The organism is Arthrobacter sp. J156, assembly GCF_056172865.1.
Genome location: NZ_CM149650.1, coordinates 734,275 through 848,384 on the forward strand (window position 1 = coordinate 734,275; position 114,110 = coordinate 848,384).

Annotated in this window: 104 protein-coding genes, 1 tRNA gene, 2 pseudogenes and 1 riboswitch (1 of these 108 running past the window's edge); of the genes and pseudogenes, 26 read left to right on the forward strand and 81 right to left on the reverse strand. The window is 69.8% G+C overall.

All coding sequences use genetic code 11. From position 1 onward, the window contains the following. Positions 1-5: 5 nt before the first annotated feature. The 14 genes from nusB to AC0QR5_RS03495 form a co-directional block, all read right to left on the reverse strand. Complete coding sequence (gene nusB / locus AC0QR5_RS03430; RefSeq protein WP_329861371.1) at positions 6-416, reverse strand: transcription antitermination factor NusB; 411 nt, start codon at positions 414-416, stop codon at positions 6-8. Further along, on the reverse strand, positions 413-976 hold the full coding sequence (gene efp / locus AC0QR5_RS03435) for an elongation factor P (protein ID WP_329861370.1): 564 nt from the start codon (positions 974-976) through the stop codon (positions 413-415). The genes nusB and efp overlap by 4 nt, the downstream gene beginning before the upstream one ends. Positions 977-1,078: 102 nt before the next feature. Then, positions 1,079-1,570, reverse strand: a complete 492-nt coding sequence (locus AC0QR5_RS03440) for a tetratricopeptide repeat protein (RefSeq protein ID WP_329861369.1) — start codon at positions 1,568-1,570, stop codon at positions 1,079-1,081. A gap of 3 nt (positions 1,571-1,573) precedes the next feature. Continuing rightward, positions 1,574-2,662 (reverse strand): 3-dehydroquinate synthase, encoded by a 1,089-nt coding sequence (gene aroB / locus AC0QR5_RS03445; RefSeq protein ID WP_329861368.1) that lies wholly within the window; start codon positions 2,660-2,662, stop codon positions 1,574-1,576. After that, positions 2,659-3,168: a shikimate kinase gene (locus AC0QR5_RS03450; protein ID WP_329861367.1), complete on the reverse strand. Its 510-nt coding sequence runs from the start codon at positions 3,166-3,168 to the stop codon at positions 2,659-2,661. Before AC0QR5_RS03450 ends, aroB begins: the two co-directional genes overlap by 4 nt. A gap of 29 nt (positions 3,169-3,197) precedes the next feature. Then, a complete protein-coding gene (aroC, locus tag AC0QR5_RS03455) occupies positions 3,198-4,397 on the reverse strand; it encodes a chorismate synthase (RefSeq protein WP_329861366.1) in 1,200 nt (399 codons plus the stop codon). 26 nt (positions 4,398-4,423) lie between these two features. Next, on the reverse strand, positions 4,424-5,284 hold the full coding sequence (locus tag AC0QR5_RS03460; protein ID WP_475372492.1) for a shikimate dehydrogenase family protein: 861 nt from the start codon (positions 5,282-5,284) through the stop codon (positions 4,424-4,426). Then, positions 5,281-6,759 carry an endolytic transglycosylase MltG gene (gene mltG, locus AC0QR5_RS03465; RefSeq protein WP_430970679.1) on the reverse strand — a complete coding sequence of 493 codons (1,479 nt, stop codon included), beginning with the start codon at positions 6,757-6,759 and terminating at the stop codon, positions 5,281-5,283. The genes AC0QR5_RS03460 and mltG overlap by 4 nt, the downstream gene beginning before the upstream one ends. Positions 6,760-6,772: 13 nt before the next feature. Continuing rightward, entirely contained in the window at positions 6,773-7,234 is a 462-nt protein-coding gene (ruvX, locus tag AC0QR5_RS03470) for a Holliday junction resolvase RuvX (RefSeq protein ID WP_475372493.1), read from the reverse strand. A 44-nt stretch (positions 7,235-7,278) separates the two neighbouring features. Next, positions 7,279-9,972 carry an alanine--tRNA ligase gene (alaS, locus tag AC0QR5_RS03475; RefSeq protein WP_329861361.1) on the reverse strand — a complete coding sequence of 898 codons (2,694 nt, stop codon included), beginning with the start codon at positions 9,970-9,972 and terminating at the stop codon, positions 7,279-7,281. Between the two features lie 90 nt (positions 9,973-10,062). Continuing rightward, entirely contained in the window at positions 10,063-10,311 is a 249-nt protein-coding gene (locus AC0QR5_RS03480; protein ID WP_329861360.1) for a hypothetical protein, read from the reverse strand. 17 nt (positions 10,312-10,328) lie between these two features. Continuing rightward, entirely contained in the window at positions 10,329-10,700 is a 372-nt protein-coding gene (locus tag AC0QR5_RS03485; protein ID WP_329861358.1) for a DUF948 domain-containing protein, read from the reverse strand. Positions 10,701-10,835: 135 nt separating this feature from the next. Continuing rightward, complete coding sequence (gene rpsD / locus AC0QR5_RS03490; protein WP_329861356.1) at positions 10,836-11,462, reverse strand: 30S ribosomal protein S4; 627 nt, start codon at positions 11,460-11,462, stop codon at positions 10,836-10,838. Positions 11,463-11,742: 280 nt separating this feature from the next. Beyond that, positions 11,743-13,071 carry a replication-associated recombination protein A gene (locus AC0QR5_RS03495; protein ID WP_430970681.1) on the reverse strand — a complete coding sequence of 443 codons (1,329 nt, stop codon included), beginning with the start codon at positions 13,069-13,071 and terminating at the stop codon, positions 11,743-11,745. Positions 13,072-13,351: 280 nt separating this feature from the next. Here AC0QR5_RS03495 and dtd point away from each other — a divergent pair, with 280 nt between their 5' ends. Next, positions 13,352-13,789 (forward strand): D-aminoacyl-tRNA deacylase, encoded by a 438-nt coding sequence (dtd, locus tag AC0QR5_RS03500; protein WP_329861355.1) that lies wholly within the window; start codon positions 13,352-13,354, stop codon positions 13,787-13,789. Positions 13,790-14,156: 367 nt separating this feature from the next. On the opposite strand, the gene aspS is transcribed toward dtd, so the two are convergent. Next, positions 14,157-15,959, reverse strand: coding sequence for an aspartate--tRNA ligase (aspS, locus tag AC0QR5_RS03505; RefSeq protein WP_329861354.1), 1,803 nt, complete (start codon positions 15,957-15,959; stop codon positions 14,157-14,159). A 214-nt stretch (positions 15,960-16,173) separates the two neighbouring features. Here aspS and AC0QR5_RS03510 point away from each other — a divergent pair, with 214 nt between their 5' ends. Then, positions 16,174-17,439, forward strand: coding sequence for an APC family permease (locus AC0QR5_RS03510; RefSeq protein WP_329861353.1), 1,266 nt, complete (start codon positions 16,174-16,176; stop codon positions 17,437-17,439). On the opposite strand, the gene hisS is transcribed toward AC0QR5_RS03510, so the two are convergent. After that, positions 17,436-18,776, reverse strand: a complete 1,341-nt coding sequence (gene hisS / locus AC0QR5_RS03515) for a histidine--tRNA ligase (protein ID WP_329861352.1) — start codon at positions 18,774-18,776, stop codon at positions 17,436-17,438. The two genes, AC0QR5_RS03510 and hisS, sit on opposite strands and share 4 nt — an antisense overlap. A 233-nt stretch (positions 18,777-19,009) precedes the next feature. Here hisS and AC0QR5_RS03520 point away from each other — a divergent pair, with 233 nt between their 5' ends. Both AC0QR5_RS03520 and AC0QR5_RS03525 read left to right on the forward strand, forming a co-directional pair. Continuing rightward, positions 19,010-20,665, forward strand: a complete 1,656-nt coding sequence (locus tag AC0QR5_RS03520; protein WP_329861351.1) for a DUF349 domain-containing protein — start codon at positions 19,010-19,012, stop codon at positions 20,663-20,665. 110 nt (positions 20,666-20,775) lie between these two features. Next, positions 20,776-21,360 (forward strand): type IV toxin-antitoxin system AbiEi family antitoxin, encoded by a 585-nt coding sequence (locus tag AC0QR5_RS03525; RefSeq protein ID WP_329861350.1) that lies wholly within the window; start codon positions 20,776-20,778, stop codon positions 21,358-21,360. An 85-nt stretch (positions 21,361-21,445) separates the two neighbouring features. Here the strand turns inward: AC0QR5_RS03525 and AC0QR5_RS03530 are convergent, their stop codons facing one another. The 10 genes from AC0QR5_RS03530 to AC0QR5_RS03575 all read right to left on the reverse strand — a co-directional run bounded on the left by AC0QR5_RS03530 (position 21,446) and on the right by AC0QR5_RS03575 (position 32,559). Continuing rightward, positions 21,446-23,758 carry a RelA/SpoT family protein gene (locus AC0QR5_RS03530; RefSeq protein ID WP_329861349.1) on the reverse strand — a complete coding sequence of 771 codons (2,313 nt, stop codon included), beginning with the start codon at positions 23,756-23,758 and terminating at the stop codon, positions 21,446-21,448. Positions 23,759-23,932: 174 nt separating this feature from the next. Then, positions 23,933-24,916 carry a protein translocase subunit SecF gene (secF, locus tag AC0QR5_RS03535; protein WP_329861348.1) on the reverse strand — a complete coding sequence of 328 codons (984 nt, stop codon included), beginning with the start codon at positions 24,914-24,916 and terminating at the stop codon, positions 23,933-23,935. Continuing rightward, positions 24,909-26,630: a protein translocase subunit SecD gene (gene secD / locus AC0QR5_RS03540; protein ID WP_329861346.1), complete on the reverse strand. Its 1,722-nt coding sequence runs from the start codon at positions 26,628-26,630 to the stop codon at positions 24,909-24,911. The genes secF and secD overlap by 8 nt, the downstream gene beginning before the upstream one ends. Positions 26,631-26,718: 88 nt before the next feature. Continuing rightward, entirely contained in the window at positions 26,719-27,135 is a 417-nt protein-coding gene (gene yajC, locus AC0QR5_RS03545) for a preprotein translocase subunit YajC (RefSeq protein WP_329861342.1), read from the reverse strand. A gap of 144 nt (positions 27,136-27,279) precedes the next feature. Continuing rightward, positions 27,280-28,335 (reverse strand): Holliday junction branch migration DNA helicase RuvB, encoded by a 1,056-nt coding sequence (ruvB, locus tag AC0QR5_RS03550; RefSeq protein WP_329861341.1) that lies wholly within the window; start codon positions 28,333-28,335, stop codon positions 27,280-27,282. A gap of 9 nt (positions 28,336-28,344) precedes the next feature. Next, a complete protein-coding gene (gene ruvA, locus AC0QR5_RS03555) occupies positions 28,345-28,971 on the reverse strand; it encodes a Holliday junction branch migration protein RuvA (protein ID WP_329861340.1) in 627 nt (208 codons plus the stop codon). 124 nt (positions 28,972-29,095) lie between these two features. Continuing rightward, positions 29,096-29,692: a crossover junction endodeoxyribonuclease RuvC gene (gene ruvC, locus AC0QR5_RS03560; protein WP_329861339.1), complete on the reverse strand. Its 597-nt coding sequence runs from the start codon at positions 29,690-29,692 to the stop codon at positions 29,096-29,098. A 5-nt stretch (positions 29,693-29,697) separates the two neighbouring features. Continuing rightward, the gene (locus tag AC0QR5_RS03565) at positions 29,698-30,453 is read right to left on the reverse strand and encodes a YebC/PmpR family DNA-binding transcriptional regulator (RefSeq protein WP_329861338.1); all 756 of its coding nucleotides are present in this window, start codon (positions 30,451-30,453) and stop codon (positions 29,698-29,700) included. Between the two features lie 2 nt (positions 30,454-30,455). Then, positions 30,456-31,124, reverse strand: coding sequence for a pyridoxal 5'-phosphate synthase glutaminase subunit PdxT (pdxT, locus tag AC0QR5_RS03570; RefSeq protein WP_329861337.1), 669 nt, complete (start codon positions 31,122-31,124; stop codon positions 30,456-30,458). A 73-nt stretch (positions 31,125-31,197) separates the two neighbouring features. Beyond that, positions 31,198-32,559, reverse strand: coding sequence for a CapA family protein (locus tag AC0QR5_RS03575; RefSeq protein WP_329861336.1), 1,362 nt, complete (start codon positions 32,557-32,559; stop codon positions 31,198-31,200). A gap of 78 nt (positions 32,560-32,637) precedes the next feature. On the opposite strand from AC0QR5_RS03575, the gene AC0QR5_RS03580 reads away from it, so the two are divergent. Together AC0QR5_RS03580 and AC0QR5_RS03585 are read left to right on the forward strand one after the other, a co-directional pair. Continuing rightward, positions 32,638-34,659 (forward strand): M3 family metallopeptidase, encoded by a 2,022-nt coding sequence (locus tag AC0QR5_RS03580; protein WP_329861335.1) that lies wholly within the window; start codon positions 32,638-32,640, stop codon positions 34,657-34,659. A gap of 4 nt (positions 34,660-34,663) precedes the next feature. Further along, positions 34,664-35,395 (forward strand): GNAT family N-acetyltransferase, encoded by a 732-nt coding sequence (locus AC0QR5_RS03585; RefSeq protein WP_329861334.1) that lies wholly within the window; start codon positions 34,664-34,666, stop codon positions 35,393-35,395. Positions 35,396-35,512: 117 nt separating this feature from the next. Here AC0QR5_RS03585 and pdxS read toward each other — a convergent pair whose 3' ends face one another. The 5 genes from pdxS to AC0QR5_RS03610 all read right to left on the reverse strand — a co-directional run bounded on the left by pdxS (position 35,513) and on the right by AC0QR5_RS03610 (position 43,225). Further along, on the reverse strand, positions 35,513-36,361 hold the full coding sequence (gene pdxS / locus AC0QR5_RS03590) for a pyridoxal 5'-phosphate synthase lyase subunit PdxS (RefSeq protein WP_475372508.1): 849 nt from the start codon (positions 36,359-36,361) through the stop codon (positions 35,513-35,515). Positions 36,362-36,556: 195 nt separating this feature from the next. Further along, complete coding sequence (locus AC0QR5_RS03595; protein ID WP_329861332.1) at positions 36,557-37,105, reverse strand: HIT family protein; 549 nt, start codon at positions 37,103-37,105, stop codon at positions 36,557-36,559. Position 37,106: 1 nt separating this feature from the next. Continuing rightward, positions 37,107-39,113, reverse strand: coding sequence for a threonine--tRNA ligase (gene thrS, locus AC0QR5_RS03600; RefSeq protein WP_329861330.1), 2,007 nt, complete (start codon positions 39,111-39,113; stop codon positions 37,107-37,109). Positions 39,114-39,317: 204 nt separating this feature from the next. After that, positions 39,318-42,917, reverse strand: coding sequence for a DNA polymerase III subunit alpha (locus AC0QR5_RS03605; protein WP_329861329.1), 3,600 nt, complete (start codon positions 42,915-42,917; stop codon positions 39,318-39,320). Further along, a complete protein-coding gene (locus AC0QR5_RS03610) occupies positions 42,914-43,225 on the reverse strand; it encodes a DUF6504 family protein (protein ID WP_329861328.1) in 312 nt (103 codons plus the stop codon). The genes AC0QR5_RS03605 and AC0QR5_RS03610 overlap by 4 nt, the downstream gene beginning before the upstream one ends. A 173-nt stretch (positions 43,226-43,398) precedes the next feature. Between AC0QR5_RS03610 and AC0QR5_RS03615 the strand changes: the two genes are divergently transcribed. Further along, positions 43,399-43,863, forward strand: coding sequence for a VOC family protein (locus AC0QR5_RS03615; RefSeq protein ID WP_329861327.1), 465 nt, complete (start codon positions 43,399-43,401; stop codon positions 43,861-43,863). A 12-nt stretch (positions 43,864-43,875) separates the two neighbouring features. Here the strand turns inward: AC0QR5_RS03615 and AC0QR5_RS03620 are convergent, their stop codons facing one another. Beyond that, entirely contained in the window at positions 43,876-44,631 is a 756-nt protein-coding gene (locus AC0QR5_RS03620) for an SOS response-associated peptidase (RefSeq protein WP_329861326.1), read from the reverse strand. Between the two features lie 35 nt (positions 44,632-44,666). On the opposite strand from AC0QR5_RS03620, the gene AC0QR5_RS03625 reads away from it, so the two are divergent. The 3 genes from AC0QR5_RS03625 to AC0QR5_RS03635 all read left to right on the forward strand — a co-directional run bounded on the left by AC0QR5_RS03625 (position 44,667) and on the right by AC0QR5_RS03635 (position 46,741). Beyond that, entirely contained in the window at positions 44,667-44,936 is a 270-nt protein-coding gene (locus AC0QR5_RS03625; protein WP_329861324.1) for a glutaredoxin domain-containing protein, read from the forward strand. An 88-nt stretch (positions 44,937-45,024) separates the two neighbouring features. Further along, positions 45,025-46,110 carry an S-(hydroxymethyl)mycothiol dehydrogenase gene (locus AC0QR5_RS03630; protein WP_329861323.1) on the forward strand — a complete coding sequence of 362 codons (1,086 nt, stop codon included), beginning with the start codon at positions 45,025-45,027 and terminating at the stop codon, positions 46,108-46,110. Position 46,111: 1 nt separating this feature from the next. Further along, positions 46,112-46,741 (forward strand): MBL fold metallo-hydrolase, encoded by a 630-nt coding sequence (locus AC0QR5_RS03635; protein ID WP_329861322.1) that lies wholly within the window; start codon positions 46,112-46,114, stop codon positions 46,739-46,741. A gap of 12 nt (positions 46,742-46,753) precedes the next feature. Here the strand turns inward: AC0QR5_RS03635 and AC0QR5_RS03640 are convergent, their stop codons facing one another. Further along, the gene (locus AC0QR5_RS03640; RefSeq protein WP_430970682.1) at positions 46,754-47,491 is read right to left on the reverse strand and encodes a lipoate--protein ligase family protein; all 738 of its coding nucleotides are present in this window, start codon (positions 47,489-47,491) and stop codon (positions 46,754-46,756) included. 45 nt (positions 47,492-47,536) lie between these two features. Between AC0QR5_RS03640 and AC0QR5_RS03645 the strand changes: the two genes are divergently transcribed. Beyond that, entirely contained in the window at positions 47,537-48,133 is a 597-nt protein-coding gene (locus AC0QR5_RS03645) for a uridine kinase family protein (RefSeq protein WP_329861320.1), read from the forward strand. 6 nt (positions 48,134-48,139) lie between these two features. Here AC0QR5_RS03645 and AC0QR5_RS03650 read toward each other — a convergent pair whose 3' ends face one another. The 5 genes from AC0QR5_RS03650 to AC0QR5_RS03670 all read right to left on the reverse strand — a co-directional run bounded on the left by AC0QR5_RS03650 (position 48,140) and on the right by AC0QR5_RS03670 (position 52,339). Continuing rightward, positions 48,140-48,970, reverse strand: a complete 831-nt coding sequence (locus AC0QR5_RS03650; protein ID WP_329861318.1) for a thioesterase family protein — start codon at positions 48,968-48,970, stop codon at positions 48,140-48,142. Between the two features lie 91 nt (positions 48,971-49,061). Continuing rightward, complete coding sequence (locus AC0QR5_RS03655; protein ID WP_329861317.1) at positions 49,062-50,798, reverse strand: DUF5671 domain-containing protein; 1,737 nt, start codon at positions 50,796-50,798, stop codon at positions 49,062-49,064. Beyond that, on the reverse strand, positions 50,795-51,262 hold the full coding sequence (locus AC0QR5_RS03660) for an LpqB family beta-propeller domain-containing protein (protein WP_329861316.1): 468 nt from the start codon (positions 51,260-51,262) through the stop codon (positions 50,795-50,797). Before AC0QR5_RS03660 ends, AC0QR5_RS03655 begins: the two co-directional genes overlap by 4 nt. Positions 51,263-51,436: 174 nt before the next feature. Next, positions 51,437-51,724, reverse strand: a complete 288-nt coding sequence (locus tag AC0QR5_RS03665; RefSeq protein WP_329861315.1) for a DUF2316 family protein — start codon at positions 51,722-51,724, stop codon at positions 51,437-51,439. A 339-nt stretch (positions 51,725-52,063) separates the two neighbouring features. Beyond that, positions 52,064-52,339, reverse strand: a complete 276-nt coding sequence (locus AC0QR5_RS03670; RefSeq protein WP_475372494.1) for a DUF488 family protein — start codon at positions 52,337-52,339, stop codon at positions 52,064-52,066. 233 nt (positions 52,340-52,572) lie between these two features. On the opposite strand from AC0QR5_RS03670, the gene AC0QR5_RS03675 reads away from it, so the two are divergent. Both AC0QR5_RS03675 and AC0QR5_RS03680 read left to right on the forward strand, forming a co-directional pair. Beyond that, positions 52,573-55,239 carry an excinuclease ABC subunit UvrA gene (locus tag AC0QR5_RS03675; protein WP_329861314.1) on the forward strand — a complete coding sequence of 889 codons (2,667 nt, stop codon included), beginning with the start codon at positions 52,573-52,575 and terminating at the stop codon, positions 55,237-55,239. Between the two features lie 120 nt (positions 55,240-55,359). Next, positions 55,360-56,607, forward strand: a complete 1,248-nt coding sequence (locus tag AC0QR5_RS03680) for an IS256 family transposase (RefSeq protein WP_329864185.1) — start codon at positions 55,360-55,362, stop codon at positions 56,605-56,607. Positions 56,608-56,658: 51 nt separating this feature from the next. On the opposite strand, the pseudogene AC0QR5_RS03685 reads toward AC0QR5_RS03680, so the two are convergent. Next, positions 56,659-56,900: pseudogene (locus AC0QR5_RS03685) on the reverse strand (transposase); the annotation flags it as partial. Positions 56,901-57,070: 170 nt separating this feature from the next. On the opposite strand from AC0QR5_RS03685, the pseudogene AC0QR5_RS03690 reads away from it, so the two are divergent. Next, positions 57,071-57,367, forward strand: a pseudogene (locus AC0QR5_RS03690) (four-helix bundle copper-binding protein); the annotation flags it as partial. Between the two features lie 21 nt (positions 57,368-57,388). Here AC0QR5_RS03690 and AC0QR5_RS03695 read toward each other — a convergent pair. From AC0QR5_RS03695 to AC0QR5_RS03715, 5 genes are all read right to left on the reverse strand, one after another. Then, complete coding sequence (locus AC0QR5_RS03695) at positions 57,389-58,510, reverse strand: DUF418 domain-containing protein (protein WP_329864187.1); 1,122 nt, start codon at positions 58,508-58,510, stop codon at positions 57,389-57,391. Between the two features lie 55 nt (positions 58,511-58,565). Further along, positions 58,566-59,429, reverse strand: a complete 864-nt coding sequence (locus AC0QR5_RS03700) for a F510_1955 family glycosylhydrolase (RefSeq protein ID WP_329864188.1) — start codon at positions 59,427-59,429, stop codon at positions 58,566-58,568. Between the two features lie 93 nt (positions 59,430-59,522). Continuing rightward, positions 59,523-60,164, reverse strand: coding sequence for a DUF305 domain-containing protein (locus AC0QR5_RS03705; protein WP_329864190.1), 642 nt, complete (start codon positions 60,162-60,164; stop codon positions 59,523-59,525). A 128-nt stretch (positions 60,165-60,292) separates the two neighbouring features. Next, positions 60,293-60,739 (reverse strand): DUF6153 family protein, encoded by a 447-nt coding sequence (locus AC0QR5_RS03710; protein WP_329864192.1) that lies wholly within the window; start codon positions 60,737-60,739, stop codon positions 60,293-60,295. Positions 60,740-60,931: 192 nt separating this feature from the next. Next, positions 60,932-62,626: a gamma-glutamyltransferase gene (locus AC0QR5_RS03715; RefSeq protein ID WP_475372495.1), complete on the reverse strand. Its 1,695-nt coding sequence runs from the start codon at positions 62,624-62,626 to the stop codon at positions 60,932-60,934. A gap of 338 nt (positions 62,627-62,964) precedes the next feature. Beyond that, a riboswitch (cyclic di-AMP (ydaO/yuaA leader) is annotated at positions 62,965-63,118 on the forward strand. Positions 63,119-63,124: 6 nt separating this feature from the next. On the opposite strand from AC0QR5_RS03715, the gene AC0QR5_RS03720 reads away from it, so the two are divergent. Next, positions 63,125-63,970 carry a C40 family peptidase gene (locus tag AC0QR5_RS03720; protein ID WP_329864196.1) on the forward strand — a complete coding sequence of 282 codons (846 nt, stop codon included), beginning with the start codon at positions 63,125-63,127 and terminating at the stop codon, positions 63,968-63,970. A 142-nt stretch (positions 63,971-64,112) separates the two neighbouring features. Continuing rightward, positions 64,113-65,305 (forward strand): IS3 family transposase gene (locus AC0QR5_RS03725; protein WP_475372496.1). Its coding sequence is split into 2 segments (ribosomal slippage): positions 64,113-64,397 and positions 64,400-65,305, totalling 1,191 coding nucleotides; the frame shifts between segments, so codons are not numbered across the junction. A gap of 10 nt (positions 65,306-65,315) precedes the next feature. Here AC0QR5_RS03725 and AC0QR5_RS03730 read toward each other — a convergent pair. Further along, positions 65,316-66,215: a TIGR02391 family protein gene (locus AC0QR5_RS03730; protein ID WP_329864311.1), complete on the reverse strand. Its 900-nt coding sequence runs from the start codon at positions 66,213-66,215 to the stop codon at positions 65,316-65,318. Positions 66,216-67,117: 902 nt separating this feature from the next. Here AC0QR5_RS03730 and AC0QR5_RS03735 point away from each other — a divergent pair. Together AC0QR5_RS03735 and AC0QR5_RS03740 are read left to right on the forward strand one after the other, a co-directional pair. Continuing rightward, entirely contained in the window at positions 67,118-68,365 is a 1,248-nt protein-coding gene (locus AC0QR5_RS03735; protein WP_329864253.1) for an IS256 family transposase, read from the forward strand. A gap of 172 nt (positions 68,366-68,537) precedes the next feature. Continuing rightward, positions 68,538-69,776: an IS256 family transposase gene (locus tag AC0QR5_RS03740; protein ID WP_329862411.1), complete on the forward strand. Its 1,239-nt coding sequence runs from the start codon at positions 68,538-68,540 to the stop codon at positions 69,774-69,776. Here AC0QR5_RS03740 and AC0QR5_RS03745 read toward each other — a convergent pair. The 7 genes from AC0QR5_RS03745 to AC0QR5_RS03775 form a co-directional block, all read right to left on the reverse strand. Continuing rightward, positions 69,773-71,572, reverse strand: coding sequence for a zinc-ribbon domain-containing protein (locus AC0QR5_RS03745; protein ID WP_329864245.1), 1,800 nt, complete (start codon positions 71,570-71,572; stop codon positions 69,773-69,775). The genes AC0QR5_RS03740 and AC0QR5_RS03745 overlap by 4 nt on opposite strands. A gap of 90 nt (positions 71,573-71,662) precedes the next feature. Continuing rightward, positions 71,663-72,718 carry an ATP-binding protein gene (locus AC0QR5_RS03750; RefSeq protein ID WP_329864243.1) on the reverse strand — a complete coding sequence of 352 codons (1,056 nt, stop codon included), beginning with the start codon at positions 72,716-72,718 and terminating at the stop codon, positions 71,663-71,665. Then, the gene (locus tag AC0QR5_RS03755) at positions 72,715-74,256 is read right to left on the reverse strand and encodes a Mu transposase C-terminal domain-containing protein (RefSeq protein ID WP_329864241.1); all 1,542 of its coding nucleotides are present in this window, start codon (positions 74,254-74,256) and stop codon (positions 72,715-72,717) included. Before AC0QR5_RS03755 ends, AC0QR5_RS03750 begins: the two co-directional genes overlap by 4 nt. Positions 74,257-74,543: 287 nt before the next feature. Then, positions 74,544-75,332 (reverse strand): IS21-like element helper ATPase IstB, encoded by a 789-nt coding sequence (istB, locus tag AC0QR5_RS03760; protein ID WP_237428195.1) that lies wholly within the window; start codon positions 75,330-75,332, stop codon positions 74,544-74,546. Next, positions 75,329-76,858 carry an IS21 family transposase gene (gene istA, locus AC0QR5_RS03765; protein ID WP_237428196.1) on the reverse strand — a complete coding sequence of 510 codons (1,530 nt, stop codon included), beginning with the start codon at positions 76,856-76,858 and terminating at the stop codon, positions 75,329-75,331. Before istA (AC0QR5_RS03765) ends, istB (AC0QR5_RS03760) begins: the two co-directional genes overlap by 4 nt. A gap of 74 nt (positions 76,859-76,932) precedes the next feature. Continuing rightward, a complete protein-coding gene (locus AC0QR5_RS03770) occupies positions 76,933-77,412 on the reverse strand; it encodes a hypothetical protein (RefSeq protein WP_329863975.1) in 480 nt (159 codons plus the stop codon). After that, positions 77,405-78,175: a TnsA-like heteromeric transposase endonuclease subunit gene (locus tag AC0QR5_RS03775; RefSeq protein ID WP_329863977.1), complete on the reverse strand. Its 771-nt coding sequence runs from the start codon at positions 78,173-78,175 to the stop codon at positions 77,405-77,407. The genes AC0QR5_RS03770 and AC0QR5_RS03775 overlap by 8 nt, the downstream gene beginning before the upstream one ends. A gap of 128 nt (positions 78,176-78,303) precedes the next feature. Between AC0QR5_RS03775 and AC0QR5_RS03780 the strand changes: the two genes are divergently transcribed. Together AC0QR5_RS03780 and AC0QR5_RS03785 are read left to right on the forward strand one after the other, a co-directional pair. Further along, positions 78,304-78,648, forward strand: coding sequence for a hypothetical protein (locus AC0QR5_RS03780; protein ID WP_329863979.1), 345 nt, complete (start codon positions 78,304-78,306; stop codon positions 78,646-78,648). Between the two features lie 389 nt (positions 78,649-79,037). Then, positions 79,038-80,267, forward strand: coding sequence for an Nramp family divalent metal transporter (locus AC0QR5_RS03785; RefSeq protein ID WP_475372509.1), 1,230 nt, complete (start codon positions 79,038-79,040; stop codon positions 80,265-80,267). 39 nt (positions 80,268-80,306) lie between these two features. Here AC0QR5_RS03785 and AC0QR5_RS03790 read toward each other — a convergent pair whose 3' ends face one another. From AC0QR5_RS03790 to arsB, 11 genes are all read right to left on the reverse strand, one after another. Beyond that, the gene (locus AC0QR5_RS03790; RefSeq protein WP_329863981.1) at positions 80,307-81,215 is read right to left on the reverse strand and encodes a cation diffusion facilitator family transporter; all 909 of its coding nucleotides are present in this window, start codon (positions 81,213-81,215) and stop codon (positions 80,307-80,309) included. A gap of 57 nt (positions 81,216-81,272) precedes the next feature. Then, positions 81,273-81,914, reverse strand: a complete 642-nt coding sequence (locus AC0QR5_RS03795; protein WP_430633887.1) for a vitamin K epoxide reductase family protein — start codon at positions 81,912-81,914, stop codon at positions 81,273-81,275. Between the two features lie 29 nt (positions 81,915-81,943). Then, positions 81,944-82,627 (reverse strand): DsbA family protein, encoded by a 684-nt coding sequence (locus AC0QR5_RS03800; protein WP_329863982.1) that lies wholly within the window; start codon positions 82,625-82,627, stop codon positions 81,944-81,946. A 125-nt stretch (positions 82,628-82,752) separates the two neighbouring features. Then, a complete protein-coding gene (locus AC0QR5_RS03805; protein ID WP_329863984.1) occupies positions 82,753-84,705 on the reverse strand; it encodes a heavy metal translocating P-type ATPase in 1,953 nt (650 codons plus the stop codon). Further along, positions 84,702-85,085 carry an ArsR/SmtB family transcription factor gene (locus AC0QR5_RS03810; protein WP_329863986.1) on the reverse strand — a complete coding sequence of 128 codons (384 nt, stop codon included), beginning with the start codon at positions 85,083-85,085 and terminating at the stop codon, positions 84,702-84,704. Before AC0QR5_RS03810 ends, AC0QR5_RS03805 begins: the two co-directional genes overlap by 4 nt. Before the next feature lie 56 nt (positions 85,086-85,141). Then, on the reverse strand, positions 85,142-85,585 hold the full coding sequence (locus AC0QR5_RS03815) for an arsenate-mycothiol transferase ArsC (RefSeq protein WP_329863987.1): 444 nt from the start codon (positions 85,583-85,585) through the stop codon (positions 85,142-85,144). Continuing rightward, positions 85,582-86,244: an arsenate reductase ArsC gene (locus AC0QR5_RS03820; RefSeq protein WP_329863989.1), complete on the reverse strand. Its 663-nt coding sequence runs from the start codon at positions 86,242-86,244 to the stop codon at positions 85,582-85,584. Before AC0QR5_RS03820 ends, AC0QR5_RS03815 begins: the two co-directional genes overlap by 4 nt. Before the next feature lie 33 nt (positions 86,245-86,277). Continuing rightward, positions 86,278-87,663: an FAD-dependent oxidoreductase gene (locus AC0QR5_RS03825; protein WP_329863990.1), complete on the reverse strand. Its 1,386-nt coding sequence runs from the start codon at positions 87,661-87,663 to the stop codon at positions 86,278-86,280. 169 nt (positions 87,664-87,832) lie between these two features. After that, positions 87,833-88,810: a thioredoxin-disulfide reductase gene (gene trxB, locus AC0QR5_RS03830; RefSeq protein ID WP_329863995.1), complete on the reverse strand. Its 978-nt coding sequence runs from the start codon at positions 88,808-88,810 to the stop codon at positions 87,833-87,835. A gap of 30 nt (positions 88,811-88,840) precedes the next feature. Continuing rightward, positions 88,841-89,260, reverse strand: coding sequence for an arsenate reductase ArsC (locus AC0QR5_RS03835; protein WP_329863997.1), 420 nt, complete (start codon positions 89,258-89,260; stop codon positions 88,841-88,843). Between the two features lie 26 nt (positions 89,261-89,286). After that, positions 89,287-90,279 carry an ACR3 family arsenite efflux transporter gene (gene arsB / locus AC0QR5_RS03840; RefSeq protein ID WP_430633890.1) on the reverse strand — a complete coding sequence of 331 codons (993 nt, stop codon included), beginning with the start codon at positions 90,277-90,279 and terminating at the stop codon, positions 89,287-89,289. Positions 90,280-90,484: 205 nt separating this feature from the next. On the opposite strand from arsB, the gene AC0QR5_RS03845 reads away from it, so the two are divergent. From AC0QR5_RS03845 to istB (AC0QR5_RS03860), 4 genes are all read left to right on the forward strand, one after another. Further along, a complete protein-coding gene (locus AC0QR5_RS03845) occupies positions 90,485-90,835 on the forward strand; it encodes an ArsR/SmtB family transcription factor (protein ID WP_329864001.1) in 351 nt (116 codons plus the stop codon). After that, complete coding sequence (locus AC0QR5_RS03850) at positions 90,832-91,350, forward strand: GNAT family N-acetyltransferase (protein WP_329864003.1); 519 nt, start codon at positions 90,832-90,834, stop codon at positions 91,348-91,350. The genes AC0QR5_RS03845 and AC0QR5_RS03850 overlap by 4 nt, the downstream gene beginning before the upstream one ends. A gap of 384 nt (positions 91,351-91,734) precedes the next feature. Further along, a complete protein-coding gene (istA, locus tag AC0QR5_RS03855) occupies positions 91,735-92,970 on the forward strand; it encodes an IS21 family transposase (protein WP_329862122.1) in 1,236 nt (411 codons plus the stop codon). Next, positions 92,967-93,725, forward strand: coding sequence for an IS21-like element helper ATPase IstB (gene istB / locus AC0QR5_RS03860; protein WP_475372497.1), 759 nt, complete (start codon positions 92,967-92,969; stop codon positions 93,723-93,725). Before istA (AC0QR5_RS03855) ends, istB (AC0QR5_RS03860) begins: the two co-directional genes overlap by 4 nt. Before the next feature lie 410 nt (positions 93,726-94,135). Here istB (AC0QR5_RS03860) and AC0QR5_RS03865 read toward each other — a convergent pair whose 3' ends face one another. Beyond that, positions 94,136-94,303: a helix-turn-helix domain-containing protein gene (locus AC0QR5_RS03865; protein ID WP_475372498.1), complete on the reverse strand. Its 168-nt coding sequence runs from the start codon at positions 94,301-94,303 to the stop codon at positions 94,136-94,138. A gap of 988 nt (positions 94,304-95,291) precedes the next feature. Here AC0QR5_RS03865 and istA (AC0QR5_RS03870) point away from each other — a divergent pair. After that, positions 95,292-96,854 carry an IS21 family transposase gene (gene istA / locus AC0QR5_RS03870; protein ID WP_475372487.1) on the forward strand — a complete coding sequence of 521 codons (1,563 nt, stop codon included), beginning with the start codon at positions 95,292-95,294 and terminating at the stop codon, positions 96,852-96,854. Then, entirely contained in the window at positions 96,851-97,597 is a 747-nt protein-coding gene (locus tag AC0QR5_RS03875) for an ATP-binding protein (protein ID WP_329863576.1), read from the forward strand. The genes istA (AC0QR5_RS03870) and AC0QR5_RS03875 overlap by 4 nt, the downstream gene beginning before the upstream one ends. A 62-nt stretch (positions 97,598-97,659) precedes the next feature. Here AC0QR5_RS03875 and AC0QR5_RS03880 read toward each other — a convergent pair whose 3' ends face one another. The 17 genes from AC0QR5_RS03880 to proB all read right to left on the reverse strand — a co-directional run. After that, positions 97,660-98,334 (reverse strand): hypothetical protein, encoded by a 675-nt coding sequence (locus AC0QR5_RS03880; RefSeq protein WP_329863575.1) that lies wholly within the window; start codon positions 98,332-98,334, stop codon positions 97,660-97,662. A 21-nt stretch (positions 98,335-98,355) separates the two neighbouring features. Continuing rightward, positions 98,356-98,991, reverse strand: a complete 636-nt coding sequence (locus AC0QR5_RS03885) for a hypothetical protein (RefSeq protein ID WP_329863573.1) — start codon at positions 98,989-98,991, stop codon at positions 98,356-98,358. A 131-nt stretch (positions 98,992-99,122) separates the two neighbouring features. Then, positions 99,123-99,953 carry an SMODS domain-containing nucleotidyltransferase gene (locus AC0QR5_RS03890; protein ID WP_329863571.1) on the reverse strand — a complete coding sequence of 277 codons (831 nt, stop codon included), beginning with the start codon at positions 99,951-99,953 and terminating at the stop codon, positions 99,123-99,125. Beyond that, positions 99,950-100,513 (reverse strand): SLATT domain-containing protein, encoded by a 564-nt coding sequence (locus tag AC0QR5_RS03895; RefSeq protein WP_329863569.1) that lies wholly within the window; start codon positions 100,511-100,513, stop codon positions 99,950-99,952. The genes AC0QR5_RS03890 and AC0QR5_RS03895 overlap by 4 nt, the downstream gene beginning before the upstream one ends. Before the next feature lie 351 nt (positions 100,514-100,864). Continuing rightward, positions 100,865-101,839: a class 1b ribonucleoside-diphosphate reductase subunit beta gene (gene nrdF, locus AC0QR5_RS03900; protein ID WP_329863567.1), complete on the reverse strand. Its 975-nt coding sequence runs from the start codon at positions 101,837-101,839 to the stop codon at positions 100,865-100,867. Positions 101,840-101,928: 89 nt separating this feature from the next. Further along, positions 101,929-104,004 carry a class 1b ribonucleoside-diphosphate reductase subunit alpha gene (nrdE, locus tag AC0QR5_RS03905; protein ID WP_475372510.1) on the reverse strand — a complete coding sequence of 692 codons (2,076 nt, stop codon included), beginning with the start codon at positions 104,002-104,004 and terminating at the stop codon, positions 101,929-101,931. A 62-nt stretch (positions 104,005-104,066) separates the two neighbouring features. Continuing rightward, positions 104,067-104,546, reverse strand: a complete 480-nt coding sequence (gene nrdI, locus AC0QR5_RS03910) for a class Ib ribonucleoside-diphosphate reductase assembly flavoprotein NrdI (protein ID WP_329863565.1) — start codon at positions 104,544-104,546, stop codon at positions 104,067-104,069. 41 nt (positions 104,547-104,587) lie between these two features. Continuing rightward, positions 104,588-104,833 (reverse strand): glutaredoxin-like protein NrdH, encoded by a 246-nt coding sequence (gene nrdH / locus AC0QR5_RS03915; protein WP_329863563.1) that lies wholly within the window; start codon positions 104,831-104,833, stop codon positions 104,588-104,590. Positions 104,834-105,241: 408 nt separating this feature from the next. Continuing rightward, positions 105,242-109,042 carry a S8 family serine peptidase gene (locus tag AC0QR5_RS03920; protein WP_329863561.1) on the reverse strand — a complete coding sequence of 1,267 codons (3,801 nt, stop codon included), beginning with the start codon at positions 109,040-109,042 and terminating at the stop codon, positions 105,242-105,244. A 217-nt stretch (positions 109,043-109,259) separates the two neighbouring features. Continuing rightward, entirely contained in the window at positions 109,260-109,607 is a 348-nt protein-coding gene (locus AC0QR5_RS03925) for a zinc ribbon domain-containing protein YjdM (RefSeq protein ID WP_329863559.1), read from the reverse strand. 166 nt (positions 109,608-109,773) lie between these two features. After that, positions 109,774-109,846 (reverse strand) — tRNA-Ala (locus AC0QR5_RS03930). 87 nt (positions 109,847-109,933) lie between these two features. After that, entirely contained in the window at positions 109,934-110,329 is a 396-nt protein-coding gene (rsfS, locus tag AC0QR5_RS03935) for a ribosome silencing factor (protein ID WP_329863557.1), read from the reverse strand. A 41-nt stretch (positions 110,330-110,370) separates the two neighbouring features. Continuing rightward, positions 110,371-111,573 (reverse strand): hypothetical protein, encoded by a 1,203-nt coding sequence (locus AC0QR5_RS03940; RefSeq protein ID WP_329863555.1) that lies wholly within the window; start codon positions 111,571-111,573, stop codon positions 110,371-110,373. A 17-nt stretch (positions 111,574-111,590) separates the two neighbouring features. After that, entirely contained in the window at positions 111,591-112,169 is a 579-nt protein-coding gene (nadD, locus tag AC0QR5_RS03945; RefSeq protein WP_475372499.1) for a nicotinate-nucleotide adenylyltransferase, read from the reverse strand. 46 nt (positions 112,170-112,215) lie between these two features. After that, positions 112,216-112,434: a hypothetical protein gene (locus tag AC0QR5_RS03950; RefSeq protein WP_329863553.1), complete on the reverse strand. Its 219-nt coding sequence runs from the start codon at positions 112,432-112,434 to the stop codon at positions 112,216-112,218. A gap of 101 nt (positions 112,435-112,535) precedes the next feature. Beyond that, entirely contained in the window at positions 112,536-113,897 is a 1,362-nt protein-coding gene (locus AC0QR5_RS03955) for a glutamate-5-semialdehyde dehydrogenase (RefSeq protein WP_329863551.1), read from the reverse strand. A gap of 85 nt (positions 113,898-113,982) precedes the next feature. Continuing rightward, positions 113,983-114,110, reverse strand: the end of a protein-coding gene (gene proB, locus AC0QR5_RS03960) for a glutamate 5-kinase (protein WP_329863549.1). It continues 1,012 nt past the right edge of the window; only the last 128 of its 1,140 coding nucleotides appear in the window; its start codon lies off the right edge, out of view; the stop codon is at positions 113,983-113,985.

Sequence of the window (114,110 nt, forward strand, 5' to 3'; positions counted from 1 at the left end):
CCGGCTCAGGCCAGCAGCGTGGGCTTCAGCTGCTGGATGCGGCCCAGCAGGCCGTTGATGAACTCGGGCGACTCGTCCGTGGAGAGCATCTTCGCCAGCGCGACGGCCTCCGAGACGGCGACGGCGTCCGGGACGTCGTCGTTGAAGAGCAGCTCCCAGGCCCCGACGCGCAGGATCGTCCGGTCGACGGACGGCATGCGGTCCAGGGTCCAGCCGCGCGCGTACGTCCCGAGGATCTCGTCGATCCGGTCGAGCTGGCCCATGACGCCCTCGATGAGCGTGACCGTGTACTCGTTGATGACGATGTCCGTGGACTCCCGGCGCAGGCGCATCGCCGCGAGCGGGGAGACGTCGCGCTGCTCCGCCTCGAAGAGGATGTCCAGAGCCCGGCGGCGGGCCTTGGCGCGGGCGCTCACTCCGAGACTCGGCCCAGGTAGTCGCCGGTGCGGGTGTCGACCTTGACCTTGATGTTCTGCTCGACGAAGAGCGGAACCTGGATCTCGTACCCGGTCTCCAGCGTGGCCGGCTTCGTGCCCGCGGAGGAGCGGTCGCCCTGCAGGCCCGGCTCCGTGTAGGTGATCTCGAGGACCACGGACGGCGGGAGCTCGATGTAGAGCGGGGAGCCCTCGTGCATCGCGATGGTCGCGGTCTGGGTCTCCAGCATGAAGTTCGCGGCGTCGCCGACGACGGAGGCGGGGACCGTGATCTGGTCGTAGTCCGTGTTGTCCATGAACACGTAGTCCTCGCCGTCCTGGTACAGGTACTGGTAGTCGCGGCGGTCGACGGTGGCGGTCTCGATCTTGAGTCCGGCGTTGAAGGTCTTGTCCACGAGCTTGCCGGAGAGGATGTTACGCAGCTTGGTGCGCACGAACGCGCCGCCCTTGCCCGGCTTGACGTGCTGGAACTCGACGACGTTCCACAGCTGGCCCTCCAGCTTCAGGACCGTTCCGTTCTTGATGTCGTTCGTGGTGGCCACGGCTACTCTTCCCTGTTGGCGCCCGCCCCGTGCCGGACCTGCCGGAACCGGGGCCGTCCGCTGCCCGCGGAGGGCTCGATTGTCAAAAAACCATGGATCAGTCTACCGCACGGCGGCCAGGCGTCCCTCGGCCGCCTCGAGGGAACGGCAGGCGAGCTCGACGCGGCGCGGCAGGGCCCCTGCGGCCGTGTGCAGCTCGAGCGCGGCGCGGAAGCGCGCGACGGCGGCCTTGAAGTCGCCCGTCGTGTAGTAGAGGATCCCCAGGTACTGGTTCAGCATGGCCTCGTGGGACGTCCCGGCGAACTCCTCGAGCAGGCTGCGCAGACGGCGGATGGAGCGCTCGTGGTGCCCCGTGGCCCGGACGAGATCGGCATCCAGCATCCGCATCCGGATGTTCTGCGGCTCCTTGAGGCGCGTCTCGGCGACGAGCTCGGCGGCCGCATGGTGCTCGCCGCGGACGATCAGGACGACGACGGCGTCGCAGGGGTCGTCGCCCGCGAGAAGGCCGTCGGCGAGCTCCTCGTCCACGATGACGGGCAGGAGGGTCCCGGGGTCCCGCTTGATGCCGGGCATCCCGGTCTCGATCCAGTCCACGGCCTACTCCGCGATGTCCTGGTAGGCGGCGAAGAGGAGCGAGGTGTCCGGGACGTCGAGGATCCCCGGGCGGGCCAGATCGTCGAGGACCACGAAGCGCAGGAGGTCCCCGCGTGCCTTCTTGTCCCGCCGCATGCCGTCCAGCAGGGCCGACCATCGGTCCCGGCGGTAGCTCGTGGGCAGCCCCAGCGCGTTCAGGACCGAGGTGTGCCGGTCGGCGACGGCCTCGGAGAGCCGGCCGACGGAGCGCGAGAGCTCGGCGGCGAAGACCATGCCGATCGACACGGCGGCTCCGTGGCGCATCGAATAGCGCTCGGCGAGCTCGATCGCGTGTCCGAGCGTGTGGCCGTAGTTGAGGATCTCCCGGCGGCCCTTTTCCGTGAGGTCCTCGGAGACGACGTCGGCCTTGACGCGGATGGACCGCTCGATGATCTCCCGCAACACGGGGCCCTCGGGATCCACGGCGGCCTCGGGCGAGGCCTCGATGAGGTCCAGGATGGCGGGATCGGCGATGAAGCCGCACTTCACGGACTCGGCCAGGCCCGTGACGAGCTCGTTGCGCGGGAGCGTGCGCAGGGCGTCGAGGTCGGCCAGGACCGCGGCGGGCGGGTGGAAGGAGCCGACGAGGTTCTTGCCCTCCGCCGTGTTGATGCCCGTCTTGCCGCCGACGGACGCGTCGACCATGCCGAGCAGGCTCGTCGGCAGGTGGATGACCTTGACGCCGCGCAGCCACGTGGCCGCGACGAATCCCGCCAGGTCCGTGACGGCCCCTCCGCCGACGGCGATGACGGCGTCGGAGCGCGTGAAGTCGTTCTGGCCGAGGACCTGCCAGCAGAAGGCCGCGACCTGGATGTGCTTGCCCTCCTCGGCGTCGGGGATCTCGGCGGTGATCCCCTGGTAGCCGGCCGCGTCGAGGTCCGCCTTGACCGCGTCGCCCGTGCTGCGCAGCGCACGCGGGTGGATCACGAGGACCTTGCGGACGCGTTCGCCGAGCAGGCCCGGGAGCCGGCCCAGCAGGCCTCGGCCCACGACGACGTCGTAGCAGGCGGACGGCGTGCTGCCGGTCACGGGGATGATGGTCTCGGTGCTCATGCGGTGGTGCCTCCAGGAGTGGACGTGCGGCGCCGGTAGGCGTCGGCGATCTGCGCGGCGATCTGCGCGGGGGTGCCCTCGCGGGCGTCGACGACGAGGGTGGCGCATTCGGCGTAGAACGGCCGGCGGACCTCGTAGATCTCGAGCCAGCGCTGCACGGGGTCCCCGGCGAGCAGCGGGCGGGTGGACGGATTGCTGATGCGCGGCAGGACCGTCTCGGCGTCGGAGGACAGGTAGACCGTGAACCGCCCCTTGAGCAGCTCCCGGTTCCCGGGCGAGAGGACGGCGCCGCCGCCCGTGGCCACGACGCCCCCGCCCCTGTCCGTGCGCTCCGCCGCCTCGAGGAGCGCCTCCGACTCGTAGTCGCGGAAGCCCGGTTCCCCGTGCGCCGCGAAGATCTCCGGGATGGGGCCGTGGGCGTCGACGACGAGCGCGTCGGTGTCCAGGAACCGCGTGCGCAGGCGCCGCGCCAGTTCGCGCCCGACGGCCGTCTTGCCGCTGGCCATGGCGCCGATCAGAAAGATCCCGCCCGGCATCAGGAGCGAACCGTCCCCAATGCCTCGGGAATGGCGTCGGTGAAGGACCGGATGTTGCGGGCGGTCTCGGCCACCGAGTCTCCGCCGAACTTCTCGAGCACGGCCTGGGCCAGGACGAGCGCGACCATGGCCTCCGCGACGACGCCGGCGGCCGGGACGGCGCAGACGTCCGAGCGCTGGTGGTGCGCCGTCGCGTCCTCGCCGCTGGAGACGTCGATGGTCTTCAGGGCGCGCGGGACCGTGGCGATGGGCTTCATGGCCGCGCGCACGCGCAGCACCTCGCCGATGCTCATGCCGCCCTCGATGCCTCCGGCGCGGTTGCTCGAGCGCTGGATCACGCCGTCCTCGTCGCGGACGATCTCGTCGTGCGCGGCGGAACCCCGGCGTGCCGCGGTGAGGAAGCCGTCGCCGACCTCCACGCCCTTGATGGCCTGGATGCCCATGAGGGCGGCGGCCAGGCGCGCATCGAGGCGGCGGTCCCAGTGGACGTAGGAGCCGAGGCCCGGTGGCAGGCCGTAGGCGAGGACCTCGACGACGCCGCCGAGGGTCTCGCCGTCCTTGTGGGCGCCGTCGACCTCGACGACCATGGCGTCGGAGGTCTCGCGGTCCAGGCAGCGCAGGGGGTCGTTGTCGAGCGCGACGACGTCGCTCGGGACGGGCACGGGGGTGCCCTCGGGCACCGCGACGCTGCCGACGGCCACGGTGTGGCTCACGAGCTCGATGCCGAGCTCGCCGAGGAAGCGGGCCGCGGCGGTGCCCAGGGCGACGCGCGCGGCGGTCTCGCGGGCGCTGGCCCGCTCGAGGACGGGGCGGGCCTCGTCGAAGCCGTACTTCTGCATGCCGGTGAAGTCGGCGTGGCCGGGCCGCGGCCGCGTGAGGGGCGCGTTGCGGGCGAGGTTCTCGAGGATCTCCGGATCGACGGGATCGGCCGCCATGACCTGCTCCCACTTGGGCCACTCGGTGTTGCCGACCTCGATGGCCACGGGACCGCCCTGGGTCAGCCCGTGGCGGACGCCGCCGACGAACCGGACCTGGTCCTGCTCGAACTTCATGCGGGCGCCGCGGCCGTAGCCGAGCCGCCGGCGGGCCAGGGCCGCCTGCACGTCCGAGGTGGTGAGCGGGATGCCAGCCGGCAGCCCCTCGAGGATTCCTACCAGGGCGGGGCCATGGGACTCGCCCGCCGTCAACCAACGCAACATGCCCTCCATACTGCCACGTGCCGCGCTCAACGGACGGGGCGGGGCAGGCCCACCGCGTCATACATCACGTTTGTGACCTCGGTGCGCCGCCCGGGGTCCGTGCCCGTGAACAGGAGGACCTGCTCCACGGCCTGGTGCAGGAGCATTTCCAAGCCGTCGACGACGCGGCCGCCGGCCGCCGCCCAGGCCGTGGCGAGGCGGCTGGGCCATGGATCGTACGCGACGTCGAGGAGGACGGACCCGGGCCGCATGGCCTGCAGCGGCAGGGCCCCGGACCAGGGATCCGCCGCGCCGGGCGGGAGGGTGGAGATGACGACGCCGTAGCCCGGCAGGCGCTCGGAGGCCTCCGGGGTGCCGATCGCCTCGGAGGACAGCCCGAGGCCCCGGGCGAGCCCGACGGCATCGGCCGCCCGGCCCGTGTCGCGCACGACGAAGTCGATGGCAGCCGCCCCGAGGGCCGCCGCCGCCTCGGCGGCCGCGGCCGCCGTGCCGCCGGCACCCAGGACGGCGATGCGCAGGCCGGGATCCGGCTCCACGCCGAGCGCGCGGACGATCCCGTCGACGTCCGTGTTCTCGCCGTGGAGCGAGGGGCCGCCGGTTCCGGGGCGGACGACGACCGTGTTGAGGGCGCCGAGCCTCCGGACCCGGTCCGAGACGGAGTCCATGTGCGGCACGAGGGCGTGCTTGAGGGGCATCGTCACCGAGAGCCCCCGCCATCCGGCCTCTCCGCGCAGCCGTGCCGCGAGCTCGGCCGCGTCGGGGACGCCTGCGTCGATGGCGTCGTAGCCGATCGGCAGGCCCAGATGGGCGTAGGCCGCCCGGTGCAGGACCGGTGACCTCGAGTGCCCGATCGGCTGTCCGACGACGGCCGCGCGGGCCCCGCTCACTTGCAGATGTCCGGATTGGCCGCGCACCACTGGCGGAATTCCTCCTGGTAGACGCGGTGTTCGGCGTAGGTCGAGGCGAACTTCGTCTCGCCCGTCGTCGTGTCCACCGTGACCCAGTAGTAGAAGTCGTTCTCCTCCGGGTTGATCGCCGCCTCGATGGCCGAGTTGGCGGGCGAGCCGATGGGGGTCGGCGGCAGCCCAGGGTGCACGTAGGTGTTGTACGCGTTGTCCGCGTCGTTCTTCTCGGCCTCCGTGAACTGGAGCGAATAGCGGCCCAGGCCGTAGATGACGGAGGAGTCGACCTGGAGCAGGCCGTTGGTCTCCGTGTTCCCGGGACGGAGCCGGTTCTCGATGGCGCCGGCGACGACGGGGTAGTCCTTGGGCCGGGCCTCCGCCTGCAGGATGCTGGCGATCTTCAGGACCCGGTACTGCTCCTCCGGGTCGGAGACGCCCTGCGAGGTGAGCTCCTCGAGCGTGGCGTCCACGAGGAGCTGCAGGACGCCTTGGGCATCGGTCTCGAGCGGGAAGCGGTACTCCCCCGGGTGGAGGTAGCCCTCGAGCGTCGTCGCGGGCCCCGTGATGCCGAAGGCCTCCGGCTGCTCGTTCAGCGCCTCGAGCTCGGCGACGTCGAGGCCCGTGGCCTTGTTGATCTCCTCGAAGACGGCGCCGGTGCGCATGTTCTGCCGCAAGGCCACGTAGTGCACCTTCTCGCCGCCCGTGCCGATCATCGACTGGGCGACCTCGAGGGCCGGCATCCGGCGCTGGAGCTGGTACTCCCCCGGGTGGATCTCGCGGTTCTCCGCCTCGACCTCCTGGATCGCGGCCAGGAAGAGGGTACGGCTCGCGACGATCTCCTCTTCCACGAGCTTGTCGCCGATTTGGATGGGACCCCATCCGGGCTCGACAGTGAAGGTGACCTCGCCTTCCCCCGGACCGGCGAAGTCCTCGGGCTCGCCGGGGCCGAGCAGGGTCTGCAGGAACAGGACGATCGCGGCCACGGCGACGGCGAAGATCCCCAGCACCACGAGCATGACGATGTTGCGCCGCCGGCGGCGCTGCTTGCGGATGGTGCCCGCGGCCGCGGTCTCCTCCGCGTACAGTTCGGCCTCGTCGGGCTCGACGTCGGTGTACTCGTCGTAGTGCTCGCCCGTGGATTCCCCGACGTGCTCCTCCGCGGGCGCGTCGACGTCAGCCGCCGCGGACCCGTCGTGTGACTCCGGATGACCGGGGTCGTGGGACTCGGCCGTAGCGCCGCGGTGCTCCTGCCGGGGTGCGGGAGCCGCAGGCTGCCGTGGTGCGGGATCGGTGCCGGCCGACACGCCTTCGGCATCGAACGGGGCCGTGGGCTCGCTGCGGCGCCGCCCGCTGCGCAGGCGGCGGAAGGGAGGCCCGTCGCCGACGGCTTCTGTCGGGGCTGGATCCTCGGCCCGGCGGCGGGGTTCCCGCGCGGGGGGTTCGGGATGCGTGTCGTTCACCGGCAGCCGTCCTTTAGTCGGTGTCCGTTGCCGGACGTTCGTCATGATCCACGGCGACCCCCACGTCCCGTTGGAGCGATTTTTCCATATTCAGGGCATGTTGAAGAATAGCGGCTGCGGCGACCTGGTCAACGACCCCGCGGTGTTTGCGTCCGTCGAGCCCCGCATCGCGCAGCGAGCGGTGGGCCGTCACCGTGGTCAGCCGCTCGTCGACGAGGCGGACCCCGGCCGCCGCGCCGGAGCGGGCGAGCAGGCCGGCGAGCTTCGCCGCGTAGTCCCTGGCCATGCGGGTCGAGGCCGTCTCGCCGCCGCCGAGCGACTGCGGCAGCCCCACGTAGACGGTGAGGGCCTCGCGTTCACGGACGATCCCGGCGAGGATCCGGAGGTCGGAATCCTTCTTGGCATCGCGCGTGAGCGTCCTCAATGGCGTTGCCACGAGGCCGTCGGGGTCGCAGACGGCGACCCCGACGCGCACCTGGCCGACGTCGACACCGAGCCGGACGCCGCGTTCGACGCCGTTCAGGACCGCTCCGCGATCTGGCGGACGATCGCCTGGAGGGCGTCGTCCACGCGGGTCGCGTCCTGGCCGCCGCCCTGGGCGACGTCGTCCTTCCCGCCACCGCCTCCGCCGAGGATGCCGGCGGCCGTGCGGACCAGCGCGCCCGCCTTGAGCCCGGCGTCACGGGCCTCTTCCGTCGTCGCGACGAGCACGAGCGGGCGGCCGCCGGAGACTCCGGCGAGGGCCACCACGTTGGCCCCCGCGCCGAGGCGCGAGCGCAGGTCCAGCGCGAGCGAGCGCAGGTCGTCCGCGGAGCCGACCTCGCCGGCGTCGTGCGCCAGGACGCGGATGCCCGAGACGTCCACGGCCGAGGCGAGGAGCTGCCCCGCCCGTGCCGCGAGCTGTTCGCGGCGCAGGCGCTCGATCTCCTTCTCGGCGGCGCGCAGCTTGGCGACGGTTGACTGGATGCGCTCGGACAGCTGGTTCGACGGAACGCGGAACATCTCCGACAGCTCGCCCACGAGGGCGCGCTCGGCGGCCCCGTGGCGGAAGGCCTCCATGCCGACGAGCGCCTCGACGCGGCGGTTGCCGGAGCCGACGGACTGCTCGCCCAGCAGGGTGAGGGTGCCGATCTTCGAGGTCGAGTCGACGTGGGTGCCGCCGCAGAGCTCGCGCGACCAGGCGCCGTCGATCTCCACGACGCGGACCGTCTCGCCGTACTTCTCGCCGAAGAGGCTCATCGCCCCGAGCTGACGGGCCTCGGCGAGCGGCATGACGGTGGTGCGGACCGGGTGGTTGTTCCGGATCGCGAGGTTGGAGACCTCCTCGATCTCGCTGCGCGCGGCCGCGGAGATGCCCTCGGCCCACGTGAAGTCGAAGCGCAGGTAGCCGGCCTTGTTGAACGATCCGCTCTGGAGCGCCTCGGGGCCGAGGATCTCGTGGAGCGCGGCATGGATGATGTGCGTTCCGGAGTGCGCCTGCTCCCCCGAGTGCCGGCGCTGGCGGTCGACCTGGGCCAGCACGGTGGCGGACGACGGCAGCTCGCCCTCGCGCACGACGGCGCGGTGCACGCTCAGCCCCTTGACGGGAGCCTGGACGTCGAGGACCTCGACGACGAAGCCGTCGCCCGTGATGAGGCCGACGTCGGCCGCCTGCCCGCCAGCCTCCGCGTAGAACGGGGTCTCGCGCAGGACCAGGTCGATCTCCTCGCCCTGGGTGGCGAAGTCGACGAGCTCCCCGGCGCGCACGATGCCGCGCACGGTGCTCTCGGTGCTCAGCTCGTCGTAGCCCGTGAAGACGCTGCCGCCGTCGGCCTGGAGGCGGTTGAACACCGTCAGGTCCGCATGGCCGGCCTTCTTGGCCTTGGCGTCCTGGCGGGCGCGCTGGCGCTGTTCTCCCATGAGGTCGCGGAAGCGCGTCTCGTCGACGGCGAGGCCCGCCTCGGCGGCGATCTCGAGCGTCAGGTCGATCGGGAAGCCGTAGGTGTCGTGGAGCGCGAACGCGTCTTCGCCGGAGAGCGCGGTCCCGGCGGTGCGCGACTGGCGCACGGCCTCCTCGAGACGGGCCGTTCCGGAGGCGATCGTGCGCAGGAAGGCCTTCTCCTCGGCGTACGCGATCCGGCTGATCCGGGCGAAGTCCTCCTCCACCACCGGATAGACGCCCTTCATGGCGTCGCGCGAGGCGGGGAGCAGCTCGGGCAGCACCGCGTCGTCGACGCCGAGCAGGCGCATGGCACGCACCGCGCGGCGGATGAGGCGGCGCAGGACGTAGCCGCGGCCCTCGTTGGAGGGGACGACGCCGTCGGAGATGAGCATGAGCGCCGAGCGGACGTGGTCGGCGACGACGCGCAGGCGGACGTCGTCGGTGTGGTGCGGATCGGCCGGGTCCTCGGTGCTCGTGTACTCCCTGCCGGAGAGCTCGGCGGCCTTGTCCAGCACGGGGCGGACCTGGTCCGTCTCGTACATGTTCTCGACGCCCTGGAGGATCATGGCAAGGCGCTCCAGGCCCAGGCCGGTGTCGATGTTCTTCTGCGGCAGTTCGCCCGCGACGTCGAAGTCGGTCTTGGAGCGCACGGCGGAGAGCTGGTACTGCATGAACACGAGGTTCCAGATCTCGATGTACCGGGTCTCGTCGACGGCGGGGCCGCCCTCGATCCCGTACTCGGGGCCGCGGTCGTAGTAGATCTCGGAGCAGGGGCCGCCGGGCCCGGGCTGCCCCGTGCTCCAGTAGTTGTCCGCCTTGCCCGTGCCGATGATGCGCTCCTCGGGGACGCCGACCTTGTCCCGCCAGATCGCGCGCGCCTCGTCGTCGCGCTCGTCGCCGTCCTCGTACACCGTGACCCAGAGCCGCTCGGCGTCGAGCCCGAATCCGCCATCGGCCTGGGGTGCCGTGAGCAGCTCCCAGGCGTAGGTGATGGCCTCTTCCTTGAAGTAGTCGCCGAAGGAGAAGTTGCCGGCCATCTGGAAGAAGGTGCCGTGGCGGACGGTCTTGCCGACCTCGTCGATGTCGCCCGTGCGGATGCACTTCTGGATGCTCACGGCGCGCGGGTAGGGGGCCGCCTCGCGGGCGGTGAGGTAGGGAATGAAGGGGACCATGCCGGCCACGGTGAAGAGCAGGGACGGGTCGCTCGAGACCAGCGAGGCGCTCGGGACGTGGGTGTGGCCCTTGGCGGTGAAGAACTCGACCCAGCGGCGGGCGATGTCCTGCGATTTCATGATGTGGGTGATCCCTTCGAGGAACGGTGTCACGGGGGTGGGGCCGCCGGCGTTGCCGGCGCGGAGGGCCGCGGTTCGCGGCCGGGGGGGCTAGGGGCGGGGGCGCTGCCGGGACGCCTCGCCCGCGTCGGCGAGGCCGAGGGCCTCGTACAGCTCGGCCTCGCGGCCGGCCATGCCGTCGCGGAACGCCGCGAGCGTCTCGGCGACGGCGTCGGAGGCGCGTCCGACGGCACGGTTCAGGCCGTCCTGGCTCGCCGCGTCGCGGACCTCTCCGAGCTTCTTGAACGCGAGCGCGCCGATCCCGACGCCGACGCCGACCCAGAAGAGCTTCTTCAACATGCGTGTGGCCTTCCTGGTTAGCGGCTGCGCCGGCCCTTGCCGGACGGCTTGTGGTTCATGGCGGAGCGGACGCCGTGGCTGAAGGCGGCGACCTTGATGAGCGGCCGGCCCAGGACGGAGGCGAAGAGCGAGGACAAGGCGGTGATGTTCGCGGACGCGTCCGAGACGTTGCTCGTGATCCCGTCGACCTTGCGCAACTGGTGGTTGGTGGTGGCCACGGTCGTGGTGACCTCCTCGAGCAGCGGGCTCGTGCCGTCGGAGAGCTCCCGGACGGCGGTCCGCAGCTCGTCGAACACCTTGCCCAGCTTCCAGACGGGAATGGCCAGCAGGGCCACCAGCACGGCGAAGACGCCGGCGGCGATGAGGCCGGCGATGTCGGACCCGGTCATGACTATGCTCCTCGTTTCGGTGGCTGCAACGCTACCCAACACTACCTAAGGTTCCCGGATGCCACAGAGCCCGCGGCACGAAGGCCGCGGGCTCTGTGGTGGTCGGCGGGTGGCCGCGCCTCTGATCCGGTGGGATCAGCGGGCGTAGTACTCGACGACGAGGTTCTCTTCGCAGGTCACGGGGACCTCGGAGCGCTTCGGGCGGCGCACGAGGCGGGCCTGCAGGGCCTCCAGCTTGACGTCCAGGTAGCCCGGGACGGCCGGGAGGACGTCACGGTGGGCGCCGGCGGCTGCGACCTGGAAGGGGACCATGGTCTCGGAGCGCTCGTGCACGTGGATGAGCTGGCCCTCGGCGACGCGGAACGACGGGCGGTCGACGCGCTTGCCGTCGACGCAGATGTGGCGGTGCACGACGAGCTGGCGGGCCTGCGAGATGGTGCGGGCGAAGCCGGCGCGCAGCACGAGCGCGTCGAGGCGCATCTCGAGCAGCTCGATGAGGTTCTCACCGGTCAGGCCGGCGGTGCGGCGGGCCTCTTCGAAGACGCGGGTCATCTGGGCCTCGCGGATGCCGTACTGGGCGCGCAGACGCTGCTTCTCGCGCAGGCGCACCGCGTAGTCGCTGTCCTGCTTCTTGCGGGCGCGGCCGTGCTGTCCGGGGCCGTACGGGCGGCGCTCCATGTACTTCTCGGCCTTGGGGGTCAGTGCGATGCCGAGGGCGCGCGAGATGCGAACCTTGCGGCGGGCACGGGTATTGGTGCTCACGTAGTGTCCTTCGTGTGTATCGGCGGCTGTCGTTGTGGCCCGGCCTCCGGGATGGAGAGTGTCGGGAAGCCGCTTCCCGTCGTGCTGCAGCGCGCTCCGCTCCGCGGCCGCGGAAGGATCCGGGCGTGAAAGGAGGGGCGGCTTGCCGGCCAAGGATCAATCCTAGCACCGTACCGCGCTCCACCGCATGTCGCGCCGGCAGCGGGTGGTCTGACCCGGGGCGGCGCGCCGCCCAGGAGGCGGGAGCCCGGCACGAAGCCCCGGCTGCCGGCCCGGTCCGTCAGGGGGCGCGGCGTTCCCCGTCCTTCGCCCGCTGCGGTTGCGGGCCCCGGATGATGCCCCGCAGCCGCTCCAGTCGCTCGGCGACCGCGCGTTCGGAGCCGTTGCCCGTCGGCACGTAGTAGTCCCGGCCGACGAGGTCGTCCGGGGGGTACTGCTGCTCGGCCACGCCGTGGGGGGCGTCGTGCGAGTACACGTAGCCCTTGCCGTGGCCCAGTTGCCGGGCCCCGGGATAGTGCGCGTCGCGCAGGTGGGAGGGGATGCCGCGCCCCTTGCCGGCGCGGACGTCGGCGATGGCGGAGTTCAGGCCGTTGTAGGCGGCGTTCGACTTGGGGGCCGTGGCCAGGTGCACGGTCGCGTGCCCCAGGATGATCCGGCCCTCCGGCATGCCGATGAGCTGGACGGCCTGCGCGGCGGCGACGGCCGTCTGGAGCGCCGTCGGATCCGCCAGGCCGATGTCCTCCGACGCGCTGATCACGAGCCGCCGGGCGATGAACCGGGGGTCCTCCCCCGCCTCGATCATCTTGGCCAGGTAGTGCAGCGCGGCGTCGACGTCGGAGCCGCGGATGGACTTGATGAACGCGCTGACGACGTCGTAGTGCTGGTCGCCGGCGCGGTCGTAGCGCTGGACGGCGACGTCCATGGCCCGCTCGGCATGCGCGGTGGTGAGCCGGACGCGGGCGTCGGCACCGCCGTCGGACTCCCCCCATGCCACGCCGGCGGCGGCCTCGAGCGCCGTGAGGGAGCGGCGGGCGTCTCCCCCGGCCATGCGGATGAGGTGCTCGAGGGCCTCCGGCTCCACGTCGACGGTCCCGGCGAGCCCGCGTTCGTCCTCGACGGCGCGCTCGAGCAGGGCCTGGATGTCCCCTTCCTCGAGGGGCTGCAGGGTCAGAAGCAGCGAACGGGACAGGAGCGGCGCGACGACGGAGAAGGACGGGTTCTCGGTCGTGGCGGCGACGAGCACGACCCAGCGGTTCTCCACGCCGGGCAGCAGCGCATCCTGCTGGGCCTTGTTGAAGCGGTGGATCTCGTCGAGGAAGAGCACCGTGGTGATGCCGCGCAGATCGCGGTCGGACAGGGCCTGGTCCATGACCCGGCGGACGTCCTTGACGCCGGCCGTGATCGCGGACAGCTCCACGAACGTGCGGCCAGGGCCCCGGGCGATCACGTGGGCCAGCGTCGTCTTGCCCGTTCCGGGGGGACCCCACAGGATGATGCTGGACGGGCCGGCGGGGCCCGTCTGCGCGTTTCCGGCGAGCTGGCGCAGGGGCGATCCCGGCTGGAGCAGGTGCTGCTGGCCCACGAGCTCCTCGAGGGTCCGGGGCCGCATGCGCACCGCGAGCGGGGGCCGAGGCCGGGCGCGGCCCTCGTCCTCCTCCGGCTCGGGCGCGTCGAGTCCGCTCAGCAAGTCATCCACCGCACCAGCCTATCGGCCGTTGGACCGCCGGCCGATCCCGGGGCCCCGCCAGCACGGTCCCCCGGTGGACCATCGTCGGCGCCGTACCGCGCCGGCCCGGGGTCCGGACGGTAGAGTTCCCCACGGCGCGCACCTCCCCGGCCGCCGGACCCAGCACACGCCGCCTGGTCGCGGCCCGATCCAGGAGGCTCCCATGAAGGCCATCGCACAGCGCGTCAGTTCGGCCTCGGTGGTGGTCGACGGCGCGTCGGTCGGCTCGATCGGCGCCGGACTGCTCGTGCTGCTGGGCGTCGCCACGACGGATACCCGGCGGGAGGCCGAACTGCTGGCGGCCAAGTTGTGGAACCTGCGGATGCTGGAGGACGAGGCGTCGTGCGCGCAGACCGGATCCCCGCTCCTCGTCGTCAGCCAGTTCACGCTTTACGGCGACGTCCGCAAGGGGCGACGCCCCTCGTGGACCCGGGCCGCGGGACGCGAGCTCTCGGAACCGCTCTACGAGGAGTTCGTGGCCGCCCTGCGGCGCCTGGGAGCCCACGTGGAGACCGGGGTCTTCGGCGCCATGATGGAGGTCTCCTCGACCAACAGCGGTCCGTTCACCCTGATCGTGGACACGGACGAGCTGCCCGGCTAGCGGTCCGGCCCCACCCGACCGGCCAGACCGGTCCCCCACCCAACGCACGAACCCATCCGCCCGGCCGGTCCCACACTCATCGCGCGAAACCATCCGTCTGGCCACGTCGTGCCCAGTTCACGTCAACTGGGCGAGGGCGCCACTCCCCGGCCACTTCATGGGGTCTACCTCGTGAAGTCGTGGCCGGCCGACTGTTTCGCCGAGAAGACGTGAAGTGGGCGGCGGGCTGTTTCGCCGAGACGACGTGAAGTGGGCGGCGGGCTGTTTCGCCGAGACGACGTGAAGTGGGCGGCGCACGGGACGGGAGGGCGGACGACGGCGGGGCCCACACCCCAGGTGCGGGCCCCGCCGTCGTGCGGTGTGCGGGCTACGGGGCGGCCGGGGCCGCCTCCTTCGCCGTGTCGGCCTTCTTCGGCTCCGGCTTGGCGTCCACGCCGGCCTCCTTGCGCTGCTGCGCGGTGATCGGGGCGGGCGCGGCCGTCAGCGGGTCGAAGCCGCCGCCGGTCTTCGGGAAGGCGATGACGTCGCGGATCGAGTCCGATCCGGTGAGCAGCTGAACGACGCGGTCCCAGCCGAACGCGATGCCGCCGTGCGGCGGGGCGCCGTACTTGAAGCCCTCGAGCAGGAAGCCGAACTTCGTCTGAGCGGCTTCCTGGTCCAGGCCCATGAGCTTGAACACGCGCTCCTGGACATCGCGCTGGTGGATGCGGATCGAGCCGCCGCCGATCTCGTTGCCGTTGCAGACGATGTCGTAGGCGTAGGACAGCGCGCTCTCCGGGTCCTGGTCGAACGTGTCCAGGAACTCCGGGCGCGGCGAGGTGAAGGCGTGGTGCACGGCGGTCCACTGGCCGGAGCCGACGGCCACGTCGCCGGAGGCCACGGCGGCCGCGGCGGGCTCGAACATCGGAGCGTCGACGACCCACACGAACGCCCAGTCGCCGTCCTGGACGAGTCCGGTGCGGTGCCCGATCTCGACCCGGGCCGCGCCGAGCAGGGCCCGCGCCTCGCGCGCCTCGCCCGCGGCGAAGAAGATGCAGTCGCCCGGGGCCGCGCCCACGGTCGAGGCCAGATTCTCGCGCTCGAAGTCGGTGAGGTTCTTGGCCACGGGGCCCGTGAGCTCTCCGGACTCCTGGACCAGGACGTAGGCGAGGCCCTTGGCGCCGCGCTGCTTGGCCCACTCCTGCCAGGCGTCGAGCGTACGACGCGGCTGCGAGGCCCCTCCGGGCATGACGACGGCGCCGACGTACGGGGCCTGGAAGACGCGGAACGTGGTGTCCTTGAAGAACCCGGTCAGCTCCGTCAGCTCGAGGCCGAAGCGCAGGTCCGGCTTGTCCGAGCCGTACTTCTCCATGGCCTCGGCGTAGGTCATGCGGCGGATCGGGGTGGGGATCTCGACGTCGATCAGGCGCCACAGCGCGGCGACGATCTTCTCGCCCAGCTCGATGACGTCGTCCTGCTCCACGAAGCTGGCCTCGATGTCCAGCTGCGTGAACTCCGGCTGGCGGTCCGCGCGGAAGTCCTCGTCGCGGTAGCAGCGGGCGATCTGGTAGTACTTCTCGAAGCCGCCGACCTGGAGGAGCTGCTTGAACAGCTGCGGGGACTGCGGCAGCGCGTACCAGGATCCGGGCGCCAGGCGGGCCGGGACCAGGAAGTCGCGGGCGCCCTCGGGCGTGGACCGCGTCAGGGTCGGCGTCTCGATCTCGACGTAGCCCTCGGTGTGCAGCAGCTCGCGCGCCACCCGGTTGGCCTCCGAGCGCAGGCGGATGTTGGCGTTCGGCTGGGGCCGGCGCAGGTCGAGGTAGCGGTGGCGCAGGCGCGCCTCCTCGCCGACCTCGACGTGCTCGTCGACCTGGAACGGCAGCGGGGCCGCCGTGTTCAGCACGGTGACCGTCTCGGCGATGACCTCGACCTCTCCGGTGCCGAGCGCGGGGTTCTCGTTGCCCTCGGGGCGGCGCTCCACCGTGCCGGTGACCTGGAGGACGAACTCGTTGCGCAGCGCGTGGAAGTCGGCCTCGTCGCGGACGACGATCTGTGCCACGCCCGAGGCGTCACGCAGGTCGAGGAAGGCGACTCCGCCGTGGTCGCGGCGGCGGGCCACCCACCCTGCCAGGGTGACGGTCTGTCCAATGTGCTCGGCCCTGAGGGTTCCCAGGTCGTGGGTGCGCAGCACTGTGGTCCTTTCCGAAAGGGGAATGCGGACGGCGCCGTGGCGTTCACTTCCGCATGGTTTGATCAATCCCGAACGAGTTTACCGGTCTGCCGTGCCGCGTGCGGACGCGCCGCCCCTCCGCCCGGCGGGGGACGGCCCGTCGGCCGCTCCGCGGCGGCTCCCCGCAGCGCCCCCACGTGCCGGTGAGGCACCCGAACCAGGCTGGAGTCGAGACGTGCCCCCATCCCCCGCCGAGCGGCGCCCGCTCGGGCTCCCGTCCGCCGTCGTCCTCGGCGTCGCCTCGATGGTCGGCGCGGGCGTCTTCGTCGTCCCCGGACCCGCGGCGGCGGCCGCCGGACCGCTCCTCTGGGCGGCGCTGCTCCTCGCGGCCGCCGTCGCCTCGGCGAACGCCCTGGCCGTCGCGGCCCTCGCGAGCCGGCACCCCGAGGCCGGAGGCGCCTACCTCTACGGGCGTCGGCAGCTCGGCCCGTGGCCCGGCTTCCTCGCCGGCTGGGGGTTCCTCACGGGCAAGAGCGCGTCCTGCGCCGCGATGGCGTACACGTTCGGCCTGTACGCTGCCCCGGGCTTCGCCGTGCCGCTGGCCGTCGGGGCCGTGGCCGTCCTGGCCGGGGTGAACGTGCTCGGCGTCAACCGCACGGCCGGGGCGGCCCGCCTGCTCCTGCTTCCGGTCCTGGGCGTCCTCGCGTTCGCTTGCGCCGCCGCGTTCGCGCGTCCCGCGGCGGAGCCCGTGGCCGCGGGGCCGGCGGGAACCGCGGCGGGGACGGCGCAGGCCGCCGCGCTGTTCTTCTTCGCGTTCGCTGGCTACGCGCGGATCGCCACGCTCGGCGAGGAGGTCCGGGATCCCCGTCGCACCATCCCGCGTGCGGTCCTCTTGGCGCTCGCGGCGACGCTCCTCCTCTACGGCGCGCTCTGCCTGGCGCTCGTCCACGGGCTCGGCCTCGGGGCCCTGGCGGCCAGTACGACGCCGGTGCTCGCCCTCGGCGCGCACGTGGGGCTCGCGGGATGGGTCGTCGGGGCCGCGGCGGCCCTCGCGTGCCTCGGATCGCTCCTGGCGCTGCTCGCGGGGATGTCGCGGACGACCCTGGCCATGGCGCGCGACGGCGAGCTTCCGCGCGTCCTCGCTCGCGTCGGCGACCGGCACGGGGCGCCGTGGGCGGCCGAGCTCGCCTGCGCGGTCCTCGTCGTCGCCGTCCTGCTCACCGGCGAGCTGACGATCCTCGTCGGCTTCTCGAGCTTCGGCGTGCTCGTCTACTACGCGGTCGCGAACGCGGCGGCGTTCACGCTGGCCGGACGCCCGTGGTACAGCCCGCGGTGGCTCAACGCCGCGGGCTTCGCGGCCTGCCTGGTCCTCGCCGCGAGCGTTCCCGGTCCGAGCGCTGCCGTGATGATCGCGGTCTTCGCCGTCGGCGCCGCCGGGCGGGCCGTCGCGCAGGCGGCCGTCCGGCGGCGTACGGGGCAGGAGCGGAGCGGCCGCGGCTAGCCGGCGTCGACCGCCTCCACGCGCGGGTTCAGGTCGGCGGCCGGCGGCATCCAGGTGGCCGGGTCGGCCGGGACCTGGTCGCCGGAGCGGATGTCCTTGACCTCGTGCGAACCCCCGGCCCCGGTGAACCAGACGTAGGGGATGCCGCGGCGGTCCGCGTACTTGATCTGCTTGCCGAACTTCTCGGCGCTCGCCGCGACCTCCACGGGAATCCCGCGGGAGCGGAGCGCGGCGGCGACGTCCTGCGCGTCGGACCAGGAGTCGTCGTTCGCGAGGGCGACGAGGACCGCCGTCGGGACTTCCCGGGAGGCCGCCACGGATCCGTCGGCGAGGAGCCGCGAGACGAGCCGGCTGACGCCGATCGAGAGGCCGACCCCGGGGAAGGTCCGGCTGCCCTTGGACGCGAGGGACTCGTAGCGGCCGCCCGAGCAGATCGATCCGAGCTGCTCGTGGCCCGTCAGGACCGTCTCGTAGACGGTGCCCGTGTAGTAGTCGAGTCCGCGCGCGATGCTCAGGTCGGCGACGACGCGCCCCGGGGCGCGGCGGGACGCGGCTTGCAGGACCTCGGCCAGCTCGGCGAGGCCCTCGTCGAGGAGCGGGTGCTCGACGCCGAGGGCGCGTACCCGTTCCACGAACGAGGCGTCCTCGGTGCGGATCGCGGCGAGCGCCAGCGCGGCGTCCGCCTGCTCCGACGTGGCGCCGAGCTCGCTCGCGAGGAGCTCCTTGACCTTCGCGGCCCCGATCTTCTCGAGCTTGTCGATGCTGCGCAGGACGCCCGCGGTGTCCTCCAGGCCGAGGCCCAGGTAGAAGCCCTCGGCGAGCTTGCGGTTGTTCACGCGGACCGTGAACGGCCCGATCGGCAGGGCCTCGAGGGCCTCGGCGATGACGAGGGCCAGCTCGACGTCGTAGCGGAAGGGCAGCCTGCCGTCGCCGACCACGTCGATGTCTGCCTGGGTGAACTCGCGGAAGCGGCCGTCCTGCGGGCGCTCGCCCCGCCAGACCTTCTGGATCTGGTAGCGGCGGAACGGGAAGGCCAGGTGGCCGGCGTTCTCCACGACGTAGCGGGCGAACGGGACGGTGAGGTCGAAGTGCAGGGCGAGGGCGGACGGGTCCTGCGCCGAGGCCGCGGCGTCCTGGAGGCGGCTGAGCCCGTAGACCTCCTTGTCGATCTCGCCCTTGCGCAGGAGCTGGCCCACGGTCTCGACGGCCCGGGTCTCCAGATTGGAGAAGCCGTGCAGCTCGAAGGTCCTCCGCAGCGTGTCCAGGACGTGCAGCTCCACGAGTCGCTCCGCGGGAAGCCATTCGGGGAAGCCGGACAGGGAGGCCTTGCGTGCCATGGGTGTTCCACTCCTTGTGGTCGGTGCGGGGCGGCCCGCGGTGCGGCGGCGCGCCCGGCGGCCCCGGGACGTGATGGGGCCGCGACTGCCCCATTCTAGGGGCGGTGGCGGCCGTGCCGCGAAGCCCCCCGCCACGCAACTACCTGTGAGGGTGGCAACTCGGTAAAGTGGCCGGAGTACCACAGGGGTCCCGGAAGCCGTCCGGGACCGAGTCGAGTGAAAGAGTTCCAGCGGTGACCACCAGTCAGCAATCCGACGACCAGATCCAGTCCGCACCGGCCGAGGCCACCGAGCACGACGACGTGCAGGCGCAGGACGACACCGTGGAAGCCCGGCCCGCCGAGGCCGCAGCTCCGGGAGGGACGGCCGCCCCCGAAGAGCCTGCATCGCAGGAGCCGCAGGGCGAGGAGCCTGCCGGGCAGGAGCCGCAGGGCGAGGAACCGACCACGCCGGAGGCGCAGGCCGAGGAGCCTGCCGCGCAGGAGCCGCAGGCCGAGGAGCCGGCGCCCGCGCCGTCCCCCGCCCCGGTCCCCGGCCCGAAGCCGGGAGGACGCGTCCCGTCGCCGGCCGCAGTCGCCCACCGCCCCGCCCAGCCCGCGGCACCCGTGGTTCCTGCGCCGCCGTCGTACAGCACCCCCTTGGACGAGGCCGCGAAGTTCGCCCGCGTCGCCGAGGACGGCCATGTGTTCGTCCTCATTGGCGGCGAAGAGCACCCCGTGGGCCAGTACCCCGACGCGAGCCCCGAGGAGGCGCTCGCCTACTTCGTGCGCAAGCACGACGACGTCGTGAGTCAGCTCCTGCTGCTCGAGCAGCGCGTCGCCGCCAAGGCGCCCGCCGGCGATATGACCAAGACCCTGGACCACCTGGCCGAGCAGGTCGCCGAGCGCGGGATGGTCGGCGATCTCGCCGCCCTCGAGGCCCGGATCGAGACCGTCCGGGGCGAGGTCGCCCAGCTGCAGCGCGCCGAGCGCAAGGCGCACGAGGAGCAGCGGACGCAGGAGCTCGCCGCCCGCGAGGCGATCGTCGCCGAGGCCGAGGAACTGGCCGCCAAGGATCCGGCGAACGTCCAGTGGAAGCAGGGCAGCAACCGGATGAACGAGCTGTTCGAGCAGTGGAAGGGCGCGCAGAAGCACGGCGTCCGCCTCGGCCGCTCGACCGAGGACGCGCTCTGGAAGCGCTTCCGTTCGGCGCGGACGACGTTCGACCGCCACCGCCGCGCCTTCTTCTCCCAGCTCGATGCCGACAACTCGGAGGCCAAGGCCGCCAAGGAGGCCCTCATCGCACGGGCCGAGGCGCTCTCGAGCTCGACCGACTGGGGCCACACTGCCGGCGAATACCGCCGCCTCATGGACGAGTGGAAGGCCTCCAAGCGGGCGTCCCGCAAGGACGACGACGCCCTCTGGGCGCGCTTCCGTGCCGCCCAGGACGTCTTCTTCAACGCGCGGCAGGCCGCGAACGACGCCCTGGACCAGGAGTTCGCCGGGAACCTCGCCGTCAAGGAGCAGATCCTGGCCGAGGCGAAGTCGCTCCTGCCGATCAAGGACCTCGCCGCCGCGAAGAAGGCCCTCGACTCGATCCGCGACCGCTGGGACGCGGCCGGCAAGGTGCCGCGCGCCGACATGCAGCGGATGGAGAGCGGGCTGCGCCAGGTCGAGGAGGCCGTGCGCTCCGCCGAGGACGAGCAGTGGCGTCGTTCCAATCCCGAGACCAAGGCGCGCACGAACAGCATGCTGACCCAGCTCGAGGACACCATCGCGCAGCTCGAGTCGGAGCTCGAGGCCGCCCGTGCCGGTGGCAACGAGCGGTCCATCCGCACGGCCGAGGAGGCGCTTGAGGCCCGGCGCTCGTGGCTCGAGACGCTGCAGAGGTCCGCGCAGGACTTCCAGTAGCGGGGTCCCGGCCGACGGGCCGGGCACTGCCGCCTCACAGGGGCGCCGGCTTTCCACAAGGGAAGCGGCGCCCCTGTCGCGTTCCCGGGCCCGATGGAACAGTGGGTGCCATGGACAGCCCCTGGAACGATTCCGCGCTCCCCTCCGTCATCGGCCTCGACGGGCGCCACTCGCGCGCGGAGCTCGGGGCCATGGTGCTCGACGGCGTGCTGCGGCCCGTGCTGCCCGGCGCCCTCGTGCCTGCGGGGCTTCCGGACACGCCCGAGGTGCGGGCCGCGGCGGCGGCACACGTGGCCGGGCGCGTGCCGGCCGGGACGCTGGGCCGCTTCACCGCCGCGTGGATCCACGGCTGCGCTCCCCCGCCCGGGGAGCTCGAGGTGCTCGTGCGGCGCTTCCACCGCCTCCCCCGCTCGGCGGACACGATGCCGCTGCGGCTCCACGAGGCCGAGACTGATGCCCGGGACACGGAGCTGCTGGGCGGCGTGCCCGTGACGACGCCCGTGCGGACGGCCGTCGACATCGCGCTCTTCGGGGAGGAATCGGCCGCACGGGCCGTTCTGAGCCGGATCACCCACCGGGCCGGGCTCGGCTGCCCCCCGGGCCACCTGTTGGGCCGGCTCGAATCGCTCGTGCGGCGTCCGGGCAAGTCGAGGGCGATCGAACTGGTGCGTTCGATGCTTCGGGAGGTGGCGTAGGAGGCCGGGCGGACCCTATGGGAAGGAGGGCGCACCGACCGGGGCCGGCAACCGGGCGTAGTGACCGGGGGCGCGGACCGCGGGCTCAGGTGCGGCGCTGGCCAGTATTGGAACTCGTGCGGTACACGTCGTAGACGCCGTCGATACGGCGTACGGCGTTCAGCACGTGGTGCAGGTACTTGGGGTCGCCCATCTCGAAGGAGAAGCGGGAGAGCGCCGTGCGGCTGCGGGTCGTGTTCACGCTGGCCGAGAGGATGTTCACGTGGTTCTCGGAGAGGACGCGGGTGACGTCGGAGAGGAGGGACTTGCGGTCGAGGGCCTCCACCTGGATCTCGACGAGGAAGACGCTCGTCTTGGTCGGTGCCCACTCGACGTCGACAAGGCGCTCCTTCTGGTTGGCCAGGGCCAGCAGATTGGTACAGTCCGCCCGGTGCACGGAGACCCCGGATCCCCGGGTCACGAAGCCCTCGATGGCGTCCGGCGGCACGGGGTTGCAACAGCGGGCCAGCTTGGCCAGGACCTCCCCCGCGCCCTTGACCACAACGCCCGAATCCGACGTCGAGAGCCGCTGCGACGTCGAGGTCACGGGCGTCTCGTCGAACTCCGTCTCCTCGACCTGCGCGGGGCCGACCAGGGCCGTCAGGTGCTCGATCACGTTCTGCGCCGAGGTGTGGCCATCTCCGACCGCGGCGTAGAGCGCGGTGATGTCCTGGTGGCGCAGCTCGTGGGCGACGGCCGTCAGGGTGTCGTGTGTCATGAGCTTCTGCAGGGGCAGGTTGTTCTTGCGCAGCGCCCGGGTCAGGAGGTCCTTGCCCTTGTCGATGGCCTCTTCGCGGCGTTCCTTCGTGAACCACTGGCGGATCTTGTTCCGCGCGCGGGCGCTCTTGACGAAGCCCTGCCAGTCCTGGCTGGGACCCGCGCCCTCGGCCTTGGAGGTGAAGATCTCCACCCAGTCGCCGTGGTGGAGCTCGCTGTTGAGCGGGACGAGCTTGCCGTTGACCCGCGCGCCGATCGTGCGGTGGCCGACCTCCGTGTGCACCGAGTAGGCGAAGTCGACGGGCGTGGATCCCGCGGGCAGGGCCATGACCTCGCCCTTGGGCGTGAAGACGAAGACCTCGGCCGCGTTGATCTCGAACCGCAGGGAGTCGAGGAACTCGCCCGGATCCCGGGTCTCTTGCTGCCAGTCCAGGAGGCTCCGCAGCCAACCCATGTCGGAGCCCTCGGGGCCGCTGCCTTCGGCCTTGGCTCCCGGATTCTTGTACTTCCAGTGGGCGGCCACGCCGTACTCCGCGCGCCGGTGCATGTCGTGCGTGCGGATCTGGATCTCGACCGGCTTGCCGCCCGGTCCGATCACGGTGGTATGCAGCGACTGGTACATGTTGAACTTCGGCATCGCGATGTAGTCCTTGAACCGGCCGGGCAGCGGGTTCCAGCGCGCGTGCAGGGTGCCGAGGGTCGCGTAGCAGTCGCGCACGCTGTCGATGAGGACCCGGACCCCCATGAGGTCGTGGATGTCGTCGAACTCCTTGCCGCGCACGATCATCTTCTGGTAGATCGAGTAGTAGTGCTTCGGGCGGCCCGTGATCGTCGCCTTGATCCGGGCCAGATGCAGGTCGTCGCCGATCTGGGCCCGCACGGTGGCCAGGTACTTCTCGCGCTCCGGCGTGCGGTCGCCCACCATCCGCACGATCTCCTCGTACACCTTGGGGTGCAGGGCGGCGAAGGAGAGGTCCTCGAGCTCCCACTTGACCGTGTTCATGCCGAGGCGGTGGGCCAGCGGCGCGAAGATCTCGAGCGTCTCGCGGGCCTTCTTGGCGCTGGACTCGGGCGTGACGTAGCGCCACGTCCGCGCGTTGTGCAGCCGGTCGGCCAGCTTGATCAGCAGCACGCGGATGTCCTTGGACATCGCCACGACCATCTTGCGCACCGTCTCCGCCTGCGCGGCCTCGCCGAACTGGACCTTGTCCAGCTTGGTGACGCCGTCGACCAGCATGGCCACCTCGGTGCCGAACTCGCGACCGAGCTGCTCGAGGGAGTAGTCGGTGTCCTCGACGGTGTCATGCAGCAGGGCGGCGGCGAGGGTCGTGCCCGTCATGCCCATCTCGGCGAGGATCGTCGCGACGGCGACGGGGTGGGTGATGTAGGGATCGCCGCTCTTGCGCTTCTGGCCCTCGTGGCAGCGTTCGGCGACGGCGTAGGCCCGCGTGATCAGGTCCAGCGCCTCGCGGGGGCTGTTGGCGCGCACCGTGCGCAGCAGCGGTTCCAGGATCGGCGGCTGGCCGGACGGCGTGCGGCCGGCCAGCCGGGCGAGGCGGGAGATGGTCCGCTCGCGCCGTCCCGGTCCATTGCGGTTCCCGGCGCCGGGAACCGGCACGGGGGCGGCGGGCTGTTCGGCCATGGGCGGTCCCTCTCCGGTCGGCGTGCGGGGTACATCAAGATTACTGCACGCCCGGCGTGCTCCGGACCGGGCCCGGACAGCGCTCCGGCCCCGTCCGCGCGACACGCGGCCGGGGCCGGAGGCGGCACCGTGGCGGGTGGGGCGGATCCGCGAAGGGGCCGTCCCGGTGACGGGTCAGGCGAAGGCCGGACGCCGCTCGTGTACGCGCTTGGTGTGGCGCACGATCTCGGGCTCGCCCGCGCGGAAGAGCGCGTAGAGCGGGGCCTGGACGAAGACCGTGGCCAGCGTTCCGACGATGATGCCGATGAACAGCGCCAGGGCGAGGTCGCGCAGCGTGCCCGCGCCGAGCAGGAACGCGCCGATGAAGAGGATCGAGGCGACCGGCAGGATCGCGACCACGGAGGTGTTGATCGAGCGCACGAGCGTCTGGTTCACGGCCAGGTTGACCTTCTCCTCGAACGTCCGCTCGAACTGCTCGAAGACGTTGGAGGTGTTCTCGCGGATCTTGTCGAAGACCACGACCGTGTCGTAGAGGGAATAGCTCAGGATGGTCAGGAAGCCGATGATCGCCGAGGGCGTGACCTCGAAGTCGGAGAGCGCGTAGATCCCCGCGGTCACCGTCACGACCGTGAAGAGCCCGATGATGGCCGCGAGCGACATCTTCCAGGTCCTGAAGTAGAACGCCATGAGCAGGGCCACGAGGACGATGAACACGACCAGGCCGATGAGCGCCTGCTTGGACACGTCCTGGCCCCACGTGGGGCCGACGAACGTGGACGTGACGCGGTCCGCGGAGACCCCGTAGGCCTCGGCCAGGGCCCTGGCGACCTCGAGCGTCTCGTCGTCGCTCATGCGCTCCGTCTGGACGCGCATGGTGCCGGGGGCGATGTTCGTCACGCGCGGCGTGTGGTCGGGGACCACGGAGGACACGGCCTGCTCCCCGAGGGCGACCTCCGTCGTGGCGACCTGCGAGACGGTGAACTCGGAACCGCCGCGGAACTCGATGCCGAGGTTGAAGCCGCCCTTGACGAACGGAACGATCACGGAGAGCACCAGCAGGACGCCGGCGATCGCGAACCAGAGCCGGCGCTGGCCGACGAAGGGGTAGGAGCGCTTGCCCGTGTAGAGCTCGTTGCCCCAGGTGGCGAGGTTAGGCATGGTCGGAATCCTTCGTGGAGGGGGTCGTCACCGAGTCGCGCCCGGCGGCCTTGCGGCGTTCGGCGATGGTCTGGCGTCGGGCCGCCTCCTGGGCGGAGGCCGCATTGCGCTTCGAACGGGCCGCGTCGGCCTCCTCGTTGAACCGCCGCACCTGCCCGGCGCCCCGGTAGAGGGGCACGACGCCGAGCAGCGACGGGTCAAGGCCGGAGAGCCGGTGTCCCTCGCCGAAGAAGCGGGTGCGGGCCAGAAGCTGCAGCACCGGGTGCGTGAACAGGAAGACGACGATGAGGTCGGCGATGGCCGTCAGGCCCAGGGTGAACGCGAAGCCGCGGACGTTGCCAACGGCGACGAGGTAGAGCACGACGGCGGCGAGCAGGTTCACGGCCTTGGAGGCCACGATGGTCCGCTTGGCGCGCTTCCAGCCGGTCTCGACCGCCGAGGCCAGGTTGCGCCCATCGCGCAGTTCGTCGCGGATGCGCTCGAAGTACACGATGAACGAGTCGGCGGTCAGGCCGATGGCGACGATGATGCCCGCGATGCCGGCCAGGGAGAGCCGGTAGTTCTGCGCCCAGCCCAGCAGGACGAGCGCGAGGTAGGTCAGCAGGCCCGCGACCACGAGGGATGCGATCGTGACCAGGCCGAGCAGGCGGTACTGGAAGAAGGAGTACAGGGCCACGAGGACGAGCCCGATGATGCCCGCGATCATGCCCATGCGGAGCTGGTCGGCACCGAGGGTGGCGGAGATCTGCTGTTCGCTCTGGATCTCGAAGCTGATCGGCAGGGCGCCGTACTTGAGCTGTTCGGCCAGTTCGCGGGCGGATTCCTCGGTGAAGCTGCCGGAGATCTCCGCGCGGCCGTCCGCGATGACCGCGTTCGTCGTCGGGGCGGAGACGATCACTCCGTCGAGGAGGATCGCGAACTGGTTCTGGGCCCCGGTCATGCCGACGAGGCGCTGGGTGACCTCGCGGAACTGCCCCGTGCCCTCGCCGTTGAACTCGAGGTTGACGGCCCAGCCGCCCGTCACGAAGCCCTGGGCGTTGCGCTGCTGGCCGTGGCTCGCGTCGACGATGTTCTGGCCGGGGATCTCGACGGGGCCGACGATGTACTTCGACAGCGTCGACGGATCGCAGGCGACCATGGGCTGCCCGGGGTCGTTGACGGAGTCGCTGCGCTCGGCGAGCTCGGCGGCGCAGTCGTAGGCCTCGAACTCCTGCATGAGCGCCGGGGAGATCCAGTTGGTGTCGGAGGCGTTCTCCGGCTCGGCCGACGGCTCGGGGAGCTGGTCTTCCGGCGTGCGGTTCTCCTCGGGCGTGGCGCCGAACGAACCGGCCAGGATCACGGGCCGGAACTCCATGTTCGCGGAGGCCTGGATGAGCTGGCGCTCCCGGGCGGACGGGGTGCCCGGCATGGAGACCACGACGTTGCGGCCCGACTGGGTCGTGATCTCGGCTTCGGCGACGCCGGAGCCGTCGACGCGCTGGCGGATGATCTCGACGGCCTGGTCGAGCTGCTCCTGCGTCGCGGCGGCACCGCCGGCGACCTCGGGGGCGAGGATCATCTGCGTTCCGCCCTCCAGGTCCAGCGCGAGCTTCGGCGCCCACGTCGTGTTGCCCGAGGCGACGCCGCCGACGAGCACGGCACTGAGGGCGATGAGGAGCACGCCGAGCCACAGCAGGGCACGCCGTGCGTGCCTGATCGGGCCTGTTGTTGACATCGTGGAACTTTCTTCTTGGTCCGCGGCGGGAATTCAGCGGCGGGCAGCCGGGATGCGTCGTGCATCCCGGCTGCCCGCCGTGAGTGGCCTATTCCTTGTTCTTGCCGTCTTCCTCAAGGCGGCGCAGCGTCTCCTCCGGGGTCTCGTCCAGGCTGGAGGTCCCGGCGGGCGCCTGCTCTTCGGCGGCGGGCTCGGCGTCCATCACGCGGGCGATCGCCTGTGAATGCACGGTGGCCGTGCTGCCCGGGGAGAGTTCGAGGACCACCTTGTTCTCCTCGGCGTCGATCGAGACGACCGTGCCGAAGAGCCCGAACTGCGTCATCACCTGCGATCCCGGGGCGAGCTGCGACTTCATCTGCTCCTGCTGCGCGCGCGCCTTGCGACGCGTGCGGAACATCATGAAGATCAGCAGGCCGATCGCCGCGAAGAGGATGAGCGACATCGGATCGAAGCCGCCCTGCGGGGCCTGCTCTGAGGAATTCTGGGCCAGTACCGTAATCGTCAAGGGGAAACCTGTCTGTGTTCTTGCGAAGTCTGCCGGGCGCGCGGCGGCCTGGGCCGGGCGGCGCAAGACACCATTGTATAGGCCGAATCTGGACAAAGTGTGAGCGCCGCAACCCCGGCCCCTTCCCCGTGCCCGGCCGCGGGGCTACTCCCCCGCCGCCTCCCCGTCGAGCTCGAAGGCCTCCTGGGCCCCGAAGGCGCCCGAGGGCATGGCCAGCCCGAGGTGCTCCCACGCGGCCGGCATCGCGATCCTGCCCCGCGGCGTGCGGCCGAGCAGCCCCTCGCGGACCAGATACGGCTCGGCCACGGTCTCGACCGTCTCGGTCTCCTCTCCGACGGCGATCGCGAGCGTCGAGAGCCCGACCGGTCCCCCGCCGAACTTGGTGCAGAGCGCCTGGAGGACGGCGCGGTCCAGGCGGTCGAGCCCGCGCGCGTCGACCTCGTACATATCCAGCGCCGCGCCCGCGGAGCGTGCGTCGATCTCCTCGGTGCCGTGGACGAGGGCCCAGTCGCGCACCCGCCGCAAGAGGCGGTTGGCGATGCGCGGCGTGCCCCGAGAGCGGGAGGCGATCTCGGTGAACGAGGCCGAGGTGACCTTGAGGTCCATGAGCATCGCCGAGCGGCGCAGGACCAGCTCGAGCTCGTCCACGGAGTAGAACTCGAGGTGGCCCGTGAAACCGAAGCGGTCCCGGAGCGGGCCGGGCAGCAGGCCCGCCCGCGTCGTCGCGCCGACGAGGGTGAAGGGCGGCAGCTCGAGCGGGATCGCGGTGGCCCCGGCGCCCTTGCCGACGACGATGTCGACGCGGAAGTCCTCCATGGCCATGTAGAGCATCTCCTCGGCGGGCCGGCTCATCCGGTGGATCTCGTCGAGGAAGAGCACCTCCCCCTCCGTGAGGGAGGACAGGATCGCCGCCAGGTCGCCGGCGTGCTGGATCGCGGGACCGGAGCTGATGCGCAGGGGGGCGTTCATCTCGGCCGCGACGATCATGGCCAGGGTCGTCTTGCCGAGGCCGGGCGGTCCCGAGAGCAGGACGTGGTCGGACGTCCGTTCGCGGATGCGGGCCGCCTCGAGGACGAGCGAGAGCTGGCGCCGGACGCGCTGCTGCCCCACGAAGTCGTGGAGGTTCTTCGGCCGCAGGGCCGCCTCGAGGGCGCGCTCCTCGGGTTCGCTGCCGGCCGTGACGGGCGAGGGATCGGCCATCCGGGACCCCTACCGGCCGCTCCGGGCGCTGCCGCGCCCGAGGTCGCGTAGCACCGTCCGCAGGATCTCCCCGACGTTTCCGCCGGCCACGATCTCCGGTTGGTCCCCGGCCGTCGCGTCGAGGGCCCTGCCGGCGTCCTTCTCCGACCAGCCCAGGCCCGTGAGCGCCTCGAGAACGGGCGCCCGCCAGGCCTCGCCGGCCGGAACCGCCGGGGTGGTGGATCCGGGGGCCCCGGTCGGCGCGAGCTTGCCCGCGAGCTCGAGGACCATGCGCTGGGCGACCTTCGGGCCGATCCCGGGAACTCGGGTCAGCGTCTTCGTGTCGGACCCGGCCACGGCGATCCGCACGTCTTCCGGTGAGAGGACCGCGAGCACGGCGAGGGCGAGCCGCGGACCGATCCCGGCCACGGACTGCAGCACCTCGAAGACCTCCCGGCCGTCCGTGTCGCCGAAGCCGTAGAGCGTCATGGAGTCCTCGCGCACGACCATGGCGGTATGCAGCACGGCCTGCCGCCCCACGTGCAGCCCCGACAGCGTCTGCGGCGTCGCCTGGACGAGCATGCCGAAGCCGGACACGTCCACGACCGCGCTGCCGAGTCCAACATGCTGGACCGTCCCGCTCAGGGAACTGATCATCGAAAGGCCACCCTCCGGCGTCGTCATCGGTCCGGGGCCGGAACGGCCATCCGAACACATCTACGAATACCTTACCGCCTGCCACGGCCCCCGCGGGCGGTACGCCCGCCCGGCGTGGCGGCGTTCAGCGCCGGCACGCGCCGCCCTTGCGGGCCGCAGCCTCGGCCTGGGCCCAGGCCCGCTGCGCGGGAGTCAGTCCGCTCGAGCCGCCGTGGGCGGAGGCGCTCGCATGCGAGCCCGGGGCGGCGCCGCGCCAACCATGCGTGATGGCGAGCGCCGCGGCGTCCGCGGCGTCCGCCGGGCGTGGCGGTGCATCGAGCCTGAGGATCCTGGCCACCATCCGGCCGACGGCGTCCTTGTCCGCCTGCCCGCTCCCGGTCACGGCGGCCTTGACCTCCGTCGGGGTGTGCAGGGCGACCGGGATCCCGCGGCGCGCGGCCGCGGCGATGACGATCCCCGAGGCCTGGGCCGTGCCCATGACGGTGCTGACGTTGAGCTGGCTGAAGACCCGCTCCACCGCGAGCACGTCGGGGCGGTGCCGGTCCAGCCACGCGTCGATGGCCTCGGCGATAACGAGCAGCCGGGCGTCGAGCGCCTGGTCCGGGCCGCTGCCGACGACCGCGACGTCCACGAGCGTCGCGCGCCGGTTGGGCTCGACGTCGACGACGGCCAGGCCGCAGCGCGTCAGGCCCGGGTCGACGCCGGCCACGCGCAGCGCCACGGAGGCTAGTCCTCCTCGAGCTCGGCCATGACCTCGGCCGTGATGTCCGCGTTGGAGTAGACGTTCTGCACGTCGTCGAGCTCCTCGAGCGCGTCGGCGAGCTTGAGGAACTTGCGCGCGGCGTCGGCGTCGAGCTCGACGTGCATCGACGGGACGAACTCGACCTCGTCGGACTCGTACTCGATCCCGGCCTCGTCGAGGCCGGCCACGACGGCGCGCAGGTCCGTGGGCTCGGAGAGAACCTCGAACGCGTCGCCGGACTCCTTGACCTCCTCGGCACCGGCGTCGAGCACCGCCATGAGGACGTCGTCCTCGGTGAGCTCCTTCTTCGGCAGGCCGACGACGCCCTTGCGTGTGAACAGGTACGCGACGGACCCGGGGTCGGCGACGGTGCCGCCGTTGCGGGTGATGGCCACGCGGACGTCGGACGCCGCACGGTTCTTGTTGTCCGTGAGGCATTCGATCAGCAGGGCGGAGCCCTGGGGGCCGCGCGCCTCGTAGATGATCTCGCTGTAGTCCACGACCTCGCCCGTGAGGCCGGCGCCGCGCTTGATGGCGCGGTCGATGTTGTCGTTGGGCACCGAGGTCTTCTTGGCCTTGGCGACGGCGAGCTCAAGGGCCGGGTTGCCGGCCAGGTCGGCGCCGCCGGCCCGCGCCGCGACCTCGATGTTCTTGATCAGCTTGGCAAAGGCCTTGGCGCGCTTGGCGTCGATCACGGCCTTCTTGTGCTTGGTGGTTGCCCATTTGGAGTGGCCCGACATGCTTACGCTTCTCCTCTGATCATCTGGATGAAAAGCCGGTGGATGCGGCGCTCCCCCGTCACTTCCGGGTGGAAGGAGGTGGCGAGCAGCATCCCCGAACGAACTGCGACAATTCTAGCGACCCGGGGCGCATCCTCCGGCTCGTCCCGTCCGCGTACCTCGACCGAGGCCAGGGCCTCGACCCCGGGACCGGTCGATTCGACCCAGGGCGCCCGGATGAACACGGCGTGCACGGGTTCCGACTCGGCGCCCTCGGCGACGCCCGGCAGCGCGTCCAGGGCGCCGATCCGCAACCGCGTCTCGAACGAGTCGACCTGGCGGCCGAACGCGTTGCGGCGCACCACCATGTCCAGGCCACCGAAGGTCTGCTGCGGCTCGCCGCGCAGGTCGGTGGCCGGGTCGGCGATCGTGTCGGCGAGCAGGATCATCCCGGCGCAGGAACCGTAGACGGGAAAGCCGTCCGCGATGCGCTCGCGCAGCGGACCGGTGATCCCGAAGGCGCGGGCGAGCTTGTCGATCGCGGTGGATTCGCCGCCGGGGATCACGAGGCCGTCGAGGCCGTCGAGTTCGGAGGGCCGGCGCACGGTCGTGACCGCGGCCCCGCCCTCCTCGAGCGCGGCGGCGTGCTCGCGCACGTCTCCCTGCAGGGCCAGGACGCCGATTCTGGGCACGCGTGCTCGCTTTCTCCCGGTGCTCCGGGCGTGGACCGCCGGGGCGGGACGTGGTAGGTGGGGCTGCTCAAGCCTACGGTACGACGCCGGTGCCGGGCTCCCAGCGCCGCGCACCGTGGCGCTCGGCGTCCATCGCGTTGACGGTCGCGGTGGTGCGCGCGAGCGACGCGGCGTCCTCGGCGGGGCTCGTGCATGCGGTGGCGGAGGGCAGCGCGCACCAGCGGTAGGGTGCGCGGGCCATGATGTGAGCCGCCCAGCGGGGCGCGGCGGTCCTCCAGGTGCCGTCCTCGCGCTCGAAGCGGACCGCGACGGTGAGCCCTTCGCGGTTCACGGCGAGGTCCGTGGCGTGCCGGGCCACCGAGTTGCCGAGGCCGTAGGCGATCCAGGTCCCGGCGTGGAGTTCCAGGGGCAGCACGGAGTGCGTGTGGTGGCCGTAGATGAAGTCGAACTCGCCGCTCTCGGCCAGGGCCCGGGACACCTGGAGCTGCTGGGCATTGGGCGTGGAGCTGTATTCCTCTCCCGCGTGCAGGCCCGCGACGACGAGCTCGGCCCCCTCCGCCCGGGCCGTGCGCGCCTTGGCCTTGAGGGCCTCGACGTCGATCAGGTCGACCATCCACGGTTGTTCCGCCCGGAGTCCGTTGAGCGAGTACGTGGCCGTGACGAGGCCGATCCGGGTGCCGCCCGCGTCGAGGACGAGCGGCCGTGAGGCGTCGGCGGCGGAGGCGTAGGAGCCCGTGGAGGCGAGCCCGGCGCGGCGCAGTTCGTCGAGCGTGCGGCGCAGGCCCGCCGTCCCGGCGTCGACCGTGTGGTTCGTCGCGGTCGTGCAGGCGTCGTAGCCGGTGGTGGCCAGGGCCGGGACGATCTCGGGAGGGACGTTGAACGCCGGATAGCCGGAATAGGGACCTCCCGGGGCCGCGACGGGGGTTTCGAGCGAGCAGACGGCGAGGTCGGCCGCGGCGAGGAACGGTGCGAGGCCGGCGAGCAGCGGGGCGAAGTCAAGGGCGCCCGGATCCCGCGCATCGGCGGCGGCCTGTTCCCACAGCGCGGGATGCAGCAGCACGTCCCCCGTGACCACGAGGTCCACGCAGCGCTCGGCCGCGCACGGCTCCCGGAGGGCCTCCGCACCGGTGCCCCCGCCGGTCGCCGCGCCCGGCGCGCTCCCGCCCGGAGTACCGCCGGCGGAGGCGGTCTGCCCCGGCCCCGCGCCCTGCCCGGCGCTTCCGCCCGGGCCGGGCCCCGGCGTCGTACTCTGCCGTGGATGTGGTGCGTCGGCCGAGGTTGCGGGAGCCCTGGACTGCGACCCGCCGGGCGGGGATTCCGGCCCGCCGGAGGGACCCGACCGGGACGCCGGCTGGCACGCGGCCACCGCCAGCACGAGGGCCGCCGCGGCGCAGGCGAGGGCGCGGCGGAGGAACACGGCACGGTGGTCGGGCATGCCTCGAGCATAGGCCGCGCCCGGTTCGCCCCGGAGCGCCACGCCCGTCACCGCGGGCCGATGTGAAAAGGTTGATCCATGGCCAATCCGCTGCTGACCCCCAGCCCCCTGCCGTTCCAGATGCCCGACTTCTCCTCGCTCCAGCCCGCGCACTACGTCGAGGCCGTGGAACGCGGCGCCGCGGAGCAGCTGGCCGAGCTGCGGGACGTCGCCGCCGCGCCCGCGGACGCCGGATTCGAGGGCACCTTCGAGGCGTTCGAGCGCAGCGGTCAGCTCTTGCGCCGCGCGGTCATGGCCTTCTCCAACGTCAAGGCCTCCCACGGGACGCCCGGGATCCTCGAGGCGCACGCCCGGATCCAGGCCGTCCTGACGGCCCACCGCGACGCCGTCCACCTCGACGGGGAGCTCTACGGTCGTCTGGCCGCCGAGGACCTGTCCGGCGTCGACGGGGAACGGGACCGGCTCGCGGCCGAGACGCTGCGCGCCTTCCGCGAGGCGGGCGCGGCCCTCGGCGAGGCGGACAAGGACCGCCTCCGCGCGCTCAACGCCGAGCTCTCGGCCCTGTCGACGCGGTACTCGGAGCTGCTCCTGGACGGCATGAACTCGGCCGCCGTGCACTTCGAGGACGCCGGCGAGCTCGAGGGCCTCGACGACGCCCAGCTGGAGTCCGCGGCGGCCGCCGCCCGCCGGGCGGGGCACGACGGCGGCTATCTCATCACGCTCGTCCTGCCGACCTCGCAGCCTCTGCTGGCCCGCCTTGAGCGGCCGGAGTCCCGGCGGCGCCTCTTCGAGGCCTCGCTCGGCCGCGGGACCGGGGCGCCGGCGGCAGGCGGTGAACGCGCGGTCGACCTCGGCGCGCGGATGGCGGCGCTGCGTGCCGAACGCGCGGGCCTGCTCGGCTTCGCCCACCACGCCGACTACGTCCTCGCCGGCCAGACCGCGCCGTCCGTCGACGCCGTCCTCGAGCGGATGGCCTCCCTCGCCGCACCGGCGATGGCCAACGCCCGCGCCGAGGCCCGGGTGCTCGCCGCGGCGGCGGGGCGCGACGTCGAGCCCTGGGACTGGGCGTATTGGTCCGCCCGCGTGAAGCGGGACGAGTACGCGCTCGACGAGGCGGCGCTGCGACCGTGGTTCGAGCTCGACCGGCTGATCCACGACGGCGTCTTCGAGGCCGCGCGGCGGCTCTACGGGATCGGGTTCACCGAGCGCACCGATCTTCCCGTGTACCACTCGGACGTGCGCGTCTGGGAAGTGGCCGACGCCGACGGGAGCGTGCTCGGGCTCTTCCTCGGCGACTACTTCGCCCGGCCGACGAAGGCCGGCGGCGCGTGGATGAACTCCATCCGCTCCGGGGCCTCCTTCCTCGACGAGCTGCCCGTGGTCACCAACAACCTCAACATCCCGGCGCCCGCGGACGGCGGCCCCGCGCTGCTGGGCCTCGACGAGGCGCGCACGCTCTTCCACGAGTTCGGCCACGCCCTGCACGGGCTCTTCTCGGCGGCCCGGTACCCGTCGCTCGCGGGGACGGCGGTGCCGCGCGACTTCGTGGAATACCCCTCGCAGGTCAACGAGATGTGGCTCTTCCACCCCGGGATCGCCGGTCACTACGCCCGGCACCACGCCACGGGCGAGCCGCTGCCCGAGGGCGTCCTGGAACGGATCGAGGCCGCAGCGCTGTGGGGCGAGGGCTTCGCGACCGCCGAGTACCTGGCCGCGGCCGTCCTGGACCTGGCCTGGCACACGCTCTCCCCCGGCGAGGTCGTGGATGATCCGCTCGCCTTCGAGGACCGGGTCCTGCGCGAGGCCGGCTTCGACCCGGACCTGGTCCCGCCGCGCTACCGGACCGGCTACTTCAAGCACGTCTTCGACGGGGGCTACGCGGCCGGCTACTACTCCTACATCTGGAGCGAGGTGCTCGACGCCGACACCGTGGACTGGTTCACCGAGAACGGCGGGCTGCTGCGCGCCAACGGCGACACCTTCCGGCGCGAGCTCCTCTCCCGCGGCAACACGCGCGATCCGCTCGAGTCCTACCGCGCCTTCCGCGGCCGCGACGCCGACACGGCGCCGCTGCTGGCCCGCCGCGGACTCGACGGCTGATCGGGTGGCCACCCTGGCCGAGGCCCAGTCCGCCTGGGCCGAGTGGCAACGCACGCTCGCCCTCGCCACCGGCGGCCGGGTCTTCACGACGCACGGCTGCAGCTGGGCGTGGCTGCCGGCGCGGCGCCGCGTGGTACTGCTCTATCCGCAGCGCGCCGACGACGCGGGCCTCCGGCCGGGGCTCGCCGAGGCGGGCCGCCTTGGCGCCGAATCGGTCCAGGTCGCCCTCAACGCGGCGGCCGACGATTCCGCCCTGCGCGCCTTCGGCTTCCGCGAGGGACCGCCGATGCTGTGGCACACCGGCTCCTGGCGGGCCGGGCACGGGGCCTGGGGCGGCCGGGCCAGGATCGGCGCGCCGGTGCCGGAGGCGAGCGGTCCGGACGCGCTCGAGGTCCAGGCGGCCACCGCCTGGCAGGACGCCGCGCGCTTCCGGGTCCCGCTGCGCCGCGTCGAACACTCCGTCGCGCGGACCGGGGAGGGCGCCCTCGTGGGGCGCGCCTTCGGGCAGCTGACCGCCGCTGGCGACGTGTCCGTCCAGGGGCTCGCCGTGGCGGCCTCGTACCGGCGGCGCGGGGTCGGCTCCTCGCTCGTGCGGAGCCTCGTCGACTCCCTCGACGGCCACGACGTCGTCGCCGGCTCGGGTCCGGGGGCCGGTGCGTTCCTCACGGCCGGCGGGCTGCAGCTCATCGGCCGCGGGCGCCGCCTGCACCTGCCGCTGCCCCGCCGGGGCGGCTGAACCCGGTCCCTTCCCCCGGGCGCCGCGGGCCGGAAGCCGGCGGCCCATCGCCAGCGAGACGAAGACGCCCCGCGGACCAGGGTCCACGGGGCGTCCTGCCTGTCTGCGGGGTGCCCGCTACCAGCCGCGCTCGGCCAGGCGGTGCGGGGCCGGAAGGTCCGCGACGTTGATGCCGACCATCGCCTCGCCGAGTCCGCGGGAGACCTCGGCGACGACCTTCGGGTCGTCGTGGAAGGTCGTGGCCTTGACGATGGCGGCTGCGCGCTCGGCCGGGTTGCCGGACTTGAAGATGCCGGAGCCGACGAACACGCCGTCCGCGCCCAGTTGCATCATCATGGCCGCGTCGGCCGGGGTGGCGACGCCGCCGGCGACGAAGAGCACGACGGGCAGCTTGCCGGTCTCGGCGATCTCGGCGACGAGCTCGTAGGGTGCCTGCAGCTCCTTGGCCGCGACGTAGAGCTCGTCCTTGGTCATCGAGCGCAGCACGTTGATCTCGCTCGTGATCTTGCGGATGTGCTTGGTGGCCTCCGAGACGTCGCCCGTGCCGGCCTCTCCCTTGGACCGGATCATCGCGGCGCCCTCGTTGATGCGGCGCAGCGCCTCGCCGAGGTTGGTGGCACCGCACACGAACGGAACGGTGTAGCCCCACTTGTCGATGTGGTTGACGTAGTCGGCCGGCGAGAGGACCTCGGACTCGTCGATGTAGTCGACGCCGAGTTCCTGGAGCACCTGCGCCTCGACGAAGTGCCCGATGCGGGCCTTGGCCATGACCGGGATCGAGACGGCCTCGATGATGGAGTCGATCATGTCGGGATCCGACATGCGGGAGACGCCGCCCTGGGCGCGGATGTCGGCGGGCACGCGCTCGAGGGCCATGACGGCGACGGCACCGGCGTCCTCGGCGATGCGCGCCTGCTCGGCGGTGACGACGTCCATGATGACGCCGCCCTTGAGCATCTCGGCCATGCCGCGCTTCACCCGCGAGCTGCCGGTCACGGAAGGCTGCGCCGGGGTGCTTTCATTGCTGGACACAAAGAGTCCTTTCAATGGTTGGAGAGGGTACGTTCCATCCTAAGCCACCGTGGCCGGCGTCACCGGCCTCCTGCCGGGCGGCGTGACGCATGGTGAAGCGCGTTGCGACGACCCCGGACGGGACGCGGCTCAGCCGGCCGGCCAGGCCGCGGCCAGCTGCTCCCACACGTCGGCGAGCGTCGCAGGGATCGCCTTGGTCTGGGCGATGATCGGGAAGAAGTTCCCGTCGCCGCTCCAGCGCGGCACGACGTGCTGGTGCAGGTGGGCCGCAATGCCGGCGCCCCCGGAGACGCCCTGGTTCATGCCGAGGTTGAAGCCGGACGGCCCGGCGGTCGCCCGCAGGACGCGCATGGCCTCCTGCGTCAACGCGCCGAGCTCCGCCGTCTCCTCGACGGTGAGGTCCGTGTAGTCGGGCACGTGCCGGTAGGGGCAGACCAGCAGGTGACCCGAGTTGTAGGGGAAGAGGTTGAGGATGACGTAGGCCGTCCGCCCCCGGTGCACGATCAGGGACTCCTCGTCGCCGCGCTCCGGACCGCGGCAGAACGGGCAGTCGTCCTCGCCGGTGACCTGGTCCTGCCCACGCTTGATGTAGGCCATGCGGTAGGGGGTCCAGAGGCGCTGGAAGGCGTCCGGCACCCCGGCGAGCTCGTAGTCGTCGACCTCCGGACCCCCGCCCACCTCAGCTCCTCCGCTCGCGGACCGCCGTGACGATCCGCTCGATGGCCTCGTCGACGGGGATGCCGTTGTCCTGGCTGCCGTCGCGGTAGCGGAAGGAGACGGCCCCCGCCTCGGCGTCCTCGCCGCCGGCGATGAGGACGAACGGGACCTTCTCCTTGGACGCGTTGCGGATCTTCTTCGGGAAGCGGTCGCTCGAGTGGTCGACCTCGGCCCGGATGCCCTGGGCCTTGAGCCGGTCGACGACGTCGAACAGGTAGTCGTTGAAGGCCTCGGCGACGGGGATCGCGAGGACCTGGACCGGCGCGAGCCACGCCGGGAAGGCGCCGGCGTAGTGCTCGGTGAGCACGCCCATGAAGCGCTCCACCGAGCCGAAGAGGGCGCGGTGGATCATGACGGGGCGCTGGCGTGTGCCGTCGGCGGCCTGGTACTCGAGCTCGAAGCGCTCGGGCAGGTTGAAGTCCAGTTGGATCGTGGACATCTGCCACGTGCGCCCGATCGCGTCGCGGGCCTGCACGGAGATCTTCGGACCGTAGAACGCGGCGCCGCCCGGGTCCGGGACCAGTTCGAGCCCGGAGTCGGTCGCGACCTCCTCGAGGGTGCGGGTCGCCTCCTCCCAGGCGGCGTCCTCGCCGACGTATTTCTCCGGGTCCTTGGTGGAGAGCTCCAGGTAGAAGTCGTCGAGTCCGTAGTCCTTGAGCAGGTCCAGGACGAACTTCAGCGTCCCGGTCAGCTCGTCCTTCATCTGCTCGCGGGTGCAGTAGATGTGGGCGTCGTCCTGGGTCATGCCGCGCACGCGCGTCAGCCCGTGCACGACGCCGGACTTCTCGTAGCGGTACACGGAGCCGAACTCGAACATCCGCAGGGGCAGCTCGCGGTAGGAGCGCCCGCGCTGGCGGAAGATCAGGTTGTGCATGGGGCAGTTCATCGGCTTGAGGTAGTAGTCCTGGCCGGGCTTGAGCACCTCGCCGCTCTCGGGATCGCGGGTCTCGTCGATGTGGATCGCCGGGAACATGCCGTCCTTGTACCAGTCAAGGTGGCCGGAGACCTCGTAGAGGTGCCCCTTGGTGATGTGCGGCGTGTAGACGAACTCGTAGCCGGCCTCCGTGTGCCGCTGGCGGGAGTAGTCCTCCATGGCCTTGCGGATGATCCCGCCCTTCGGGTGGAAGACGGGCAGGCCGGAGCCGAGCTCGTCCGGGAAGGAGAAGAGGTCCAGCTCGGAGCCGAGCTTGCGGTGGTCGCGGCGCTCGGCCTCGGCGAGGCGCTCCTGATGGGCCTTGAGCTCTTCCTTGGTGGGCCAGGCCGTGCCGTAGATGCGCTGGAGCTGCTTGTTCTTCTCGCTGCCGAGCCAGTAGGCGGCGGCGGAGCGGGTCAGGGCGAACGCGTTGGAGATCAGCTTGGTGTTGGGCAGGTGGGGCCCGCGGCAGAGGTCGCACCAGACGGCGTCGCCGCTCTTGCGGTCGACGTTGTCGTAGATCGTGATCTCGCCGGCGCCGACCTCGACGTTCACGCCCTCGCCGGCCTCGTCCGCCTCGGAGGCCTTGTCCAGCAGGACCAGCTTGTACGGCTCGTCGGCCATGGCCGCGCGGGCCTCGTCCTCGGTGACGACGCGGCGGACGAACTTCTGGTTCTGGTTGACGATCTTGAGCATCATCTTCTCGAGGGTCTTCAGGTCCTCGGGCGTGAAGGGCTCGGCGACGTCGAAGTCGAAGTAGAAGCCGTCGGTGATGTAGGGGCCGATGCCGAGCTTCGCGTCGGGGCGCAGCTGCTGGACGGCCTGGGCCATGACGTGGGCGGTGGAGTGGCGCAGGACGTCGAGGCCGTCCGGGGAGCCGATCTCGACGGCCTCGACCACCGTGCCGTTCTCGAGGGGGCGGTCCAGGTCACGCAGCACGCCGTCGACGCGCATGACGACGACGGAGCGGTTCTCGAAGTACAGTTCGGCACCCGTGGTCCCGGCAGTCACCTCGCGCTGTTCGCCGTCGACGGTGAGGGTGATCTGCTCTGACACTTCGGTCTCCTTGTGTTGGTGTTCGGCTTCATGACTTGTGGCGTACGGGGACCACAGCCAGCCAGGGTCCAGCTTAACGGACGGCGTGGTCGGGCCGGGAATCCGGTTCCCCCGTGCGGGGTACGACGCCGGATCCCGGCTTCCGGCCCTCCCTGACGGTGGGGTTCGGCTCCTCCGGGCGGCAGCGGGTAGGCCGTCCCGGGCTCACCGGCCGGCGGGGAGCCGGTTGTCCAGGCCCTCGGCCTCCATCCGGACGGCGAGCGCGGCCCCGCGGAGCGCGCCGGGCGTCCCGTCGGCCGTCCGGGCCCGGGGGTGTCCGGTGCCCACCGGTGCCGGCACGCCGGCGGCCGCTGCCCGGCCGGGGGGTGGCTGCGGTCGGGCGCGTCCGGGGTCCGCCAGGTGTCCCGGGCCGGGCAGGGCGTCCCGCACGGAGAGGTCCCAGGCCTGCAGGGCCTGCAGGCTGATCCCCCGCGGCCCGGTGCGGCGGGTGATGCCGTGGACCAGCAGGAGCCGCGTGGCGAACAGGAGCGGCCCCGAGTTCTCCTGCGCGTCGTGGAAGAAGGTGCAGTCGACGCAGCCCGTGCCGTCGTCGAGGCTGATGAACACCACGCGGCGGCCGCCGCGCATCGGCGGGGTCTGCGTGGCGACCCTGACCCCGGCGACCAGGACCTCGGTGCCGTTGCGCAGACCGAGCAGCTCCGCGGCGGGCGTGGTCCCGAGCTCGGCCAGCAGGGGCGCGTGGCTGTCCATGAGGTGGCCGCTGACGTCGAGGGCCATGAGGTCCAGCTCGGTGCGGACGGTTTCCTCGGCGGTGGGCGCGGGCTCGAGGGCGCGCAGCGCCGAGAGCTCGAGGTCGGGCAGCGGCAGGGCGAGCTGGCCCGGGAGCTGGCGGCGCCGGACGCCCGGCCGGCGCGCCGCGGCCTCCCGGAGGTGCCGGACCAGGTCGGAACGGTTGCCCGGGCCGCTTCGGCGCTGGAGCTCGTCGAAGGCGCCGAGGGCCGCGAGCCGCTCGAGGGAGGAACGGGTGAGCCCCGCCCGGTCCCGGACGTCGGCGAGCGAGGCGTAGGGCTGCCCGGCCACCGTGCGCCGGACCTCGGTCGCGGACATGCCGTAGATCCCGGACAGGCTCAGCCGGATGCCCAGGCGTCCACCGGGCGGGCCGTCCTTCCCGGCGTCCACGCGCTCCACCCGGTATTCCGCGCAGCTGCGGTTGATGTCCAGCGGCAGGATGGGAATGCCCATCCTGCGGGCCTCGGCCACGAGCAGCCTCTTGGGGTACATCCCGGGGTCGTGCTCCCACAGCCCGGCGAGGAAGGCCTCCGGGTGGTGCGTCTTGAGCCAGGCCGATTGGTAGGTGGGCACCGCGAACGCCGCCCCGTGGGCCTTGCAGAAGCCGAAGCTGCCGAAGGCCTTGAGCGTCTCCCAGACCTCGTCGACGACGGCGAGCGGGTACCCCCGGGCCGTCGCGTGGCTGCGGAAGAACGCCTCGACGGCTGGCTCCTGCGTCTCGCTGCCCAGCAGGCGGCGCAGGACGTCGGCCTTCGCGAGGCTGCAGCCGGTCATCGTGGCGAAGGTGCGCAGCACCTGTTCATGGAACACGGTCACCCCGTGCGTCTCGGCGAGCGCGGGCACGAGGTCGGGGTGCGGGTAGCGCTCCCGGGCGAAGCCGTGCCGGTTCTCCAGGTAGGGCTTGACCATGTTGGACTTCATCGGCCCCGGCCGGAACAGGGAGATGTCGATGATGAGGTCGTTGAACTCGCGCGGGGCGAGCTTGCCGATGAGCTCGCGCTGGCCGGGCGACTCGATCTGGAAGCAGCCCAGGGTGTGGGTGCTGCGGATGAGCTCGAACGTGGGCTCATCGTCGAGGGGGACCCTCTCGAGATCGATCCGCCCGTCCCCGTGGAGGAAGGGCGGCAGGGAACCGTCCGTCCCGAGCGGGTGCCGCCCGGCGGCCGCCACCGCGTCGCCGCTTCCGTGGATGCGCACGACCTCCCGCAGCGCGAACGACATCGCGCTCTGCATCCGCACGCCGAGGACGTCGAGCTTGAGCATCCCCATGGGGTCCATGTCGTGCTTGTCGAACTGGCTCATCGGCAGGCCGAGCCCGCTCGGCTGGACCGGGGTGCGGTCCAGCAGCCCGGAGTCGCCGAGGATCACGCCGCACGGGTGCATCGAGATGTGCCGGGGCAGCCGGTCCAGGCGCTCGGTGAGATCCACGAGCAGGTCCAGCTGGCGCTCGGAACCGACCCGCTCGGCGAAGCCGCGCAGTTCCGGCTTCTCGGCGAGCGCGGCGCGGAACCCGGAGGCGGAGAACCGCCACAGCTGCTTGGCGATGTCGTCGATCTCGGCGTTCTCGAACCCCAGCACGAGCCCGGCGTCGCGCACCGCGCCGCGGGCCCGGTAGCCGTTCTGCATGCTCATCAGGGTCACGCGTTCGCGCCCGAAGCGCTCGAAGATCCGCCGGTAGACCGCGTGCCGTTCCGCGCTCTCGACGTCGATGTCGATGTCGGGAAGGGTCGAGCGGTCCAGGGAGAGGAAGCGCTCGAAGAGCAGATCGTGGGCCAGGGGGTTCACGTGGCTGACGCCGAGCAGGTAGTTGACCAGGCTCGAGGCCCCGGACCCGCGGGCGGCGGCGCGGACGCCCATCGCGGCGATCATCGAGGAGACCTCGGCCACCGTGAGGAAGTAGGAGCAGAAGCCGAGCGAGGCGATGGTGTCCAGCTCCGTCGCGAGGCGCCCGCGCAGCCGGGTGTCCCCGCCGTCGGGGAACAGCCGCGTGATGCCGGCCTCGCAGCGCGCGGCGAGCTCGCGCGCGGGGTCCCCCGTGATGCCGATGACGCGGGCCTCGGGGACCACGGGGATCCCCCAGCCGGCGTCGCCCACGGGGTCCATGCGGCAGTGGTCGGCCAGCCGGGCGGTCTCCGCGAGCAGCTCGGCCGCGAGCCCGGCGCCGCCTCCGGCCTCGCGGGCCACCTCGCCGGCCAGCCGGTGCATCTGGGCCGGTTCCTTGAGCCAGCCCTGGCCGTTGGGCTGGAGGTCGTCGAGGGCCTCGAGCGTGCTCAGCGCCCGGGCGGCGTCGAGCACGTCGGCGGTGGCCGCCCCGTCGGGCTCCGCGTAGCGCACCGCGTTGCCCAGCACGGCCGGGACGCCGCAGTCCCGGGCGGCGCGGACCATGCGGACGGCGTGCGCCGTGCTGAGCCTGGCGCCGGGGCGGTTCACGTGGGTGACGGCCTCCACGGCGAGCGCGCCGGGGGGCAGGACCGCCCGCCAGCGCTCCAGCAGCTGCCGCGCCTGCCCGTAGCCGCGGCGCAGGCAGGCCTGGCCGACGTCGGACTGCGGACCCAGGAGGACCGTCAGCGCCGCCCCGGCCCGCGGGTCCTGAGCCCCTCCCGCCCGATCCGCTCCGGCGTCGCCGACCGGTCCGGCGGCCCAGCGGGCCAGCTCCCCGGGCGTGACCCCGACGGGCCGGGAGGCGCCGCGCCCGCCCGAGGTGGTCCCGGCGTGGGCCGCCGAGACGAGCCGGCACAACGCGGTGTAGCCCGCGCCGCCGTCGTTCCCACGGGCCAGGACGACGACGCGCCCCGCGCCGGGTCCGAGCACGGCGAGGTCGACGCCGACGACCGGGTCGATCCCGTGGCGGAGGCAGGCCTTGAAGTGCTTGGGGATCCCGTACAGGCCGTCGCGGTCGGTGCAGGCCAGGGCGTCCGCCCCGGCCGCGGCGGCCGCGCGGACGAGCTCGTCCGGCCAGGAGACCCCGTAGCGGGCGCTGAAGGCGGAGGAGACGTGCAGGTGGGTGAAGCTCACGCGCTCTCTTTCAACGCATCGTGGATCATGACCAGGCGCCAGCGCCCGGTCTCGGCGTGGCGGGAGAGGTCGAAGGTGCGCAGCGGCCCCCGCCCCGCCAGCCGCGCCTGGATCCGCCACATCTCGTGGTCCACCAGCCCCGGCCCGCGGCCGCGTTCGGCGCGCAGCTCCTCGGCCCACCACTTGCGGCGCTCGAACCAGCGCAGCGGCTCGGCGGCCACGAGGTACTCGCGCCCTTCCCAGCGCAGCCGCAGCGGCAGGCCGGACGTGGTGCAGTCGACGTCGATGGATCGGGTGAACAGGCCCATCCGGGAAACCTCCTGGGACCAGGCGCCGGTTGTGAGCCCCGGCACGAGGGGGTGAGGGAAGTTTGCGCTTCGGGAAGCGGAAGCGGTCACTCCATTGTATTCGAATCTATGTTCGATGCAATCGAGCGTAGGGGACGCTTCCGACACTTCGGCATCACCGGTACCGTCGGGGCATGGATACTCCGCCAGAGGCACCCGCCGCTCCCCCGTTGGTCACCGCGATCACGCTCGGCGTCCGCGACGTCGAGGCCTCCCGCGCGTTCTACGTCGAGGGGCTCGGTTTCGAGGAGGCGGGCCACGTGCCCGGTGAGATCGCGTTCGTCCGCTCGGGGCACGGGCAGGTGCTCGCCCTGTGGAACGTGGCGAGCATGCCCTCGGAGTACGGGGACGTCGGACACGGAGCCCAGGCCCCGCCGGTCTCCCTGGGCCACAACGCCGCCAGCGCCGATGCGGTCCGGGCCCACTACGAGCGCGCCCTGGCCGCGGGAGCCCGGCCCGTGACGCCGCCGGAGACGCGGTCCTGGGGAGGAACGAGCGCCTGCGTGGCCGACCCGGACGGCTTCCGCTGGGACTTCGTGCACAATCCCGCGTTCACCGTCGACGAGACCGGACGGGTGCGCCTCGAAGCCGACGGCTGAACCGAGGGGCGGCTAGGTGGTCGGCTCGAGCGGCTCGAGCAGTTCGGGCCCGTCGTTGCGGACGTTGCCTACGGCCGGGCCGACCTCGTCGAGCCGCCAGCCGGACGCCACGCCGTAGGCCCCGCCGCGCACCGCGTCCACGAGGGCCGGGGCGTCCCGGTTCCCGGGGTCCAGCCAGTCGCCCAGGACGTCCCGGCGCAGCGGGATCGGCAACCGGTCGTGCAGCTCCGCGAGCCCGCGCAGCACCGGCTCCTCCGCGTCCGCGGGCGGCGCCGCCGTCGTCAGGATGGAGGTCGACAGCAGCCAGCGGCCGGGATCGTCCTCCGCCTTGGCGGGGTCCTTCCACCACTCGTAGAGGCCGGCGAAGTAGATGAGCGAGCCGTCCCGGGGCCTCACGTAGTGGGGGCGCTTGGCACGGCTCCCACCGGCAGGGGCCTTCCACTCGTAGTAGCCCTCGGCGGGGACGGCGCAGCGGCGGGACTTCACCGCGGAGCGGAACGTGGGCTTCTCCGCCACCGTCTCGCTGCGGGCGTTGAAGGCCCGGACGCCGACCTTCGGGTCCTTGGCCCATCCCGGCACGAGCCCCCACGAGGCCACGTGGATCTGCCGCACGGGCGAGGATTTGACGAGGCGCTCCAGCACGATCGGCACGTCGGTGGTCGGGGCGATGTTCCAGGAGCGGCGCAGCTCGAGCGCCGCGTCCGCCTCCGCCTCGGCGTCGGCGACCAGGTCTCCGATGGCCCGCGCCATCACGTAGCGTCCACACATGGAATAAGCGTCTCACGGCCCGGGTTGTGCTGGACATGACTGCAGCGAACCTCCAGGACTACGTCCCCGCCGAAGGCACCGTCACCCTGTTCACGACCTCCTGGTGCGGCTACTGCCGCAACCTGAAGAAGGCCATGGACGCCGACGGGATCGCCTACCGGGAAGTCAACATCGAGGAGGTGCCGGGGACCGCGGAGCTCGTCGAGGCCTTCAACGACGGGAACCAGACGGTGCCGACCCTCGTCTTCGCTGACGGGACCGCCGCAACAAACCCCCGCATCGCCGAGGTACGCGAGCGCCTCTGAGTCGGCTGTGATTGGATGAAGGGGACCTGCCGCCCGGCGGCGGGTCCCCTGTTCGTCCACCGTTCCCAACCGATGTGAGGTTGTTCCCATGCCACAGCAGGTCAAGGCCGTCGTCGCCCGCGAGAAGGACGCGCCGGTCGTCATCGAGACCATCACGGTCCCCGATCCGGGCCCGGGAGAGGCCGTCGTCGACATCCTCACGTGCGGGGTCTGCCACACCGACCTGCACTACAAGCAGGGCGGCATCGGCGACGAGTACCCCTACCTGCTGGGCCACGAGGCGACCGGCGTCGTCTCCGAGATCGGCGAGGGCGTCACGGAGATCGCGGTCGGGGACCGCGTGATCCTGAACTGGCGGGCCGTGTGCGGCCAGTGCCGCGCGTGCGCCAAGGGGCAGCCGCAGTACTGCTTCGACACCGCCAACGCCACGCAGAAGATGACGCTCGCCGACGGAACCGAGCTCTCCCCCGCGCTGGGCATCGGTGCCTTCGCCGAGAAGACCCTCGTCGCCGCCGGGCAGTGCACCAAGGTCGACGAGGACGTCGACCCCGCCGCCGTGGGGCTCCTCGGCTGCGGCGTGATGGCGGGCATCGGCGCCGCGATCAACACCGGCGAGGTCAAGCGCGGCGAGTCCGTGGCCGTGATCGGCTGCGGCGGCGTCGGCATCGCGGCGATCGCCGGGGCCAAGCTCGCCGGGGCGACCACGATCATCGCCGTGGACATCGACCCGGCCAAGATCGAGCTCGCCCGGTCCCTCGGCGCCACGCACGGCGTGAACTCCCGCGAAGAGGACCCCGTCGAGGCCATCCGCGCGCTCACCGGCGGCTTCGGCGCCGACGTCGTGATCGAGGCCGTCGGCCGCCCGGAGACCTACGAGCAGGCGTTCTACGCCCGCGACCTCGCCGGCCGCGTGGTCCTCGTCGGCGTCCCCACCCCGCAGATGCGGCTCGAGCTGCCCCTCCTGGACGTCTTCGGCCGTGGCGGCTCCCTGAAGTCCTCCTGGTACGGCGACTGCCTGCCCTCCCGCGACTTCCCCATGCTCGTCGAGCAGTACAAGCTCGGCCGGCTCGACCTCGACGCGTTCGTCTCCGAGCGGATCGGACTGGACCAGATCGAGGAGGCCTTCGAGAAGATGCACGGCGGCAAGGTCCTGCGCTCCGTGGTGGAGCTCTGAGATGGGCGCCAGCATCGAACAGCTGACCACCTCCGGCACCTTTTCCCTCGACGGGGGCACGTGGGAGGTGGAGAACAACGTCTGGATCGTCGGCGACGACACCGAGGTGTTCGTCATCGACCCCGCCCACGACCCCGCGGCCATCGCCCGGGCCGTCGGGGACCGCGGGGTCAAGGCCGTGCTGCTGACCCACGGCCACGACGACCACATCCGCCACGCCCGCGACTTCGCCGCCCTCGTTCACGCCCCGGTCTACCTGAACCCGGACGACCAGATGCTGTGGGAGGCGCTCTTCCCCGGGTCCACGCCCGACGGGGAGATCGTCGACGGGCAGTCCTTCGAGGTCGCCGGCACGGTCCTGACCGCCCTGCACACCCCGGGCCACTCCCCCGGATCGACGTGCTTCCACGCGCCCGGGCTCGGCGTCCTCTTCAGCGGGGACACCCTGTTCAACGGGGGCCCCGGCGCCACGGGACGCTCCTACAGCGACTTCCCGACCATCATCGAATCCATCCGGCAGCGGCTCCTGGTCCTGCCCGGGGAGACCGTGGTCAACACCGGCCACGGGGACTCGACGACGATCGGCGCCGAGGCCCCGCACCTCGAGGAGTGGATCGCCCGGGGCCACTGACCCCCGGGGCGCCTACGGCCGCACGAGCACGGCTTCGCGGGCGTAGGCGCCCAGCAGCGCCGCCTCGACGTCCGCCACCGTCACGCCGGGCACGAGGTCCTCGACCGCGCCGGCCGTGGCCGGATCGAGCGGGAGGCCCATGGCGGCGTAGACGTCGGCGGTCACGGCGCGCAGCGGCGCGGAGTCCTGGACGACGAACACGGAGGCGAAGAGCCACGCGCCGGAGACGACCCGCTGGGCCGTGCCGACGAGCTTGACCGGTACATCAGACGTGGAGCCGGGACCGGGCCGCCCGTGGACGCTGAACTCCCCGGGGCAGTACTCCCCCGGCAGCTCCCCGACGCCGGCATCGACCCCCAGCCCCCGCAGGGCGTCCGCGTACAGCTCCCCGAGGGCGCGGAAGCGGTGCTGGTGCCCCTCCATGGCCCGCGGCGACGGTTCCACGTGGTCCACGATCAGCGTCCCCGGGTGGTAGGCCGCGGCGCGGCCCCCGGCCTTCCGCACGAGCGGCGCGAATCCGTGCGCGGAGGCGGCGGCAGCGGCGGCGTCGTACCCCGGCAGGCGCACGTCGCGCTGGCCGAACGCCAGGGTCGCCGAGGGCCGGTACAGGCGCAGGGTCGCGGGCCGCTCCCCGTCCCGCACCCGGTGCAGCAGCTCGATGCCGGCCATCAGGTCGGCGGCCGGGTCCGGGCCGGCCCCGGCACGCTCGACGTGCAGCGGCACGTCGATGCCGGGACTCCAGAGGCTCATGCCCTCGATTCTAGGACGGCGGCCGGCGCGGTGGATAATGGTGCGGTGCCCCACGACCTCCCCGCCCTGATCCTCCTCGGCGGCTCGTCCGGCGCCGGCAAGTCCTACCTCGCCGAGCGGCACGGGCGGCCGCACGTCGTCCTCGACAACTTCTACCGCGAGCTGGCCGAGCACACGCCCGACGCGCCCCTGCCCGTGACCCCCTACGGCGAGGTCGACTGGGACGATCCGGGCACGTGGAACCGCGACGCCGCCGTGGACTCGATGATGGAGCTGCTCGAGTCCGGCCAGACGCAGGTGCCCGACTACTCGATCTCCACCTCGAGCTATAACGGCTACACGACCGTGTCCCTCGACGGCGGGCCGGTCGTGGCGGAGGGGATCTTCGTGGACCAGGTCCTCGCGCCGCTGCGCGCCCTGGGCGTGGAGCCGCTCGCCGTGTACATCGACGTCGCCCCCGTGGTGACCGCCGTGCGCCGCTTCGTGCGGGACGTGCGCGAGCGGCGCAAGCCCGTGCCGTTCCTGCTCAAGCGCGGCTGGGCGCTGTTCCGCGCCGAGGGGGCGCTGCGCCGCCGCTACGTCGACGCCGGCTTCACGCCGCTGCGCAAGCGCCGCGTCAAGGCGCTGCTCGCGGGCCGCTAGCGCGGCTCAGCGGCCGGGCATAGGGCGCACGGTGAGGATCTGCTCGCTGCGCCCGAACGGCCCCTCGACGTCGTGCAGCACGGACGAGGTCAGCCCGATCCCGTCGCTGCCGTAGCTCTGCTGCGCCTGCAGCCCCAGCCACTCGCCGACGGGCGCGCGGTGCATGTGGACCTGCAGGTCCACGTTGGGGAACATCCACGAGGCCGGGCCGGGCTCGACGCGCGGCGCGACCCCGTTCGCGGTGTCCACGAGCCCCAGGAGGCGCACGAGCGGCGTCGTCTCGACGCCGGCGACCATCGGGTGCGGCGTCCGCAGCCACACGACCCCCTTGCCGGGCCGGTGGCCGGGCTCGACCCGGAAGTCGAGCTGGGAGATGTATCCCCCGGGCCACGGGGACATGCCGTCCCACGCGGGCAGCCGCTCGGGATGGGCGACGGAGGAGTCCTCGACGGCCGCGACCGGGGCGCTGTCGAGCGTCTTCAGGCGCCACGCGCGGGCGACGATGCTCGTGCGGCCCTGGCAGAGCATCTCGGCCTCGATCAGCTCGATCGTCCGGCCCGGACGGATCATGCGGGTGCGGACCTCGAACTCGCCTCCGTGGATGATGCCGTGGATGTCGAGGGAGACGCGGGCCATGCGCATGTCCGGGCGCGGCTCGAACAGCTCGAGCTCGTGGGCCAGGACGCCCGTCGCCGGGGCCATGTGCTGTTCGTGGGGGTTCCAGGCGCCCTGGGCGTGCACGGTGGAGCGGTAGCGGCCGCTGCCGAGGGGCTCGTAGAAGAAGCCGCCCGTGGCGAGCTCCTGTCCGGTCCCGAGTCCGGGCGCCTGCTGGGTCATGGCCGGTTCCTTTCGCCGCGGCCGCCCGCGGCGGCCTCCTCCGGCCAGCCTAGGCACAGGGGACGTCCGGAGCGAAACCGGGCGGGCGCGCTCAGCCCGGGTCCCGCTCCAGGGGTACGACGCCGATGCCTCCGTCGGCGCGCAGGCTCACCAGAGCGGCGGGGGCGTCGAGGCCGGACAGGGCGGCGAGGACCTCCCCCGGGCCGTGAAGTCGGGACAGCGGGGCGGCCGTGGCCGGCTCCCCCGCCCCGGCGCCGGGCACGTCGCCGGTCGAATCCTCCCGCGCGGGCGACGGATCCGGCGCAGCCCGCCACAGCGAGACCTTTCGCTCGCCCCCGGCGCGCAGCGCCTCGGCGAGCGGTCCGGCGTCGTACCCTGCCAGCAACAGGACGTGGCCGACGCGCGGCCCCGCACCCGGCGGTTCGGGCGGGAGCGGCGCCCGCGCGGCGAGGACGGCGCGGTCGCGGCGCCAGACGGCGAAGTGGTAGCCGGCGACGAGGGCGGTGGCCGCGAGCAGGCCCAGCGGGGCCCGAACGCGCTCCACGAGGCCCGTGCCGGCCACACCGCCGAGCAGGAACTCGAAGAGCCGGTAGCCGACGACGAGCAGCGTCACGAGGGCCGTGACCGCGCTCAGGCCGAACACGGCGACGAGGTAGACGCGGCGCCCGTCGGGGTCCTCGGCCCGCACGGTGCGCCAGACGAGCCACCAGACGGGGCCGCCGACGGCGAGGGCGCTGACGCCGGCCAGGAGCAGGGTCAGGGATCCGCCGGGTCCCGCGAGCGGCGCGCCCGCCGTGGACAGCAGCGCGTTGACGACGATCCCGAGCCCCGTGGCGGCCCCCGCGAGGGCTGCCCCGCAGACCACGAGCAGGCCCGCCCGGCGGGTCGGGGCCGCCCGCAGGGCCAGGATCGGGCGGTGGTACGCCCACACGAGTCCGCCCGTCAGCGCGGCGGCGGCCGCGAGCGGCACGGGCGCGAGCACCACGGACCCGGTCGTGGTGCGGTCCGCGAGCAGGCGCAGGAGCACGAACAGGATGGTCCCCGCGCCGCCGAGGGCCGCGAGGACGGCGGCCAGGACGCCCACGAGGACGAGGGCGACGTCGGCGAACCCGCCGGAGAGCGAACGGGCGCCGCGGCGGAACCAGTGCCACCACCAGATGACGGCGCCGCCGGCGAGCCAGACGAGGGCCTCGACGGCGGTGGACCACCACGGGCGGCCGAGGACGAACTGCCCGGCGCCCCGCAGCGCGGTCTCGAAGAGCGCCTCGAGCAGGCGGGCCGCGTTCACGGCGCCCACGACGAGGCCGAACAGCGCCCCGAGCACCATCGGCAACGTGGCCAGCAGCAGCGGCCCCTTGGCCGGGTGGCCCCACATCCGCAGGTGCCACCACCAGACGCCGCCCCAGACGAGGGCCGCGGCCACCTCGGAGGCCCAGCCGCCCGTGCTGCCCGTGACGGCGGAGGCGGCGGTGCCGAGGAGCGAGGACGCGGCGACGGCGAGGGACAGGGTCATGACGGCCGCGAGGTAGAGCCCCCAGCCGAGCGAGGCCCGTTCGACGGGATCCGCGGCCCGGCGCCAGACGGCGGCGCACAGGATCGCGGCGAGCGGGCCGCCGATGAGGCTGAAGGCCATCCAGAGCGCGAGGCCGGCCGCGCCGTCGCCGGCCAGGGTGTTCCCCGCGTCGAGGATCCTCCCGAACAGGCCCGTCAAGCCGGAGGCCGCCACGATGACGAGGACCAGCAGGAGGAGGAACACCACGAGCCGGCGGACCGTCCCCTGGATGGAGCCGGCCGGACCGCCCGCCGGCGCCGGCGCCCGCGTGCTCATTCCGACTCCGCCGGTTCGGGGCAGACCGAGAGCTCCCAGGGGCCCGAGGTGATGAGCCACGCGTCGCCCTCGCGGACCAGCGTGAACACGGCCTCGTAGCTGTACTCGGAGGCGCCGAAGAGCCCCCCGCCGGAGGTCGTGCTCAGGTCCACGGTGACGTCGGCCGAGGTGGCGCGCTCGCGGGTGGAGACGAGGGCGACGCGTGTCCCGTCCGGGACGATCCCGGCCCCGTCGACGCCACAGCCCTCCGTGGCCGTCGGGGCGAGCAGGGCTGCCGCGGTGGGGGTGTCGCCGTCGAGGACGGCCTCGGCGTAGAGCTGGACGGTGCCGGCCGGGGTGGCCGGGTCCATCCGGGGTGCGCCGCCCCTCGTGAGGACGGCGGCGAGGGCGACCGCGACGAGGGCCGCGGTCACGGCGAGGACGACCCAGAGGGTCCGGTCCGAAGTGCGTGCGCGTGGAACCATGAGGTCAGTATGGACCCGCGGCGCGCGCGGGACTAGAACTCCCGGTCCTTCCCCGAGGGGCTGGCTGGCGGTCTCGCCGCTCGGGATCCCGCGCTCGCCTGGTCCATCCTGCGATGAGGCCTGCGAAGCACGGCAGTGGCGCGGCAGGGGCCGCGCCACGTTGCAGCGCGACGCTCAGGAGTCCGTGCCGAACCACCGATTGGCGGCAGAACGCATGCCTTCGGTGAGGCTGGAGTACGGCCGGGGGGTTCCACCCGATTCGAGGACCTTCGACTCGAGGTAGTCCCTGAGCTTCCAGACGGTCACCGGCTCCACGCCGGGGTGCATGTCGAGCACACGTTCCAGCTCCCCCGGTGCCAGACCGAGCTCCCCGTGGACCATGGCCGGCGTGAGCCCCGCACGGCCGTAGTTGTCGTGAAGTTCATCGCTCGTGCGGCGGCATTGAGCAGGGTTGAGGGACACCAGATCCTCCCGGATGTCGTCGTCTGGCGGGCATCGACCAGGGATTCGAGTGTAGCCCGCGCGTTCGGTCCCAGTCCGAGCACGGTCGGCATCGCACGCACAGGAGGCCCGGAACCGCAGGAATGCTGCGACTCCGGGCCTCCTCGTCAGCCCCTCAGAGGCCGGTGTGAGATTCCAGCCGACCTGGCAATTTCCAATCTAGTTGTCCCCCGATTTCACGCGGATCTGGGTCGGCAGCCATCCGACTGAATTTCCAAACTAGTTGGCAACGTTTCCGGAGCCTCACACGAGGCTAACCGCTTGTAGCGCCGCGTTCCCGTGGGACGAGCATAGCCAGAGTCAAGCGCCGTTCGCCCGATGCACGATCCCTGTGTCATGCCAGGCGGACGCGAGATACTCCGCGGCGAGAGGCCGATGACAACGATCAGGAGAGGCCTCTGAGCAGAGGAGCACTGTCTCGTTGAAGTCAGCAGCGCTGAGCACAGCTTCGACCTGGCGACCTTCCAAGAGGCGCGCGTGCTCAGCGGCGTATTGCTCCCACGACACAGCCCCGTGCTGGTAGTCACATAGCGCTGGCTCTGTCGGGGTGAGGAGCAACTCCTGCCGATAATGCATGTCGCAAATCTCACTGAGGAAGAACTCGAGGTCGTCTCGCTTCGCGAATCCTGCGAGCTACGAACGGTTCCGCAGTCGTATGTCAACAAGAGCCGTCGCGCTGCTGCCGGAGAGCAGACCGAAGAACTCGCGCGTCTTCTTCTTCGTGAACCCGATGGTAAACCGCCGCATCATCTTGCCTCCCACGGTCGATGAACCTGCTTACCGCGAGACCCGCTTGGTACAGTTCTGAAATGGAACACCTTTCCTCAGTGTCCACCCACGTCCAGCCCGATGTCCGGGTGCGTGGTGCCCGCGAACACAACCTCAAGGACGTCGATCTCACGGTTCCGCGTGACGCGATGGTTGTGTTCACGGGAGTGTCCGGATCCGGGAAGTCCTCCTTGGCTTTCGGCACGTTGTACGCGGAGTCGCAGCGGCGCTACTTGGAGTCAGTTGCCCCGTACGCGCGCCGACTGATCGACCAGGCGGGTGTCCCCGACGTCGACTCCATCACCGGGATGCCGCCCGCAGTCGCCTTGCAGCAGCAGCGCGGAGGGCGCAGCGCGCGCTCCTCTGTAGGCAGCATCACCACGCTGTCGAGTGTGGTTCGGATGCTCTATTCGCGAGCCGGTGAATACCCAGATGGTCAGCCGATGCTCTACGCCGAGGACTTCTCCGCGAACACCGTGCAGGGCGCGTGCCCCGAGTGCCACGGCATCGGCAGAGTGTACGCGGTGACCGAGGAGCGGATGGTGCCCGATCCCTCACTCACCATCCGGGAGCGCGCCATCGCATCGTGGCCGACCGCCTGGCACGGCCACCAGTTGCGGGACGTGCTCGTCGCGCTCGGCTACGACGTCGACGTACCGTGGAAGGATCTGCCGAAGAAGGATCGGGACTGGATCCTCTATACCGACGAGACCCCCTTCGTTCCCGTCCACTCTCGACTCACACTCGCCGAGGCGCGCCGGGCAATCCGAGCAGGAATCGAACCGAGCTACTCGGGCACCTTCGTCGGCGCGCGGCGGTACGTGCTCGACACTTTCGCGAACACGAAGAGCGCGTCGATGAAGCGCCGCGTAGCCCAGTTCATGAGCGCGGCGGTCTGCCCGGTGTGCCATGGGAAGCGGCTCAAACCCGAAGCACTGACGGTGACGTTCGAAGGACTCGATATCGCGGACTTCTCAGCCTTGCCACTGCGTGAATTGGCTGAGCTCCTCGAGTCCGTCGTCGCCGAGTCTGACCGCGAGGGCGAGACCTCCGGCGCCGTGGTAGACGTCGCGACTAGACGTGAAGCCGTCGAGCAGCGCGTTGCTCCTGGCGGCTCCGCGCACTCCGCTGCGCCGGATGTCCGTCGCAGACCGAATCAGTCTGTCGAGAAGCGCGCCGCGGCAGCCCGCCTGGGCGCAGAATTGCTGGACCGCCTGCGCCCCATCGTCGATCTCGGACTCGGTTACCTCTCGCTAGGTCGCACTACGCCGACACTGTCCGGAGGGGAGCTACAACGACTTCGACTCGCCACGCAGCTCACGTCGGAACTGTTCGGTGTTGTCTACGTCCTCGACGAACCGTCAGCCGGTCTCCATCCGCACGACGTCACCGCGCTGCTGGGTATCCTCGACGGACTGAAGGAGCGCGGCAACAGCCTCTTCGTCGTGGAGCATTCCGTCGACGTCATGCGGCACGCGGACTGGCTGGTCGACATCGGCCCCGGAGCCGGGGAACGCGGCGGGCGCGTGATCTACAGCGGACCCACGGACGGGCTCGCGGAGGTCGACGAGTCGGTGACGCGCGGATACATCTTCGGGGGCAGCGGCCTTCCACCGCACCAGCGCCGTGCCGCCCACGACTGGTTGCAGCTGGAGCACGTCACCCGCAACAACCTGCGGGACGTATCTGTCGCGCTACCGCTCGGAACGCTCACGGCTGTCACTGGCGTGTCAGGGTCGGGGAAGTCCAGCCTTGTCAGTCAAGTCCTGCCTGCCCTCATCGGCGCCAGGCAAGGAGACGCCCCTCGCGCCGAGGAGGAAAGCGCTGAGGCAGACGCCCTGCTCCTCACTGACGAGTCCGATGAACTCGGAGGGTCGGTCGAGGGCGATCTCACGACCGTCCGGCGTGTGGTGAGCATCGACCAGAAACCCATCGGCCGCACGCCCCGCTCCAACGTCGCGACCTACACAGGACTCTTCGATCATGTGCGGCGCCGGTTCGCCGAGACGCCGGAAGCTCGGACACGCGGATACAAGCCCGGTCGGTTCTCCTTCAATGTCGCAGGCGGCCGTTGCCCGACCTGTGAGGGTGAAGGCTCCGTGATGGTCGAGCTGCTCTTCCTGCCCTCGGTCTACACCGTGTGTCCCGACTGCCATGGCACCCGCTATCAATCGAGCACCCTGGAGATCACCTGGCGAGGGCGCAACATCGCGGAAATTCTCGCGATGAGCGTCGAAGAGGCTCACGAGTTCTTCGCCGGCGAGTACGACGTGATGCGCTCCCTCACCTCGCTGGTCGATGTCGGGCTCGGTTATCTGCGCTTGGGACAGCCGGCCACAGAGCTCTCCGGTGGGGAGGCGCAGCGTGTGAAGCTGGCCACCGAACTGCAACGAGCGCAGCGCGGCGACACTCTGTACGTGCTCGATGAGCCGACCTCCGGATTGCACTGTGCCGACGCAGACCGTCTAGTTACCCACCTTCAGACTCTCGTGGATGCAGGCAACACGGTCGTGATGGTGGAACTCGACATGCGAGTGGTCAGCGCAGCCGACTACGTCATCGATCTCGGGCCGGGAGCCGGTGACAACGGCGGCACAGTGGTCGCGTCCGGAACGCCAGCAGAGGTCGCCGCGTCGAGAAACAGCGCTTCAGCACCGTATCTCGCCGCCGCCCTCGCCGAGGCCGCGACGCTGACGTCAGGGGCATAAGTAGTGCCCATTAGCGTGGTGTACGACCGGCCCGCTGGGCGTGGCGTCCTAACGTAAGGCGGCCATCGCGTGATTCTTGAAACGACCTACCAAAGTACGTTTCGAAAGAGAGCCCACGCGATGACCGCACCCCATGTTATCGACCCTGCCCGCTTCCTGTCCGAGCAGCTCGCCCAGGCCTCCCCGGACCTGATGCGTCAGATGCTGACCACGTTCATCAACGCGCTGATGAGCGCCGAGGCCGACGCGGTCTGCGGCGCCGAGTACGGGGCCCGGTCCGAGGAGCGGACCAACTCCCGCAACGGCTACCGTGCCCGCCCGTTCGACACACGCGCCGGCACGCTGGAGGCCGCGGTCCCGAAGCTGCGCTCCGGCTCGTACTTCCCGGACTGGCTCCTCGAGCGCCGGCGCCGCGCCGAGGCCGCGCTGACCACGGTCGTGGCCACCAGCTACCTGCTCGGGGTCTCCACCCGCCGGATGGAGAAGCTCGTCGAAACCCTCGGGATCACCCGGCTCTCGAAGTCCCAGGTCTCCCTCATGGCCCAGGACCTGGACGCGCAGGTCGAGGCGTTCCGCACCCGCCCGCTGGACGCCGGCCCCTACGCGTTCGTCGCCGCCGACGCCCTGGTGCTCAAGGTCCGCGAGGGCGGCCGGGTCGTGAACGTCCACGCGCTGGTCGCCACCGGCGTCAACGCCGACGGGTACCGCGAGGCCCTGGGGATCCAGGCCTCCTCCGCGGAGGACGGAGCCGGCTGGCTCGGGTTCTTCCGCGACCTGGCCGCGCGCGGGCTCACCGGGGTGAGGCTGGTGACCTCCGACGCCCACGCAGGGCTCGTGGCCGCGATCGGCGCGACCCTGCCCGGCGCCGCCTGGCAGCGCTGCCGGACGCACTACGCGGCGAATCTGATGTCGGCCACGCCCAAGGCGTCCTGGCCGTGGGTCAAGACGCTGCTTCACTCGGTCTACGACCAGCCCGACGCGGCCGGCGTGCACGCCCAGTTCGACCGGGTCCTGGACGCCCTGGCCGAGAAGCTCCCGAAGACCGCCGACCACCTCGAGGCCGCGCGCGAGGACATCCTCGCGTTCGCCGCCTTCCCCAAGGGCCTCTGGCGCCAGGTCTGGTCCAACAACCCGCAGGAACGCCTGAACCGGGAAGTCCGCCGACGCACCGACGTCGTCGGGATCTTCCCCGACCGGGCCGCCCTGATCCGCCTCGTCGGCGCCGTGCTGGCCGAGCAGCACGACGAGTGGACCGAATCCCGCCGCTACCTCGGCCTCGACCTCATCCAGCAATCACTCGCCGTCGGGGCCACGCCCGACACCGACCCGAAGGAGGACACCGGCACCGACCTGACGCTCAGCGCCTAACCAACCAAGAATCAGACGGCACCCGCGTTACACCACGCAAATGGACTTGACCTCGACCCCGTGCTCGCCGCGGTGCTCCTCGATGAAGGAACACATCACCTCGACGGGCGGTCGAGCTCCGCCGCGAAGAAAGCCGAGGCCTGCCGCAGGATCGTGTTCGCCCGCCGTAGCTCACGCACCTCGCGCTCGAGCTCGGCCAACCTGGCCGCGTCCGCGGTGGTGGTTCCCGGCCGCACTCCACCATCGACCTCGGCCCGCGCCACCCAGGTGCGCAGTGCCTCGGGGTTGACCCCGAGCTGCTGCCGATCCTGCGGTAGGCCCCGCTCCGGGTTGCTGGGTCCTTCCGCGCATCGATCGCCATCCTCGTGGCGCGCTCACGCAGTTCCTCCGGGTACTTCCTCTGGGCTGGCATGAATTCAATCCTTCCGGGTCATCGATGCCTCCATCAAACCCGGGGCTTGACACCGCCTGCGCGGACGCCTGTTTGGGCGAAGACATGGTGGCCGACCTGACCAGGTGCATTCGCCTGAACGCCGACTGCGCCGACGTGTGCGCCGCGACCGGCGCGGTCCTGTCCCGGCAAACGGAACGGGACCTGGCCCTTACCCGCGCGATCGTGGAGGCCTGCCGGACCGCCTGCAAGGCGTGCGGCGACGAATGTCTCGTGCACGCCGAGATGCATGAACACTGCCGCGTGTGCGCCGAGGCCTGCCGTCGCTGCGAGGCGGCCTGCACCGAACTGCTGGCCTCCCTGTCCTGACGTGCAGGCCGGGCCGTCCCGTCAGGGGACGGCACGGCCATCCGGTGAGCGCCGGGCCACCGCAGGAACGCGCAGGAGGTACTCGAGGGGCCCGGTGCTAAACCTTTTTGCCCACAGGTGGGCGAAAAGGATCGCACCGGCGGACAGGGACACGGTGATGACCACTCCCTCATACAGGTAGTGCGGTTCGGGCCGCACGAGGGCCGCGAGGACGGCCAGGTGCCCCACGTAGATGGTGAGCGACAGCCGCCCGGCCGCGACCAGCGCACCCAGGCGCCTAGCGACGAAGTCCTCGGAGAGCAGGAAGATTCCGAGGACGAACAGTGCGCTGCCCATTCCCGAGACCAGCCACAACGGCATCTGGGAGTGGTCGACGGCCGAGACCAGATGGTCCCAGCCCATGCGACGGCCCGGCTCCCCGAAAACGAGGATGAGCAGGCGCGAAGCCAGGTAGCCGCCGACGCCGGCGACCGCTCCCCACAGGACGAGGCGCCGGTGCAGGGCCCTGTTCCGGAGGTCAGCGCGGCCCAGCAGGAGGCCGATGAGGAACGGTGCGGCCCAGACCACCACCGGGTAGGACCCGGACAGGACCGTTCCTCGCAGGATGTCGACGGGGTTGTCAAGGAGGGTCGGGGCGATGAACCGGTAGGTTTCCCCGCTGGCGACCTGTGCCGCGATCCAGAGGGGAGGTCCGGCGGCGCACACGATGCCGGTGGTCCAGGCCAGGACCGGGGTGGGGGCCTTGAGCAGGGGCAGACTCACCAGGAAGAGCAGACCGTAGGTCGGCAGGATCACGCTGACTTGGTGGTGCATCAGCTGCAGCGCGAGTCCCGCGGCCAGCAGAAGGCTGGCGCGCCACAGCACGGCCTGCCAGGGCAGCCTTCCCCCGGGTGTGCGGGCGGAGCGGGAGAGCAGGGACATGCCGATGCCGGCCAGGAGCATGAACAGCAGCGAAGCGCGTCCAACCGGAAGCCCGTAGACCAGCGCCAGGAGGCCGCCATCGCTCTCCCGCGGGCCGACGTTGACCGCGATCATGCCCACGATGGCGGCGCAGCGTGCCGCATCCAGGGCCTGGATGCGGCCGCGGCTCTTGCGCGGCCGGTCCTCCGGCGGTGCTGGGATCGGTGCGGCGGCGTGTGCCATGATCAGCATCATGCCCCGTCGTTCCGACGCACGGCATCTCGGATGCCCTGGCCGCTCACGGGATGTCCAGACGCTCGGTGCTGCCCTCGGCGCCGACGACCCAGACAGTGATTTGCCCCTCGTCGGCACGCATCCCGGTGACGGCTGAGGGTTGCCTCTGGACCTGCCCGGCCTTCGTCCAGGTCTTTCCCGCGTCATCGCTGACGTACACGCCGCCGCCGGGGGTGACGGCGGCCACGGTCAAGTTGTCGATGAAGGCGGCGGTGAGCATGACCGGCCCGCCGGCCGGAAGCGTCCAGGTTCTACCGCCGTCCTCGGACCTCCAGAGGCCTTCCTCGGTGGTGGCCAGGACGACGTCGTGTTCGGGGCTGCCCGCCAGGGCGTAGGGGGCCGGGGCGTCCGCTACCAGGGTCCATTCGAGGCCGTCGGCGCTGGTGCGCATCCGCCCGTCGAAGCCCACGATCCCGCCCCGGGTGGTGGTGAGCGCGTGGAAGTCGGATTCACCCTGGCGCGAGAGGGGCGTCCAGCTCTCTCCGCCGTCGGTGGATTTGATCAGTCCGACCGGGTTGGGCAGGTCGGTCCCGGGCCCGGGGTGTCCCGAGGCATAGAACGTGCCGTTGGCGTCGGCGGTGAAGCCCATCAGATCGATGGTGGGCCCGATCTTGGCAGCCGGTTCGGTCGTGGCGTCAAAGAGCCCGTGGTGCGAGGCGAGCAGAAGCGTGCCGTTCTGCGGGTCCGTGTAGGCACCGTGCACGTGGGCCAGGCCCTCGGACGCGGCCGCATCATCCGCGGACGGGGCGGGAGATTGCGCGGTGGAGCATCCGGTCAGGCCCAGGGCCAGGACGGTCGCGGCCGCCGCCGCGACGAGAATCCCGCGCCGAGTGCCGGGCATACGGGAGAGGGACAGGGAAGAAGGCATGGAACGTTTCCTTGGAGGGATCAGGAGGTCGGGTCACCGCTCCGCGGCGGGCGTCAGGCCAGTGCGCAGGCGCCCGCCGCGCGGCGTGGAGGCCTACTGGTAGGCCGGCAGCATCTCTTCCATGGTCTTGATCTCCGCTTCCTGGTCCTGGACGACCTTCTGGGCCAGGGCCAGGGCCACGGCCTCGGGGTCGGACCCTTCGGCGACTTCCTTCTGAGCCATCTGCACCGCTCCCTTGTGGTGGGCGATCATCTGGGTCAGGAAGAGCTTTGCGGCTTCATCGCCTTGGGCCTGCTGGAGCGTGGCCATGTCGTCCTCGCTCATCATTCCTTCCATGGAATGGTCCATGGAACCGGACTCCATCGGCTCTCCCCAGGCCTGGAGCCAGCCGGTCATCGTCTCGATCTCGGGCCCCTGGGCGGCCTTGATCTTGTTGGCCAACTCCAGGATGGGGGCGTCCATCCCGTCCTTGGCCAAGATGATCTCGCTCATCTGAACCGCCTGCTGGTGGTGCGGGATCATCATCTGGGCAAACATCGCATCGGCCGCATTGTGCTCCCCGGCGGCGGAAGACGGGGAGGCGGAACCATGATCCATGCCCATGCTGGACATGCTGGACATGCTGGAGTGGCCGGGCGAGGCCTCAGTGCTCGCGCCGGGTTCCGAGGTGGAGCCGCAGCCGGCCAGGGCCAGGGCGAGGGCGAGCAGGGAGGCGGGCACAAGGGTGCGTTTCATGGGGGCGAATCCTTCGCTGGAATGGGAATGGTTCATCTCGATCGCCCGACCGGCAACGGGGGACGGCGGGCATAGCAGAGCACGGCAGGGCACGGCCGGACCGGTGAGAGGACGGCCAAAACGGGTGCCTACGTGCGACTGATTGAGAGGTGAACCAGCGAAGGCGGTATCGGGATGGCGGTAACCGGACGCCACAGCGGCGGGGCGGGAAGGCCCCTGCCCGGTATGGAAACGAGGCTCCGGGAGATCCGGTGCAGGAGGATTCCGCCGCCGAGCAGCGAGACGATGCACAGGCCGGCCATCGACATCTCCATGCCACAGCCGTCGTCGATGCACCCGCCGGTCTCATCCGCCCCCAGGGGGGACAGTTCGGCATGAACACCGGCCGGCGGCGCAGCGGCGGTGTGCTGGTGGGCGGCGACATGGGTATCGGTGTGGGACGCGGAAGACTTCCCGGAGGTGTGGTCCATGCCGACGATGTGCATCAGGAGCAGGCCCAGCAGGAGCAGGATCTTGCCCAGTCCCTGCGCAGGCGAGGAGTGCTGGCCGCGCGTGCCGCTGTGGCGACGGATCACGGTCGAACTCCTTCCCATGAGGCTTATTCACGTCCGAGGCCGCAGACTGGCCAGGGCCCGGGCACATCTGCGGACCATTTTACGCCGCCCATGATCGGTCCCGGCCGGCAGGCCATCCCTGCCCCCGGACACGGCACCCGCGGGGCGGCCGGTGCGTGCCCGTACATCGTGGCTCCCGCAGGAGCTGTCTTCTCAGTCGTCCCGGGGCTCGGCGATGGCGAAGTCCGCCTCGCGGCGGGTGTCCTTGGCCCCGGTGATCCGGCCCGAGCCGTAGTCGATCTGAAGTGCCTGGACGGAGCCGAACACCGCGTCCTTGCGCTGGGTGCGCTGCAGCTGCCAGCCCCGGGATTGGATGAGTTGGGCAAGCTCCGGGGACGGGTCGCGCTCCACCGCCAGCACACCGTCCTGCAGGTGATACCGCGGGGCGTTGACCGCTTCCTGGAGGGAGGCGTCCTGCAGGGCCCAGGGAACGAGCACACCGGCGAGGATGTTGGGGATCTGGTGTCCTCCGGGGCTGCCCAAGCCCAGAACCACACGGTCCCTGCCGTCGAGCACCAGGCTGGGGGCGGCCCAGCTGACGGACTTACGACCAGGCTCGGGCTGGTTGTTCGGGGTGTCCAGCGACGCGAAGCGCGAAAGCTGGTTGTTCAGGAAGAACCCGCCCACGTTCCCGGCCTTCGCTCCGCCCCAGAAGTTGGTGATCGTATTGGTCATGGACACGGTGAACCCGTCCGAATCCACGACCGTCAGGTGCGTCGTATTGCCCGGGACGATCGGTGCCGCGGCCACCCGGGTGTCGGCGCCCGTGCCGGCGGCCTGCGCATCGCGGGCCACATCCGCGTTCGCCTCGGCGTCGGTGAGCCGCTCGATGGGGACATCGACGAAGCGGGGGTCGCCAAAGTAGCGGCTCACGCTTCTGTCGGCCACGGACCATGCCTTGGTGAGACGGTCGACGTACCGGGCCGAACCCGGAGCGTTGTCTTCAATGCCCTGGGCTTCGGCGACCTGGAGCATCTGGATCAACGCGGCGCCGGGCAGCGCGGGGGCGGCCGAGACGACGTCGTAGTCGCCGAACTCGCCACGGGCCGGTTCGCGCTTGTCGGTCTTGTAGGCGGCCAGGGAACGGGCGTCGATGCCCTCGACCGCGGTCAGCTCGTCCACGAGGCTGCCGGTGTAGAAGGCCTCCGAGCCCTCGTTCGCCAGGGTCTTCATGGTCTTGGCCAGCTCCTTCTGGACCAGCTCATCCCCCTCGCCCAGAAGCGAGCTCCCTCCGGAAGCCTTGAACTGGGGCAGGCCTCCCAGCGCCCTGGGCCCGGCATCGCTTTTCATGCGCAGGGCCAGGAACTCGGAGATGGGGAACCCGTCCTCGGCCAGGTCGATGGCAGGTTCGAGCAGTTGCTCCCACTCGAGCTGGCCGTGCTCTTCGTGGATGGTGGCCAGTCCCGCCACGAATCCGGGAATCCCCGTCCCGGATTCCGGGATCACCCCGTTCTGGGCGACGACTTCGCGGTAGTCATATGCCACCGGATCGGCACCGGATTCCGCAAGCACCGCCGACCCACCACCACCGATGCCCGAAGCGAACGGCTCGACCACGGCGACGGCGAAGGCCGTGGCAATGGCCGCATCCGCCGCGTTGCCGCCCTGCTCCAGGATCTCCATGCCCGCCTCCACGGCGGCCGGATGCGCTGCCGCGACGGCATGCTCGTTCAGCAGCGCCCCCGCATTCGGTGTATCCGCAGACCGGGTGGACGGGCTCGGAGAAGCCGGCGGCGCCGGCGTTCCCGCCGCCTCCGAGCTTTCCCCTTCTTGCGTCCCCGTGCACGCGGTCAGCATCAACACCACGGCAGCAAGGCCGGCCGCCGTCTTTTTTCCCATGGTCTTCATACTGTCCTCTGAACGGTTTGCTAGGCGCCGTGGAAGGCCTGCGAGGGCCCTTCCGATCGCCGCTTCCGGGGGCGGGACCACCGGCGTCCCCACCCGAACCCGGATCACGGCTAACATAACGATAACGTCACAACACGCCAGCCGTGCTCATCCTTTCCCGCTAGTCGGTTCCCCGTGAGCATCGGATGCCCGTTGGACCGTAATCAAAATTTGTCTCTTTTCGTGATCCGATTGTGACTTTAGGGGTTGTTTCAGGCAGGTTGGACGGCAGGCCAATCCTCCGTACGGTTCGGCCTGTTCGAGCGGACTGCCGAACACTGCCACCGCCCGGGGTCCCTTTGCATCAGCCGCCGGGCAGTGGCGGGGGAACCACATTTCGGGTCCGTACGGATCCTTGGGGTTAAGTGCCTTGAACCGGCTTTCCGGGACGAGGCACCGGGTGACTCCCACCCGCATCCGACAGCTCACCCCGCAGGCATTGGGAGAGGTCCAATCACCGTGTCCAGCCACAAAGTCCGTGGTCGCCGCCGCGCGACGCCCGTCCGCACCAACCCGCTCGAGATCATCTCGAAGGCCGTCGCTTCCAACGCCGGCTCCGTTGGCCGTCAGGCCGCCGTCGTCGCCGCCGCTTCCGGCCTGGTGCTGACCCTGGGCGTTCCCGCCCAGGCCAACCAGTCCGTCGGGGAAGCCGCCGCGCCGGCCGACAGCCTGACCGCCGAGCGCGTCGCGGTCCAGGCCGTGGCCGTCCCCGCCACCGCCGCCAAGAAGTTCGAAATCGACCGCGTCGCCCTGAAATCCACTCCGGCCCCGAAGCCGGTTGTCGCCGCCGTCGCCGCTACCGTCTCCACCTCCACCTCCACCTCCACCTCCGCGGACGATGCGCGCGGGGCCGCCATGACCAGCGCCACCCGCGCCGGGCAGGCCACCACCGCGGCAAAGCCCGCGGCCGTGAAGGAAAAGGCGGCCACGCCCACCCTCACCGCCAGCACGGCCCTGGGCAGCCGCATTGCCAGCATGGCACTGGGCTTCAAGGGCACTCCCTATGTGTGGGGCGGCAGCAGCCCCTCGGGCTGGGACTGCTCCGGCTTTGTCCAGTACATCTACGGTAAGGCCGGCATCAGCCTGCCCCACAACACCACCGCGATCCGCACCAGCGGCAAGTTCGTGCAAACCTCCACCCCCAAGCTCGGGGACCTGGTGTACCAGAACGGCGGAGGCCACGTGGGCATCTACATCGGCGACGGCAAGATCATCGGCGCCCAGAACCCCTCGGTCGGAACCGTCATCCGCGAGGCCGACAGCCCGTACGGTCCGCTGATGGCCTACTACACCCTGAAGAAGTAGCACGCCGGCCTCGGCCGGCCCACACAGACGTGCCTTGAAGGAAGCGAACGTCCTTCAAGACGCATAAAAAAGGGGGACTGCTGCATGAGTAGGTGACATCTGATCTGGCCTGCCCGCGGGGTGGGTCTGGAAGGATGTTGCTGTGCCCAAGCCCTACCCGTCCGAGTTCCGTGACGACGTTGTGCGCGTCGCGAGGAACCGTGAGCCCGGAGTGACGATCGAGCACATCGCGAAAGACTTCGGGGTCCACCCGATGACGTTGCAGAAGTGGCTGCGTCGCGCCGACATCGACGCAGGTGCGAAGCCCGGCCAGTCCCGGACCGAGGCGGCGGAGATCCGCGAGCTGAAGAAGCGGAACCGGTTGCTCGAGCAGGAGAACGAGGTCCTCCGGCGGGCGGCGGCGTATCTGTCGCAGGCGAATCTGCCGGGAAAGGGTTCTACCCGCTCGTGACAGAGCCCGCCGAAACAGGGATCCCTGTGACGGCGACGTGCCGGGTGCTCAAGCTCTCCCGCCAGCCCTACTACCGATGGCTGGCCGGCCCCATCACCGATAGCGAGGTCGTGGAGGCGTATCGCGCGAACGCGCTGTTCGACGCGCACAAGGATGACCCCGAGTTCGGGCACCGGCTCCTCGCCGACGAGGCCCGTGACGCGGGTGAGGCGATGTCTGACCGGACCGCGTGGCGGATCGCCTCCGCAAACGGCTGGTGGTCCGCGTTCGGGAAGAAGCGGGGACGTGACGGCAAGAAGCCGGGCCCGCCGGTCCACGACGACCTGTGCGCGGTCGTCGACGAGGACGGCCGGACCCGGCACGTGTTCGCCGCCGAAGCCCCGAACCAGCTCTGGCTCGTGGACATCACGGAGCACCGGACCGCGGAAGGCAAGCTCTACTGTTGCGCCATCAAGGACGCGTGCTCAGGCCGGATCGTGGGGTACTCGATCGACTCGAGGATGAAGTCCCGCCTGGCCGTTCAGGCGCTCGAGAATGCTGTCGCGATGCGCGGCGACGTCGCCGGCTGCATCGTGCACAGCGACAGGGGCAGTCAATTTCGGAGCAGGAAGTTCCTGCGCGCTCTTGCCCTTCACCGCATGGTCGGGAGCATGGGCAGAGTCGGATCGAGCGGGGACAACGCCGCCATGGAAAGCTTCTTCGCGCTGCTCCAGAAGAACGTCCTCGACCGCCGCTCCTGGACCACTCGCGAGCAGCTGCGCATCGCGATCGTCACCTGGATCGAGCGGAGCTATCACCGGCGACGCCGTCAGGCACGCCTGGGTCGTTTGACGCCCATCGAGTTCGAGACCATCATGAACACGACCGTCGCACTGGCGGCGTGACTAGAACCTGTCACCTAACCGTGCAGCAGTCCCGTTCGCCTGCGGGCTGTGACAACAACTGCATGGTGTCAGGGTCTGGCGCGCCATCGACGGACACGACGAGACACCGGTCTACGAACTTGGCGAGAACGCTCAGAGTCGCTAGCTGTTCAAGGCCGTCTTGCTTGGTGAAGTCCACTGCGACATGCGTCGCCGGGTTTCGGATCACCATGTTGACACCGGGGGCGAAGCTCAGTAGACCGGCCTGCATCGTCTTGACGTCCTGGTCGTCCGAGTCACCGGGCCAGCGTAGACGGGGCTTACCCTCTTGGGGGTCGGCTTGAGCGAACGCCTGCTGCCACAGAGAAGTGTCGCTCGCGTTGTTCCGACCCGTGAGCTGCTTCATCTGGCCGCTGACGGCTTCCGCAGCGGCCGCAACTGCTTGACGGAGGTGGCCGTCGTTCCAGAGACGCTGGGCCGAGGCCCACACCAGAGGGTGCAGGACCGACGGCTCGATCGTTGGCGACGAGAGCGCCTTTGCCTTCGCCTTGAGACCCTCCAGCCGGCCTGCGGCCTGGAGGCAGCAACCTCGGACAACAGGGGCGTCGAGCAGGGGCTTCGGCTCGAGCATCCGCTGCCAGTTCACAAAGGGGTCCAGCACCCCTGCCCCCTGGACTGCGAGTCGGATGTCCGTGACGCTGCTGAGATCCATGAGCGCGCCGACAAGGCGGTTCAGCTTATCAGTGATAACTCTGACACGCGCCTTGTCAGCACCATCCTTCAGCAGGACAGCAGGGGCCACCCCCATCGCCATAGCCCCGAACCCGGAGTTCTCGACATGGTGCGTCATGAACTCCTCGAACGTCCTCAAAAAGTCATCGAGGTGCTCCGCAAGGAAGTCCAAGTACTCGCTGTTCGTCCGGACGTCCATCTCTCCCCCCCATTCAGCTGCGGTGTTCGCACACAAATTCGTTAATCACCGCGGGTCGGTTACCTGTCACAAGCCTGTCGAACGTGCGTCAACTCTCACGAACTTGTAACCCTGCGTGCCGCCCTGAAGCACGCCTTGGTTGTGAAGGTCGAGTAAACGAACCGGAACGCGCCGCCGGTAGATCCGATTCCGCTCATCCTGGACCGGCAGGCAGCGAGAATTCCGGTTTTCCACATAAACCAAGGCCCCGCTACTAACAGCCAGCCGCTGATGCTGCACAAGACCTGCGCCCGGCTACGAAGACATCATTTTGCTCGGTGCGGAACGCGTCTTGGTCATCTAGGATTGCCGGTCTAGTCGAAAGCTTCCAACCATCTTGGTCGTTTCTTCCAACTAGACCGGCACCTCACACCAATTCCCACGGTGGATGACGTCCCACGGCTAGTCACGACTAAGTCGCGAGTGCATTTTCTAAAGTCGCGCAAACTCTGCAAAAGTCGCAACGAGACGTTCAAGTCACACGGCGTCGCGCCAACTGTCCTGTCACTTATGCCAAGCCGGTTGTCATCGGCCAACTAACTTGTCACTTATGCCAACTAATTTGGCAACTCACATGTGAGATGTCAGCGTGGTTGGCAGATTGACAGGCTTTTGTCCCTTGGAAATTGGCGGTTGTGTCGGATACGCCGATGCTCGAATCTGACAATCAACTTGGCATCTTTCTTTCCGCCGGCGGATGGGAGGCCGCTCGCCTATCACGGGGACAGCCCGTGCATCCACCAGTTGAGTCCCGCATAGTGGTGTAGCGCGGTCGTCGAGTTCGTCCCTGGTGTGGACGTGGACGCGGCCACCGCGTGATCCTTCGAGTGATCTCTCACAACCGACTCGAAGAAGGACACACGATGACCGCTCCACACATTGTCGACCCTGCTGGGCTGCTTGGCGAAGCCCTCGCCGAGGCCAGCCCCGATCTGATGCGTTCGCTGCTGCAGACGATGATTAACGCCCTGCTCTCGGCCGACGCCGACGCCGTGGTCGGCGCCGAGTACGGCCGGCCCGGCCCGGACCGGACGGCGCAGCGCAACGGCTACCGGCACCGCCCGTTGGACACCAGGGTCGGCACGATCGACGTCGCCATCCCGAAGCTACGACAGGGGTCCTACTTTCCCGAGTGGCTGCTCGAACGCCGCAAGAGGGCCGAGACCGCTCTGATCACCGTCGTCGCTGACTGCTACCTCGCCGGCGTCAGCACGCGCCGGATGGACAAGCTCGTCAAGACGTTGGGCATCAACAGCCTGTCGAAGTCGCAGGTCTCGCGCATGGCCGCCGATCTGGACCAGCTCGTCGCGGAGTTCCGCCACCGGCCCCTCGACGAGGCTGGCCCGTTCACGTTCGTCGCCGCGGACGCGTTGACGATGAGGGTCCGCGAAGGCGGCCGAGTCGTCTCGACGGTCGCGTTGGTCGCGACCGGCGTCAACGCTGACGGTCGCCGCGAGGTCCTCGGCCTGCGGATCGCCACCAGTGAGACCGGACCGGCCTGGAACGAGTTCTTCGCCGACCTCGTCGCCCGCGGCCTGGCCGGCGTCCGGCTCGTCACCTCCGATGCCCACCCCGGGTTGAAGGACGCGGTCGCAGCGAACCTGCCCGGAGCCGCCTGGCAGCGGTGCCGCACCCACTACGCCGCGAACCTCATGTCCGTGACCCCCAAGAGCATGTGGCCGGCGGTCAAGGCGATGCTCCACAGCGTCTACGACCAGCCCGACGCACCAGCGGTCGCGGCGCAGTTCGACCGGCTCATCGACTACGTCGACGACAAGCTGCCCGACGTCGCCGAGCACCTCGCCGCCGCACGTGAGGACATCCTCGCGTTCACCAGCTTCCCCGAAGGACTGTGGCAGCAGATCTGGTCGAACAACCCCAACGAGCGCCTCAACCGCGAGATCCGCCGTCGCACCGACAGCGTCGGGATCTTCCCCAACCGCGACGCGATCATCCGTCTCGTCGGAGCTGTCCTGGCCGAGCAGACCGACGAATGGGCCGAAGGACGCCGCTACCTCGGACTCGACATCCTCGCCAAGTCCCGCCTCACCATCGTCGCCACCGGCGGCACCGACATCGACAAGGAGGACCTCCCCGCACTGACCGCCTGAACCCCGAGAGGGTCACGCAGCACTACACCACTCCAAGGGACTTGACCCATCCACCAGCGCGCAGACGGTTGCGGAACATCATTTCCTGTTCGTGTCCGTACGGGAGTGTCAGAAAAACGGTGGGAACGGCGTGGCTTGACCGAAAGGAACGGCGATGACCGAAACCACCGAGATGATCGATCCTGTGACAGGGGAAATCATCGATCAGCAGGAGCTCGCTGAGCAGTTGCTCGCTCAGGCCAAGGAACAGGGCGTGAGCCTCGTGGGCCCGGGCGGGCTGCTGGCCGGCCTGACGAAGACGGTGCTTGAAACGGCGCTTGAGGCGGAGATGACCGATCACCTCGGGCACGAGAGGAACGGGGCTGCGGAGGGGCCGAACGTGCGTAACGGAACGCGCTCCAAGACGGTGCTGACCGAGATCGGGCCCGTCTCGATCGACGTGCCCCGGGACCGGGAGGGCAGCTTCGAGCCGACCATAGTCAAGAAGCGCCAGCGGCGCCTGGACGGGATCGACGAGGTCGTCCTTTCCTTGAGCGCGCGGGGCCTGACGACCGGTGAGATCGCCGCGCACTTCGACGAGGTCTACGGCGCAACGGTCTCCAAGGACACCATCAGCCGGATCACCGAGAAGGTGGCTGAGGAGATGGCCGAATGGGCGAACAGGCCCCTTGACCGGGTCTATCCCGTGATCATGGTGGATGCCATCCACGTGAAGGTCCGCGACGGACAGGTACGCAACAAGCCCTTCTACGTCGTCATCGGGGTCACGGTGAACGGCGAACGGGACATCCTGGGCATCTGGGCCGGGGATGGCGGAGAAGGCGCCAAGTTCTGGCTCGGGGTTCTGACCGAGGTCAAGAACCGCGGCGTGGAGGACGTGTGCATCGCCGTCTGCGACGGGCTCAAGGGCCTTCCGGACGCGATCACTGCCGTATGGGAACTCGCCACGGTCCAGACGTGCATCATCCACCTGATCCGCAACACCTTCCGCTTCGCCTCCCGGCACTACTGGGAGGAGATGGGCAGGGATCTCAAGCCGGTCTACACGGCTCCAACCGAGGCGGCGGCGAAGGAGCGGTTCGCCGAGTTCGACGCGAAATGGGGCACCCAATACCCGGCGATAAGCAGGCTCTGGCACAACGCTTGGGCAGAGTTCGTTCCTTTCCTGGACTGGGACGTGGAGATCCGCAGGGTCATCTGCTCGACGAACGCGATCGAGTCCCTCAACGCCCGCTACCGGCGCGCCGTGCGGGCCCGCGGCCATTTCCCCAACGACGCGGCGGCGCTGAAGTGCCTTTACCTCGTGACGCGCTCCCTTGACCCGACCGGGCGGGGCCGGGCACGATGGGCCACCCGGTGGAAGCCTGCACTGAACGCGTTCGCGATCGCGTTCGAAGGCAGGATCAACTAACAATGCGCCAGGCCAGACCCACCGTTAATCTGACACTCCCGTCCGTACGCGCATTTCCACGAGCGCAGCCGACTGCCGGGCAAGACTTCAGCGGCCGTCAGCCCTCCGTTGCGTGCCGGGTCCCAATCGAGGGCTAGGGCAGGATACTGCGTGGCCAAGTCGTTGTACCCCGTCAGCAGCTTGCGGTTGGAGCAGTAGGGACAGCCCGCCTTCTTCGCCCCTGTGCGATTACCTATAGGTGTGTCATAGGCATGCTTGGCCGGGCAAATCCAGTGAACCGTGAGCGCGCTGCCCGCTGAGACATCCACGGGGCCCAGATCGCCGTTTAGTTCGAAGTGCCACTCGGCGGCCAGTGCCGGGTGTGTGGTGCCGAGGTCGTTGACGCCAAGTGCCACGCGGCGTCCCGAGCATATGGGGCACCCTTGGCCGCCCTTTCGTTTGGCGACGGTTTTCCAGTAGTCGTGCCCGGCCGGGCAGAGCCAGGCAATCTTCGCGTCCCGGCCACCGATGACGTGTTCCGGGCGCAGGTCGCCGTTGAGTTCGGGGTGCCACTCGGCGGCCAGTCCAGGGTGCGTGGTGGCGAGGTCATTGATTCCTGCACTGACCGCGAGATTCGCACAGACGGGGCAGCCGGAGCCGTTAAGCGCCCGGTTTGCCACCGTAGCGGTGAATGAGTGGCCGTGGACGCATTGCCATGCCTGTTTCTTGTTGCTGCCTGCCACAGTCGAAGAGGGGCAATCGTTGTCATTCCTTTCCGCGTCCCATTCGCGTGCAAGGTGAGGGTGTGTTTCAACGATGGTGTTGTAGCCGGCAAGAGGCTGGCCGCCGTTGCAGATCGGGCACATGGACCTGCCTTCGTCGAGTGCCGCGAAAGCTTTATCCCAGCCCCGTCGCAAGACGTGTCCGTCACCGCAGATCAGCAAGGGCCGGCCAACGGTCGGCACTGGGCCTCGTCCCTTTCCCTGTCCGGCGACAACATAAACCTCTCGTCGATGGACTGGCAATGCGCCGCGTTGCTGCCGCAACTGTGCCAGGTAGCGGCTGAACGGCTCCAGTGGGCGGACTGTACTGTCGGCACCCTGAATGTCAGCCCGATTGACCGCGATGAGCGGGACGAAGTCTTCTCCGGTCGGGGCGTCCAGCGCAGATTTGCGCACCCATAGAAACGTCGGGCGCAGCAGCAGCCAGACACCGTCCGCCAACTCGCACCCGCTGCCCGGTACGGCCTTCCGGAGGTGTTCTGCCAGCCGGGCATTTGTTTCTGCAAAGGTGAGGCGCGTATCGAAGAGTTTCCGGTGAAGGCTCCGGTCCGTCAGAAGGCCGGCGACGGCGATCAGGACCGGGTAGCTCCCGGCGTCGAAAATTCGCTGCGCTGGTGCGCCATAGTTCTTGGGGGTGAGGACGCTGGCGATCGCCCGAAAGAGACTGAGGTCAGCTCGATTGCGACGTAACAGGTAGCGGTAACGGCGTTCGGCGGCGATAACCTCCCGTCCGACTGTGAACTGGGCTGCCGGTGTGGTCCCGGGTCCGGTCCACAGCCCGTGCCGCAGGCAGCAATTCGTTTCAACGTGGTCCAGTTGCCCGACCGTTGCTCCCCCGGCGCAGAGTCGGCACATGCTGCGTGCCGGGAGTTCTTCCCTGACCTGCCGGGCCTGGCGCTGGAAGTGTCCTGGGGCAAGCCCGCCCTTTGCCTCGCACCAGCGGACGAGTGCCGCCCGAAGCGCCTGGGCTTCTGACGAGGCCGCCAATTGGCGCGCGGCCTTGGACGAGGCGAGAGCGGGAAGGCCGTTGGCCAAGGCCAGTCGTTGGCCGTAGCTCTCGGGTGCTTCCAAATACCGTGGGCGGATTCGCACGGGGAACCTGCGGTTCAGGTCGGGGACCATGGTTTAGCCGGTCAGTTGCCGCAGGGCTGGGCTTTCCTCCAACAAGCCCCCGGCGTTCTCCGCGGCCATGTCGACGGGGAGTGCCTCCATGTACTCGCGGGTTAGGGTTTCACCCGCGGGGTCGCCTTCGAGGATGAGTAGCTGAGCGCCCCCGACCAGAAGCCGCTGAAGGGTGCCGATGTTGCCTCCGCTACGTCGGTGAAGCCACGCAGCATCCTTGAGTAATGCCTTCTTGTCATGAGCCAGAAGTGGTAGCTCGTTTGAGAACGCCATAACTATGCCGTTCCAAGCCTTCGTTTCCTCCGCCGTGGCATGTCCGTAGCGTTGCATCTCGAGCAGCGTGAAGCGTCGGCTGATCTGGTTTCCCCGCTCACCTGCCAGGAGTCCACCTTGGTGGACGTTGATGCCCGAATATACGAAGGTAGCCGGGACCTGGTTGGACAGGCTCTTGAGGACGTCGACGGATTCGCCATTTCCCTGACTGAGCTTGCTTAGGTTCTGCAGTTCGTCAACGACCACCAGCTGGGTGGAGCAAGTCCGCATCGCGGTGACAACTGCCTTAAGGATTTCCTCGAGAGTAGAGCGTCCGGGCAGTTCCAGTCCGTAGAAATGCGCGAACCGCCCGATCATGGCTTTGGCCGACGAGCCGGCGGGCACTTCGACGTAGGCCACGGGGATCGCGCCGCGACCGGCGAAGTCTCGATGCTGCAGGCCGAACAGGGCGTGCGTGCTGCGCATGAGGGCGATGCAGGCAGTGGTTTTGCCCACGGTGGACTTCCCGGACACCATCACCCCAGTCCGGCCGGAGGCGCGGCCACGGTTTCCGAGGATGGCCAGCCGCACGCTCTTGATGAGTCTCTGCACCTGAGGCGTGGCGACCGTCAGGCCGCCGCCCAGGTAATCCAGCCGCTCCGTATCGAACGCCCGGCGCTCGTTCTCGGCCAGAGCCTGATACTGCTCGAGCGTGTGAGGTTGGGGCCGGGCGGGCTGATGTGACAGGAGCCTATTGAGGTCTTCATGACGGTCCAGAGACGGGGTCTCTGCCTGGCTAAAGATCAATTGGCCAGCCCCTTCATTGGGTCGAAGATTTCGATTTCGTCGTACACGGGGACAGCATTCGCGGCGTCGCGGATTTTGATGGCCTCGATGGCGGGCGTAGCGGCCGGAAGCGGCAAGTTTGCACCGGCCAGGACAGCCAGATTCCGCGCGGCCTGCCGTCGGGCTTCGGCTGCGGCATGGCGCTTGCGCGCCGAAGTGGTTTGCCCGATCAGCTCGATCGCCGCCCGGGTGCTAGCCTCGTCCCCTAGCACCCCTTGGGCCGCGGTGATTTCGCGGGCATTGCGGCGGATGCTGGCCGAGAAAGGCCTGGCGAAGGCGTCGCGATTCATCCAGTTGCACTGGATCCAACCGCCTCCCTCGGGGTCCCGGATCCACACGGCGCTGGGGTCGTGCGGGTTGTAGTGGACCGTCCACTTGCCGTCCCGGTTCACGTCCGGTGAGTTGCGGAGCCGGAACAGATGTAGTTCAGGAGCGTCGTAACGGCGGTAATCGATCTGGATTCCGTCCATCTGGATGGTGCGCAGCTGGGTGGGCAACAGGGCTATGTAGTCTTCGGGCCCGAGCGGCAGCGGCACATATCCGGTCATCGGGAACATGGCCATGTACATCGAGTTTGGAGAATGAACGATGGACGGCACCAACGGGTCGCGCAGCGACTCGTGTTTCATGTTCTGCCACACAATAGCCGTCCACCGTTCGAAGAGTTCCGCGAGGGTATAAACGTCGAGCAGCTCTTCCTTCTCGGGATGTTCTCCGCGCCGGTCGGTGCTGCCACCCGTGTAGCCGGGCAGGTATTGGGCGAACTTGGTCTTGATTGTGTGGAAGGCGCGCTCGACATTCGGTTTGTCCGTGGGCGTGTGTACGGCCGCGCTGGTGGTGTCGATGCCGAACCGGGTGCAGGCTGATTCGAACACCGCGGAGGCATAGTCCGAGCCGTTGTCCTTCATTATGCGTTGGGGCTTGATGAACGGGCGGGTGGTCTCAAACCGGGCGGCGTCCTCGGCGGAGAGAAACTTCGCCCACGGCATGTCGTTCAGCTCGTATTCATTGAACGCGACCAGCCCTTGCGGACGCAGCAGCCGCGGGGTGAGACACTGGGCCAGCATGAACGCTAGGTCGACGCCCTTAACGCCTTGCAGTCTCACGCTGGTGGCGATGATGCTCTGCGTGGCCTTATCCAGCATGATGACCAGGTTCGCCCGTGCGACCTTCAGCTTTCCGTTCTCCTGGTCGAGGCCGGTCACCACCAGCACGTCGAACGGTGAGGAGTCCACGTGCACCTCGTGTCCCGGAGCGATAGCCGGGCGCGAACTGTACATGCGTTTGGGTGCGTTGGCGGCTGTGCGCCTGTTTGCGGCGTTGCCCGTGGTGTATTTGCCCCGGGTGAGGACGTTGATGTGGCGGCGCAGGGTCCGGTCTGAGGGGACGTGGACATCCTCGCCGGGATAGGCGGCGAGTATCTCCGCCTTGATCGTGTGGATAAGTCGTTCGACCGAACCTGTGGACTTGGCAGTCTCACGTGCGATCACGGCGAGCATTACTTCCTTGACCCTTTCATCGAGTCGGCCCAGGGGTTGCTGCCGGCGTTTCTGGCGCCCGTCCACCAGTGCAGCCTGGCCGCGTTCCTTGTAATCGCTTGCCCACCGGGACAGGGTGCGCGCGGAGCATTTGATACCCAGAGCGTTGAGCTCGTGTCAATGGCCATTACGTTCTGCCCATGGGCGGCCAGTTGATGTGCCCGCTGGTGGCCAGTAAAACTGCCCGGTTATGGCCAACAGATCTGCCCACTGATTCGTTTCGGCGGGGTCGGCCATCGTTGGGTTGGTCAGTTCAAGCGGGTCACTCCTTTTCCGGCGAGGGCCTGGGTAAGACGGACGGAATCGCCGCTGGTCTGGCAGACGTGGGCGTGGTGCAGCAGTCGGTCAACGGTGGCGGTGGCGAGGGTTTTGGGCATGAGCTCATCGAACCCGGCGGGGTGGAGGTTGGAGCTGATCGCGACGGAGCGTTTTTCGTAGGCTGCGTCCACGACCCGGTAGAGGCCTTCGGCGGCGTCCGTGGCCACGGGCAACAGACCAATATCATCGATGACCACGAGCTCGGCGCGCAGGATCCGGGCAACGGCCCGGGTGACGCTGTCATCGGTTCGGTGGGCGCGGATGAGGACGCCGAGGTCCTCGAGCCTGAACCAAGCGACCCGCATTCCGGCTTCGACGGCCTGCTGGCCGAGGGCTTCGAGGAAGAACGTCTTCCCCGTCCCCGAGGGCCCGCAGACGACCAAGTTTTCCCTGCGGGTGATCCATTCCAGGGTCCGCAGTGCCTGCTGGGTCGGGCCCGGGATGGAGGACGCTGCAGGGTCCCACGCCTCGAAGGTCTTCCCGGTCGGGAACCCGGCTGCTTTGCGGCGGGAAGCGAGCATGGACCGGGCCCGGCCGGCGGCTTCCTCCGTGAAGAGGGCCTTGATGACCTCGGCCGGTTCCCACCGCTGGGCGCGGGCGGTCGCGATCAGGTCCGGGGCCAGCGCCCGGGCGTGGGGCATTTTCAGGGACCGCATCAGGGCCTCCAGGTCCGCCGGTAGCGGCGGAGCCACGGTATTGGTCGTGGTGACGGGGCTCATCGGGCCTCCTCCGGCGTGGTGATGGTTGCGGGGTTGCCGATCGCGGCCCACGCCCCTGTTCCTTGGGTGAGGGAGGTGGCTTCGTTGGCGGCGTGGGTGGTAGTGCGGCGGATGTTGGCGTTCAAGATCGAGGCGAGGTCCGGGTGCGCGAACCGGCCGTGCAGGGCGGCGTCGCCCAGGGCCCGGTCGACCTGATCAGTGCCGGCGATTTTGGCCAGCGTAACGGCTTCGGCCATTTTCACGTTCATCCTTGCGGTCCCGGCCGCGGCGGCCTCGACGAGCCAGGTTCTGGCGCCTTCGCCGATGGCCAGGAACGCGGCCTCGTCCGCGCTGCGGGCCCTCACCTCGTAGTCGCCGGGGAGCTTCGCCCGGGTTCCGGGGAAGTGTTCGTCGTTGATGGCGGGGCTGCCGGGCCGTGCCCGTTCGTGGCGGGCGACTTCGACGGGCCCGGTCGTGCCGTGGTGGACGATGATGACCTGCTCGCCGGGCCCGGTGCCGTGGGTGCGGACGAACACCCGGGCTCCGAGCAGGTGGGCCGGGACGGAGTACTGGGCGTTTTCGAAGGTGACCATTGGGGTGTTCTCCGGAACGCCGCGGGCCAGGCCGAACGCGACCGTGTGGGCGGTGTCCGGGATCCGGTGCAGCCGCGGGGCTTCCTCGGCGAGCATGGCCGCGGGTTTCCGCCGCGTCGTCCGGTGCTCACGGTGATTGACCTCGTCCATGAACGCCGTGCAGGCGGCCTCGAGCTCGGCGAAGGTGCGGTAGTCATCGCGGAGGTTGGTGTCTTTGGGCACGAGGTCGGCCTTGGCGAGTTTCACGGACGCTTCGACTCCGCCTTTGGTGGCCGGGTCCGCCGGTTGGCAGGTCAGCACGGTCACCCCGTAGTGCCGGGCGAAGTCCAGGGTCTGCTGGTTGCGCACCGGGACCCCGGCGACGTGGGCGGTGGTGACGGTCTTCTCGTTGTCCGTGAGGACATAGGTCGGCGCCCCTCCGAGGATCCGGAAGCACCGGTCCAGGGCCGCGAACACGCTCGGCGCGGTCCTGTCCCTGAGCGGGATCACGATGCGGAAGCGTGAGAACGCCAGCCAGGCCACGAAAAGGATGGTCTTCACCCCGCCGATCCGGGGCCCGTCGCCGAAGTCGTACTGCAACCACATCCCCGGTTCTGTGATCCACGGCCGGTGGACGCGGGTGTGGCCCAGCCGCCACGCGGCTTTGACCTGCGCGATCGCCCGGCGGGTAGACCGTTCCGAACCGGTGTAGCCCAGAGCGAGGAGCTTTTCGTGGGCCTTGTCGGCCCGGATCCGGCCCTTGGAGGCTTCGATCCATTCCTCGATCTTGGGCAGGAACGCGTCGGTGACCCGGCCGCGGGCCGCGGGTTCCCCGATCGGCCGGCCCGCGTCACGGGCGGTGACGTGTTTAGCAACGGTGTGGTGCGAGCAGCCCGTGAGCTCCGCGGTGGCGCGCAACGATCCGGTCAGATCGTAGGCAGCAAGAATTTCCATGATTTCTCCGTCAGACTTCATACAGGGCCTCTTCCTGGTTCGCTTTTGGTGCGCTTAGACACCGTCATCAAACCGCAGGGAGAGGCCCCCACCGCTTAAAGACGCGGCAGGAACAAGTAAGGAAGTGGGCAGATCTCATGGCCACCGGCGGGCAGTTCTGCTGGCCGCCAGCGGGCACTTTCGTGGCCGCCTATGGGCAGTTTTTCATGGCCGCTAACAAGCTCGCGTGCCTTTCGCTCAGTCCGCAGGGTCCCGCTTGCCACCCCGGGGTCGTAGTCACTCCGCTGCGCACCTCCATTCAGGGGCGTCCCGTAGAGCATCTCCTCCAGATGGCCCGCCAGGATTGCGGCGCGCTCGGAGTCCTCCGGATCTGCCCGTTCCAGGGACCGGGGGCCGGGGTCTCCGGGCCCGAAATTCGGCGGAGTCGTCAGCAGGGCAGGCAGAGCGCTCACGTGGACGGCCATCCGCTCGGCGGTGCGGGAGTTTCGCAGGCCCAGGCTGGCCCCCGAGATGCTTTCGAGAATGTATTCACCGTCCTCGAGGCTGAGGGTGTCTCCGAGCCGGATGCTATCCACGGCTGCTCCTTCCGATCAGGGTGTTCCAGCCCAGGGGCTTGGATGGGTTGTAGGTGAGGTCCCTGGCCCACAGCAGGTGGTAGATCGCTGGGATGAACCTAGCCGGAAGCTCCGGATCGAGGCCGGCGGCCAGAGTGGCGAGGGGAAGGCGCTCCTCGGCTGCCCTAAGGATCCGGGACCGCGCCGGGGCCTCGGGGGTGATGTAGGGGTGTCGGTAACCGGCTAGCCACTCGAGGTTGTGCCTCTGCACGCCGGTCGCTCCATGCAGGACCTCGTAGCCCCAACCGATTTGTTCGCAGACTTCGCGAGTCTTGGCGAACTGCATCTCAGCTTTTTCATCGATCCGGTCCGCGGGGCGCACGTCGTAGACGACCTGGCTGCCGGAGGCATGGAGGGCAAAGTAGTCCGGATAGTGGCGGGCACCGTCGTTGAACAGTATGCAGAACGGCTGGGCCGCCACCTTGGCCAGACGCTGGCTGTGATCTAGTTCCATGAGTACGGCGTACTCGGTCATCGACTCGTACCAGACGCTTTCACCACTGCCGGCCCACCAGTAGTACCCCTCGTAATTACGGCGGTGCTGATAGTTCGCTGGCCGCCGTGCCCTGCGGGCAGTCTCCAGCCCGTGCCGCAGGCATCGCGCGTCCGCGACCGAGGTACGCGCCGCCCCGGCGGCATCCGTCCAGGCGATCACAGGGTGGTCGTTGGGGTTGGCAAGATTCCGGTACGGATCTGCCGTTGCGGCTTGCTTCCCTGCTTTCATGTCCTGCCTTTTTGCCGGGGGGACCAGCCGAGTAACAGCCGGTTTGTGTCTATTAGACCTACATACTTTATGTCTATCAGACATTCGCCGTGGCCGCACTCCGACCCGCCGCGACATAGGATCAACCCATGAGCGACCCCCGATTTCGCCCCCGCCACATGGCTGCACCACCGGACCGCAGACATTTTGGAAAACTCTCCGAGATCCAGTGGCTCACGGGCACGACTGAGCTCGAGATTTCACGCGTCGAGGCCGCCCGCCTGCAGCATTCCTTCGCGGTTAGGATCAACCAGCGGCTAAGGGACCAAGGCCACAGCATTCGTGCCTACGCGACACTCACTGGATCCGGCTATGACCGCATGACCAAAGTCCTTCGTGGAGAGGCTGTTATGCGGCTGGAAGACGTTGCGGACGCCGAGCGTCTGCTCGGAGGGATCGTGCAGACGCCCCCGACGGCCAGGCAAACCTCGTAGCCATCGGCGGCGCGGTCGACCGGGGAGTAGTTGGTAGCCCCGTTCGCAGGCTGGTACAACCCCGTCAGTTCTCGCCTGCCCTACCCCGTCCTGTTGTACCGCCAAATGCTTGCTGAGCGCTCCATGTCAGTAGATGGCAACAGCAGTGCGAACCAGCTACTCGGTGGGATGTGTACACGTTGCAGCCGGAAGAGGAGCGGCGCCCTCACATCGCCATGCGACGCCGCTCTCGCCACGGGCTCCAGCAGGAAGGAGCTGCGGAGGCGGCATCAACGGCGGAAGACGGCCGTCCCGGGCTCCCAAAGCTAACACTCGGAATGTACGATTTAGGCGTGCCTAAAAATCCGACAGTGCCGCCGTCGCCCGTGCAGGGGAACCGCGCTTCGGACCTGTCCGCGCGGCGGCGCCGCCTGACCGGCCGTCTCCTCTTGCTGGGTCCGGCGTTCGTGGCGGCTATCGCCTACGTGGACCCGGGCAACGTCGCGGCCAACCTGACCGCCGGATCCCGGTACGGGTTCCTGCTGGTCTGGGTGCTGGTGGTGGCGAACCTGATGGCGGTCCTGGTGCAGTACCAGTCGGCGAAGCTGGGGCTGGCCACCGGGCACAGCCTGCCCGAGTTTCTGGGCAGGAGGCTGAGGACCGCACCCCGGAGGCTCTACTGGGCGCAGGCCGAGCTTGTGGCAGCCGCGACGGACATGGCCGAGGTGATCGGCGGGGCAGTGGCCCTGAATCTGCTCTTCGGGCTGCCGCTGCTAACGGGCGGGTTCATCGTGGGGGCCGCGTCGATGCTGCTGCTGATGCTGCAATCCCACCGCAGCCAGCGCTCGTTCGAGAACGCGGTGATCGTGCTGCTGGCGATCATCGCGTTCGGCTTCGTCACCGGGCTGATGGTCAACCTGCCCGCCCCGGGCGACGTCCTCGGCGGACTCGTCCCCCGCTTCGACGGGGTGGACACCGTCTTGCTCGCGGCGAGCATGCTCGGCGCGACGGTGATGCCCCACGCGATCTACCTGCACTCGGCCCTGGCCCGGGATCGGCACGGATTCGCGCCCACCGAACACATGCGGACCCGGCTGATTCGCATCACGCGGTGGGACGTCATTGGCGCCCTTGCGGTCGCCGGGGCGGTCAACATCTCGATGGTGCTCCTGGCCGCGTCGAGCCTGCGCGGGGTCGAGGGAACCGACACGATCGCCGGGGCCCACGCGGCCATCGTCTCCGCGCTGGGCCCGGTGGTGGGGGTGGTCTTCGGCGTGGGACTGTTGGCCTCCGGGGTCGCATCGACCTCGGTCGGCTGCTACGCCGGGGCCACGATCATGGGCGGGCTGCTCAAGGTCCGCATCCCACTGATGCTGCGGAGGCTGATCACCCTGATCCCGGCCCTGCTGGTGCTAGGCGGCGGGATCGAACCGACGCTCGCGCTGATCCTGAGCCAGGTGCTGCTCAGCTTCGGGATTCCCTTCGCCCTGATTCCGCTGATCCGGCTCACGGGATCGCACCGGGTGATGGGCTCCCACGTGGACGCGATGCCCCTGCGGATCGCCGGGTGGACCAGTGCCGTGCTGATCGTCGGGCTCAATGTCGTGCTCATCGCGCTGACCCTCGCCGAAGGCATCTAGGGCCGCACCGCGAAGCCCTAGGCTGCGCGGGCGCCCGGCTCAGTCGTGCGTTGCGTGCTCGTGGTCGGTGTGGGTGGACGGTTCGAGCTGGAACGTGGAGTGTTCGACGCTGACGTCGAAGTGCTCCGCCACGCACCGTTGGAGCTCGTCGAGCATTTGCGGGGCGTGGCCGTCGGAGAAGCAGGAGTCCTCGACGACGACGTGGGCGCTCAGGGTGGGCAGGCCGCTCGCAATCAGCGAGGCGTGCAGGTCGTGCACGCCGCGGACGTGGGGCAGGGCGAGGATGTGGGCGCGGACGTCCTCTAGATCCAGTCCCTTGGGCGCGGTCTCCAGCAGGATGCTGCCGGCCTCGCGGAGGATTTTCAGGGTCCGCGGCACGATGAGCACGGAGATGAGCATGCCGGCCAGGGCGTCGGCCCGTTCCCAACCGGTCGTGGCGATGACGATGGCGCTGACGATGACCGCCACGGATCCCAGTGCGTCGTTGACGACCTCGAGGAACGCGGCCCGCATGTTGAGGTTGGCGCCACGGCCGGCGCTGAGCACCAGCATGGAGGCGATGTTGCCGACCAGGCCGATGATGCCGAACAACAGCAGCCCGCTGGAGCTGATCTCCGGAGGGGAAACGAGGCGTTGGATGCCCTCACTGAAGACGTACACGCCGACGGCCAGCAGGACCGCGGCCTGCGCGCCGGCGGCGAGGACCTCGGCGCGCAGGTACCCCCAGGTCCGCCGGGAGGTGGTCGGGCGCGTCGCGAGCGTCGCGGCGATCAGGGCCATCAGCAGGCCGCCGGCGTCGGTGAGCATGTGCGCCGCGTCAACCAGCAGGGCCAGGCTCCCGGTGATCAGCGCTCCGATAACCTCCGCGACCAGGATGGTGGCAGTGATCGCGAAGGCAATGGCGAGGCGTCCCCGGTGGCTCTGCGGTGCGTGGTGGTGTCCGCCCATCGCTCGTGTCTCCTTGCGGTGCGGGGCGGAAGCCGCCCGGTTGTCTGGGTGCGGGGTTTAGATGCCGGTGAAGGCGGGCAGGAAACGCAGGAACACGGAGCCGGCGACCAGGACGTAGGCGGTGGCGACGAGCGTGCCGGCCCAGCCGGTGGCGAACCGGGCGACGGCCGGCGGTGCGGGGATGACGCCGTGGGCGAGGTTGCGGGCGGTGAGCAGGATGAACAGCGGGATCATCGCTGCCCACACGACCATGCAGTACAGGCACAGGATGTAGATCTCGAACAGGGCTTGGCTCCACAGCCACACCACGAACACCATGCCCAGGGTGACGCCGGCCTGCAGTCCGGCCCAGTACCAGCGCCCGAGCCGGGCGCCGGAGAGGACCGCCATCGCGGTCGCGAGGACGACAGCGAACGCCACGATCCCGATCAGCGGGTTGGGGAACCCGAACAGTTCGGACTGCCAGGTCCCCATGACCCGCCCGCAGGACACCCACGGGTTCACGTCGCAGCTCGTTACGTGCCCCGGGTTCTCGTACAGGGCCAGGCGCTCCAGGACGAGGATGGCCGAGGCGATCCAGCCCACGGCCCCCGTCATTAGGAGGACGAGGCCGAAGGCGCTCGGGCCGGCGAAACGGGGGCCCAGCGCTGTTTCGGGGTTTCCGGCCGCGGCGCGGTCGGACATTTGCGAGGTGGTCATGGGGGCGCTCTCCTGGATTGGGCGTGCGGTCAGTTCGCGGTGGTCGCGGCGACGGCGGCCTCGAACTCGTCCAGGTTCTGCACCATGACGATCTTGCCGTCGAGGAAGAACGTCGGGGTGCCAGTCACGCCGAGGGCGGTGCCGTCGGCGACGTCGGCCTCGACCCGTTCCTTGGTGGCCGGGTCCGCGACGGCTGCGTCGTAGGCGGCCATGTCCAGGCCGAGGTCCTCGGCGTAGGTGCGGAACAGGTCGCTCCTGTTGTCGGCGGACTCGCCCCACTGCGCCTGGGTCTCGAACATCCTCTTGTACATGGGCTCGTAGGCGCCCTGCCCGGCGGCCGCCTCCACGGCCACGGCGGCGTTCATGGAGTTCAGGTGCCCGGGCAGCGGGAAGTACCGGTGGACGAAGGTGACGTTCTCGGAGTACTTGGCGCGCAGTTCCTCGACGAACGGGTAGGCAGCGCCGCAGGCCTCGCACTCGTAGTCCAGGAACTCGACCAGGACGGCCTTCTCGTCCGGGGCCTGGGACAGGACCCGGCTGTTCTCGCGCACGACTTGGCCCGTGCCGGCGGGGGGCTGTTCCTGGGCTGCCAGTGCGCGGGTGACGAAGTACCCGACGACGCCGGTGAGGACCACGACGGCGAGGAGCGCCCAGACGACGATCTTGGCGTTCTTCCGTCCGGCGGGGGCGGGGGTGTGCGGGGTGGAGCTCACGGGTGAATGTTCCTTCTGTTCGTGTATCAGTGTGGACGGCATCCGTTGGTTCGGTCCGGCGGGGTCGGGGGCAGGGGAACCGTGCCGGAGGGCGCGGGGCCCCGGACCGTCCCCAGGACGGGGCCTCAGGACGCGGGTTCCAGGACGGGGCCCGCCTGCCGGGCGGCCAGCTGGTTGTTCCGGGGAATCCGCCCGGCGCGCACGCCGTTGGCGATGACGACGATCTCGGCGAGTTCGTGGATGAGGACGACCGCGGCCAGGCCGAGGACCCCGAAGAGGGCCAGCGGGATCAGGGCCGCAATCAGCAGCAGAGACAGGCCCACGTTCTGCAGCATGATGCGCCGGGTCCGCCGGGCATGGTCCAGCACCTCGGGCAGGTGGTTCAGGTCCTCACCCATGAGGGCGACGTCGGCGGTTTCGATGGCGACGTCTGTGCCCATCGCGCCCATGGCGATGCCGGTGTCGGCGGTGGCGAGGGCGGGTGCGTCGTTGACGCCGTCGCCAACCATCGCCGTGGGCCGCTCGCTCTTGAGTCGGCGGATGATGTCGGCCTTGTCCTCGGGGCGCAGGTCTGCGTGGACCTCGGCGATGCCGGCCTCCTTGCCGAGGGCTTCGGCGGTGATGGTGTTGTCGCCGGTGAGCATCGCGGTCGTGTAGCCGGAGCGGGTGAGCCGGGCGATGACTTCGCGGGCCTCGGGGCGCAGCTCGTCGCGGACCGCCACGGCGCCGACCAGCTGGCCGTCGTGTTCGATCAGGACCGCCGTCGCGCCGGAGCGCTGCATGCGTTCCACGCCGGCGGCCAGTTCGGCGGGCTCGATCCAGCCCGGGCGGCCCAGGCGCAGCCTCCGGCCCCCCAGCCGGCCCTCTAGGCCGGCCCCCGGGATCGTGTCGACGTCGGTGACGTCCGCTCGGTGCGGGGTCGCGGCGAGGATGGCGCGGGCGAGCGGGTGCTCGCTGCGCGCCTCGAGTCCGGCGGCCAGCGCTAGAACGTCGTCCCGGGTCGCCGGGCCGGCGGTCGCGACGTCGACGACGGCGGGCCGGTTGCAGGTGAGGGTGCCGGTCTTGTCCAGGGCGATGGTGCGGATCCTGCCCAGGGTCTCCAGCGCGCCGCCGCCCTTGATCAGCACGCCGATGCGGCTGGCCGCACCGACGGAGGCCACGACGGTGACGGGCACGGAGATCGCCAGCGCGCAGGGCGACGCGGCGACCAGCACCACCAGGGCGCGTTCAAACCACAGCGCGGGTTCGCCGACGATGAACCCGAAGGCGATGATCAGCGCCGCGGCGATGAGGATGCAGGGGACGAGGCGTTTGGCGATGTTGTCGGCCAGGCGCTGGCCGGGGCCCTTCCGGGACTGCTCGGCCTCGACGATGTGCACGATGCGGACCAGGGAGTTGTTCTCCGCGGTGCTGGTGACCTCGACCTCGAGCGGTCCGGTGCCGTTGATGGAACCGGCCCACACCTCGGTGCCGGGGCCGGCTTCGACCGGCACGGACTCGCCGGTTAGCGCGGAAGTGTCCAGGGAGGTGCGTCCGGTGACGATCCGGCCGTCCGTGGCGAGCCGCTCCCCCGGGCGCACGACCATCCGGTCACCGGGGACGAGGTCCGCCGGGGAGACGGCCACCTGGGTGCCGTTGCGCAGCACGGTGGCCTCGGCCGAGACGAGGTCCAGCAGGGCGCGGAGGCCCCGCCGGGTCTTGGCCAGCGAGTATTCCTCGAGGCCTTCGGAAATGGCGTAGAGGAAGGCGAGCATGGCCGCCTCCTCGAACTGTCCGAGGGCGACGGCCCCCACCGCGGCGATGGTCATCAGGGTGCCCACACCGATCTGGCCCTTGGCCAGGCGGCGCAGCGTGGACGGAACAAAGGTCCAGGCAGCGATCAGCAGCGCGGCGATCTCCAGCGGCAGGGTCAGCCATTCCGGCCCGCCCGCGAGGGAAGCGATCCAGGCTGCCAGCAGCAGCGCGCCGGACACGACGGCGGCCCGGATCTCGGTGACCTGCCAGAAGCCCTGCGCCTCCTCATCGCCCAATTCGTCCGTGGTTGTCGTCCCGTCGCCGCAGCCGCAGGCGTCGCTCATCGGATGCCCTCCGCCGCGGTTCCGTCGACGCGGGCGGCGGTGCCGTAGATGGGGCACAGGTCCACCGCGTTGCCGGTCGCGGCCAGCAGGATTTCGGCCTGTGCCAGCATGTCCATCAGCTCTGGCCGGGACAACGAGTAGTAGACGCTGCGTCCCTGCGCCCGGCCCTCCACGAGTCCGCAGTCGCGCAGGCAGGCCACGTGGGCCGACACCGTCGACTGGGCCAGTCCCAATTCGCCGGTTAGTTCGCCGACCCTGACCTCCCCCCGGGCCATTCGCTTCACTATGGCCAGGCGGGCCGGGTCTCCTAGGGAATGGAATAGCGCTGCAGCCGGGTCCAGCCGCCCGCAGCCGTCCGAGGCCTCATTACCAATCGTCATATCCCGATAATAGCGGACATTTCGACAAAACTGTCGGGAAGCGGCCAGAGATGCGTTTAGTTGCCGGTCAGTTCCTTATACAGCTTCTCGACGCGGGCCTTGATGTCGTCGCGGACCATGCGCATGCGTTCCATGCCCTCGATGCCGCGTTCGGAGGGCTCGTCCGTGTCCCAGACCTCGAACCGGGTGCCGGGGCGGGGCTCGAGCTTCGCCTCGGTGCCCAGGACGATGACCGCGTCGACGGTGTCGAGGACGTCGTCGGTGACGGGCTTGGGGTGTTCGCCGGCGATGTCGATGCCTAGCTCGGCCAGGGATTCGACGGACTGGGAGTTCAGCGAGCTGCCTGGCTTGGTGCCGGCGGAGTGCACGGTGACGGTCCCGGCCGCGAGCTGGTTCATCAGTCCGGCGGCGAGTTGGGACTTGCCGCCGTTCTTGCTGCATACGAACAGGACGGACGGGGCCTTCGGGCCTCCGGGTTCGGTGGTCGGTTGGTGGGTCATGGCTGGGTGGTTTCCTTCGTGAGGAGGGAGGCGGCGAGGGTCTTGACCCGGGCGTGGATCTGGTCGCGGATGTCCCGGACGGTGTCCAGGGACTGTTTGGCGGGGTCGGTGAGTTCCCAGTCCTCGTAGCGTTTCCCCGGGTAGATCGGGCAGGAGTCCCCGCACCCCATGGTGACGACCACGTCGGAGGCGCGCACGACGTCGTCGGTGAGCGGCTTCGGATACTCCTTGGTCAGGTCCACCCCCATTTCGGCCATCACGGCCACGACGGCCTGTTCGAGTTCGGCCGCGGGCTGGGAGCCGGCGGACCGGACCCGGATCCTGCCCTTGGTCTCAACGGTGAGCAGGGCCGCGGCCATCTGGGAGCGTCCGGCGTTCTGCACGCAGACGAACAGCACCTCGGGCACCTCGGACACGCTGGTGCCCTTGGACTTGGCGAGGGCGTTGAGCCGGTCGGCGGCGAAGTGCTCGGTGGTCGCGGGCAGGTAGGTGGTGACCTTCGCGGTGCGGGCGAGGGCGGTGTAGGACTCGAAGACGTAGCGCTCGACGGTTTCGGCGGCGAAGACCCCGGCGAACCTGTCGGCGAGGCGGTGGCTGATCCGGTGCAGGAGCTCGGTGTTGTCCTGCAGCCCCTGTGAGGTGTCGCGGTGTTCGGTCATGGTCTCGCTCCTGTGCTGGTCGGTGCGGGTGGGTTAGGCGGTGGCGCCGGAGCGGCCGTGCGCGAGTCCGGTGGGGAAGCCGACCAGCACCGGTTCCGGCGCGGCGCAGCATCCGGCCTCCGCGGGCTCGGCCGCGGCCGCCGCGGCGGCGGGGGTGTCGCAGCTGGTGCCGGAATCGGAGGAGCAGACCCCGGTCTCGGGGAGCTCGAGGTGGACCGTGTCCGCGGCCGCGCGGTCCCCGGCGAGGGCCGCGGCGACGGAGCGGACCTGCTCGTAGCCGGTGGCCAGCAGGAACGTCGGGGCCCGGCCGTAGGACTTCATGCCCACGATGTAGAAGTCGCGGTCCGGGTGGGCCAGCAGCTTCGCGCCGTGCGGGGCGACGGTGCCGCAGGAGTGAAACTCGGGGTCGATCAGCGGGCCGAGCTCCCGGGGGGCCTCGACGGCGGGGTCCAGTTCGAGCCGGAGCTCGCGCAGGATGTCCAGGTCCGGGCGAAACCCGGTGCAGGGCACGACGGTGTCGGCGTCCAGGACGCGCCCGTCCACGGCCGCGACGGCCACGCCGGCGTCCGTGGGGGTCAGCGAGGCGATGCCGAAGCCGGTGTGCAGCTCGATGCTGCCGGCCTCCACGAGGCGGCGGAGCCGGGAGCCGAGCTGCCCGCGGGCGGGCAGCCCGTCGGCGTCGCCGCCGCCGAAGACCTTCTCCGCGTCGGGTCCGCGGACGGCCCAGAGGATCCGGGTGTCCGGGGCGCCCTTGGCGAGGTCCGCGAGCCCGATGAGGGTGTTGGCGGCCGAGTGCCCGGCGCCCACGACCAGGACGCGCTTGTCGGCGAACGAGTCCCGGTCCCGGCCGACGACGTCGGGCAGCGGGGCGGAGATCCGGGACGCGGCGGCGTCCTCGCCCAGGGCGGGCAGGCCCGAGGTGCCCAGCGGGTTGCGGGTATCCCAGGTGCCGGACGCGTCGATGACGGCGGCCACGGTGTGGTCCCGGGTTTCCCCGTCCCGGTGGTCGACGCGGACGACGAAGGGGGTGCTGTCGCGGTCGCGGGTGTGGGTCTTGTCCATGCCGGCCCGGGTGACGGCGGCGACGCGGGCCCCGGTGTGCAGGCGGGGGGCGATGGCCGGGAGCGCGGCCAGCGGGGCCAGGTAGTTCTCGAGGAGTTCGCCGCCGTATGGCAGGGCGGTGGGCCGGGGGTGTTCCCAGCCGGCGGCCTCCAACAAGCGGACGGCGGCGGCGTCGGTGTTGTACCGCCAGGGCGAGAAGAGCCGGATGTGCCGCCACTGCCCGATGGCGGCACCCGCGCTGGGACCGGCTTCGAAGATCACGGGTTCCAGGCCGCGTTCGAGCAGGTGGGCCGCGGCGGCCAGGCCCACGGGGCCGGCGCCGATCACGGCGACGGGAAGGGTGTTCGGTGTGTCCATGGGGTCCTCTGTTTCGTCCGTGGTCGGTGGTGGTTTGGGGAGGGGCCCGCCGGCCCTCGTGCGGGGCCGGCGGGCGGGGCCGCCTAGCAGCAGCCCTGGTCCTCGTCGCAGCAGCCGTTTCCGCAGCATCCGGTGCGCATGGTCCTCACCCCCTCCCCTCCGTGGTCCGTTAGGCGTGGGTGGGTTCTTCCACCAGCGCGGTGGCGATGCTGTCCGCGTCCTGGAGCGCGGCGAGGTAGCGCTCGGCGTCCAGGGCGGCGGCGCAGCCGGTGCCGGCGGCGGTGATGGCCTGGCGGTACCGGTGGTCCACGGCGTCCCCGCACGCGAACACGCCGGAGAGGTTGGTGACCGTGGTGGGCGCGTCGACCTTGATATAGCCCTCGGCGTCGAGGTCGACCTGCCCGGCGACCAGTCCGGTGCGCGGGAGGTGGCCGATCGCGACGAAGAGGCCGGTGGCGGCCTGCTCGCGGGTGTCCCCGGTCCGGGTGTCGGTGAGTGTGACGCCGGTGACCTTCGTGTCGCCGTGGATCCCGGTGACCGCGGAGTTCCACGCGAAGCTGATCTTCGGGTTGCCCTTGGCGCGCTGGGCCATGATCCGCGAGGCCCGCAGCTCGCCCTTGCGGACCACGACGGTCACGGAGGCCGCGAAGCGGGTCAGGAACGTCGCCTCCTCCATCGCGGAGTCCCCGCCGCCGACGACGACGATGTCCTGGTCGCGGAAGAAGAACCCGTCGCAGGTCGCGCACCAGGACAGGCCGTGGCCGCTGAACCTCTTCTCCTCGGGCAGGCCGAGCTCCTTGTAGGCGGAGCCGGTGGCGAGGATGACCGCGGGCGCCTCGTGGACGGTGCCCGCGCCGGTCACGACGAGCTTGAGGTGCCCGTCGAGCCGGACCTCGGTGACGTCGTCGAACACGACCCGCGCGCCGAACTTCTCGGCCTGTTCCTGGAGCCCGTCCATGAGTTCGGGTCCCTGGACGCCGGCGGGGAAGCCGGGGAAGTTCTCCACCTCGGTGGTGTTCATCAGGGCCCCGCCCGCGGTGACGGACCCGGCGAGGACCAGGGGTGCCAGGCCGGCGCGGGCGGCGTAGATGGCCGCGGTGTAGCCGGCGGGGCCGGACCCGATGATGATCAACTGTTCGGTGCTCACGGGTTTCTCCTGCTGCTCGGTGCGGGGCCGCTACTTGGCGGCGGGGGTCAGCGAGGCGATGAGGGCCTCGATGCGGGTCTTGATCTCGTCGCGGATGGGGCGGACGGCGTCCACGCCCTGCCCGGCGGGGTCCTCCAGGACCCAGTCCTCGTAGCGCTTGCCGGGGAAGAACGGGCACTCGTCGCCGCAGCCCATGGTGATCACGACGTCGGATTCCTTCACGGCCTCGGTGGTGAGGACCTTAGGGATTTCGGCGGACATGTCGATGCCCAGCTCGGCCATGGCCTCCACGGCGGCCGGGTTGACCTTGTCCGCGGGCTGGGACCCGGCGGAGCGGACCTCGACCGCGCCTGCGGAGAGGGTGGTGAGGAACGCGGCGGCCATCTGGGAGCGGCCGGCGTTGTGGACGCAGACGAACAGGACGGAGGGCTTCTTGGTTTCGGTGCTCATGGTGTTCTCCAGGATGGTTGCGGGGCTCAGGCGGAAAGGGGTGCGGGGGCGAAGAAGCGCTTGCGCGCCCACAGCGCCACGTAGACGAGGGCGACCAGGGCCGGGACCTCGATCAGCGGTCCCACGACGCCGGCGAGGGCCTGGCCGGAGGTGACGCCGAAGGTGCCGATCGCCACGGCGATGGCGAGCTCGAAGTTGTTGCCCGCGGCGGTGAACGCCAGCGTGGTGGTCTTCGCGTAGCCCAGGTCCAGCCACTTGCCGATCAGCATGCCGGCGGCGAACACGACGACGAAGTAGACCATCAGCGGCAGCGCGATCCGGGCGACGTCCAGCGGCCTCGCGGTGATGTTCCCGCCCTGCAGGGCGAAGAGCAGGGTGATGGTGAACAGCAGCCCGTAGAGGGCCCACGGGCCGAGCTTGGGCAGGAACCTGTCCTCGTACCAGTCGCGGCCCTTGGCCTTTTCGCCGAGGGTGCGGGTGAGGTATCCCGCGACGAGCGGGATGCCCAGGAAGATCAGCACGGAGGCGGTGATGGCCCAGAAGGAGAAGTCGGCGCTGGTGGTGGGCAGGCCCAGCCAGGACGGCAGCAGCTGCAGGTAGAACCAGCCCAGGGCGCCGAACGCGAACACCTGGAACACGGAGTTGATCGCCACCAGCACCGCGGCGGACTCGCGGTCCCCGCAGGCCAGGTCGTTCCAGATCATCACCATGGCGATGCAGCGGGCCAGGCCCACGATGATCAGCCCGGTCCGGTACTCGGGCAGGTCCGCGAGGAACACCCACGCGAGGACGAACATGAACGCCGGGGCCAGCACCCAGTTGATCACCAGGGAGGAGACCATGAGCTTGCGGTCCGCGACCACGCGGCGCGTCTGGTCGTACCGGACCTTCGCGAGGACCGGGTACATCATCACCAGCAGGCCGATCGCGATCGGCAGGGAGACCTCGCCGACCTTGACCGAGTCCAGGGCGGTGTCCAGGCCCGGGACGAGGCTGCCCAGCCCCAGCCCCAGGGCCATCGCGGCGACGATCCAGGCCGGCAGGAAGCGGTCAAGGGTGGAGAGCTTGCCGACGACGTCGGCCTCTCCCCCACGGGTGGTCGTCTGGTCGGTCTGGATACTCACGGCGCTCCTGTGCGGGTCGGAGAAGAAATTGATGAAGGTCGATATTCAAAACTATCGCCCACCATATCGATGGATGTCAATCTGCATGCATAATGGGTTCATGAACTCTCTGCAAACTCTCGAGCCAGCCGTCGACGCCGCGTGCTGCGCGCCGTCGGACACCCCGGGCCTGGGCGCCGACGAGGCGCAGCGCAGAGCCCTGGTCTTCAAGGCGCTGGCGGATCCGAACCGGCTGCGCCTGCTGTCCATCGTCAAGGCCGGCGACTCGGGCGAGGCCTGTGTCTGCGACCTGACCGAGCCGCTGGACCTGGGCCAGCCCACGGTCTCCCACCACCTGAAGATCCTGGTCGAGGCCGGGCTGCTGCACCGCGAGAAGCGGGGCACGTGGGCCTACTACTCCCTCGTTCCCGGCGCCCTGGACCGGACCGCCGGGCTGCTCGCGACCCTGTGACCGGACCGCACGCCGTCGCGGTTCGGCCGCTGCTCCCCGCGGACTGGCCGGCCGTCCAACGAATCTGGGGCGAGGGCATCGCCACCGGACACGCCACCTTCGAGTCCGAGGCCCCGGACTGGGAAGGGTTCGACGCCTCGCGCCTGCCCGGGCACCGGCTGGTCGCCGCAACCCGGGACGGCGGGATCCTCGGCTGGGCAGCCGTTTCCGCCGTTTCCCCGCGCCCCGCCTATGCCGGCGTCGTGGAGCACTCCGTGTACGTCGCGGCGGCGGCGCGCGGGTTGGGCGTCGGCGCGATCCTGCTGCGGGCCCTGGCCGCCTCGACCGAAGCGGACGGGATCTGGACCATTCAGGCCAGCCTCTTCCCCGAGAACGAGGCAAGCATGAGACTCCACCTCGCCCACGGCTTCACCGTGGTCGGGCGCAGGACGCGCATCGCCCGCATGGCCCACGGCCCCTCGGCCGGGCAGTGGCGCGACACCGTCCTAATCGAACGTCGCTCCGCAATCATCTGATCCCAATCGCTCCAACGAGAACGCCCGCACATCCGACGCCCGATGTTCGGTCATGGGTCCGGCAGGCTGGCGTCTTGAAGCCGAGCGCTTCTACGCGGCCAACGGCGTCCAGAACATCTGCGCCACGATGAGCGTCCCGAATTGGCGCGCTTCGCAATTGAAGCGCCAACTGGCCGAGGTTCACCCAGGACGCGTGATGCCGTTGGCCACATGGTGTCTCGCAAGCTGGGAGGCAGTAGCCCATGGCCGATTTATGGTGATTCCCATTACCAATCGACTCCGTAGCGTTGCGCAATGCGATCTCGAGTCCGCCTCTGTTGACGCCGACCGAAAATAGGGCCAAGAACGCCAACTGAAAATGAGGCCACCTGACCATCATGGAAGGTGATCACATTGGACGTTTGGGCGCAGATTCGCCACCGGTACGCGACGGAGAAGATCTCTAAGAGAGAGCTGGCCACGCAGCTCGGGGTTTCGCGGGGAACGGTTGACCGGGCGCTGGAATCAGACCGGCCGCCTAAGTACGAGCGGGCGTCGGCAGGTTCGAGCTTCGACTCCTACGCCGGCCGGGTCCGGACCCTGCTGGCCAGGACTCCGACGATGCCGGCCACCGTGCTGGCCGAACGCGTGGGATGGACGGGATCGGCGTCCCTGTTCCGCGACAAGGTCCGCCAGATCCGGCCCGAGTATCTGCCGGCGGACCCGGTGGACCGGCTGGTCCACGAACCGGGCAAGGCGGTCCAATGCGACCTCTGGTTCCCGCACGAGCCGCTACCGCTCGGGCACGGCCAACAGGGCAAGCCGCCGGTGCTGGTCATGACCAGCACCTTCTCCGGCTTCATCCAGGCCCGGATGATCCCCACCCGCACCACGCCGGACCTGTTGGGCGGGATGTGGTCGCTGATCCAGGACGCGGCCGCGGTCCCCGAGCGGCTGGTCTGGGACAACGAGAGCGGCATCGGCCAGGGCCGGCTGACGGATCCGGCCGCGTCTTTCGCCGGGGTGCTGGGCTGCACGATCCGCCAACTGCCGCCGAACGACCCGGAGTCCAAGGGCATGGTGGAGCGGATGAACCGGTTCTTCCGCCAAGGCTTCATGCCCGGCCGGACCTTCGCCTGCCCGGGCGACTTCAACGAGCAGCTGGCCGACTGGTTGCCGCGGGCCAATGCCCGCTACTCGCGCTCCCGCCACGGACGGCCCGCCGAGCTCGTGTTGCGCGACCGCGAGGCGATGCGCCCGCTGGCACCGCTGGCGCCCGAGACTGGGTTGCGCAAGAGCATCCGGCTGCCGCGGGACTACTACGTGCGGGTGTTCTCCAACGACTACTCCGTCGACCCGTCGGCGATCGGGCGGATCGTGGACGTGGCCGCGGACCTCGAGCAGGTGACCGTCACTGCCGGCGGGACGTTGCTGGCCAAGCACGAACGACGCTGGGCGCGCCACCAGATCCTTACCGATCCGGCCCACGTCGACAGGGCCGCCGCCCTGCGCCGCGCCCACCGCACCATCAGGACCGGCCGCCACGCCGAGGTCCAGGAACGCGATCTGGGCATCTACGACCGGCTCTTCGGCCTCGCCGTCCCGGACGATGCGCGTGAACTGGCGGAGGCCGGCCGGTGAGCGAGCCGGCGAAGAGCATCGAGTACTACGCCCGGGCATTACGCGCCCCGCGCATCACCGACGGCTACCGTGCCCTGGGCGACCGCGCCCGGGAAGCGGGCTGGTCCCACGAGGAGTACCTAGCCGCCGTGCTCAGCCGCGAGGTCGCCGAGCGCGAAGCCTCCGGGGCGGCCCTGCGGATCCGTGCCGCCCGCTTCCCCGGCGCCAAGACCATCGAGGAGTTCAACTTCGACCACCAGCCGGCCGCCGACCGCAACCTGGTGGCCCACCTCGGCACCGGGGTCTTCCTCGAGGAAGCCAAGAACGTGGTCCTGCTCGGTCCTCCCGGCACCGGCAAAACGCATTTGGCCGTGGGCATCGGGATCAAGGCCGCCCGCACCGGGCACCGGGTCCTGTTCGACACCGCCACCGGCTGGGTCGCTCGCCTCGCCGAGGCGCACGAACGCGGACGCCTGCCCCAGGAACTGACAAAGCTGCGCCGCTACAAGCTGCTGATCGTCGACGAGGTCGGATACATCCCGTTCGACCAGGACTCGGCGAACCTGTTCTTCCAACTGGTCTCGTCCAGGTATGAGCACGCCTCGCTGGTCCTCACCTCGAACCTGGCGTTCAGCCGTTGGGGCGAGGTCTTCGGCGACGCTACGGTCGCCTCAGCCATGATCGACCGCATCGTCCACCACGCGGAGGTTCTCAACCTCACCGGCAGCAGCTACCGGCTCCGCAACAGAACCACCACAAGACCTCAGGCACAATAGAACCGCAACCCGGTGGCCCTATTTTCAGTTGGCAGAAATGGCCCTATTTTCGGTCGGCGTTAACACGCCTCGCTCTTTTTTCGGCCCGCTTTGCTTCTAGGGCATTGTGGATGGCCCCGATGACGAGGGCGACAATAAGGAGGGAATCCATGCAAAAAGCGTATCTCTGGAGGCCGATAGCTTAGACCGAAGCAGCAGGAGCATCCGGCACAACGTCTGTCACAGTGGCTACCTGGCGTGGCGCGCAGATGAATGCCTTCCGTAGCAGCGGCTCCCCAGGTAGCCGAGGGCTCATGACCCCGAATCCGGACAAGGAGGCCGCGCAAAGTCCTTTGCCCAGTCTTTCCACTGCCGAGCGTGGGGGCGTCACAATCGCAAGCATGGCCGCGTAGTGATCGACGGGGATTCGGCTAGCCCTGCGACTCTTCATCTACCTCAAGAAGCTCGTTGATGTTCACGTTCAGGGCTGCAGCAAGGTCCCACAACCGTTCGTAGGCGAGACTGCGCTTGCCAGCCTCGAGTCGATTTAGGTGCACACGGCTCAAATCGGCGGCCGAGGCTAAGGCCTCCTGAGTCATGCCTCGAGTAAGCCGAAGTTCACGGATACGGGATCCAACTCTTTGGCGGCGTGACTGCCATCGCCCAGCGGCCTCAGGAGGTATATCTGTCGGTCGGATAGGCACATCTCATGCCATAAGAAGTCAAGCAATAAGTCTGTATCACTAGTGATACATTGCTAGTTGTTCTTGTCACATGAGGAGGTTAACTTGGGAGTCGGCGTCGTTTTGACCATGCGAGAACCGGTAACAGTTAGAGAACTGCGGCATTTTCTGACATTTGTGACCGATGACACGGATTTGGATGCAGACTTGAGAGCAGGCTACGTCGATGAGGGTGTGTTCCTACTTGCTCTCGATAAGCCAACGTCGTAGCTCCTCGCTTGTTTACAGGCAGTCCCTAGTTGAGCCTATGTCTGCCAAGCACAAAAGCGTCCCCGGGCAGCACCGCCTAGCCGGCAGTAGAGTCTCCAGCCGTGAGTCCCTGCTCGGATGTCCATCCGCTGCCAAGGAAGGGCGGAGTGTCGAAGTGCGACAAGCCCCACGAAGTAGGGCGCAACAAGTCCCGGTCGCTCTTTACGTCGCATTTCTCGATTACCCATGCGACGAATGGCTCTTGCACAGGAATAGCCATCAGCATCGAATCTCGTGGCGGATCGCTACTCAAAACCGGCCGAACTGACTCCGCGGCCATTAGGGGATGCCGAACCGCAAATTGTGGGCTGGGATAGTCGATGTCACCAAATGTCCTAATTCCAGCAGGGACGATCAAGACTTGAGGGATGGTCCCGGCTTGGGCTGTTGTCTTCAACGGACCGAGCGTTAGCGGTACGACCTTGCCTTCCTGAATATTCGCTTCGTTGGGGTCCACCGGTCGTGCGTTCGGGGGCCGGTGCGCTCATCGCCCGATATTGAGCGTGGGGACCGGCAGTGGCGTGCTTGGGGGCCACCGCGCGCTTAGGCTCCTTCCGCCGTACGTATAGGGCGCACGGCGGAAGGAGAACCATCAATGGTACGGAAGATCAGGGCCAAGCTGGTGTTGCAGTTGCGGGCCGAGGGCTTGTCCGGCCGGGTGATCGCGGCGTCGCAGGGCATGTCCCGGAAATCGGTCACGGCGGTGCTGGAGGCCGCCGACGCTGCCGGTATCGGCTGGGACGAGATTAAGGACCTTGCCCACGGCGAGGTTTACGAGTTGTTGTTCCCGGGTCGTGGTGAGCATCAGAGCGTGTTCGCCCAGCCGGACTGGGAGCGGGTTCATCGGGAGCTGGCGCGGGTCGGGGTGACGTTGAAGCTGCTGCACGGCGAATACGCTGATGGCTGCGCGGCCGGCAGCGAGCCGGCGATGGGATACGACCGGTTCTGCCGGACCTACCAGCGCCACGTGCTGGTCACCGGGGCCGCCTCGAGGGTCGGGCATAAGGCCGGGCAGACGGTCGAGGTGGACTGGTCCGGGCCGACGATGCAGCTGCACGGTCCGGTCACTGGCGCGACCCGGACGGTGTTCTTGTTCGTGGGGTGCCTGCCGTTCAGCCGCTACGCCTTCGTCGAGCCGACCTTGGATATGAAGCAGGACACCTGGTTGCGGGCGCACGTGTCGATGTTCGAGGCGTTCGGCGGCTCGGTGCCCAGGATCGTGCCGGACAACCTGAAGACCGGGGTGATCAGTCATCCCCGTGAGGGCGAGGTCGTCCTGAATGATGCCTACCGGGAGATGGCCGCGCACTACTCGGCTGCCGTGCTGCCGGGGAGGGTGAGGTCTCCTAAGGACAAGGCCAGCGTGGAAAACACGGTCTGGCACGTGGCCATGCGCGTCATCGCTGACCTGCGGGAGCAGCGGTTCGACTCGTTGCCGCAGCTGAAGGCCGCGGCTACCGAGCGGGTGGCGACCTATAACGCGGAGCCGTTCCAGAAGCGGCCCGGGTCCAGGACCAGCGTGTTCACCGCCGAGGAGCGGCCCCTGCTGACGCCGCTGCCGCAGGTGGCCTACGAGATCAGCCGGTGGGTCTATGGGCGCAGGGTGGCCCGCAACGGACACGTCGCCTGGGAGAAGAACCACTACTCGGTGCCCTTCGCCCATATCGGCACCACGATCGACCTGCGCATCACCGACCGGATGCTCGAGGTCTACCGGGGCGTCGAGCGGGTGAGCAGCCACTTGCTGCTGCCGGCAGGCTCGGCCAACGAGTACCGCACCAATGACGCCGACCTGCCCGCCGGCGGGCGGTATCAGCCCTGGGACGCGCCGAGGGCCCGGGAATGGGCGGGACGGATCGGCCCATCCGCCGTGGTGGTGGTGAACCGGATCTTCGAATCCGTTCCCGTGGAAGAGCAGGGCCTGGACGCCGCCCTGGCCGTGCTGCGTCTGGCACGGCGGTATTCCGCGGAGCGGGTGGAGGCCGCCTGCCGGATCGCCCTGGGTGGCAGGATCAGATCCCCGCGCTATGCGCATCTGCAACCGCTCCTGGCCACCGGCCAGGACCAGGCCCCGAGGCTGAGGCCCCCACGGGATGAGCCAGCGGAGCTCGGCGGGTACGTTCGCGGCGCCGACTACTACGCGGGAGGCGCCAAGTGAGCGGGATCGATACCGAGACCAAGCGCAAGCTCCGCGAGATGGGAGCCGCCCCTTTGCTGGCGGCGCTGGAGGCGCAGGACGAGAACCTGATCCTCGGGATGAGTTTCGAGGACCGGCTGCGTCTGGTCGTCGACGAGGCCCACTCCACCTTCAACCACGCCAAGGTCGAGGGCCTGGTCCGGCGGGCCGGACTGCGCTACCCGGCAGCCGACCTGCGCCGGCTCGACAGGGTGGACGAACGCGGCCTGGACCGCAACGTCATCGCGCAGCTCGGCACGTGTTCGTTCATCGAGCGGCAGCAGAACGTGGTGTTCCAGGGCTTCACCGGCTCGGGGAAGTCCTACCTCGGGTGCGCGCTGGCGAAGCAGGCCTGCCAACACCGGATCCGGGCCCACTACATCCGGATGCCCGATCTCGAGGAAGCCTGGGCCCTGGCCAGGGACAAGCCGCTGGGAGCTACGAAGTTCCTAAAGAAGTACGCCGCGTTCACCCTGCTGGTGATCGACGAGTGGCTGCTTGACCACCCGGACGAAGGGATGCGAAGCATGCTCCTGGAGCTGCTTGAGCGCCGGTACGACAGTTCCTCGACAGTGTTCTGCACCCAGTACGCCAAGAAGGACTGGCATCAACGGCTTGGCTCCGGGGTGCACGCCGACGCGATCATGGACCGAATCGTGCACAACACCATCTGGGTCGATACCGGCACGCACAACATGCGCGAACACGCCATGCAGAATCAGTAGCAGGACCGTCGGTGGGGACCAGTGGCCCCCACCGACGCCACTGCTGGCCCCCACCGGCAATATCACTGGCCCCGAACGGCAATATCGGATGGCCTCCAAGCCTTCGAATACTCACCTTCCCATAGCAGCCTGGTCGTGCGCAGGACAGCCCGTTGGCGGATAGTGGCCGTTCCAGTTGCCAAGGGTAGTTCGCTGCCTGTGATCGCCTCGATCGCCAGTAAGTCTTCGAGCGACTCAATGGAGATTTGGGTGGCGCTGGTATCAGCGCTCGTAGCCTCTGGAATGGCAAGGCTGAAGAACTCCTTTCCCGCCACGATGAACAGCATCGCAGTACTTCGCATCACCTCTTGTTCGAATCGCAACTTCGCCAAAGCCATCCGGTTTGTAGTCAGTTGCGCGGCGACAACTTCGCAGCGCGGTGAGGTAGGGCCATTATTGCCGAGATCGAACGAAAGCTCATAGGTGAGGCAGCCCGCGATCAGGGCGCGCCACTCATATCGTCCACTCTCTGTCTGCCCGCGAGTGGCGGCAGCGTCATACTCAGCCACTGTGGTTCCGTCCGCTGCTTCCAGCCGAACTTGGACGCGATTTCTCGGGTCCATGCGCATCATCTCGGTGATGGTCAGTTGCTTGAACCCTTCAGGGGCCGACTTAGTGGTTGGGTCCAGCAGTGGCATCTTAGTATCGATTGGCGCGAAAAAGGCCACGCCGCTGCTGATGAGCTCGTCGGTTCCCACTACGACAGGGGTGTCTGTGGCTTACTTACCGAGTTCCAGTACACCCAACTTTGAGAGGCGCATGACCAGATCCAACGTTTCAGCGCATAGTAGGGCGACAGTTGCGAAGTAGGACACGGCCCCGGAATAGCGCTCCTTGATCGGCAAGAGCGTTCCCGACTCCTTGGGTCCTTTCACATCCACGTGGACGAGGTCACCGTAAAGCCATGCCATTGCCAATTGGCTGTCGGACACTTGCGGCGTCGACTCGGTACCATCGTTTTTCACCGACTGGACTGCGTATCGCAGGACGCGGAGATCAGACTCCTGATGCCTTTCCCAGGCGCCTCGAAGTCGCTCGAGCTCCTCACGAAGTGCATCAATACCGGCCGATTCCTGCTCCTGCTCGTCCAGAATGCTACCGATTGCGCGAAGGACCTTTTCGTTGTGCACCGACTCACTCTTGAGAAGGATAGGCCTCAGGCGTGCCGCCAAAGACTCAAAGAGTTCCTCGTCTGGCAACTGCCTGCGCATCTCGAAGGTCCCGTCCAGGGCCAGAGTGCCTGCCACCGTAAAGTCAGCGAGTGCGACAAGCCTTTCGCGGTCGGAAGCCAACGAGTGAGAGGCAATGCGGCGCGCCCTGAGGACGAAACGCTGTAATGTGTCCACTTTTGTCATTGGTACAGCATCTCCTCGTTGGGCCCGTGGATTTGGTGCGGCTGCGGACAGAGAATCGTCGAGGGCATTCCCCTCCCCTAAGGGGACAGCTGGCTGCCAGCGGTCCTCGCTGTGAGTTCCGCAATGGCGGACTAGCGGCTGAATTCAAAAAGCAATTTGAGTGCCGCTACTGCCTCAGCGGGCTTGCCGGCGTTATGTGCTTCAAGGGCGCGTCGAGCCCGGAGGGCGGCCGTCTTTGTCTTGGACAGCGCGTCGGCTCGATTTGCTTCCGAAGAACACGGATTGATCCGGCGTCCGGATGCGACGGGCGAATTCATCGCTGCCAGTTCCAGCGCGACAAGCTCTTCCAAGATGAGGCAAAGATCCCAGATCAGGATGAACGTCGAGACACCACTTGAGTACTTGGCGGCCCGCATCTCCAGGTAGAACGAGGAGATTGGGACCCCCTTTCGGTATTTCCAAGCCTTCAGGAGCCGAATCAGTTTCTTGACCCCGCCGTCGTGCTTCTTGTTGATGTCCGAGACATACTCTGCGTCGGCGGACGGGTTGCTCTTCATCCAGTCACCCGATTTCGGGTCCGGTATCCAGTATCCGTCCGAGGCGTAATATGCCGGGACTACCTCCAAGGTTTCCCTGCCCTCCGCGAATTTGCAGACCACGGCCGGTGAGGACACTCGGACTTCGGTCGTTGTGAACCTGGCCTTGAGTGAATCTCGTACTTTTGCGAGCGCCGTCGACGGGGTAGGCCTCGTGCCCTTCATCGACGCGAAGAAGTCGACGTCACTATAAATCGAGATGCCGGTTCCATGCGTGAGTGAACCGGTCTCGAACATTCCGAAAGTCCCCGGATGTTGCTCCAAACGGGCTGCAATTGAGTCCCGATGCGAGCGAGCAGCGTCGAATTGGGCCGGCGACGGAGTGAAGTAGGAGAGGAGTTCGTTCAGCTTTTGGGGAGCGGTCACTCGTTCGGATCCTTTGTGTCAATTGAATGCGTCTGGCCTCCGGCCGCCAAATTCTTTTTGGCGCTAACGTATGCGCGGCGGAGAACCGGCTCCGCGCCCCGGCTGATCTCCGCATATCTGTCCGTGAGGTTTCGCAGCCTGTCCCGGGCATCGTCATACTCGAGGCGCCCCAGGTCAATGAGCAGCAGCTGCCGTGCCTCCATCTGGATGTCCCGGTACGCATTCGCGGCAGTCGCAGCTCTGTCCGACCTGCGCTCAGCGCTTAGCGTGGTGGTCGTCGTTGCCAGGGCGGCGCTGAGCAGGCTGACAATTGCGGCGAAGACTTGCCACTCCTCGGAGACAAGCATGATTGTCCCGGCTACCGCAGCAAGAACGGCCGCGGGGATGCCGAGTTGCAGGTTGGTACTCCGCCATATCTTGGATTGCTCGAATTGGCTCTGCTGGGAATACCTCGCGTTCTCTTCGAGCCTTGAGAGCTCCGCTGCGATCGGCAGCAATGCTCCGGCGAGATCATTCGGCACGGCGAGAGCCGTACTTCCGGCGTCTGCTGTTGCAGTCACGTACACCCTCCCGTGGGGCAGCGGCAGCAGGCGATGGTTGTATGCCGCTGACCTCTTTATGGGGACCGGTCTATCCAAGCCGGTCCAGGAAATCCGAAAGTCTCGGCGGTGACATCAGCCGGACGTCGTCCCCGCGGCCTGCCCTCCTTCACCTGGTTCAGGCGCAGGTGTGCTCGGGCGGCCGCTCAGGGTGTGCATCACCCCCCGTGACAGGCTGGTTGGCACGACGACCGGTCCCTTCGGAAGCCAGTGCCTTGCCAACTAGCCTGTCACCTATGCCAAGTTGGCTGGCATACGCCAACTAACTTGTCACCTATGCCAAATAACTTGGCAACTCACACACACGGCAAGCTAGAACTCCCAGTCCTCGTCTTCCGTGTTCACGGCCTTGCCGATGACGTAGGAGGATCCGGAGCCGGAGAAGAAGTCGTGGTTCTCGTCCGCGTTGGGGCTCAGGGCGGAGAGGATCGCCGGGTTCACGTCGGTGACCGACGCCGGGAACATCGCCTCGTAGCCCAGGTTCATCAGGGCCTTGTTGGCGTTGTAGTGCAGGAACTTCTTGACGTCCTCGCTCAGGCCCACGCCGTCGTAGAGGTCGTGCGTGTACTGGACCTCGTTCTCGTAGAGCTCGAAGAGCAGCTCGAACGTGTAGTCCTTGAGCTCCTGGCGGCGCTCCTCGCTGAGCTTCTCGAGCCCCTTCTGGTACTTGTAGCCGATGTAGTAGCCGTGCACGGCCTCGTCGCGGATGATGAGGCGGATCAGGTCGGCCGTGTTGGTCAGCTTGGCCCGGGAGGACCAGTACATCGGCAGGTAGAAGCCGGAGTAGAAGAGGAAGGACTCGAGCAGCGTCGAGGCGACCTTCTTCTTCAGCGGGTCGTCGCCGTGGTAGTAGCCCTCGACGATCCGGGCCTTCTTCTGCAGGTTCTCGTTCTCCGTGGACCAGCGGAAGGCGTCGTCGATCTCCTTGGTGGAGCACAGCGTCGAGAAGATCGAGGAGTAGCTCTTGGCGTGGACCGATTCCATGAACGCGATGTTCGTGTAGACGGCCTCCTCGTGCTGCGTGACGGCGTCCGGGATGAGCGAGACGGCGCCGACCGTGCCCTGCAGGGTGTCCAGCAGGGTCAGGCCCGTGAAGACGCGCATCGTGAGCGTCTGCTCCTCGGGCGTCAGCGTCCCCCACGACTGGACGTCGTTGGACAGCGGCACCTTCTCCGGCAGCCAGAAGTTGTTCACGAGGCGGTTCCACACCTCGACGTCCTTCTCGTCCTGGATGCGGTTCCAGTTGATCGCCTCGACGTGGCCCAGCAGCTTGACCTTCTCGGTCATTTCTTCCCCTGACTTTCCTTCGTTGAATCCTTGGGTTCGGGTACGACGGCGGGCGCCCGCCCGCCGTCGTACCCTTCAGCCGTGCGCTGCTACAGCATGCACGAGACGCAGCCCTCGACCTCCGTGCCCTCCAGCGCGAGCTGGCGGAGACGGATGTAGTAGAGCGTCTTGATGCCCTTGCGCCACGCGTAGATCTGCGCCTTGTTGATGTCGCGGGTCGTGGCCGTGTCCTTGAAGAACAGCGTCAGGGACAGGCCCTGGTCCACGTGCTGGGTGGCTGCGGCGTAGGTGTCGATGATCTTCTCGTAGCCGATCTCGTACGCGTCCTGGTAGTACTCCAGGTTGTCGTTGGACAGGTACGGGGCCGGGTAGTACACGCGGCCGATCTTGCCTTCCTTGCGGATCTCGACCTTGGCCGCCACCGGGTGGATGGAGGAGGTCGAGTTGTTGATGTAGGAGATCGAGCCGGTCGGCGGCACGGCCTGCAGGTTCTGGTTGTAGATCCCGTGTTCCATGACGGAGGACTTGAGCGCCAGCCAGTCCTCGCGGGTCGGGATGTGCACGCCCTCGAACAGCTCGGCGACCTTCGCGGTCTGCGGCGTCCACTCCTGCTCGGTGTACTTGTCGAAGAACTCGCCGCTCGCGTACTTCGAGTCCTCGAAGCCGCCGAAGGCCGCACCGTGCTCGATCGCGAGCAGGTTGGAGGCGCGCAGGGCGTGGAACAGCACCGTGTAGAAGTAGATGTTGGTGAAGTCCAGGCCCTCTTCCGAGCCGTAGTGGACCCGCTCGCGCGCCAGGTAGCCGTGCAGGTTCATCTGGCCCAGGCCGATGGCGTGCGACTGCCGGTTGCCCTCGGCGATGGAGGGGACGGAGGCGATGTAGGACATGTCCGACACCGCGCTCAGCGCGCGGATCGCGGTCTCCACGGACAAGCCGAAGTCCGGCGAGTCCATGGTCTTGGCGATGTTCATGGAGCCGAGGTTGCAGGAGATGTCCTTGCCGACCTCCGCGTAGCCGAGGTCCTCGGAGTACACCGAGGGCGAGGAGACCTGGAGGATCTCCGAGCACAGGTTGCTCATCGTCACCTTGCCCTTGACGGGGTTGGCGCGGTTCACGGTGTCCTCGAACATGATGTACGGGTAGCCGGACTCGAACTGGATCTCCGCGAGGGTCTGGAAGAACTCGCGGGCGTTGATCTTGGTCTTCTTGATCCGCGCGTCGTCGACCATCTCGTAGTACTTCTCGGAGACGGAGATGTCGGAGAACGGCACGCCGTAGACGCGCTGGACGTCGTACGGGGAGAAGAGGTACATGTCCTCGTTCTTCTTGGCCAGCTCGAACGTGATGTCCGGGATGACGACGCCGAGCGAGAGGGTCTTGATGCGGATCTTCTCGTCCGCGTTCTCGCGCTTGGTGTCGAGGAAGCGGTAGATGTCCGGGTGGTGCGCGTGCAGGTAGACGGCACCGGCGCCCTGGCGGGCACCGAGCTGGTTGGCGTAGGAGAAGCTGTCCTCGAGGAGCTTCATCACGGGGATCACGCCCGAGGACTGGTTCTCGATCTGCTTGATCGGGGCGCCGTACTCGCGGATGTTGGTCAGCGACAGGGCCACGCCGCCGCCGCGCTTGGAGAGCTGCAGCGAGGAGTTGATGCCGCGCGCGATGGACTCCATGTTGTCCTCGATGCGCAGCAGGAAGCAGGAGACGAGCTCGCCTCGCTGCTTCTTGCCGGCGTTGAGGAAGGTCGGGGTGGCCGGCTGGAAGCGGCCGTCGATGATCTCGTCGACGAGCCGGACGGCCAGCTCCTCGTCGCCGCGGGCGAGGTGGAGGGCGACCATGCAGACGCGGTCCTCGTAGCGCTCGAGGTAGCGCTTGCCGTCGAACGTCTTGAGCGTGTAGCTCGTGTAGAACTTGAAGGCGCCCAGGAAGGTCTCGAAGCGGAACTTCTTCTTGTAGGCCCGCGAGAAGAGGTCCCGCACGAAGTTCATCGTGTACTGGTCGAGCGTCTCGCGCTCGTAGTAGTCGTGCTTGATGAGGTATTCGAGCTTCTCGTCCAGGTCGTGGAAGAAGACCGTGTTGTTGTTGACGTGCTGCAGGAAGTACTGGCGCGCCGCGGCCCGGTCGGCCTCGAACTGGATGCGCCCGTCCTGGCCGTACAGGTTGAGCATGGCGTTCAGCTCGTGGTAGCCCAGCCCCGCGTACGCCGCGGGGACCTCCTTGCCGTCCGTGGTCACGGCCGGCTCTGCGACTGTTGTGTCCAAAACTCTTCCAATCCTTGGCGTACGTTGGACACGTCTTCGGGCGTGCCCATGAGTTCAAAGCGGTATAGCAGCGGAACGCCGCACTTGGCCGAGATCTTGCGGGCCGCGAGGCAGTAGGCCGTTCCGAAGTTGGTGTTGCCCGCACCGATCACCCCGCGTAGGAGGCTCCGGTTGCGTTCGTCGTTGAGGAACCGCACCACTTGCGGCGGTACGGAGTGCCGTCCCTCCTCGCCGCCGTAGGTCGGCAGGACCAGGACGAACGGCTCCGTGGCCACGAGGCGTGGCTCGTGGGGATAGAGCGGGATGCGCGCGGCGTCGAGCCCGACCTTGTCGATGAAGCGGGCCGTGTAGCCGGACACGGAGGAGAAGTAGACGAGCCCCAGGCCCGTCGTCTCCTCGGGCTCCGTGCCGGTCGACGGCGCGGCCGCGGCTGGTGCGCCGAGTGGCATCGCGTCCGCCTCCGTGGGTTGGTGCCGGGTGGTTCTTCGGGTCAGGCGACCGAGCTCGTGGCGGCCTGCGCCAGTTCCTCGATCTTGTCCGGGCGGAAGCCGGACCAGTGGTCCGCCTCGGTGACGACGACGGGGGCCTGCATGTACCCGAGGGCCCGCACGCGCTCGAGCGCCGTGGGATCCTGGGAGATGTCCACGGACTGGTACGCGATCCCCTTCTTGTCGAGTGCGCGGTACGTCGCGTTGCACTGAACGCAAGCTGGCTTCGTGTAAACCGTGACGGTCATGGCCGGTGTCCCCTCGTGCAGATGATGGCTTGTTCTTCCGCCCCTTCCGGCGCCTCCGCACGTGGTGCGGCCGACTGGATCCGGGACGATTCGCGGGTTTGGTCCTTGGGGCCTCGCCAGCGATCTCAATACTACATCTAGTGCATGGCCGCGTCTTGGACCCCTAGATGATGTATTACAAGTATGTCATTTGAAAACCCTTTCGTCCACAGCCCGTGGGGATAAACGAGCCCCGGATTGCCGTGGAATCACGCCGATCCCGGCTCCGGGTCCACAGGGTGTGGAGTGCTCGTGCACAGCTTGAATCCACCGCGTGTCGCGTCCGCCCCGGCGTGTCGCGGACAACGCGGGGCGGGTGCCGGAAACCTCCGGCACCCGCCCCGTGGTCCTGGTGAAGACCGCCGCCTGCTAGGGGCGCACGGTCACGACGAGCTCGTTGCTGGCGGTGCTTCCGGCGTCGTTGAAGAACTCGGCGACGTACCGGTGCCTCCCCGGTTCCAGGCCCTTCAGCGTGGTCCGGGCGGACTGCGCCTGCGGCGTGCGGGCCTCGAGCACCTGCTCGTCGACGACCTCGCCGTCCTCGAGCAACCGGTACCCGGTGGCGTTGGTGCCCCACCAGAGGTTCGCCACGACCGTGGTGCCCCCGGTCGTCGCCGGCCCCTCGGTGGAGAGCACGGGGCGGCCCGGCGCGGCGTCGGACACCCTCACCGTGACCGGCGCCGACCAGGTGGATCCCGCGGAGTTGACGAGCTCGCCCGTGTAGACGTAGCTGCCGTTCGGCCGGCCCGTGATGCGCGTCGCGACGGACTGGGCGTTGGGGCTCGCGGCCTCCAGACGGTGCACGGCGACGAGCTCGCCGTCCTCGTACAAGCGGAAGAGGCTGCCGTTGCCGCCCCACCACAGGTTCATGGTGATCGAGTAGTCGCCGTCCATCAGCCCGGTGTCCCAGCCGTTGTCCGATTGCAGCACGGGGGTGCCGGGGCGGGTGGCCTCGTCGTCGTCCGGGACGCCCGGCCCGGGCGTGCCCGGGTCCGGCTCGCCGGCGCCGGCGTCGCACGGCAGCGCCACGGGATCCTCGACGGCGGCCCCCGTGGTGATGGACACCGCCGTCGTCTCCTGAAGGCCGTCGTAGCGGATGACGGCCTGGTAGTGCGAGTCGGCCTTGAGCCCGCTCCACCGTACGGGGATCTCCAGGGGGACCCCCGCCGTGCCGTCGACGGAGGCCGGGAGCACGAGTTCGGCGGCGGCGCCGTCGGACCCCTCCGCCATCACCGTCAGGTGCCACTCCGCCGAGCTCTGGCCCGCGGCGAACTGCCAGGCCTGGGCGTTGATCCGGTAGCCGCCCGCGACGGGGGCCTCGACGACGAGTCGCTCGTTGCGGCTGACCGAGGCCGCGCCGGTCCACGTCTGCGCGTAGAGGGACTCGGAGCTTCCCTTGCGGAAGAGGACCATGTCCAGGTCCGTGTTCGCGCCGTGGGCGTCCGTGAGCTCGAGCACGAGCCGCTCGGTGCCCTCGGGGACCTCGAACTCGTAGCCGATGGTCTCCTTGGCCGCCTCCACGCGCCCGCTGAACTCCGAGGCGCGGGCCGGAGCGGCGCCCGTCCGCCCCGGCCCCATCGAATACAGCGAGGTGCCGGAGTGGATCCAGCCCTCGGTGGCCCGGAAGTACTTCGCCTCCTGCAGCGCGGTCGAGCTCGGCACCACGGGCCCCGTCTCTCCCGGGACCACGGCGAGGCAGAGGCCGCCCGTCGTCCCGGTCCCTGCAACGGCGGCCGGGACCTGAAGGCCCACGGGGCGCAGCGCCACGGGAACGCGGATCGAATCCGCTCCGGGCCCCTTCCACAGCAGGTGGCCCTGGGCGAACCGGTCCAGCGGCGCCGTCGTCCGGGTGAAGGAGACCGTGTACTCGAGGCTCTGCCCGGGCCCCGTGAACTCGAGCCGTGCCGGTTCCACGGTCGCGGTGAAGCCCGGCACGTCGACGTCGGCCGTCCACGTTCCGGCGCGGAGCGACGTCACGGTCCGGGTGACCCGGCGTGCCCCGACGACCTCGCCCGCGGCGATCGAGGGGATGTTCAGCTCCGTGCCGGAGACCGCCTCGGGGTGGGAGGGGTCGGCGACCCAGCGCCGGTAGCCCGTCCATTGTTCCGCCGGTGCCGGGTGGTAGAAGCCGGCGTCGAGGAAGCGTCCGGCGCCGACGTGGCCCGCGCCCTGCGCGAACACGTCGCGCGAGGCCCCGCCGTCGGGCGTCTTGAGGTCCACCGCGGTGCCCATCAGGGCCGAGCGGATCTCGTCCGCTCCCGCGAGGGGCCTCTCTCCGAGGTAGAGGGCCGCGAGCCCCGCGACGTGCGGCGAGGCCATCGAGGTCCCGGACATCACCACGTGGCGCGGCTCCCCGCCGGCCGGGTTGGCGCCCGCGGCGATGACCGTGGTGCCCGGGGCCGCGACGTCGGGCTTGAGCAGGTTCTGGGCGTCGGAGCGGATCGGGCCGCGGCTGGAGCTGCCGGCGATCTGCGGGACCGGGATGTCTACCGGATCGGAGGGCTCCTTGGCGAAGGCGGCCGTCCCGGTTCCGCCGGCCGCGTACTCCTTCACCGTGGCCCCCGCCTCGGCGCCGACATGGACTGCCGGGACGACGTAGTCGAGGGCCGCGAGGTCCGCGGCGCCCCCGGGGACGTTCACGAGGACCATCCCGGCTCCCCCGGCGCGCGCCACCTCCGCGGCCTTGTCGACGAGCGCGATCTCGCCGCGGTCGCAGACGACCACCGTGCCGGCGGCCTTCGACGGGTCCAGCGAACCCGCGTCACACAGCGCGGCCCGGGCGTTTCCGTCCAGCGACGCGTCCTGCCCGCGCACGAGCGCGGTCTGCGGCAGCCCGTCGCTCGGCACCGTCAGCGAATGCCCCGTGAAGGTCCGTCCGTCCCCGAGGACCAGATCGGACTGGGGGTTGGCGTAGGTGCTGTTCGCCACCGTGGTGATCCACGGCGAGGTGTTCCCGACCGTCGAGGCGCCCGGGCCCGAGTTGCCGGCCGAGGCGGCCACGAAGACCCCTGCGTTGACGGCGTTGAGAAAGGCGAGGTCGCTCGACCCCACGGATGTAGACGCCCCGCCGGAGGGGCCGATCGAGTAGTTGATGACGTCGACGCCGTCCTTGACGGCCTGCTCGATGGCCGAGACGAGCCCCAGGCTGTTGCAGCCGGCGGTGCCGTCCGCGTAGGACCAGCACGCCTTGTAGGAGGCGATCCTGGCCGCCGGGGCCACGCCCGAGATGCGCTGGCGGTGGCCCGGGCCGACGACGGCCTCGACGCCGAAGTTGCCCGCCGCGGTGCTGGCGGTGTGGGAGCCGTGCCCGTTGCCGTCGCGCGGGGAGTCGTACTCCCCCTGGGCCGGCGTGGCGATCGGCTGGGTGCCGAAGAGGAAGGAGCGGGCGCCGATGAGCTTGGTGTTGCACAGATCGGCCGTGAACTGCTGCCCCTCCTCGCATTCGCCCGTGAAGCGCTGCCCGTCCGCCTTGTCGAAGTGGATCAGGCCGCCCTGCCGGTAGGGCCGCCCTCCGGTGGCTTCGGTCCCGAGCGGCTCGCCCGCGAAGGACGGGTTCTCCGGCGCGATCCCGCTGTCGACGATGCCGACGACGATGCCCTCGCCCGCCGCCTCGGTCCCGCCCAGCGCGTCCCAGACGCCTCCGGTGCCGTCCGCATCGGCGCCAAGGCCCAGGAACTCGGTCGTCGATCCCTGCAGTTCCAGCATCTCGGCCGGTTCCACTGCCTCGACCCGCGGATCGGACGCCAGGGCCCGCACCTGCTCGGCGGTCAGCCGCGCCGCGAAGCCGTTCTCGACCACGGTGTACTCGTCGTAGACGCGGTCCTCGCCGAGCTTGACCGCCCGGCGCAGCCCGCGTTGCGCGGACAGGAGGTGGTCCTGGTAGCGCTTGACGCCGTCTTGGCGGAGGTCGAGCCTCGCGCCGTCCGCGGGGCGGGTCGAGCCCAGCCCGGCGACTCCCCCGTCGTAGGCGGCGACCGCGTCGTCGGCCAGCCGGACGAGGTAGTCCCCGGCCTCGACTGCGCGCCCGACCGGCGTCGACGAGGCCTCGGCCTCCGCGGCGGCCGGGGCGGCCCCGGCCGGTGACGACAGGGCGGCGGCGATGAAGCCGGCCGCGAGCATCCCGCCCGCGGCCGCGCGCAGGCGGCGCCTGATTGCCTGGTGTTCGTTCATGATCGCCGCTCTTGATCAGGGCCCCGGGCGACGTTGCACGGGGCCTGAAGGTGGGCATCCGGCGGGCCGGCGGAGGGCCGGCACGATCCGGATGCGAAGTGACCCTTTCAGAGTAAGCGGCGTGACTGCTTCTGTGAAGGGTGTGGCACCCATCAAAAAGGGCCGGGCATCGTGGTGATGCCCGGCCCTGATGGTCCGGCGATGGCGCGGACGGCGCTCAGATCTTCTTGACGACGCCCGACTTCAGCTGCAGGGGCCCGAAGCCGTCGACCTTGCAGTCGATGTCGTGGTCGCCCACGCCGTCGACGAGGCGGATGTTCTTGACCTTGGTCCCCACCTTGATGGGCCCGGCGGCACCCTTGACCTTGAGGTCCTTCACGACCGTCACCGTGTCCCCGTCGGCGAGCACGTTGCCGACGGCGTCGCGGATGACCCGCTCCTCCTCGGCCTCCGGCCCCGCTTCCTGGCTCCACTCGTGGCCGCATTCGGGGCAGGCCCAGAGCGCACCGGTTTCGTAGGCGTAGTGCCCCGCGCACTCGGGGCAGGCAGGCGATGCATCAGTCATGCCCACGAGCCTAAGCCCGTCCCGACACGCCGAAGGACCGGGATCCGTGGGGCGCGCTCCCGAGCGTCGGACTCCGGCGCCCGGGACTCCTTCGGAAGCAGGGACCCCGTGGGAAGCAGCAAGGCCCCGTCCGAAGACGGGGCCTTGCCCAAAATACACGCATCCGTGGAGGTAAGGGGATTCGAACCCCTGACCTTCTGCATGCCATGCAGACGCGCTACCAACTGCGCCATACCCCCGGAAGGGCGTCCCGCGGCGGACCGCTGGACAACTCATCCATCATAGGACATGCCGTTTCCGGCGCGCAAATCCGCCGACGGCGGGATTCAGCCCGCGTCGGCGGTACCCTCCGCGGCGTTCTGCTGGGCGGGAAGCGGGATGACGGGGCAGTCGCTCCACAGACGCTCCAGGGCGTAGAAGACGCGGTCCTCGTTGTGCTGGACGTGGATGACCACGTCGAGGTAGTCGAGAAGGACCCAGCGGCCCTCTCCCCTGCCCTCGCGGCGCACGGGATTCAGGTCCAGGCGGGTGTTCAGCGCGTCCTCGATGCCGTCGACGATGGCGTTGACCTGCCGCTCGCTCGAGGCCGAGGCGATGAGGAACGCGTCGGTGATGCCGAGGCGCTCGCTGACGTCGAGCGCGACGAGGTTCTCCGCGAGCTTGTCCACCGCGGCGGCCGCGGCCGTCTGGATGATGTCCAGGGAATGGTCGTTGATGGGCACTTTTCTCCTTGGGCCCCGCGCGTCGGGCGCCGGGTGTGGGTTTAGAGGGAATTGATGAACAGGACGAGTCCCGCGAGGAAGGTCGCGGCTCCGAGCGCCAAGGCGGCGACGGAGAGCAGGAGCACGCGGTTGGCGCGGCGCCCGCCGGCGGTGAGGTAGTCGAGCGGCTCGAGCCCCTGGGCGGACCTGGCCTGGACCGGGGCCGCGTCCTGCCCGGAGGCCGGGACCACGCGGGGCGTATCGGCGTCCGCCGTCGGCCGTCCGGGAACGACGGCGCCGCCCTCCAACGCGTCGGCCTCCGCCCCGGTGCCGTGCCCCGTGGTGGCGGAACGGTCGGCGTCGAGCCTCCGCGCGTCCGCCACGGCGGCCCGTGGCAGCTCGATGCTGACGCCGCTGGTCAGCGGCCCGTGGACGCCCGTGTTCGCGAGCTCGCGCTCGGCCCGCGCGTCCCGCAGCTGGTTCATGGCGCCGGTGAACGGATCGGAGCGCACCTGCTCCAGCCGCTGGGAGTTCGCGGCCTCGAGCCTGCGGCGTTCGGCGACCCTCCGATTGATGATGGCGGCGCGGGCGGCATGCTCCCGCTGCCGGGCCAGGACCTCGAGGTCGATGAGGCCCGTCTCCGAGGCCGCGGGTCCCTCGGCGCCGTCGCCCACGGCCGCGGCGCGCCGCGCCGCGAGGGCCTCCTCGACGCTCATCTGCCCCTCGCCGACCGGCGCGGCGCCGGCGTCATCCGAAGCACCCCCGGCCGGACCCCCGCCGGGATCCGCCGGCGTGGCCCCGTCGTCGTCCTGCGTCGCCGGGCCCGTGCCGCCGACCGCGGTCCCCGGCTCCTGCATCGCGGCGCGCGCGGCGGCCAGGGCCCGCAGGCGCAGTTCGCGTCGGGTCATCGGGGACGGATCGTCTCCCGGGGAGACGGGTTCCGGGGCATAGGACGCGAGCGAGCGCTGCCGGCGCAGGGCCTCCCGGTCGCGTGCCCGCTGCAGGGACGTGCGCTCGGAGCGCTCCGGGACGGCGTCGACGGGGCCGGGGGCCGCGCGACGGCTCCGGTTGGCCCGCGCGACCCGCCGCGCGGTCTCCTCTTCGGACTCCACGGGCGCCGCGGGACCGGGCGCGGCCGGACGTGCGGCCTCCGCGGCCCCGGCCGCGGGGGGCTCGACCGGCAGACCGCTGGCATCCGCCTGGGCGGCCCTGCGCTTCTCGCGCAGAGCCCTCCTGCTCAGGGCGGACCCGTCCTCGTCGCTCATGCCGTCTCTCTCCCGGATCAGGCGCCGTCGGCGCCGCCGTCGTCGTTGTATAGCTGGTGCTTGGCGATGTACTGCACCACGCCGTCCGGCACCAGGTACCAGACGGGCTTGTGGCTGCGGACGCGTTCACGGCAGTCCGTCGACGAGATGGCCATCGCCGGGACCTCCAGGAGGCTGATGTCCTGGCGGCCCAGGTCGGGCAGCTCGTGGCCGGGCCTCGTCACGCCGACGAAGTGGGCCAGGCTCCACAACTCGTCGATGTCCTTCCAGGACATGATCTGCTCGAGCGCGTCCGCGCCCGTGATGAAGAACAGCTCCGCGTCCGGTCGCTGGCGCCGCAGGTCGCGCAGCGTGTCGATCGTGTAGGTCGGCCCCGGGCGGTCGATGTCGACCCGGCTCACGGTGAAGCGCGGGTTCGAGGCGGTGGCGACGACGGTCATGAGGTAGCGGTCCTCGGACGCCGAGACGCGGCGGTCGGACTTCTGCCAGGGCCGGCCAGTGGGGACGAACACGACCTCGTCCAGGCCGAACTCGGCCGCCACCTCGCTGGCGGCGACGAGGTGGCCGTGGTGGATGGGATCGAACGTGCCGCCCATCACCCCCAGGCGGACCGGCCTCGTGGCCGTGCCCGCTGCGGCGGAATCAGTGATGGCCGTGCTTGTTGGTGTGCTGGCGGTGGGTGTCGGCGACCTCCGCGTGGGCCTCGTGCCGCCGGCCGACGTTGGTGAAGGAGACGGTGATGAGCAGCAGCACCAGGAAGACGGCGAAGATCGAACCGCCGACCAGGAGGGCCTGGTTGGCTGCGCTCTCGGCGGCGTGCTCCGTTGCGGCCACGGCCGCTCCCACGTACTGGTTCAGCATGTCTCTCCCTAGGACTCAAGATGCGCGCCCCGGGCCCGGCTCGCGTCCGGAGGAGGGGCAGTTGCTTTGCTCCCCCCTATGTTACCCATGTTGCTGGTGCTCTACGAACGGACGTGGCCGTCGCCCTGCACGATCCACTTGGTCGTGGTCAGCTCGCGCAGTCCCATGGGGCCGCGTGCGTGCATCTTCTGCGTCGAGATGCCGATCTCCGCGCCGAGTCCGAGCTGGCCGCCGTCGGTGAAACGCGTGGACGCATTGACGATGACGGCCGCGGAGTCGACCTCGCGGATGAAGCGCTCGGCGTTGGCGAGGTCGTTGGTGAGGATCGCCTCGGTGTGGCCCGTGGACCAGCGCCTGATGTGCTCCATGGCCTCGTCCAGGCCGTCGACGACGGCGACCGCGAGGTCCAGGTTCATGTACTCGGAGCCCCAGTCCTCCTCCGTCGCGGGCACGGTGGCCAGCTCCGGTACGAGGGCCGCGGCGCGTTCGTCGACGTGGAGCCGCACGCCGGTCCCCGCGAGCGCCTCGAGCACGGCGCGCCCCGCCCCCGCGTCGCGGTGGATCAGGAGCGTCTCGACGGTATTGCAGACCGAGGGCCGCTGGGTCTTGGCGTTGAGCAGGATCGGGACGGCCGCCTCGGCGTCGGCGGACGCGTCGAGGTAGATGTGCACGTTGCCCTCGCCCGTCTCGATGACGGGCACGGTCGCATTGCGCACGACGGACTGGATGAGGGAGCGCCCCCCGCGGGGAATCAGGACGTCGACCTTGCCGCGGGCCGCCATGAGCGCGGTGGCCCCCTCGCGCCCGTAGTCGTCGACGCTCTGCACCGCGTCCTCGGGCAGCCCGGCCGAGCGCAGCGCGTCGCGGATGAGGTGCAGGAGGGCGAGGTTGGTCTCGGCGGCGGCCGAGCCGCCGCGCAGCAGCACGGCGTTGCCGCTCTTGAGGGCGAGGCCGGCGATGTCGACCGTGACGTTGGGCCGGGCCTCGTAGATGGCGCCGACGACGCCCATGGGGACGTGGACCTGGCGCAGCCTGAGGCCGTTGGGCAGGGTCTGCCCCCGCAGGACGGATCCGACGGGGTCGGGCAGGCCCTCCAGTTCCCCGAGCGCGGCGATCAGGCCGTCGACGCGGGCGTCGTCGAGCCGCAGCCGGTCGAGCAGGGCGTCGGCGGTGCCGGCCTCGCGTTCGCGGGCCACGTCCTTCGCGTTGGCGGCGAGCACCGCGGCGCGCCGGGCGTCGAGCTCGCGGGCGATGGCCGCGAGTCCGCGGTCCTTCCAGTCCCGGTTGGCGCGCGCCAGGACGCGCGATGCGGTGCGGGCGCGGTCGGCGCGGCGCCCGATCTCCTCGGCCGCGGTGGCTCGCTCCCTCGCGGGCTCCGGCAGCGAGGACGACGGCGAGGCCTCCGTCGCGTCGTGGACGGCGGGGTCCTGTGCGGGCACGGCTTCGGGAACGGTGTGGCTCATGGACCCAGCTTAGCGACGCCGCGGGCGTCCTCCCAGCTTCGTGAAGCCCGCACGGGTGGTGACCGCGACCGGTACCGGGGCGACGCTAGACGAGCACGAGGTCGTCGACGTGGACGACGACGCGCTCGAAATGCGCGCCGAGCGATCGCGCGAGCTCCCGTGTGCCCCGCCCCAGCATCTCGGGCAGCTCCCCCGAGGAATAGTTCACGAGGC

Coding starts and splice junctions, on each gene's coding strand:
- aroB (WP_329861368.1), bottom strand. CDS start 2,662: ATGAGCACCGAGACCATCATCCCCGTGACCGGCAGCACGCCGTCCGCC.
- AC0QR5_RS03450 (WP_329861367.1), bottom strand. CDS start 3,168: ATGGCCAGCGGCAAGACGGCCGTCGGGCGCGAACTGGCGCGGCGCCTG.
- aroC (WP_329861366.1), bottom strand. CDS start 4,397: ATGTTGCGTTGGTTGACGGCGGGCGAGTCCCATGGCCCCGCCCTGGTA.
- alaS (WP_329861361.1), bottom strand. CDS start 9,972: ATGAAATCGCAGGACATCGCCCGCCGCTGGGTCGAGTTCTTCACCGCC.
- AC0QR5_RS03480 (WP_329861360.1), bottom strand. CDS start 10,311: ATGTTGAAGAAGCTCTTCTGGGTCGGCGTCGGCGTCGGGATCGGCGCG.
- AC0QR5_RS03485 (WP_329861358.1), bottom strand. CDS start 10,700: ATGACCGGGTCCGACATCGCCGGCCTCATCGCCGCCGGCGTCTTCGCC.
- AC0QR5_RS03495 (WP_430970681.1), bottom strand. CDS start 13,071: ATGCGGCCCCGGACCCTCGAGGAGCTCGTGGGCCAGCAGCACCTGCTC.
- dtd (WP_329861355.1), top strand. CDS start 13,352: ATGAAGGCCATCGCACAGCGCGTCAGTTCGGCCTCGGTGGTGGTCGAC.
- hisS (WP_329861352.1), bottom strand. CDS start 18,776: ATGGCACGCAAGGCCTCCCTGTCCGGCTTCCCCGAATGGCTTCCCGCG.
- AC0QR5_RS03525 (WP_329861350.1), top strand. CDS start 20,776: ATGGACAGCCCCTGGAACGATTCCGCGCTCCCCTCCGTCATCGGCCTC.
- AC0QR5_RS03530 (WP_329861349.1), bottom strand. CDS start 23,758: ATGGCCGAACAGCCCGCCGCCCCCGTGCCGGTTCCCGGCGCCGGGAAC.
- secF (WP_329861348.1), bottom strand. CDS start 24,916: ATGCCTAACCTCGCCACCTGGGGCAACGAGCTCTACACGGGCAAGCGC.
- secD (WP_329861346.1), bottom strand. CDS start 26,630: ATGTCAACAACAGGCCCGATCAGGCACGCACGGCGTGCCCTGCTGTGG.
- ruvB (WP_329861341.1), bottom strand. CDS start 28,335: ATGGCCGATCCCTCGCCCGTCACGGCCGGCAGCGAACCCGAGGAGCGC.
- ruvA (WP_329861340.1), bottom strand. CDS start 28,971: ATGATCAGTTCCCTGAGCGGGACGGTCCAGCATGTTGGACTCGGCAGC.
- AC0QR5_RS03565 (WP_329861338.1), bottom strand. CDS start 30,453: ATGTCGGGCCACTCCAAATGGGCAACCACCAAGCACAAGAAGGCCGTG.
- AC0QR5_RS03575 (WP_329861336.1), bottom strand. CDS start 32,559: ATGCCCGACCACCGTGCCGTGTTCCTCCGCCGCGCCCTCGCCTGCGCC.
- AC0QR5_RS03580 (WP_329861335.1), top strand. CDS start 32,638: ATGGCCAATCCGCTGCTGACCCCCAGCCCCCTGCCGTTCCAGATGCCC.
- pdxS (WP_475372508.1), bottom strand. CDS start 36,361: ATGGCCGAGATGCTCAAGGGCGGCGTCATCATGGACGTCGTCACCGCC.
- AC0QR5_RS03610 (WP_329861328.1), bottom strand. CDS start 43,225: ATGGGCCTGTTCACCCGATCCATCGACGTCGACTGCACCACGTCCGGC.
- AC0QR5_RS03615 (WP_329861327.1), top strand. CDS start 43,399: ATGGATACTCCGCCAGAGGCACCCGCCGCTCCCCCGTTGGTCACCGCG.
- AC0QR5_RS03620 (WP_329861326.1), bottom strand. CDS start 44,631: ATGTGTGGACGCTACGTGATGGCGCGGGCCATCGGAGACCTGGTCGCC.
- AC0QR5_RS03625 (WP_329861324.1), top strand. CDS start 44,667: ATGACTGCAGCGAACCTCCAGGACTACGTCCCCGCCGAAGGCACCGTC.
- AC0QR5_RS03630 (WP_329861323.1), top strand. CDS start 45,025: ATGCCACAGCAGGTCAAGGCCGTCGTCGCCCGCGAGAAGGACGCGCCG.
- AC0QR5_RS03635 (WP_329861322.1), top strand. CDS start 46,112: ATGGGCGCCAGCATCGAACAGCTGACCACCTCCGGCACCTTTTCCCTC.
- AC0QR5_RS03640 (WP_430970682.1), bottom strand. CDS start 47,491: ATGAGCCTCTGGAGTCCCGGCATCGACGTGCCGCTGCACGTCGAGCGT.
- AC0QR5_RS03650 (WP_329861318.1), bottom strand. CDS start 48,970: ATGACCCAGCAGGCGCCCGGACTCGGGACCGGACAGGAGCTCGCCACG.
- AC0QR5_RS03655 (WP_329861317.1), bottom strand. CDS start 50,798: ATGAGCACGCGGGCGCCGGCGCCGGCGGGCGGTCCGGCCGGCTCCATC.
- AC0QR5_RS03660 (WP_329861316.1), bottom strand. CDS start 51,262: ATGGTTCCACGCGCACGCACTTCGGACCGGACCCTCTGGGTCGTCCTC.
- AC0QR5_RS03670 (WP_475372494.1), bottom strand. CDS start 52,339: ATGCATTATCGGCAGGAGTTGCTCCTCACCCCGACAGAGCCAGCGCTA.
- AC0QR5_RS03675 (WP_329861314.1), top strand. CDS start 52,573: ATGGAACACCTTTCCTCAGTGTCCACCCACGTCCAGCCCGATGTCCGG.
- AC0QR5_RS03680 (WP_329864185.1), top strand. CDS start 55,360: ATGACCGCACCCCATGTTATCGACCCTGCCCGCTTCCTGTCCGAGCAG.
- AC0QR5_RS03695 (WP_329864187.1), bottom strand. CDS start 58,510: ATGGCACACGCCGCCGCACCGATCCCAGCACCGCCGGAGGACCGGCCG.
- AC0QR5_RS03700 (WP_329864188.1), bottom strand. CDS start 59,429: ATGCCTTCTTCCCTGTCCCTCTCCCGTATGCCCGGCACTCGGCGCGGG.
- AC0QR5_RS03705 (WP_329864190.1), bottom strand. CDS start 60,164: ATGAAACGCACCCTTGTGCCCGCCTCCCTGCTCGCCCTCGCCCTGGCC.
- AC0QR5_RS03715 (WP_475372495.1), bottom strand. CDS start 62,626: ATGAAGACCATGGGAAAAAAGACGGCGGCCGGCCTTGCTGCCGTGGTG.
- AC0QR5_RS03730 (WP_329864311.1), bottom strand. CDS start 66,215: ATGGACGTCCGGACGAACAGCGAGTACTTGGACTTCCTTGCGGAGCAC.
- AC0QR5_RS03735 (WP_329864253.1), top strand. CDS start 67,118: ATGACCGCTCCACACATTGTCGACCCTGCTGGGCTGCTTGGCGAAGCC.
- AC0QR5_RS03740 (WP_329862411.1), top strand. CDS start 68,538: ATGATCGATCCTGTGACAGGGGAAATCATCGATCAGCAGGAGCTCGCT.
- AC0QR5_RS03755 (WP_329864241.1), bottom strand. CDS start 74,256: ATGCTCGCCGTGATCGCACGTGAGACTGCCAAGTCCACAGGTTCGGTC.
- istB (WP_237428195.1), bottom strand. CDS start 75,332: ATGAGCCCCGTCACCACGACCAATACCGTGGCTCCGCCGCTACCGGCG.
- istA (WP_237428196.1), bottom strand. CDS start 76,858: ATGAAGTCTGACGGAGAAATCATGGAAATTCTTGCTGCCTACGATCTG.
- AC0QR5_RS03775 (WP_329863977.1), bottom strand. CDS start 78,175: ATGAAAGCAGGGAAGCAAGCCGCAACGGCAGATCCGTACCGGAATCTT.
- AC0QR5_RS03780 (WP_329863979.1), top strand. CDS start 78,304: ATGAGCGACCCCCGATTTCGCCCCCGCCACATGGCTGCACCACCGGAC.
- AC0QR5_RS03790 (WP_329863981.1), bottom strand. CDS start 81,215: ATGGGCGGACACCACCACGCACCGCAGAGCCACCGGGGACGCCTCGCC.
- AC0QR5_RS03795 (WP_430633887.1), bottom strand. CDS start 81,914: ATGACCACCTCGCAAATGTCCGACCGCGCCGCGGCCGGAAACCCCGAA.
- AC0QR5_RS03805 (WP_329863984.1), bottom strand. CDS start 84,705: ATGAGCGACGCCTGCGGCTGCGGCGACGGGACGACAACCACGGACGAA.
- AC0QR5_RS03810 (WP_329863986.1), bottom strand. CDS start 85,085: ATGACGATTGGTAATGAGGCCTCGGACGGCTGCGGGCGGCTGGACCCG.
- AC0QR5_RS03815 (WP_329863987.1), bottom strand. CDS start 85,585: ATGACCCACCAACCGACCACCGAACCCGGAGGCCCGAAGGCCCCGTCC.
- AC0QR5_RS03820 (WP_329863989.1), bottom strand. CDS start 86,244: ATGACCGAACACCGCGACACCTCACAGGGGCTGCAGGACAACACCGAG.
- AC0QR5_RS03825 (WP_329863990.1), bottom strand. CDS start 87,663: ATGGACACACCGAACACCCTTCCCGTCGCCGTGATCGGCGCCGGCCCC.
- AC0QR5_RS03835 (WP_329863997.1), bottom strand. CDS start 89,260: ATGAGCACCGAAACCAAGAAGCCCTCCGTCCTGTTCGTCTGCGTCCAC.
- arsB (WP_430633890.1), bottom strand. CDS start 90,279: ATGGCCCTGGGGCTGGGGCTGGGCAGCCTCGTCCCGGGCCTGGACACC.
- AC0QR5_RS03845 (WP_329864001.1), top strand. CDS start 90,485: ATGAACTCTCTGCAAACTCTCGAGCCAGCCGTCGACGCCGCGTGCTGC.
- AC0QR5_RS03865 (WP_475372498.1), bottom strand. CDS start 94,303: ATGACTCAGGAGGCCTTAGCCTCGGCCGCCGATTTGAGCCGTGTGCAC.
- istA (WP_475372487.1), top strand. CDS start 95,292: ATGGTACGGAAGATCAGGGCCAAGCTGGTGTTGCAGTTGCGGGCCGAG.
- AC0QR5_RS03885 (WP_329863573.1), bottom strand. CDS start 98,991: ATGACAAAAGTGGACACATTACAGCGTTTCGTCCTCAGGGCGCGCCGC.
- nrdF (WP_329863567.1), bottom strand. CDS start 101,839: ATGACCGAGAAGGTCAAGCTGCTGGGCCACGTCGAGGCGATCAACTGG.
- nrdE (WP_475372510.1), bottom strand. CDS start 104,004: ATGCTCAACCTGTACGGCCAGGACGGGCGCATCCAGTTCGAGGCCGAC.
- nrdI (WP_329863565.1), bottom strand. CDS start 104,546: ATGCCACTCGGCGCACCAGCCGCGGCCGCGCCGTCGACCGGCACGGAG.
- nrdH (WP_329863563.1), bottom strand. CDS start 104,833: ATGACCGTCACGGTTTACACGAAGCCAGCTTGCGTTCAGTGCAACGCG.
- AC0QR5_RS03920 (WP_329863561.1), bottom strand. CDS start 109,042: ATGAACGAACACCAGGCAATCAGGCGCCGCCTGCGCGCGGCCGCGGGC.
- AC0QR5_RS03925 (WP_329863559.1), bottom strand. CDS start 109,607: ATGACTGATGCATCGCCTGCCTGCCCCGAGTGCGCGGGGCACTACGCC.
- AC0QR5_RS03940 (WP_329863555.1), bottom strand. CDS start 111,573: ATGAGCGACGAGGACGGGTCCGCCCTGAGCAGGAGGGCTCTGCGCGAG.
- nadD (WP_475372499.1), bottom strand. CDS start 112,169: ATGGGCGGCACGTTCGATCCCATCCACCACGGCCACCTCGTCGCCGCC.
- AC0QR5_RS03950 (WP_329863553.1), bottom strand. CDS start 112,434: ATGCTGAACCAGTACGTGGGAGCGGCCGTGGCCGCAACGGAGCACGCC.
- AC0QR5_RS03955 (WP_329863551.1), bottom strand. CDS start 113,897: ATGAGCCACACCGTTCCCGAAGCCGTGCCCGCACAGGACCCCGCCGTC.